This window comes from uncultured Paraglaciecola sp., assembly GCF_937123705.1.
Classification (GTDB): Bacteria; Pseudomonadota; Gammaproteobacteria; order Enterobacterales; family Alteromonadaceae; genus Paraglaciecola.
This window is the reverse complement of sequence record NZ_CAKZKO010000138.1, coordinates 173,014-277,462: the sequence shown is the minus strand read 5'-3', so window position 1 is coordinate 277,462 and position 104,449 is coordinate 173,014. Positions and strand designations below refer to the sequence as shown.

At 41.8% G+C, this 104,449-nt stretch carries 100 protein-coding genes and 1 tRNA gene (1 of these 101 cut by a window edge); 62 read left to right on the top strand and 39 right to left on the bottom strand.

The genetic code is table 11. From position 1 onward, the window contains the following. Positions 1–411: LysE family transporter (locus tag Q0688_RS18440; RefSeq protein ID WP_299080431.1), on the top strand; the 411-nt coding region annotated here is incomplete at its 5' end. Positions 412–418: 7 nt separating this feature from the next. After that, a complete protein-coding gene (locus Q0688_RS18435; protein ID WP_299080428.1) occupies positions 419–1,093 on the top strand; it encodes an RluA family pseudouridine synthase in 675 nt (224 codons plus the stop codon). Between the two features lie 21 nt (positions 1,094–1,114). On the opposite strand, the gene Q0688_RS18430 is transcribed toward Q0688_RS18435, so the two are convergent. After that, on the bottom strand, positions 1,115–1,819 hold the full coding sequence (locus Q0688_RS18430) for a DUF445 family protein (RefSeq protein ID WP_299080425.1): 705 nt from the start codon (positions 1,817–1,819) through the stop codon (positions 1,115–1,117). A 276-nt stretch (positions 1,820–2,095) separates the two neighbouring features. Here Q0688_RS18430 and Q0688_RS18425 point away from each other — a divergent pair. The 15 genes from Q0688_RS18425 (at position 2,096) to Q0688_RS18355 (ending at position 21,547) form a co-directional block, all read left to right on the top strand. Further along, positions 2,096–2,172: transfer RNA gene (locus tag Q0688_RS18425), tRNA-Trp, on the top strand. Between the two features lie 239 nt (positions 2,173–2,411). Further along, a complete protein-coding gene (secE, locus tag Q0688_RS18420; protein ID WP_299080422.1) occupies positions 2,412–2,789 on the top strand; it encodes a preprotein translocase subunit SecE in 378 nt (125 codons plus the stop codon). Between the two features lie 3 nt (positions 2,790–2,792). Beyond that, complete coding sequence (nusG, locus tag Q0688_RS18415) at positions 2,793–3,329, top strand: transcription termination/antitermination protein NusG (protein WP_133471468.1); 537 nt, start codon at positions 2,793–2,795, stop codon at positions 3,327–3,329. 214 nt (positions 3,330–3,543) lie between these two features. Next, the gene (gene rplK / locus Q0688_RS18410; protein ID WP_299080416.1) at positions 3,544–3,972 is read left to right on the top strand and encodes a 50S ribosomal protein L11; all 429 of its coding nucleotides are present in this window, start codon (positions 3,544–3,546) and stop codon (positions 3,970–3,972) included. A gap of 3 nt (positions 3,973–3,975) precedes the next feature. Continuing rightward, positions 3,976–4,665: a 50S ribosomal protein L1 gene (gene rplA / locus Q0688_RS18405; RefSeq protein ID WP_299080414.1), complete on the top strand. Its 690-nt coding sequence runs from the start codon at positions 3,976–3,978 to the stop codon at positions 4,663–4,665. A 363-nt stretch (positions 4,666–5,028) separates the two neighbouring features. Then, on the top strand, positions 5,029–5,547 hold the full coding sequence (gene rplJ, locus Q0688_RS18400) for a 50S ribosomal protein L10 (RefSeq protein WP_299080411.1): 519 nt from the start codon (positions 5,029–5,031) through the stop codon (positions 5,545–5,547). A gap of 53 nt (positions 5,548–5,600) precedes the next feature. Then, on the top strand, positions 5,601–5,975 hold the full coding sequence (rplL, locus tag Q0688_RS18395; RefSeq protein ID WP_299080408.1) for a 50S ribosomal protein L7/L12: 375 nt from the start codon (positions 5,601–5,603) through the stop codon (positions 5,973–5,975). 290 nt (positions 5,976–6,265) lie between these two features. Then, positions 6,266–10,294, top strand: coding sequence for a DNA-directed RNA polymerase subunit beta (gene rpoB, locus Q0688_RS18390; protein ID WP_299080405.1), 4,029 nt, complete (start codon positions 6,266–6,268; stop codon positions 10,292–10,294). 87 nt (positions 10,295–10,381) lie between these two features. Continuing rightward, a complete protein-coding gene (gene rpoC, locus Q0688_RS18385) occupies positions 10,382–14,566 on the top strand; it encodes a DNA-directed RNA polymerase subunit beta' (RefSeq protein WP_299080402.1) in 4,185 nt (1,394 codons plus the stop codon). Positions 14,567–14,791: 225 nt separating this feature from the next. Beyond that, the gene (gene rpsL / locus Q0688_RS18380) at positions 14,792–15,166 is read left to right on the top strand and encodes a 30S ribosomal protein S12 (protein ID WP_007623100.1); all 375 of its coding nucleotides are present in this window, start codon (positions 14,792–14,794) and stop codon (positions 15,164–15,166) included. Between the two features lie 79 nt (positions 15,167–15,245). Continuing rightward, on the top strand, positions 15,246–15,716 hold the full coding sequence (rpsG, locus tag Q0688_RS18375; RefSeq protein WP_299080399.1) for a 30S ribosomal protein S7: 471 nt from the start codon (positions 15,246–15,248) through the stop codon (positions 15,714–15,716). Between the two features lie 12 nt (positions 15,717–15,728). Next, positions 15,729–17,831, top strand: a complete 2,103-nt coding sequence (gene fusA, locus Q0688_RS18370) for an elongation factor G (RefSeq protein WP_299080396.1) — start codon at positions 15,729–15,731, stop codon at positions 17,829–17,831. Between the two features lie 66 nt (positions 17,832–17,897). Further along, complete coding sequence (gene tuf, locus Q0688_RS18365) at positions 17,898–19,079, top strand: elongation factor Tu (protein ID WP_299080393.1); 1,182 nt, start codon at positions 17,898–17,900, stop codon at positions 19,077–19,079. 496 nt (positions 19,080–19,575) lie between these two features. Continuing rightward, positions 19,576–20,628 carry an aldo/keto reductase gene (locus Q0688_RS18360; protein ID WP_299080390.1) on the top strand — a complete coding sequence of 351 codons (1,053 nt, stop codon included), beginning with the start codon at positions 19,576–19,578 and terminating at the stop codon, positions 20,626–20,628. Positions 20,629–20,761: 133 nt separating this feature from the next. Further along, positions 20,762–21,547: a peptidylprolyl isomerase gene (locus Q0688_RS18355; protein WP_299080387.1), complete on the top strand. Its 786-nt coding sequence runs from the start codon at positions 20,762–20,764 to the stop codon at positions 21,545–21,547. Positions 21,548–21,614: 67 nt separating this feature from the next. Here the strand turns inward: Q0688_RS18355 and Q0688_RS18350 are convergent, their stop codons facing one another. From Q0688_RS18350 to Q0688_RS18340, 3 genes are all read right to left on the bottom strand, one after another. Beyond that, positions 21,615–22,379 carry an FKBP-type peptidyl-prolyl cis-trans isomerase gene (locus Q0688_RS18350; RefSeq protein WP_299080385.1) on the bottom strand — a complete coding sequence of 255 codons (765 nt, stop codon included), beginning with the start codon at positions 22,377–22,379 and terminating at the stop codon, positions 21,615–21,617. A gap of 193 nt (positions 22,380–22,572) precedes the next feature. Further along, entirely contained in the window at positions 22,573–24,663 is a 2,091-nt protein-coding gene (fusA, locus tag Q0688_RS18345; RefSeq protein WP_299080382.1) for an elongation factor G, read from the bottom strand. Positions 24,664–24,851: 188 nt separating this feature from the next. After that, positions 24,852–25,868, bottom strand: coding sequence for a GGDEF domain-containing protein (locus Q0688_RS18340; RefSeq protein ID WP_299080379.1), 1,017 nt, complete (start codon positions 25,866–25,868; stop codon positions 24,852–24,854). A gap of 116 nt (positions 25,869–25,984) precedes the next feature. Between Q0688_RS18340 and Q0688_RS18335 the strand changes: the two genes are divergently transcribed. Beyond that, positions 25,985–26,455: a cytochrome c gene (locus tag Q0688_RS18335; RefSeq protein ID WP_299080376.1), complete on the top strand. Its 471-nt coding sequence runs from the start codon at positions 25,985–25,987 to the stop codon at positions 26,453–26,455. Between the two features lie 24 nt (positions 26,456–26,479). On the opposite strand, the gene Q0688_RS18330 is transcribed toward Q0688_RS18335, so the two are convergent. From Q0688_RS18330 to Q0688_RS18320, 3 genes are all read right to left on the bottom strand, one after another. After that, complete coding sequence (locus Q0688_RS18330) at positions 26,480–27,163, bottom strand: cytochrome b/b6 domain-containing protein (protein WP_299080373.1); 684 nt, start codon at positions 27,161–27,163, stop codon at positions 26,480–26,482. 80 nt (positions 27,164–27,243) lie between these two features. After that, a complete protein-coding gene (locus Q0688_RS18325; RefSeq protein WP_299080370.1) occupies positions 27,244–30,591 on the bottom strand; it encodes an amidohydrolase family protein in 3,348 nt (1,115 codons plus the stop codon). Positions 30,592–30,705: 114 nt separating this feature from the next. Next, positions 30,706–32,928: an ATPase, T2SS/T4P/T4SS family gene (locus Q0688_RS18320; protein ID WP_299080368.1), complete on the bottom strand. Its 2,223-nt coding sequence runs from the start codon at positions 32,926–32,928 to the stop codon at positions 30,706–30,708. 489 nt (positions 32,929–33,417) lie between these two features. Here Q0688_RS18320 and rpsJ point away from each other — a divergent pair, with 489 nt between their 5' ends. The 14 genes from rpsJ to Q0688_RS18250 all read left to right on the top strand — a co-directional run bounded on the left by rpsJ (position 33,418) and on the right by Q0688_RS18250 (position 40,500). After that, positions 33,418–33,729 (top strand): 30S ribosomal protein S10, encoded by a 312-nt coding sequence (rpsJ, locus tag Q0688_RS18315; RefSeq protein ID WP_006012796.1) that lies wholly within the window; start codon positions 33,418–33,420, stop codon positions 33,727–33,729. A gap of 17 nt (positions 33,730–33,746) precedes the next feature. Next, entirely contained in the window at positions 33,747–34,385 is a 639-nt protein-coding gene (rplC, locus tag Q0688_RS18310; RefSeq protein ID WP_299080361.1) for a 50S ribosomal protein L3, read from the top strand. Positions 34,386–34,403: 18 nt separating this feature from the next. Then, a complete protein-coding gene (rplD, locus tag Q0688_RS18305; protein WP_299080358.1) occupies positions 34,404–35,009 on the top strand; it encodes a 50S ribosomal protein L4 in 606 nt (201 codons plus the stop codon). Then, on the top strand, positions 35,006–35,308 hold the full coding sequence (rplW, locus tag Q0688_RS18300; protein ID WP_299080355.1) for a 50S ribosomal protein L23: 303 nt from the start codon (positions 35,006–35,008) through the stop codon (positions 35,306–35,308). Before rplD ends, rplW begins: the two co-directional genes overlap by 4 nt. A gap of 14 nt (positions 35,309–35,322) precedes the next feature. Further along, positions 35,323–36,147: a 50S ribosomal protein L2 gene (gene rplB, locus Q0688_RS18295; RefSeq protein WP_299080352.1), complete on the top strand. Its 825-nt coding sequence runs from the start codon at positions 35,323–35,325 to the stop codon at positions 36,145–36,147. 15 nt (positions 36,148–36,162) lie between these two features. Further along, entirely contained in the window at positions 36,163–36,438 is a 276-nt protein-coding gene (gene rpsS / locus Q0688_RS18290; protein ID WP_014107406.1) for a 30S ribosomal protein S19, read from the top strand. 10 nt (positions 36,439–36,448) lie between these two features. Next, entirely contained in the window at positions 36,449–36,781 is a 333-nt protein-coding gene (gene rplV / locus Q0688_RS18285) for a 50S ribosomal protein L22 (protein WP_299080336.1), read from the top strand. Between the two features lie 9 nt (positions 36,782–36,790). Next, positions 36,791–37,492, top strand: coding sequence for a 30S ribosomal protein S3 (rpsC, locus tag Q0688_RS18280; RefSeq protein WP_101197491.1), 702 nt, complete (start codon positions 36,791–36,793; stop codon positions 37,490–37,492). Between the two features lie 2 nt (positions 37,493–37,494). Continuing rightward, positions 37,495–37,905, top strand: a complete 411-nt coding sequence (gene rplP, locus Q0688_RS18275) for a 50S ribosomal protein L16 (RefSeq protein ID WP_299080332.1) — start codon at positions 37,495–37,497, stop codon at positions 37,903–37,905. Beyond that, positions 37,905–38,108 (top strand): 50S ribosomal protein L29, encoded by a 204-nt coding sequence (rpmC, locus tag Q0688_RS18270; protein ID WP_299080329.1) that lies wholly within the window; start codon positions 37,905–37,907, stop codon positions 38,106–38,108. Before rplP ends, rpmC begins: the two co-directional genes overlap by 1 nt. A 1-nt stretch (position 38,109) precedes the next feature. Beyond that, entirely contained in the window at positions 38,110–38,361 is a 252-nt protein-coding gene (gene rpsQ / locus Q0688_RS18265) for a 30S ribosomal protein S17 (protein ID WP_299080326.1), read from the top strand. A 171-nt stretch (positions 38,362–38,532) separates the two neighbouring features. Beyond that, on the top strand, positions 38,533–38,655 hold the full coding sequence (locus tag Q0688_RS18260; protein ID WP_299080323.1) for a type II toxin-antitoxin system Phd/YefM family antitoxin: 123 nt from the start codon (positions 38,533–38,535) through the stop codon (positions 38,653–38,655). A gap of 130 nt (positions 38,656–38,785) precedes the next feature. Next, on the top strand, positions 38,786–39,112 hold the full coding sequence (locus tag Q0688_RS18255) for a type II toxin-antitoxin system RelE/ParE family toxin (RefSeq protein WP_299080320.1): 327 nt from the start codon (positions 38,786–38,788) through the stop codon (positions 39,110–39,112). A gap of 71 nt (positions 39,113–39,183) precedes the next feature. Continuing rightward, the gene (locus Q0688_RS18250; RefSeq protein ID WP_299080318.1) at positions 39,184–40,500 is read left to right on the top strand and encodes a hypothetical protein; all 1,317 of its coding nucleotides are present in this window, start codon (positions 39,184–39,186) and stop codon (positions 40,498–40,500) included. A gap of 27 nt (positions 40,501–40,527) precedes the next feature. Here the strand turns inward: Q0688_RS18250 and Q0688_RS18245 are convergent, their stop codons facing one another. From Q0688_RS18245 to argR, 4 genes are read right to left on the bottom strand one after another with little or no spacing between them, the layout of a single operon-like run. Continuing rightward, positions 40,528–40,908 (bottom strand): hypothetical protein, encoded by a 381-nt coding sequence (locus Q0688_RS18245; protein WP_299080315.1) that lies wholly within the window; start codon positions 40,906–40,908, stop codon positions 40,528–40,530. Beyond that, positions 40,905–42,500, bottom strand: a complete 1,596-nt coding sequence (locus Q0688_RS18240) for a S41 family peptidase (RefSeq protein ID WP_299080313.1) — start codon at positions 42,498–42,500, stop codon at positions 40,905–40,907. Before Q0688_RS18240 ends, Q0688_RS18245 begins: the two co-directional genes overlap by 4 nt. 28 nt (positions 42,501–42,528) lie before the next feature. Beyond that, positions 42,529–43,101 carry a paraquat-inducible protein A gene (locus Q0688_RS18235; RefSeq protein WP_299080310.1) on the bottom strand — a complete coding sequence of 191 codons (573 nt, stop codon included), beginning with the start codon at positions 43,099–43,101 and terminating at the stop codon, positions 42,529–42,531. After that, positions 43,094–43,558 (bottom strand): transcriptional regulator ArgR, encoded by a 465-nt coding sequence (argR, locus tag Q0688_RS18230; protein ID WP_299080308.1) that lies wholly within the window; start codon positions 43,556–43,558, stop codon positions 43,094–43,096. The genes Q0688_RS18235 and argR overlap by 8 nt, the downstream gene beginning before the upstream one ends. Positions 43,559–43,785: 227 nt before the next feature. Between argR and mdh the strand changes: the two genes are divergently transcribed. Continuing rightward, positions 43,786–44,721: a malate dehydrogenase gene (gene mdh, locus Q0688_RS18225; protein WP_299080305.1), complete on the top strand. Its 936-nt coding sequence runs from the start codon at positions 43,786–43,788 to the stop codon at positions 44,719–44,721. Between the two features lie 98 nt (positions 44,722–44,819). Here the strand turns inward: mdh and Q0688_RS18220 are convergent, their stop codons facing one another. Then, on the bottom strand, positions 44,820–45,440 hold the full coding sequence (locus tag Q0688_RS18220) for a DUF2726 domain-containing protein (RefSeq protein WP_299080303.1): 621 nt from the start codon (positions 45,438–45,440) through the stop codon (positions 44,820–44,822). Between the two features lie 100 nt (positions 45,441–45,540). Continuing rightward, complete coding sequence (locus tag Q0688_RS18215) at positions 45,541–46,590, bottom strand: hypothetical protein (protein ID WP_299080300.1); 1,050 nt, start codon at positions 46,588–46,590, stop codon at positions 45,541–45,543. Positions 46,591–46,685: 95 nt separating this feature from the next. Here Q0688_RS18215 and Q0688_RS18210 point away from each other — a divergent pair, with 95 nt between their 5' ends. The 8 genes from Q0688_RS18210 (at position 46,686) to Q0688_RS18175 (ending at position 53,994) form a co-directional block, all read left to right on the top strand. Continuing rightward, on the top strand, positions 46,686–47,228 hold the full coding sequence (locus Q0688_RS18210; protein ID WP_299080297.1) for a DUF2937 family protein: 543 nt from the start codon (positions 46,686–46,688) through the stop codon (positions 47,226–47,228). A 51-nt stretch (positions 47,229–47,279) separates the two neighbouring features. Continuing rightward, positions 47,280–47,936, top strand: a complete 657-nt coding sequence (locus Q0688_RS18205) for a DsbA family oxidoreductase (protein WP_299080294.1) — start codon at positions 47,280–47,282, stop codon at positions 47,934–47,936. Positions 47,937–48,057: 121 nt separating this feature from the next. Further along, positions 48,058–48,588: a sigma-70 family RNA polymerase sigma factor gene (locus Q0688_RS18200; RefSeq protein WP_299080292.1), complete on the top strand. Its 531-nt coding sequence runs from the start codon at positions 48,058–48,060 to the stop codon at positions 48,586–48,588. After that, on the top strand, positions 48,585–49,283 hold the full coding sequence (locus tag Q0688_RS18195) for an anti-sigma factor (protein WP_299080289.1): 699 nt from the start codon (positions 48,585–48,587) through the stop codon (positions 49,281–49,283). Before Q0688_RS18200 ends, Q0688_RS18195 begins: the two co-directional genes overlap by 4 nt. A 277-nt stretch (positions 49,284–49,560) precedes the next feature. Beyond that, positions 49,561–51,147 (top strand): DUF4331 domain-containing protein, encoded by a 1,587-nt coding sequence (locus Q0688_RS18190; RefSeq protein WP_299080287.1) that lies wholly within the window; start codon positions 49,561–49,563, stop codon positions 51,145–51,147. A gap of 10 nt (positions 51,148–51,157) precedes the next feature. Next, positions 51,158–51,670, top strand: coding sequence for an Ig-like domain-containing protein (locus tag Q0688_RS18185; protein ID WP_299080284.1), 513 nt, complete (start codon positions 51,158–51,160; stop codon positions 51,668–51,670). A gap of 85 nt (positions 51,671–51,755) precedes the next feature. Then, a complete protein-coding gene (locus tag Q0688_RS18180; RefSeq protein ID WP_299080281.1) occupies positions 51,756–52,865 on the top strand; it encodes a hypothetical protein in 1,110 nt (369 codons plus the stop codon). A 1-nt stretch (position 52,866) separates the two neighbouring features. Next, on the top strand, positions 52,867–53,994 hold the full coding sequence (locus Q0688_RS18175; protein WP_299080278.1) for a HupE/UreJ family protein: 1,128 nt from the start codon (positions 52,867–52,869) through the stop codon (positions 53,992–53,994). A gap of 45 nt (positions 53,995–54,039) precedes the next feature. On the opposite strand, the gene Q0688_RS18170 is transcribed toward Q0688_RS18175, so the two are convergent. Then, positions 54,040–56,211 carry a M3 family metallopeptidase gene (locus tag Q0688_RS18170; protein ID WP_299080276.1) on the bottom strand — a complete coding sequence of 724 codons (2,172 nt, stop codon included), beginning with the start codon at positions 56,209–56,211 and terminating at the stop codon, positions 54,040–54,042. A 232-nt stretch (positions 56,212–56,443) separates the two neighbouring features. Between Q0688_RS18170 and Q0688_RS18165 the strand changes: the two genes are divergently transcribed. Beyond that, complete coding sequence (locus Q0688_RS18165; protein ID WP_299080273.1) at positions 56,444–57,013, top strand: hypothetical protein; 570 nt, start codon at positions 56,444–56,446, stop codon at positions 57,011–57,013. Positions 57,014–57,028: 15 nt separating this feature from the next. Here Q0688_RS18165 and Q0688_RS18160 read toward each other — a convergent pair whose 3' ends face one another. From Q0688_RS18160 to thpR, 3 genes are all read right to left on the bottom strand, one after another. Next, positions 57,029–57,631, bottom strand: coding sequence for a histidine phosphatase family protein (locus Q0688_RS18160; RefSeq protein ID WP_299080270.1), 603 nt, complete (start codon positions 57,629–57,631; stop codon positions 57,029–57,031). Then, positions 57,631–58,485 (bottom strand): formyltetrahydrofolate deformylase, encoded by an 855-nt coding sequence (gene purU, locus Q0688_RS18155; RefSeq protein WP_299080267.1) that lies wholly within the window; start codon positions 58,483–58,485, stop codon positions 57,631–57,633. Before purU ends, Q0688_RS18160 begins: the two co-directional genes overlap by 1 nt. Positions 58,486–58,595: 110 nt before the next feature. Next, entirely contained in the window at positions 58,596–59,120 is a 525-nt protein-coding gene (thpR, locus tag Q0688_RS18150; RefSeq protein ID WP_299080264.1) for an RNA 2',3'-cyclic phosphodiesterase, read from the bottom strand. Between the two features lie 76 nt (positions 59,121–59,196). Between thpR and hrpB the strand changes: the two genes are divergently transcribed. Together hrpB and mrcB are read left to right on the top strand one after the other, a co-directional pair. Beyond that, the gene (gene hrpB, locus Q0688_RS18145; protein ID WP_299080262.1) at positions 59,197–61,668 is read left to right on the top strand and encodes an ATP-dependent helicase HrpB; all 2,472 of its coding nucleotides are present in this window, start codon (positions 59,197–59,199) and stop codon (positions 61,666–61,668) included. Continuing rightward, positions 61,665–64,028 (top strand): penicillin-binding protein 1B, encoded by a 2,364-nt coding sequence (gene mrcB / locus Q0688_RS18140; protein WP_299080259.1) that lies wholly within the window; start codon positions 61,665–61,667, stop codon positions 64,026–64,028. Before hrpB ends, mrcB begins: the two co-directional genes overlap by 4 nt. An 87-nt stretch (positions 64,029–64,115) precedes the next feature. Here the strand turns inward: mrcB and Q0688_RS18135 are convergent, their stop codons facing one another. The 3 genes from Q0688_RS18135 to Q0688_RS18125 form a co-directional block, all read right to left on the bottom strand. After that, positions 64,116–64,916 (bottom strand): hypothetical protein, encoded by an 801-nt coding sequence (locus tag Q0688_RS18135; protein ID WP_299080256.1) that lies wholly within the window; start codon positions 64,914–64,916, stop codon positions 64,116–64,118. Between the two features lie 66 nt (positions 64,917–64,982). Continuing rightward, positions 64,983–65,213 carry a hypothetical protein gene (locus tag Q0688_RS18130; RefSeq protein WP_299080254.1) on the bottom strand — a complete coding sequence of 77 codons (231 nt, stop codon included), beginning with the start codon at positions 65,211–65,213 and terminating at the stop codon, positions 64,983–64,985. Between the two features lie 114 nt (positions 65,214–65,327). Next, entirely contained in the window at positions 65,328–65,534 is a 207-nt protein-coding gene (locus Q0688_RS18125; RefSeq protein WP_299080251.1) for a hypothetical protein, read from the bottom strand. A gap of 216 nt (positions 65,535–65,750) precedes the next feature. On the opposite strand from Q0688_RS18125, the gene Q0688_RS18120 reads away from it, so the two are divergent. From Q0688_RS18120 to Q0688_RS18105, 4 genes are all read left to right on the top strand, one after another. Beyond that, on the top strand, positions 65,751–66,089 hold the full coding sequence (locus Q0688_RS18120; RefSeq protein ID WP_299080248.1) for a P-II family nitrogen regulator: 339 nt from the start codon (positions 65,751–65,753) through the stop codon (positions 66,087–66,089). A gap of 17 nt (positions 66,090–66,106) precedes the next feature. Continuing rightward, entirely contained in the window at positions 66,107–67,354 is a 1,248-nt protein-coding gene (locus tag Q0688_RS18115; protein ID WP_299080245.1) for an ammonium transporter, read from the top strand. Between the two features lie 179 nt (positions 67,355–67,533). Beyond that, positions 67,534–69,189 carry a gamma-glutamyltransferase gene (ggt, locus tag Q0688_RS18110; protein ID WP_299080456.1) on the top strand — a complete coding sequence of 552 codons (1,656 nt, stop codon included), beginning with the start codon at positions 67,534–67,536 and terminating at the stop codon, positions 69,187–69,189. Positions 69,190–69,214: 25 nt separating this feature from the next. Then, positions 69,215–70,138: a Dyp-type peroxidase gene (locus Q0688_RS18105; protein ID WP_299080242.1), complete on the top strand. Its 924-nt coding sequence runs from the start codon at positions 69,215–69,217 to the stop codon at positions 70,136–70,138. A gap of 40 nt (positions 70,139–70,178) precedes the next feature. On the opposite strand, the gene Q0688_RS18100 is transcribed toward Q0688_RS18105, so the two are convergent. The 7 genes from Q0688_RS18100 to Q0688_RS18070 form a co-directional block, all read right to left on the bottom strand. Further along, a complete protein-coding gene (locus Q0688_RS18100; RefSeq protein ID WP_299080239.1) occupies positions 70,179–71,273 on the bottom strand; it encodes an adenylate/guanylate cyclase domain-containing protein in 1,095 nt (364 codons plus the stop codon). Positions 71,274–71,327: 54 nt separating this feature from the next. Continuing rightward, positions 71,328–72,623: a glutamate-1-semialdehyde 2,1-aminomutase gene (gene hemL, locus Q0688_RS18095; protein WP_299080236.1), complete on the bottom strand. Its 1,296-nt coding sequence runs from the start codon at positions 72,621–72,623 to the stop codon at positions 71,328–71,330. 46 nt (positions 72,624–72,669) lie between these two features. After that, entirely contained in the window at positions 72,670–73,674 is a 1,005-nt protein-coding gene (locus Q0688_RS18090; protein WP_299080234.1) for an aspartate carbamoyltransferase, read from the bottom strand. Between the two features lie 140 nt (positions 73,675–73,814). Next, complete coding sequence (locus Q0688_RS18085) at positions 73,815–75,197, bottom strand: DUF3300 domain-containing protein (RefSeq protein ID WP_299080231.1); 1,383 nt, start codon at positions 75,195–75,197, stop codon at positions 73,815–73,817. A 109-nt stretch (positions 75,198–75,306) separates the two neighbouring features. Continuing rightward, positions 75,307–75,924 (bottom strand): GTP cyclohydrolase II, encoded by a 618-nt coding sequence (gene ribA / locus Q0688_RS18080; RefSeq protein ID WP_299080228.1) that lies wholly within the window; start codon positions 75,922–75,924, stop codon positions 75,307–75,309. Positions 75,925–76,096: 172 nt separating this feature from the next. After that, positions 76,097–78,952, bottom strand: a complete 2,856-nt coding sequence (locus Q0688_RS18075; RefSeq protein ID WP_299080225.1) for an EAL domain-containing protein — start codon at positions 78,950–78,952, stop codon at positions 76,097–76,099. 119 nt (positions 78,953–79,071) lie between these two features. Beyond that, the gene (locus tag Q0688_RS18070; protein WP_299080222.1) at positions 79,072–80,523 is read right to left on the bottom strand and encodes a YdiU family protein; all 1,452 of its coding nucleotides are present in this window, start codon (positions 80,521–80,523) and stop codon (positions 79,072–79,074) included. Positions 80,524–80,620: 97 nt separating this feature from the next. On the opposite strand from Q0688_RS18070, the gene Q0688_RS18065 reads away from it, so the two are divergent. The 3 genes from Q0688_RS18065 to Q0688_RS18055 all read left to right on the top strand — a co-directional run bounded on the left by Q0688_RS18065 (position 80,621) and on the right by Q0688_RS18055 (position 82,321). Further along, positions 80,621–80,917 (top strand): cytochrome c, encoded by a 297-nt coding sequence (locus tag Q0688_RS18065; protein WP_299080453.1) that lies wholly within the window; start codon positions 80,621–80,623, stop codon positions 80,915–80,917. A gap of 45 nt (positions 80,918–80,962) precedes the next feature. Continuing rightward, positions 80,963–81,544, top strand: coding sequence for an HD family hydrolase (locus Q0688_RS18060; protein WP_299080219.1), 582 nt, complete (start codon positions 80,963–80,965; stop codon positions 81,542–81,544). Between the two features lie 96 nt (positions 81,545–81,640). Continuing rightward, complete coding sequence (locus Q0688_RS18055; RefSeq protein WP_299080216.1) at positions 81,641–82,321, top strand: glutathione S-transferase; 681 nt, start codon at positions 81,641–81,643, stop codon at positions 82,319–82,321. Between the two features lie 78 nt (positions 82,322–82,399). On the opposite strand, the gene metJ is transcribed toward Q0688_RS18055, so the two are convergent. Next, positions 82,400–82,720 (bottom strand): met regulon transcriptional regulator MetJ, encoded by a 321-nt coding sequence (gene metJ, locus Q0688_RS18050; protein ID WP_299080450.1) that lies wholly within the window; start codon positions 82,718–82,720, stop codon positions 82,400–82,402. Positions 82,721–82,897: 177 nt separating this feature from the next. Between metJ and metF the strand changes: the two genes are divergently transcribed. Then, complete coding sequence (gene metF / locus Q0688_RS18045) at positions 82,898–83,782, top strand: methylenetetrahydrofolate reductase (protein ID WP_299080214.1); 885 nt, start codon at positions 82,898–82,900, stop codon at positions 83,780–83,782. 37 nt (positions 83,783–83,819) lie between these two features. Then, a complete protein-coding gene (locus Q0688_RS18040) occupies positions 83,820–84,719 on the top strand; it encodes a virulence factor BrkB family protein (RefSeq protein WP_299080211.1) in 900 nt (299 codons plus the stop codon). 18 nt (positions 84,720–84,737) lie between these two features. Here Q0688_RS18040 and Q0688_RS18035 read toward each other — a convergent pair whose 3' ends face one another. Beyond that, entirely contained in the window at positions 84,738–85,376 is a 639-nt protein-coding gene (locus Q0688_RS18035) for a DUF2959 domain-containing protein (RefSeq protein ID WP_299080208.1), read from the bottom strand. Positions 85,377–85,378: 2 nt separating this feature from the next. Beyond that, entirely contained in the window at positions 85,379–85,606 is a 228-nt protein-coding gene (locus Q0688_RS18030) for a hypothetical protein (RefSeq protein ID WP_299080205.1), read from the bottom strand. Between the two features lie 93 nt (positions 85,607–85,699). On the opposite strand from Q0688_RS18030, the gene pip reads away from it, so the two are divergent. From pip to Q0688_RS18015, 3 genes are all read left to right on the top strand, one after another. Beyond that, positions 85,700–86,668: a prolyl aminopeptidase gene (pip, locus tag Q0688_RS18025; RefSeq protein ID WP_299080202.1), complete on the top strand. Its 969-nt coding sequence runs from the start codon at positions 85,700–85,702 to the stop codon at positions 86,666–86,668. Beyond that, entirely contained in the window at positions 86,665–87,102 is a 438-nt protein-coding gene (dtd, locus tag Q0688_RS18020) for a D-aminoacyl-tRNA deacylase (RefSeq protein WP_299080448.1), read from the top strand. Before pip ends, dtd begins: the two co-directional genes overlap by 4 nt. Before the next feature lie 93 nt (positions 87,103–87,195). Next, entirely contained in the window at positions 87,196–88,110 is a 915-nt protein-coding gene (locus tag Q0688_RS18015; protein WP_299080199.1) for a bifunctional GNAT family N-acetyltransferase/hotdog fold thioesterase, read from the top strand. Positions 88,111–88,182: 72 nt separating this feature from the next. Here the strand turns inward: Q0688_RS18015 and rpoH are convergent, their stop codons facing one another. Further along, positions 88,183–89,037, bottom strand: coding sequence for an RNA polymerase sigma factor RpoH (gene rpoH, locus Q0688_RS18010; protein ID WP_299080196.1), 855 nt, complete (start codon positions 89,035–89,037; stop codon positions 88,183–88,185). A gap of 382 nt (positions 89,038–89,419) precedes the next feature. Between rpoH and Q0688_RS18005 the strand changes: the two genes are divergently transcribed. From Q0688_RS18005 to Q0688_RS17995, 3 genes are read left to right on the top strand one after another with little or no spacing between them, the layout of a single operon-like run. Beyond that, complete coding sequence (locus Q0688_RS18005; protein WP_299080193.1) at positions 89,420–90,661, top strand: EAL domain-containing protein; 1,242 nt, start codon at positions 89,420–89,422, stop codon at positions 90,659–90,661. A 17-nt stretch (positions 90,662–90,678) separates the two neighbouring features. Then, positions 90,679–91,794 carry a succinylglutamate desuccinylase/aspartoacylase family protein gene (locus Q0688_RS18000; RefSeq protein ID WP_299080190.1) on the top strand — a complete coding sequence of 372 codons (1,116 nt, stop codon included), beginning with the start codon at positions 90,679–90,681 and terminating at the stop codon, positions 91,792–91,794. A gap of 58 nt (positions 91,795–91,852) precedes the next feature. Beyond that, positions 91,853–93,907 (top strand): neutral/alkaline non-lysosomal ceramidase N-terminal domain-containing protein, encoded by a 2,055-nt coding sequence (locus Q0688_RS17995; RefSeq protein WP_299080188.1) that lies wholly within the window; start codon positions 91,853–91,855, stop codon positions 93,905–93,907. A 64-nt stretch (positions 93,908–93,971) separates the two neighbouring features. On the opposite strand, the gene Q0688_RS17990 is transcribed toward Q0688_RS17995, so the two are convergent. From Q0688_RS17990 to Q0688_RS17980, 3 genes are read right to left on the bottom strand one after another with little or no spacing between them, the layout of a single operon-like run. Then, a complete protein-coding gene (locus tag Q0688_RS17990; protein WP_299080185.1) occupies positions 93,972–94,439 on the bottom strand; it encodes an Lrp/AsnC family transcriptional regulator in 468 nt (155 codons plus the stop codon). Between the two features lie 2 nt (positions 94,440–94,441). After that, entirely contained in the window at positions 94,442–95,557 is a 1,116-nt protein-coding gene (locus tag Q0688_RS17985; protein WP_299080180.1) for an anhydro-N-acetylmuramic acid kinase, read from the bottom strand. An 8-nt stretch (positions 95,558–95,565) separates the two neighbouring features. Beyond that, complete coding sequence (locus tag Q0688_RS17980; protein ID WP_299080177.1) at positions 95,566–96,861, bottom strand: peptidoglycan DD-metalloendopeptidase family protein; 1,296 nt, start codon at positions 96,859–96,861, stop codon at positions 95,566–95,568. A gap of 208 nt (positions 96,862–97,069) precedes the next feature. Between Q0688_RS17980 and tyrS the strand changes: the two genes are divergently transcribed. Next, positions 97,070–98,269 (top strand): tyrosine--tRNA ligase, encoded by a 1,200-nt coding sequence (tyrS, locus tag Q0688_RS17975; RefSeq protein ID WP_299080175.1) that lies wholly within the window; start codon positions 97,070–97,072, stop codon positions 98,267–98,269. A 39-nt stretch (positions 98,270–98,308) separates the two neighbouring features. Here tyrS and Q0688_RS17970 read toward each other — a convergent pair whose 3' ends face one another. From Q0688_RS17970 to mtnN, 3 genes are all read right to left on the bottom strand, one after another. After that, the gene (locus Q0688_RS17970) at positions 98,309–98,683 is read right to left on the bottom strand and encodes a rhodanese-like domain-containing protein (protein ID WP_299080173.1); all 375 of its coding nucleotides are present in this window, start codon (positions 98,681–98,683) and stop codon (positions 98,309–98,311) included. Positions 98,684–98,770: 87 nt separating this feature from the next. Then, the gene (locus Q0688_RS17965; RefSeq protein ID WP_299080170.1) at positions 98,771–99,733 is read right to left on the bottom strand and encodes a cobalamin biosynthesis protein; all 963 of its coding nucleotides are present in this window, start codon (positions 99,731–99,733) and stop codon (positions 98,771–98,773) included. Then, positions 99,733–100,428, bottom strand: coding sequence for a 5'-methylthioadenosine/S-adenosylhomocysteine nucleosidase (gene mtnN, locus Q0688_RS17960; RefSeq protein WP_299080166.1), 696 nt, complete (start codon positions 100,426–100,428; stop codon positions 99,733–99,735). Before mtnN ends, Q0688_RS17965 begins: the two co-directional genes overlap by 1 nt. Before the next feature lie 278 nt (positions 100,429–100,706). Between mtnN and Q0688_RS17955 the strand changes: the two genes are divergently transcribed. Both Q0688_RS17955 and Q0688_RS17950 read left to right on the top strand, forming a co-directional pair. Further along, positions 100,707–101,876 carry a tetratricopeptide repeat protein gene (locus Q0688_RS17955; RefSeq protein ID WP_299080163.1) on the top strand — a complete coding sequence of 390 codons (1,170 nt, stop codon included), beginning with the start codon at positions 100,707–100,709 and terminating at the stop codon, positions 101,874–101,876. 104 nt (positions 101,877–101,980) lie between these two features. After that, positions 101,981–102,838 carry a M28 family peptidase gene (locus Q0688_RS17950; protein WP_299080160.1) on the top strand — a complete coding sequence of 286 codons (858 nt, stop codon included), beginning with the start codon at positions 101,981–101,983 and terminating at the stop codon, positions 102,836–102,838. A gap of 51 nt (positions 102,839–102,889) precedes the next feature. On the opposite strand, the gene Q0688_RS17945 is transcribed toward Q0688_RS17950, so the two are convergent. Then, positions 102,890–103,729 carry a 2OG-Fe(II) oxygenase family protein gene (locus Q0688_RS17945; RefSeq protein WP_299080157.1) on the bottom strand — a complete coding sequence of 280 codons (840 nt, stop codon included), beginning with the start codon at positions 103,727–103,729 and terminating at the stop codon, positions 102,890–102,892. 30 nt (positions 103,730–103,759) lie between these two features. Beyond that, a protein-coding gene (locus tag Q0688_RS17940; RefSeq protein ID WP_299080153.1) for a NupC/NupG family nucleoside CNT transporter crosses the window boundary here: on the bottom strand, positions 103,760–104,449 show its 3' portion. It continues 519 nt past the right edge of the window; only the last 690 of its 1,209 coding nucleotides appear in the window; the start codon falls outside the window, past its right edge; the stop codon is at positions 103,760–103,762.

The following is a 104,449-nucleotide window of genomic DNA, read 5'->3' as shown; positions in this document are numbered from 1 at the left end:
ATTGGGGCGGTTTTCCTATATTGGTATGGTTTGAATTCTTTTTATAGAGCCTATAAAGGAGATAGTCACTTACATGTTGAGCAAGGTACAAAAAAAGAGCAATCCGTTAGTAAATTAGTGATCACTACTTTGGCCATTACACTGCTTAACCCTCATGTGTATTTAGATACACTAGTGATCATTGGTGGCATCGGTGGGACCTTAGCTAGTGACGAAAAACGCTGGTTTTTAGCGGGTTCATTATTGGCGTCTTTGGTTTGGTTTTACGGACTCGGTTACGCCTCAAAGAAACTTATTCCATTTTTCGAAAGCAGTAAAACTTGGGTGGTGTTAGATTCTCTTATTGGTGTAGTGATGTGCTGGATAGCCACAGGTTTGGCGACCTTTGTTTATCAGAATTGGACGCTTTAGCACAATTTTGAATGATGCAATTATTGACAATTTTGTTGCGCCTAGGTGCCTCGAGAAAATTGAAATTTTATATGAAGACGAATATTTATTGGCAATCAACAAACCTAGTGGTTTATTGAGTTTATCGGGCAAAAACCCTTTGAATAAAGATTCTGTTCATCATCGTTTAGCGCAGCAATTCCCTGAAATAAGGCTTACCCATAGATTAGACCTAGGTACCTCAGGGATAATGTTATTGGCGAAAGACAAAACCACAAATGCCAAACTAACTCAGCAATTTCAAGCGCGGACTGTGATAAAGCGCTATGTCAGTATTTTATCAGGAGAATTACTGTCGAATGATGGAGTGATTGATTTACCTATTGCCAAAGATGATAAGTTATTCCCACGTCTAAAAATTTGCCAGCAAACCGGTAAGCCTGCTCAAAGCCAATATAGTGTGATTGAACGATTCAAAAAACCTAATCTTACTAAAGTCATTTTCATGCCGTTAACAGGCAGAACCCATCAATTACGGCTGCATAGCCAAGCTTTAGGCCATCCCATTTTAGGGTGCGACTTGTACGGCACCCCTGAGACTCTGGCGATGTCAAAAAGACTAATGTTGCATGCGCTGGATATTAGTTTCGAGCACCCGTATACGCAACAACCTTTGACTTTAACTAGTAATTGTCCTTTCTGAGTGGTTACTTATTTATTGGTATTATAAGTTAAAACACGCCGCGCCTAACCCTATCAGTCCGCCAAATACGCCGCCCCAAACTACTAACCAACCAAGGTGTTGTTTGATCATTTTTTGGATAATGTCTTTTACCATTTTAGGGGTGAGCTCGTTAAGACGTTGTTCTACAATTTGGCTGATTTTTTGATGAAGATCGTGCTGAACATCTGGCTGAGTTAACTCTTGCTGCAAAAGCTCAGCAAATTGGGGATTCTGAGTGATATCTTGTATTGATGCGCCCATCTTGTCGACAAAAGGTTGCCTCATTGGCTCTAAAGCTTCTTCGCCACCGAACATCCCTAGCATTTGCCCAAATGAGGACGCTTTTATCACTTCCACTAAAGAATCAAAGGTGGGAGATAAATCTACTTTTTTAATGATTTGAGAGAAATCTACATCCATAGGTTTGTTGCTTTCTGTCATAAATCGTTGAATATTTTGTTCGCTAAAAAACTGCTCCATAACCAGCGTTCTTATACCCGTCTTAAATTCCTCAAAATGCACAGGAATCACGCCAGAACCATATAAACCAGGCACTTTCTCAAACAACATGTGAACCGCAATCCAATTGGTTAACGCCCCTGACAGCGCAAACAAACCAACACTTTTAACTATTGGATTGTCTATTAAAAAACCTAGCAGTAAAAGTGCTAAGGCTAGTATGTTGGTGATAGTGCCTTTATTCACAAGAAGGTCTCCGAGACTTTAAAAATAAAGTGGTTTTATATCAGCAAAATCGCCGCTGTCAATCTTACTTTGCAACAAACCAGTTGCTTTATTTGAATAACATTATGGCTTGTTGATCTTTCTTCTTGTATCCCAGTTGCCAATAAGTATAATACGCCTCCCTCCTTGATAGTGATTCAACATTTTTCCCGAAAAATCGATGATTTAACAAGGCTGGTGTAACTAAAATTTGCATGTTAGATAAATGGTAATTATCTGACAAATGCACAGTGTTTTAGGGGTGTAGTTCCAATTGGTAGAACAGCGGTCTCCAAAACCGATGGTTGGGGGTTCGAATCCCTCCACCCCTGCCAAATAAGGCAAAAGTCCAGAGTTGATAACTGGACTGAAAGTAAATAGGTATTGAAGGTAGAGGGGTGAGAACGCCCACGGTTCGACAAATCGTCTGGAACGATTTGAACCGCGCTAGCGCCGCTTGCGGTCAGTTACATGGATGTAACTGAGATCATCCCTCCACCCCTGCCACATTAGGCAAAATGCGTCCCACACTATAGTGGAGACAGTGCAATTAGTAAGTAATTTAGGGTTTAACATGAGCGAAAATACAGAAAACAATTCCAATCCATTAGATATGTTGAAGTGGTTGATTATATTTGGTTTGTTAGCTGGCGTTGTGGCAGTTAACCATTTTTATCCAGAACTGTCGGTTCTTTACATCGCACTCATTGCCGTTGCTGCTGTAGGTGTTGCTGGGTTTGTTGCCTCTACTACAGTTAAAGGCAGTACCTTTATTACTTTTGCAAAAGAATCACGCACCGAAGTAAGAAAAGTTGTGTGGCCAACTCGTCAAGAAACCACTACAACTACCATGATCGTATTAGCTGCCACTATTGTAATGGCACTTATATTGTGGGGATTAGACGGCATTATCGTAGAGATAGTTTCTTTTATAACTGGATTGGGGATTTAATTAATGTCTGATAAAAAATGGTACGTAGTGCAAGCATTCTCTGGTTATGAAGGTCGCGTTCAAAAAACCTTGTTAGAACATATTAAAATGCACGAAATGGAAGACTCTTTCGGTGAAATTTTGGTTCCAACCGAAGAAGTGGTAGAAATGCGTGCTGGACAACAAAGAAAGAGCGAGCGTAAGTTTTTCCCCGGCTATGTGTTAGTGCAAATGGATATGAATGAAGATTCATGGCATTTAGTGAAAAGCGTGCCTCGGGTACTTGGCTTTATTGGTGGCACTTCTGATCGCCCGGCGCCTATTACCACTAAAGAAGCTAACGCTATCTTAAATCGACTTGAAGAAGGCGTAGATAAACCTAAACCAAAAACTTTGTTCGAACCGGGCGAAGTGGTACGAGTTACCGATGGTCCTTTTGCCGATTTCAACGGTGTGGTCGAAGAAGTCGATTACGAAAAAAGCCGCTTAAAAGTATCAGTACTTATTTTTGGCCGCTCAACTCCTGTAGAACTAGAGTTTGGTCAAGTAGAAAAAGGCTAGAAACTTTCAGATTCGCAATGAAAAGGGTGCTTCGGCACCCTTTTTGATATTAGCTATTTAAACAAGCATAAAATCCAATTTTGTCAACATTAAGACTTGCGCCTAATCAATAGTTCCTCTATAATTTGCCACCGATTTTATTAGAACGGGAAGCCGATGAAGTAAGCATTCTCAATGTTTACAAGGCGTTATACCCAAATTAGAGAGCATTATCATGGCAAAAAAAGTCACTGGCTTAATTAAGCTTCAGGTTGCGGCAGGTGCTGCAAACCCTAGTCCTCCAGTTGGTCCTGCACTAGGTCAACATGGTGTTAATATCATGGAATTCTGTAAAGCGTTTAACGCCAAAACAGAATCTCTAGAAAAAGGCGCTCCAGTACCAGTAGAAATTACTGTATACGAAGATCGTTCTTTTACTTTCTTAACCAAAACTCCTCCTGCTTCTTTCTTACTTAAGAAAGCGGCTGGCGTAAAGAGTGGTTCTGGCCGTCCAAACACTGAAAAAGTGGGTAAAGTGACGCGCGAGCAATTAGAAGAAATTGCTAAAACTAAAGAACCTGATTTGACTGCAGCAAGCTTAGACGCAGCAGTAAACACCATTGCTGGCTCTGCCCGCAGCATGGGCTTAGTGGTAGAGGGATAAGAGATGGCTAAATTATCAAAACGCGCTCGCTTAGTGAAAGAAAAAGTAGACGCAACTAAAGAATATGAAATTAACGAAGCCGTAGCTTTATTAAAGGAATTAGCTACTGCTAAGTTCTCGGAAAGTGTTGACGTTGCTGTTAATCTTGGTATCGATGCACGTAAATCTGATCAAAACGTACGTGGCGCAACTGTATTGCCAAATGGTACAGGTAAAGACGTTCGCGTAGCAGTATTTACGCAAGGCGCTAACGCTGAAGCAGCGAAAGAAGCCGGTGCTGATGTTGTAGGTATGGACGACTTAGCCGAGCAAGTGAAAAAAGGCGAAATGAACTTCGACGTAGTGGTTGCTTCTCCAGATGCAATGCGTGTTGTAGGTCAATTAGGTCAAATCTTAGGGCCACGTGGTCTTATGCCTAACCCTAAAACCGGTACAGTAACGCCAGACGTAGCAACAGCAGTTAAAAATGCTAAAGCGGGTCAGGTTCGTTATCGTAACGACAAGAACGGTATTATCCATGCAAGCATTGGTAAAATCGCTTTTGAAGCTAACCAAATTCAAGAAAACTTAGCAGCATTGCTAGAAGCGCTTAACAAAGCTAAGCCTTCTTCAGCTAAAGGCACTTTCATTAAGAAAATTAGCCTTAGCACCACAATGGGTGCAGGTGTTTCTTTAGACCAAGCTAGCCTGTAAGGATTAGTTTGGATTGACAGGTAACCAAAGGGTTATTTGTTTCTCTGTAAAGGTTATGGGTTGGAGTCTGAGTTAAGTTTTTAAATAAACCTAACGACAGACTCCCGTCCAAGACCGCAGGCGTAAGTTGGTGAATGAAGTAAGAGAGCATTCGCCTAGATTGACTTAGTCATATCGCAAACAACTTACTTAAAAAGCGAGCCTGCGCAGACGGTGGTTTCGACTCAGACTCTCTGGGATTAACGAACACCGTAGAGCGGTGGATTTACTGTGGTTAACCCCTTAGTAATGACATCAATCTGTGAATCCTGAAGCGGATATTTCTAATAGAAATGAAGTTTCAGACTTTAAGAGGTGAACTCAGTGGCATTAGGCTTAGCAGCAAAAAAAGAGATCGTAGCAGAGATTAACGATGTTGCATCTCGAGCTCTATCTGTTGCCGTCGCTGAATACCGTGGCATGGAAGTGGCAGAGTTAACTGACCTTCGAATTAAAGCCCGTGAACAAGGTGTTTACTTACGAGTAGTTCGTAACACATTGGCAAAACGTGCTTTATCCGATAGTAAGTTTTCTGACATGGACAGTGCGTTAACTGGTCCGTTAATCTATGGTTTTTCCATAGAAGCACCTGGTGGTGCTGCACGTCTTTTTAAAGACTACGCAAAAACTAACGACAAGTTAAACGTAACTGCACTTTCTATTGGTAGTGGTTTATTGGGTCCAGAAAAGCTGGATGCAGTAGCGTCACTTCCTACCCGCGACGAAGCGTTGTCAAGATTATTGGCTACCTTCAAAGCACCTGCCGAGAAATTCGTTCAAACTATCAACGAAGTTCCAGGCAAATTTGTGCGCGTATTGGCGGCGATCAAAGACGAAAAATAATTTTCGACTTTGGCATTTTAAATTTTTAACATTAAACCCAGGAGTTTAGAGAAATGGCTCTAACTAAAGATGATATATTAAACGCTATTGCTGAAATGCCAGTAATGGAATTGGTTGAACTAATCGAAGCAGCTGAAGAGAAATTCAACGTTTCTGCTGCTGCAGCTGTAGCTGTTGCTGCACCTGCTGCTGGCGGCGGTGAAGCTGCTGCAGAACAAACTGAATTTGATGTTGTAATGACATCTTTCGGTGGTAACAAAGTTGCAGTAATCAAAGCTGTACGTACTGCTACAGGTCTTGGACTTAAAGAAGCTAAAACACTTGTTGAAGCTGCTCCAACTCCTGTTAAAGAAGGTGCATCTAAAGAAGAAGCTGAAGAACTTAAGAAGACGCTTGAAGAAGCTGGCGCTGAAGTTGAGCTTAAATAGTCTGCCTAAACACAGATTATTAGCCTGAAATGGCAAAGGCTGGTGACTTTTTAGTCACCAGCCTTTTTGCGCTGTAGGATTTATTATTTTCGTCCTTTGATGGTAATCCTAATTAAGAAGTGCAAATTGTAGATAAAACTAAATAAAACCAATAAGTTAAGTAAGCCTCTTAATGACTTTGGTAAAGGTTTTTCTGCAACTTAAAGGATAGCGGAAGTTTGTTTAACTTTATGTCTGAATAGACATCTAGCTAAGCAAGTTGGGTCAAAAATCGGCAGGCTGAGGAACCCATGGTTTACTCTTATAGCGAAAAGAAACGTATCCGTAAGGATTTTGGCAAACGTCCACAGGTATTGGAAATACCGTATCTACTTTCAATCCAATTAGATTCTTTTAAAAAGTTTATTGACCTAGACGAAGACGGTCAACATGGACTGGAAGCAGCATTTCGATCAGTTTTCCCAATAAAAAGTTACTCCGGTAACGCTGAGTTGCAATATGTAAGTTACCGTTTAGGTACGCCAGTATTTGATGTGAAAGAATGTCAAATTCGTGGTGTCACATATTCTGCACCATTACGTGTGAAATTGCGTTTAGTGTTGTTCGATAGAGAAGCAGCACCAGGCACTGTAAAAGACATTAAAGAGCAAGAAGTCTACATGGGTGAAATTCCACTTATGACTGATAACGGAACATTCGTTATCAACGGGACTGAGCGTGTCATAGTGTCACAATTACACCGTTCACCAGGCGTGTTCTTCGATCACGACAAAGGGAAAACTCACTCATCAGGTAAAGTATTATATAACGCTCGTGTTATTCCTTACCGTGGTTCGTGGTTAGACTTTGAATTTGACCCTAAAGATAATTTATTTGTACGTATAGATAGACGCCGTAAATTACCGGCCACTATTATGCTACGTGCATTAGAAATGCCTACCGAAGAAATACTTGATTTGTTCTTTGAGAAAAACCAAGTACGTATCGACGGTGAAAAATATTTGTCAGATATAGTGCCAGACCGCTTACGTGGTGAAACGGCGCAGTTTGATATTTTAGATGCTAAAGGTAAAGTGCTAGTTGAAACGGGTCGCCGTATTTCAGCTCGTCACACTCGAGCGCTAGAAAAAGCAAAAATAACAGAGCTTGAAGTACCCGCCGAATATTTGGTTGGTCGTGTGTTTGCACGTGACTTTATCAATGAAGAAACCGGCGAAATCATTGTTAGTGCGAATGATGAATTAACGCTAGAGAATCTAGCGGAGTTAACTGAAGCTGGTGTTAAGACTTTTGATACCTTGTATATCAATGAGCTTGATCACGGTGCTTATATTTCAGATACCTTACGTATTGATAGTTCAAGTAACAAGCTAGAAGCCTTGGTTGAAATCTATCGTATGATGCGCCCAGGTGAGCCACCGACTAAAGACGCGGCTGAGACCTTGTTCAATAACTTGTTCTTCTCAGATGACAGATATGATTTATCTGCCGTAGGGCGAATGAAGTTTAATCGTCGCTTAGGACGAGATGTTTCAACTGGTAGCGGTGTGTTGGATAAGTCCGATATCGTAGCTGTTATGAAACAACTTATCACTATTCGTGATGGTAAAGACGAAGTAGATGATATTGACCATTTAGGTAATAGACGTATTCGTTCTGTTGGCGAAATGGCAGAAAACCAATTCAGAGTTGGTTTGGTACGTGTTGAACGTGCCGTTAAAGAGCGTTTGAGTTTAGGTGATCTCGATGCAACTATGCCTCAGGATCTAATCAACGCTAAACCAATTTCTGCAGCTGTTAAAGAGTTCTTTGGTTCAAGCCAACTTTCTCAGTTTATGGATCAGAACAACCCATTATCAGAAGTAACGCATAAACGTCGTATTTCTGCTTTAGGTCCAGGTGGTTTGACTCGTGAACGAGCAGGTTTTGAAGTACGTGATGTACATCCCACTCACTATGGTCGGGTTTGTCCAATTGAAACGCCTGAAGGACCAAACATTGGTCTGATTAACTCACTTTCAAGTTATGCCCGCACTAACGACTATGGATTCTTAGAAACTCCGTATCGTAAAATAGTTGACGGCGTGATTACCGATCAAGTGGATTATTTATCTGCTATCGAAGAAGGTCAGTATGCCATCGCACAGGCAAATGTTGAGCTAGACAGCAAAGGTAAGTTAACTGAAGATTTAATCCCTTGTCGTTTCCGTGGTGAAACCACATTAATGTCGGTATCAGAAATTACCTACATGGATGTTTCTCCGCAACAGATCGTATCCGTTGCTGCCAGCATTATTCCTTTCCTTGAACACGATGATGCTAACCGCGCACTTATGGGTGCCAACATGCAACGTCAGGCCGTTCCTACATTAATAGCTGAAAAGCCATTAGTTGGAACCGGAATGGAGAAAATTGTAGCGGTTGATTCTGGTGTAACTATCACGGCAAAACGTGGTGGTTCTGTTGATTATGTTGACGCTAGTCGAATTGTTATCAAGGTTAATGAAAATGAAATGGTGGCGGGTGAAGCTGGCATTGACATTTATAACCTGACTAAATATACCCGTTCTAACCAAAACACTTGTATCAATCAAAAACCAACTTGTAATGTTGGCGACCCGATTGTATCAGGTGATGTATTAGCCGATGGTCCATCAACCGATATGGGTGATTTGGCACTTGGCCAAAACATGCGCATCGCGTTTATGCCTTGGAATGGTTACAACTTCGAAGATTCAATCTTAATTTCAGAGCGCGTAGCGATGGAAGATAGATTTACTTCTATCCACATTCAAGAATTAAGCTGTATCGCTCGTGATACTAAGCTTGGTCCAGAAGAAATCAGTGCTGATATCCCCAATGTTGGTGAGTCGGCCTTAGGTAAACTGGATGAGTCTGGTGTGGTGTATATCGGTGCTGAAGTAAAAGGTGGCGATATTCTGGTAGGTAAAGTGACACCTAAAGGTGAAACGCAACTTACCCCAGAAGAAAAACTTTTAAGAGCTATTTTCGGTGAAAAAGCCTCTGACGTTAAAGATACATCTTTACGCGTACCAAACAGTGTACGTGGAACCGTTATCGACGTTCAGGTCTTCACTCGTGACGGTGTTGAAAAAGACAAACGTGCTCGTGAAATTGAAGATATGCAATTGCGCGAAGTGAAAAAAGACTTATCTGACGAATTTAATATTTTGGCTGACGGCATTTTTGCTCGTGCTGCTAACTTATTGCTTAAGTCGGGTATCGATCAAGCCAAGCTTGACAGTATGCCTCGTGATAAGTGGTTTGACTTAACTCTTGACGATGAAGATGCGCAAGCAGAGCTTGATCAAATTGCCGATCAACACGTTGAAATTAAAGCAGACTTTGACACTAAGTTTGAAATCAAACGTCGCAAAATCACTCAAGGTGATGACTTGCAACCTGGTGTTCTTAAAATTGTTAAGGTTTACCTTGCAGTTAAACGTCACATTCAACCTGGTGACAAAATGGCAGGCCGTCATGGTAACAAAGGTGTTATCTCAACGATTAAACCTGTTGAAGATATGCCTTATGATGAAAACGGTACACCGGTTGATATCGTGCTGAATCCATTGGGTGTACCTTCGCGTATGAACATTGGTCAGGTTCTTGAGACTCACTTAGGTATGGCTGCTAGCGGTATCGGTGTGAAAATCGACCGCATGTTAAAAGAACACGAAGAAATGACCAAGTTGCGTGGCTTCTTACAAGAAGTCTATAGTGCAGGTGAGTCACGTCAGGCTGTAGATTTAAGCACCTTCAGCGATGATGAAGTGACGCGTTTAGCCGGCAACCTTCGTAAAGGTGTGCCTATGGCAACACCTGTTTTCGACGGTGCAACTGAAGCAGAAATCAAGCATATGTTGACCTTGGCAGATATCCCAGAAAGCGGACAAATTACTTTGTTCGACGGTCGTACTGGTCGCGCATTTGAGCGTCCTGTGACTGTGGGTTATATGTATATGTTAAAACTGAATCACTTAGTAGACGACAAAATGCATGCTCGTTCTACTGGTTCTTATAGCTTGGTTACGCAGCAACCACTTGGTGGTAAAGCACAGTTCGGTGGTCAACGTTTCGGAGAGATGGAAGTATGGGCACTTGAAGCTTATGGTGCTGCCTACACCTTGCAAGAAATGTTAACCGTTAAGTCTGATGACGTGAATGGCCGTACTAAAATGTATAAAAACATTGTGGATGGTGATCATCGTATGGAACCTGGTATGCCGGAGTCCTTCAACGTATTGTTGAAAGAAATTCGCTCACTAGGTATCAACATCGAACTAGAAGAGCAATAAGCCGCTCTTTGAGCTATAGACAGGATGGTGTAGCACGTGTCAGTGCATGTGCTACACCTTTGCAATTGACTCCGCTGGGAGAGAAATGTGAAAGATTTATTAAAGTTTCTTAAGCAACAACATAAGTCCGAAGAATTCGACAATATTCGAATTGGTCTTGCATCACCAGACATGATCCGTTCATGGTCTTTTGGTGAAGTTAAGAAACCAGAAACCATTAATTACCGTACGTTTAAACCAGAACGTGACGGATTGTTCTGCGCCCGTATTTTTGGTCCGGTAAAAGACTACGAATGTTTGTGTGGAAAATATAAGCGCCTTAAACACCGTGGTGTAATCTGTGAAAAATGTGGGGTAGAAGTTACCTTAACTAAAGTACGTCGTGAGCGTATGGGTCACATTGAGCTGGCTAGCCCAGTTGCACATATTTGGTTCTTGAAATCATTACCTTCTCGTATTGGTTTAATGTTAGACATGACCTTACGTGATATAGAGCGTGTGCTTTATTTTGAATCATATGTGGTATCAGAACCAGGTATGACGACCCTTGAGCGCAGCCAACTGCTTACAGAAGAAGAGTATTTGGATGCCCTTGAAGAACATGGCGACGAATTTGAAGCAAAAATGGGTGCCGAGGCAGTATTTGAATTGCTTAAAGCCCTTGATGTTGACGCTGACGTTGCTGCAATGCGTGAAGAGTTACCGACTATTAACTCTGAAACTAAGCGTAAGAAAATCACTAAACGCTTAAAACTACTAGAATCATTCCAATTATCAGGTAACAAGCCTGAGTGGATGATTTTAACGGTATTGCCAGTATTACCACCTGATTTACGTCCTTTGGTACCGCTAGATGGCGGTCGTTTTGCGACTTCTGATCTGAATGATTTATATAGACGTGTTATCAACCGTAACAACCGTTTAAAGCGTCTTTTAGATCTTGCTGCTCCAGACATTATCGTACGTAACGAAAAACGTATGTTGCAAGAAGCGGTCGATGCCTTACTAGATAACGGTCGTCGCGGTCGTGCCATTACTGGCTCTAACAAGCGTCCTCTTAAATCTTTGGCAGATATGATCAAAGGTAAACAAGGTCGTTTCCGTCAAAACTTACTAGGTAAGCGTGTTGATTACTCAGGCCGTTCAGTTATCGTGGTTGGCCCTACACTACGTTTACACCAGTGTGGTTTACCTAAGAAAATGGCACTTGAGTTATTCAAGCCATTTATCTACGGAAAATTAGAAGGTCGTGGTCTTGCTACTACCATCAAAGCCGCAAAGAAATTAGTTGAGCGTGAAGATCCAGAAGTGTGGGATGTGTTAGACGAAGTGATCCGTGAACACCCAGTACTGCTTAACCGTGCACCCACACTTCACAGACTAGGTATTCAAGCATTTGAACCTATCCTAATTGAAGGTAAAGCTATTCAGTTACACCCATTGGTGTGTGCTGCATACAACGCCGATTTCGATGGTGACCAAATGGCGGTTCATATTCCATTGACTATTGAAGCTCAGCTTGAAGCACGTGCTTTGATGATGTCTACCAATAATATTCTGTCACCAGCCAACGGTGAACCTATTATCGTTCCTTCACAGGACGTGGTAATGGGCTTGTACTATATGACACGAGAGCGTGTTAATGGTAAAGGCGAAGGCATGTTATTCACTAGCCCTCGTGAAGCAGAAAAAGCTTATCGTACCGATACCGCAGAACTTCATGCCCGCGTAAAAGTTCGCATGACTGAGTATTCGACCGATGCACTAGGTAATCAAGTAGAAAATGTAACCTTGACCGACACAACTGTTGGCCGAGCGATTTTCTCATTGGCTTTACCTAAAGGTATTCCTTTCGAAATCATTAACCAACCTATGGGTAAGAAGCAAATATCTAAGTTATTGAATGCTTGTTACCGTACCTTAGGTTTGAAAGATACGGTTATTGCTGCTGACCAAATCATGTATACAGGTTTCCATTACGCAATGATCGCCGGGGCATCTGTTGGTATTGATGATATGGTTATCCCTGCTTCTAAGAAAGATATTATCGAAGATGCAGAAGCTGAAGTACGTGAAATCCAAGAACAATTCCAATCAGGTCTTGTTACTGCGGGTGAGCGTTATAATAAAGTTATCGATATCTGGTCAAATGCTAACGAGAAAGTAGCCAAAGCCATGATGGACAACTTGTCTAATGAGACAGTTAAAAATCGCGATGGCGAAATGGAAGAACAGAAATCTTTCAACTCAGTATTTATGATGGCCGATTCTGGTGCTCGTGGTAGCCCAGCTCAGATACGTCAGCTAGCGGGTATGCGTGGTCTGATGGCGAAACCAGATGGTTCAATCATCGAAACTCCCATCACCGCTAACTTCCGTGAAGGTTTGAACGTACTTCAGTACTTCATATCTACTCACGGAGCACGTAAAGGTTTGGCCGATACGGCACTTAAGACTGCTAACTCGGGTTATCTAACCCGTCGTTTGGTTGATGTTGCACAAGATTTGGTTATTAACAACGATGACTGTGGCACATTCGAAGGTGTTAAAATGACACCGCTTATCGAAGGTGGCGATGTAGTTGAACCACTTCGCGAACGTGTACTAGGTCGTACCGTTGCTGAAGATGTTATCAAGCCAGGCACTAACGAAGTATTAGTAGAACGTAATGTGTTACTAGATGAAGCGCTAGTGGACATGCTTGAAGTGAACTCTGTTGACCAAATTCAAGTTCGTTCTGTAATTACCTGTGAAAACGACTTTGGTGTTTGTGCTAGATGTTACGGCCGTGATTTGGCTCGTGGACATATGGTTGGTCACGGTGAAGCTGTTGGGGTTATTGCCGCACAGTCAATCGGTGAACCAGGTACACAGCTTACCATGCGTACTTTCCACATTGGTGGTGCTGCATCAAGAGCATCAGCAGAGAACAGCGTACAGTTGAAAACAACTGGTACCATGAAGTTACATAACGCCAAGTTTGTTCGCAATACTGACGACAAAGTGGTGATTGTATCTCGTTCAACCGAAATCACTATTATTGATGATCAAGGTCGTGAAAAAGAGCGTTATAAAGTGCCATACGGTGCAATTTTGACAGTAGATGACGGCGCAAGTGTCTCTTCTGGTGAAATTGTGGCTAACTGGGACCCGCATTCACACCCAATTGTAACTGAACGTGCCGCTAAAATTAGCTTTGCAGACGTTGATGACAGTAACACTGAAATGCAGCAGGACGACCTTACTGGTTTGACACGTATCGTGGTGAATGACTTGTCTAAGGCGAATGCCAAAGAGCCTAAGTTAATTCTTGAAAGTGAAGAGTTTGGTTTACAAGAAATTCGTTTGCCAAGCTTTACCACTATCGAAGCGACTGATGGTATGGATGCTAAACCAGGTGATGTGCTAGCGCGTATTCCACAAGAAAGCTCGAAGACCCGTGATATTACCGGTGGTCTACCTCGAGTAGCTGACTTGTTCGAAGCACGTAAGCCTAAAGAGCCGGCTATCCTAGCTGAAGTATCAGGTATGATTGGTTACGGTAAAGAAACTAAAGGTAAGAAACGCTTAACTATTACACCTAAAGATGGTGACCATTACGAAGAAATGATCCCGAAATGGCGTAACCTCAACGTATTCGAAGGTGAAAACGTTGAAAAAGGTGAAGTCATTGCCGATGGCGCTGAATCACCACATGACATTTTACGTCTACGTGGTATCAGTGCTGTATCGAACTATATCGTTAACGAAGTACAAGAAGTTTACCGCTTACAAGGGGTAAAAATTAACGATAAGCATATCGAAGTGGTTATTCGTCAAATGTTGCGTAAGTGTTTGATTACGTCTGCAGGCGACAGTAAGTTCTTGGAAGGTGAGCAAGTTGAAGTGTCTAATGTGAAGATCGCTAACCGTGAATTAGAACGTCAGGGCAAAATACCTGCTCAGTTCGAACCACAGTTATTGGGTATCACTAAGGCATCCTTGTCTACTGAGTCATTTATCTCAGCAGCATCTTTCCAAGAAACAACCCGTGTTCTTACCGAAGCCGCTGTGCAAGGTAAAGAAGATGAACTTCGTGGCTTGAAAGAAAACGTTATTGTTGGACGCTTGATACCAGCTGGTACCGGCTTTACTTACCATCAAAAACGTACAGCTAGAAAACTAGCAGAACTTCAGGAACTGGAAGAACCTTCAGTTTCTGCATCTGAAGCGGAATTGGCATTGACCGAAGCATTAAACGCTGAAGTCAGTGAAACACCGGCCGACGAATAAAAAAATAAGATCACTAAATGATCTGGATACTAAGGATTACTGACTAAACCTAGATTTAATGCAGTTTAGCAGTAGTCCTACTTGACAGATAAGCTATTGATCATTAGACTTCCGCGACCCGAAATTAGGTGACTTTATAATCACTTAATTAAGGCTCGCGGATTTTTCGCGTTTTACGCCCTAATAAAAGGGTAATCAGTCGTAATTTTAACCAGGAGCTAGTTAATGGCAACAGTTAACCAGTTAGTGCGCAAGCCACGCAAACAACCAGCGACGAAGAGCAACGTCGCGGCTTTGCAAGCCTGCCCACAACGTCGTGGAGTATGTACTCGTGTATATACCACCACACCAAAAAAGCCGAACTCTGCATTACGTAAAGTATGTCGTGTTCGTTTAACCAATGGTTTTGAAGTGTCTTCATACATTGGCGGTGAAGGTCACAACTTACAAGAGCACAGTGTTGTTCTTATTCGTGGTGGTCGTGTTAAAGATTTACCAGGTGTTCGTTATCACACTGTTCGCGGTACATTAGATTGTGCAGGCGTAAGTGATCGCAGAGCCGGCCGTTCTAAATACGGCGCAAAAAGGCCTAAGTCTTAACGGTTCTCCGTTAGTAAGGCCAAACTAAAGTATTAATTGAGTTTTGGGAATATCCTGAAAATTCTACGGAGAATTTGAAATGCCAAGAAGAAGAGTTGTAGGTCAACGAAAAATCCTACCAGATCCTAAGTTCGGATCAGAATTACTTGCTAAATTTATGAATGTCGTCATGTTAGACGGCAAAAAATCGACTGCTGAAAAGATCGTTTACGGTGCACTTGATATTGTTGCTACTAAAGCTGACAAATCGCATCTAGAAGTATTTGAAGTCGCATTGGAAAACATCCGCCCTACGGTCGAAGTTAAATCTCGTCGTGTTGGTGGTTCTACTTATCAAGTTCCAGTAGAAGTTCGTCCAGTTCGTCGAAATGCCCTAGGTATGCGTTGGTTGGTTGATGCTGCTCGTAAACGTGGTGAAAAATCAATGGCTCAACGCCTTGCAGCTGAAATGCTCGACGCTGCTGAAAACAAAGGTTCTGCGGTTAAGAAACGTGAAGACGTGCACCGTATGGCCGAAGCTAACAAAGCTTTCGCTCACTACCGTTGGTAATAAGAGAAAGTTATGGCTCGTAAAACGCCCCTTGAGCGTTATCGAAATATTGGTATTGTCGCCCATGTGGACGCGGGTAAAACCACGACCACTGAGCGCGTTCTTTTCTATACTGGCTTGTCTCACAAGATCGGTGAAGTTCACGATGGCGCCGCCACCATGGACTGGATGGAACAAGAGCAAGAACGCGGCATTACCATAACGTCGGCAGCGACGACCTGTTTTTGGTCGGGCATGGACAGTCAATTCGAACAACATCGAATTAATATCATCGACACTCCCGGACACGTTGACTTCACTATTGAAGTTGAGCGTTCGTTGCGTGTGCTTGATGGTGCAGTGGTGGTGTTTTGTGGTTCCTCAGGTGTAGAGCCTCAATCTGAAACGGTATGGCGTCAAGCTGACAAATATCACGTTCCACGTATGGTATTTGTTAACAAGATGGACCGAGCTGGTGCAGATTTTGAGCGTGTTGTAGAGCAAATTAGAAATCGTTTAGGTGCCAATTGTGTACCTATTCATTTAAACATTGGTGCTGAAGAAACCTTTCAAGGTGTGGTCGACCTTATCAAGATGAAAGCCATTAACTGGAATGATTCTGATCAAGGCATGACTTTTACTTATGAAGATATTCCAGCTGATTCACTGGACAGAGCGCAAGAGTTGCGAACTGAACTGGTTGAAGCGGCGGCCGAAGCCACCGATGAATTGATGGATAAATATTTGGAAGGCATTGAGCTAACCGAAGACGAAATTAAATTTGGTTTACGCAAACGCACACTTGCGAATGAAATAGTCCTAGCAACTTGTGGTTCAGCATTCAAAAATAAAGGTGTTCAGGCTGTCCTTGATTCTGTCATTGACTTCTTACCTGCGCCTATGGATGTTCCTGCTATCACAGGTGTACTCAACGACAAAGATGAAACTGAGGCAGAGCGTCCAGCGGATGACAACGCCCCTTTTTCGGCATTGGCTTTTAAAATTGCCACTGACCCCTTTGTTGGTTCGTTAACTTTTTTCCGTTGTTATTCTGGCGTAGTTAACTCAGGCGATGCTGTTTACAATCCAGTAAAAGCAAAGCGTGAGCGTTTTGGACGTATTGTTCAAATGCATGCCAAGGATAGAGAAGAGCTTAAAGAAGTACGCGCTGGTGACATAGCCGCAGCGATAGGACTAAAAGATGTAACTACGGGTGACACTTTGTGCGACCCTAATCACGTTATTACCCTAGAGCGTATGGAATTTCCAGAACCGGTTATTTCTATTGCGGTTGAACCTCGCTCACAACCAGACCAAGAAAAAATGGGTATTGCCCTAGGTAAACTAGCGGCAGAAGATCCATCTTTTAAGGTTCATACTGACGAAGAATCGGCACAAACCATAATATCTGGTATGGGTGAGTTACACCTAGATATCATAGTTGACCGAATGAAACGTGAGTTTAATGTTGAGTGTAACGTAGGTAAACCTCAGGTTGCTTATCGCGAAACTATCCGCAAAAAAGTGGATGTTGAAGGAAAGTTTGTTCGTCAATCAGGCGGAAAAGGCCAATACGGTCACGTCTGGTTAACTATTGAACCTAACGAAGAAGGCGCTGGATACGAATTTATCAATAAAATTGTTGGGGGTACGGTTCCAAAGGAATTTATCCCAGCTGTTGATAAAGGTATTGAAGAGCAAATGCAAAATGGTGTGGTAGCTGGATACCCGGTGCTTGATGTTAAAGTTACCTTGTTTGATGGTTCCTATCATGATGTTGACTCTTCTGAAATGGCGTTTAAAATCGCAGGTTCAATGGGGTTTAGAAAAGGGGCTGAGGAAGCAAATCCTGTTTTACTCGAGCCCACAATGAAAGTTGAAGTTACCACTCCTGAAAACTGGATGGGTGATGTAGTTGGCGACCTCAATAGGCGCCGCGGTATGATTGAAGGCATGGATGATGGTGTGGCAGGTATAAAAATAATACATGCTAAAGTACCTTTGTCAGAAATGTTCGGCTACGCTACTGACTTGCGCAGTGCAACTCAGGGGCGAGCGTCATACTCAATGGAATTTTTTAATTACACAGAAGCGTCGAGTAATGTCACTAAAGCCATTACCAATGCGCGACTTTAAATTTTAATGAAGGTCTGATCCGCTACTCAAAATTGAGCTCGGATTTTTAACTTAGGAACCAGTAAAATGGCAAAAGCAAAGTTTGAACGTACTAAACCGCATGTAAACGTCGGTACTATCGGCCACGTTGACCACGGTAAAACAACATTAACAGCTGCAATCACAACTGTATTGGCAAAAACTTACGGCGGTGACGCTTCAGCATTCGATCAAATCGATAATGCACCAGAAGAGCGTGAGCGTGGTATTACTATTTCAACGTCTCACGTTGAATATGACACACCAACTCGTCACTACGCCCACGTAGATTGTCCTGGTCACGCCGATTATGTTAAAAACATGATCACTGGTGCTGCTCAAATGGACGGCGCGATTTTGGTTGTTGCTGCAACAGATGGTCCTATGCCACAAACACGTGAGCACATCTTGTTAGGCCGTCAGGTTGGCGTACCTTTCATGGTTGTATTCATGAACAAATGTGACATGGTTGACGACGAAGAATTACTAGAATTAGTAGAAATGGAAGTACGTGAATTACTTTCAGAATACGAATTCCCAGGTGACGACTTACCAGTTATCCAAGGTTCAGCACTTAAAGCCCTAGAAGGCGAAGCTGAGTGGGAAGCGAAGATTGTAGAACTAGCTGAAGCGCTAGATTCTTATATCCCAGAGCCAGAGCGTGATGTTGACAAACCTTTCCTACTTCCAATTGAAGATGTATTCTCAATTTCAGGTCGTGGTACGGTTGTAACAGGTCGTGTTGAGCGTGGTATTTTACGCACAGGTGATGAAGTAGAAATCGTAGGTATCAAAGATACCACTAAGTCTACTTGTACTGGTGTTGAAATGTTCCGTAAGCTTCTAGACGAAGGTCGTGCTGGAGAGAACGTTGGTGCCCTTTTACGTGGTACTAAGCGTGAAGAAGTAGAGCGTGGTCAAGTATTGGCAGCGCCTGGTTCAATCAAGCCACACACAAGTTTCGAAGCTGAAGTATACGTACTAAGCAAAGACGAAGGTGGCCGTCATACGCCATTCTTCAAAGGTTACCGTCCACAGTTCTACTTCCGTACAACTGACGTAACAGGTGCTGTAGAGCTTCCTGAAGGCGTAGAAATGGTTATGCCTGGCGACAACTTGAAATTCAAAGTTGAGCTAATTCACCCAATCGCGATGGACGAAGGTTTACGCTTCGCAATCCGCGAAGGTGGCCGTACAGTAGGTGCTGGCGTAGTAGCTAAAATCCTATAATTAGCCACATATAGCTAATACCCTAAAGGTCACTTCGGTGGCCTTTTTTTATGGAGCCAGCAGCTACTGTACGGTACCCTGAGCGGATATTTTCCGCGACAAAATTGTCTGGAACAATTTTGAACATCGTCGCTGTTTGACGATGGCCCCGAAGGGGTGAAGGGCACGACGCCCGGAATAACGTGGCCTAGTAGTTATTGTATAGAAGCTGATTTATAGAGGTGCTGGCGTAGTAGCCAAAATCCTATAATTAGCCATTCAAGCTAATACAAAAAAGGTCACTTCGGTGGCCTTTTTTTATGGGCCCGACTCATGGCTACTATTTTAACAATCCAGAATTAGAATCTATCGTTAGGATCTTAACTTAGATACAATCTGTTTTTGGATGTCGATTATTTCCTTTTTACTTTACTGCACCGAGTTATACGCGTTGTGTATCTTGAGGTGGCGTATTTCGAGTAATTGAATGAATCACTAATAAATTGGGAAGGTATAAATGCAATATAGCGTGTTAGGTAGTAGTGGCGAAAAAGTCTCTAGAGTGTGTTTGGGTAGTATGACTTGGGGACTGCAAAATAGCCAACCAGAAGCAAACGAACAAATTGAATATGCGCTAAGCCAAGGTGTAAATTTTATTGATACTGCCGAGCTGTATCCAGTTCCTCCTTCAGGGGATAAGTACGGCGGAACAGAAACGATAATTGGTAACTGGCTATCGGAGAATTCGACACGACGTAAAGATATTATACTTGCGAGCAAAATAGCAGGGCCAGGTTTACCTTATATCCGCGGCGCTGCAAAAATTAGCGGTGAGAGTGTTGTTGAGGCGGTTGACGCGTCATTAAAACGCTTACAAACTGACTATATCGATCTGTTTCAATTGCATTGGCCAAATCGTACTTCTCCACATTTTGCGAAACACTGGCCGGGAAAAGTGAAGTTTTCAAATGTGGACTCTACACACCAAACAAACGAGATGTTGGAGATCCTACAAGCACTCGATAGTTGCGTAAAAGCGGGAAAAATACGTTTTTGTGGCTTATCTGATGATACCCCTTGGGGGATCAATACCTATCTTAAATTAAGCGAGCAACATGCGTTACCTAGAATGGTATCAATTCAAAATGAATTTAGTTTGTTGCATACTAAAGATTGGCCTTATCTAATTGAAAATTGCGTACATGAAAATGTGGCCTATTTGCCGTGGTCACCTTTGGCTGGCGGAGTATTAAGTGGTAAATATTTGGATGGGAAAATGCCTCCAGGTAGTCGCTGGACTTTTGAACAGAGAAACGGGATTTTCCGAGATACAGCAGCTACTCATGCAGCCACTGCTAAGTATGTTGAGATAGCAAAAGCATACAAGTTAACTGCTTCACAACTTGCTTTAGCTTGGTGTGATCAAGTAGATGGTGTAACTGCAACTATAATTGGTGCTACTAGCATGACGCAGCTGCAGGAAAATCTAGCTGCCTTTAAAGAGCCATTGAGTAAAGCAATGCTTAAAGATATACGTCGAGTGTTTACAGATTTCCCCGTTCCATTTTAGGTAAAAATCGCTGTGATTTAGGCCTTGCTAACCATTGCATCAATTTGTAATTACAAATTGATGCAATGGTTAGCTGTTTTAATGGTTTAACTTGCATTATTCTGCCCGCCTAGTTTTATTTTAAGAAGATTTTATGTTTAGTTTACTCAAGAAAATGAAGTTTTTACTTTGCGCAATATGCATGTTTTATACATCGATACTCAATGCGACTGTGGTTGAGATCCGTACTTCCTTTGGTAATGTAGAAATTAATTTATATGACAATGCAACGCCTGTTACAGTTGCTAATTTTTTAAGTTATGTCAATTCAGGCGCCTTCTTTAATAACGTAGTACATCGTTCAGATGAAGGCTTCATCGTACAAGCTGGAGGATACCAATACACAGGACCGATTACCGGTAATTTTACTCTAGATAGAATAGAAACAGCACCAGCCATTGCAAATGAACCAAAATTCTCTAATGTACGTGGCACTATCGCTATGGCGAAAATAGGAGGACAAGTTAACAGTGCTACCTCTGGTTGGTTTATCAATTTGGCCAACAATAGCGCTAATTTAGATGTTCAAAATGGAGGCTTTACCGTTTTTGGGGAAGTGATGGGTAATGGGATGCAAGTTATTGATGCTATTGCTGCATTAGGCAGAATGAATGCAGGTGGTGCATTCACTGAATTACCTATTCGTAACTATCAAAATAATGTGGCGATAACAGATGAGCATTTAGTGGTAATTTCTGATGTAGTCGTTACCGATGCAACTGTTAATAGTGCGGCTACTTTGAAGCCACAAGAAAACACTTTAATTAATTCGTCAGATCCAAATTCGGGCTCGGGAAGTTCAAGCGGCGGATCTATTGGTTGGTTATTATTGTCTCTATTAGGTTTGTTTATTAATAGAAAAATACTTGAAGCAGAGTAGCCAATAACAGCGTACTACAGATTTAAAAAGCCTTGTAGGTATACTTACAAGGCTTTTTAATTGCGGTTTATTTAATTGCAACAAGCTCTACTTCAAATAACAAAGTAGCATCAGCGCCAATTAGTTGACCGCCTCCTTTTGCTCCATAGGCAAGGTCTGAAGGAATGGCTAGTTCAAATTTGTCGCCTACATTCATTAGCTGTAATGCTTCAACCCAACCTTTGATAACACCTGTTACAGGAAACTCAGCAGGTTGGCCTCTTTTGTACGAACTGTCGAATTCAGTACCATCAACTAAGGTACCTTTATAATGTACTACAACAGTTTTATCTGAAGTGGGTATTTCACCTTCCCCTGAGACAACTTCTTTGTACTGTAAGCCGCTTTCAGTGACAACCACGCCATCTTTCTTAGCATTGGCTTCTAGGTAAGCTAAGCCTTCGGCTTTATTTTTAGCACTCACTGCTTGCTGCGCTAATTGCTGTTTAGCCTGGGTTTGCTGCTGCATTGTAGTTACGGCTTCTTGAATCTGCTCCTGTGATAAACGAGACACAGTTCCCGCTTGCACGTCGTTTACTGCCAGAGTAAAAGCGTTAATGTCAAAATTAAGCTCATCTCGCTTAAACTGTCCGGCAAGGTTTGTACCTACTATATAACTAAGTTTTTGTTCCAAGCTAGCTAATGCAGGATCGGTTGCATCCGTTGCAGTAACTTCTGTTGAAGTTTGTGGTTTTTCTGCAGCCGTAGCATCAGTTTTTTCTGTTTTATCATTGCCACAGGCAGCTAAAAATAAAGAAGAGGCCGTTAATAAGGCAATAGAGTTTAATTTCATGTATTTTTCCTAAATTTTGGTGGGATTGATGAAAGTAGTAAGACTGCTTCATCAAATAAGAATCATCAAGATAAGATTGACTAACCTTATATACAATATGGTTACATTTAAGGTATTCAAGGTTATCAGTGAACATAAAAATAAAAAAGCCCCATTAATAGCAATTAATGGGGCTTTTTATTATTCAAAGTATTTACTTCTTAGCAGCTTCACGCTCTTTGGTTTCTGCAATTACTTTCTCAGACACGTTTTGTGGACAAGGGCTGTAATGTGAGAATTCCATAGAGAATTGACCACGACCAGAGGTCATAGTACGTAAGCTTCCGATATAACCAAACATTTCTGAAAGAGGGATATCAGCCTTAACACGTACACCTGTAACGCCGGCCTCTTGATCTTTGATCATGCCGCGACGACGGTTTAAGTCACCAATAACGTCACCTACATGGTCGTCTGGCGTAAATACGTCAACTTTCATGATAGGTTCAATCAACTGAGGACCCGCTTTTGGAATTGATTGACGGAATGCGCCTTTAGCAGCAATTTCAAATGCAACAGCTGATGAATCAACAGCGTGGAAGCCACCGTCGAATAATTCAACTTCAACGTCTAGTACTGGGAAGCCAGCAAGTACACCGGTATCCATCATGCCAGCAAAGCCTTTCTCGATTGCTGGGAAGAATTCTTTAGGTACGTTACCACCAACAACTGTTGAGGTGAAAGTAAAGCCAGAATTTGGCTCGCCTGGTTTGATACGATAATCGATTTTACCGAACTGACCAGAACCACCAGATTGCTTCTTATGGGTATAAGAATCTTCAACTTCTGCTGTAATGGTTTCACGGTAAGCAACTTGTGGCTCACCTACTTCTAGTTCAACACCATAAGTACGCTTAAGGATGTCTACTTTGATATCTAAGTGAAGTTCACCCATACCAGAAAGAATCGTTTCACCAGAATCTTGGTCTGTTTCAACGCGGAAAGTAGGATCTTCTGCCACCATTTTACCGATTGCAATACCCATTTTCTCAGTCGAACCTTTATCTTTAGGTGTAACAGATATAGAGATTACTGGCTCTGGGAATACCATAGCTTCTAGGATGATAGGATCTTTAGGATCACATAACGTATGACCTGTTTGTACGTTACTCTTCATACCAACAATCGCAATGATGTCACCCGCTTGGGCGCTAGTTAATTCGTTACGGTCATCGGCTTGCATTTCACACATACGGCCAATACGCTCAGTTTTACCTGTAGCCGCATTAAGAATAGTGTCGCCTTTCTTAAGAGTACCTGAGTAGATACGTACGAAAGTAAGGGCACCAAAACGGTCATCGGTAATTTTAAATGCAAGAGCTTTAAAGGTTTCGTCTGCAGAAACGATTGCATGCTTGCCAGTAGGCTCGCCTTCTTCATCAGTAAGAGGCTGAGGATCAACTTCTGTAGGTGAAGGTAAGTAATCAACTACCGCATCGAGAATCAGTTGCATACCTTTGTTTTTGAAAGCAGAACCACAGTAAGTTGGGAAGAAGTCCATAGTACGCGTACCTTTACGGATACAACGCTTAAGATCTTCAATAGAAGGCTCTTCACCATCCATGTAAGCCATCATTAGATCATCGTCTTGCTCAACAGCCGTTTCCACTAACATTTCACGGTATTCTTCTACTTTGTCAACCATGTCAGCTGGCACATCTTCGATTTTGTAGTTCTCAGGAAGACCAGTATCATCCCATACCCAAGCTTTACGAGTAAGCAAGTCAACCACACCAACAAAATTGTCTTCGATGCCGATTGGTAAAACCATGACTAGTGGGTTAGCCGCTAGTACGTCTTTGGTTTGTTTAACCACACGGTAAAAATCAGCACCCATACGGTCTAGTTTGTTTACGAAGATGATACGTGCCACTTCTGAGTCATTCGCATAACGCCAGTTAGTTTCTGATTGTGGCTCAACACCACCAGAACCACAAAATACACCTACACCGCCGTCTAGTACTTTAAGTGAACGATATACTTCAACTGTGAAATCAACGTGCCCAGGGGTGTCGATTACGTTAAAACGGTGATCATCCCAAAAACAACTTACAGCTGCTGATTGAATGGTTATTCCGCGCTCGGCTTCTTGTTCCATGAAATCGGTAGTTGATTCACCGTCATGTACTTCACCGGTCTTGTGAATTTGACCAGTAAGTTTAAGAATTCGCTCTGTAGTGGTGGTTTTACCCGCGTCAACGTGGGCAAAAATACCGATATTTCTGTATTTTGATAAATCTGTCATTATTCCAACTTCAGTATGAGTAAAAATTGCGCAGGATTATACAAGATATTTCGATACGATGCCGAATTTCTTTTGTATATAAATCAATTAATTAGAAACCTAGAGGTTTTTAGCTAGTTGAACCCTATGAAATTTGAATTATGACAGGGATTTCACACCAATTTTTTAGTATGTAAACTGCGGTAGGGTTACATCATTGGCATAACGCGATTACGACCTAAGCGTTTTGCTTCATATAGTTGTTTATCGGCTTTTTCGATAAGGGCAAGTGGATTCATGCCTTTTTTCATCTCGGCAACACCAATGGACGCGGTAATGTCTCCCAATACTTTACCTGTGCGTTTATCTTTCACTCCTATTCTTTGAATGGCATTGCGCATCGACTCGGCAATAATGCGAGCTTTTGACAAACTTGAGTTAGGAACAATGATCGCGAATTCCTCTCCACCAAAACGAAATACTTGAGCGCCATCACGACATTTTCCTTGAAGCTTTTTAGCCGTTGCTTTTAGCACTAGGTCGCCCATAACATGCCCATAGTCGTCATTAGTTTTTTTGAAGTGATCAAGGTCAACTAGCATCAAACACAATTTGGGCTTTAAGGATTGAGTCGCTAACTCTTCGTCGAAGTAGCGCCTATTGCATAAACCCGTGAGTGCATCATACAAAGCGTCCTGTTGGCTTTGTTCGAGTTGTGCTCTGAGCATTGCAATTTCGTCTTGTGCTTCCGTTAACGCAGCGTTAAAGCTCATAGTACAGCGTCTAATGTTTTGTGTATCTTTAACTAAGTTACGCACTAGAGCCATGACCTCTTCAACTGAAAAGCCTTCTTTCTCGACTTTAGCAAGATCATCAACGCAGCTGTCCATGGTGTTCTTAAAACTTGTTGTTTCTGTACGAGTGTCTTGTAAGGATTGAGATAGTTCAATAAGCATCGCTTCTACAGAACGACGCAACTCCCATGCTGAGACTTCTTCATTGTCTGCTAAGTGTTTTCGATATAGTTCTTTGCTTTTGATCTCTGATAGCGGCACATTGTTATCTAAAACCTGATCAACCGCGCTATTAAGCTCAGAGGATTCATTCGACACATAGGTATACCAAAGGGCATAGTTAGTGGGAACCGCAGTAACTTTATGTTTTAGCAATAAAGGGATCGTTTTTTTCAATATTGCGAAAGATCTTTCTAAATTATCGTCGGCCATTTCTATGTTCCCTGTTGAACTCATGTGACTAGTTTACACAAAAGATTCCCAATGGCAGAATAAAAACCGTTATCATCGTTCTAGTTAGATTAACTTTAAGCACTGGAGAAGGCTAAATGATCAAAAAGACAATGGCAGTATTAGTAGGCGCAGCAATGTTGAGTACATTTTCAGTATTCGCAGAACCTGCAAAATCGGCGAAGCAGGCTAAAGGTGCAACTGAGTATAGGCAAGCACTACTTACGCTTGTAAAAAGTAACGTGGGTGCTTTGGGCGCGATGAATAAAGGAGTTATCCCATTTAATGCCGAGACGTTACAAACTAATGCACTACGAATTGAACAATTATCTTTAATGTTAGAAGATTATTTTGCAACCGATACATCGGGTTTCAATATAGAAACCGCTGCCCTAGATAAAATTTGGTCCAGCCAGTCAGACTTTAACGATAAGATAAGTGCGTTAACTGCCGCCGCAGTCAATTTGAATAAAGTAGCGAAAGCGGGCGACGAAAGTCAATTTAAACCAGCCATTGGCCAAGTGTTTAAGAGTTGTAAGGGGTGCCACGATAAATATAAAGCTGACTAATCATAAAACACTGAGTGCTCTGTTTTAGTAGTAGTACCCGTCTTCAATAGGAGGCGGGTTTATCTCCACTAACCAATAGACAAAAATCGCCACTATACAAATTAACAATATTGCTTTCAATATCTGCGAATGGCCGATGCTATCGTTTTCTGAAACGACTTTTTTCCCGTGGATCATAGGACCTATAAGATTGTGTTTAAGTCCAACTAAATACCAAAAAATGGCCAATAAATGTAAGCCAATTATCATCAGCAAAAGATCAAATATATTATGATGTAGCCACTGCATGTACTGTTGAATTTCAGTGCTCGCACTGTCGTAATAGGGACCAGAATAGATAACATCGTCTGAAGTAAATAGACCGCTGATGGCCTGCAACCCAACCAGTAGGATGATTGCCGGTAGAATCAGCCCGCCCACAGAGTTATGACCTATGGTAAAAGTGTGTTGTTTAGATATCAGGTTGCGTACATAACCCAGCATGGTTTTAGGGCCTGCAATAAAACTGCTAAACCTTGCATATTTAGTTCCTACAAATCCCCATATCAAACGAAATATAATCAATCCTAAGGTGAAATATCCTATATAGAAATGGATATCCATGGCGTCTTCTAACACTTCAGCTGTGAACCATTGTCCAAATATACAGAGTACTAATAACCAGTGAAATAGCCTTACGGGTACATCCCAAACTAATTTTTTCTTCATATAATGAGGGACCTTAATGTCGTATCGATTAGGCGACCAACCTTAACAAAACATCTGTAAAGGTTGGTTTAAACAAAAAACTAATGCACCCAATGGTGCTTTTGTGCTTTGGCGTCAATAGCTTGTTGTGTAGCTTTGGGCATAAACAATTGATTGTTTTGCTCGAAGAAAAACCCTTGACGCTTTTGCTTACTACCTACTTCATTCATAGTTGATGTTTCATATACTCGACCATTTAAAACTGTGTAGGTAACAAATTCACTACGGCGTATATCACTTAGAACATCTCCATCTATTACCATTAAGTCGGCTAGTTTACCTACTTCAATACTGCCGATTTGTTTGTCCATGCCTAAGTGAGTGGCACCGTCAATTGTTCCGCCTCTTAGGGCTTCCCAAGGAGTAAATCCACCTTGATTCATTATTTGCATTTCCCAGTGGGAAGCTAAACCTTCACGTTGACCGTGAGCCCCTATGTGCACACTGACACCTTGATCTCGCAAAGTTTTGGCATATTCGGCAACATTAACATGATTGTATTGGTTGTCAGGAGCAGTTGGGCGTCTTATAGAGCGCCTATCCACTAAAAAGCTAGGTGTATAACGCATTAATCGTGGATTTTTCCATACTTCTGTTCTGTCATAAAAGTATTCTTCGCCCATCATGCCGCCGTAAGAAACAACAAAAGTAGGGGTGTAACCAAACTTAGTCGCAGACCAAAGTGTGGTTAAATCATCATATCCTTTAGCAATAGGCAGCGAATGTTCAAGCCCAGTATGACCATCTACTAACATTGAGATATTCTGTTGGAATTTACCGCCGCCTTCAGGCACCACCATCATGCCTAGTTCTTTAGCAGCAGCCAAAATCTGTTGGCGGGTGTCCCGTCTAGGTTGGTTATAACTTTTAACAGAAATAGCACCTGTATCTTTTAGTCTTTGCATATGGAATAGCGCATCGTCGTAACTATTGATAATAGCTTTGTAACCCAACCCTTCGGCACCATATAAAATAGTGCCGGTAGAATATATGCGCGGGGCAAGTATTTTCCCTGACTTTTGCATTTCGGCAGCCGAAAATATCTCAGTGGTATCATTCGATGGATCGTGGATAGTGGTTACGCCAAAGGCCAAGTTTGAATACATGCTCCAGTTTTGCTGAGGGATAATTTCGTAGCTACCTTGCGCACCATGTGCATGGGCATCGATAAGTCCAGGTAAAACGGTTTTACCTTTTGTATCGATTAGCAAGGTTTCTGCAGGAATAGAGACATCGGCTACTTTACCCACTTCAACAATTTTATTGTCTTTGATAAGTACCACACCGTTTTCTATCACTTCCCTTTGTCTATTCGCATCACGCATAGTGACGACTGTACCGCCCACTAAGGCTTTATAACCAGAGGGTTTATCTGCTTTCTGACTAAAAGATAAATCAATTCCTGCACTTACAGGCTCAGGTAACTCTTTGGGAGAATTCGCAAAAAACGTAAAGGCATCTTTAAGTTGTCGTTCAAAGAAAGTGGCGCCATGATACCAACTAACCGATTGACTATCGGCGCTCCAAGTGAGGTATTCACCCGCACGGCTGGAGATTTGTTTTACTGGTAAAGATGACATAGTGGGACCAATACTAACCCGCTTGCCAGTATCGACAAAAGGGGCCACATACGCATTGTACTGATGCACAAAGGCTACCCACTTTTTATCATGTGACAAGCGATACTCAGTGACTTTATCGGCACCATATAAATGTTCGCGCTTATCTTCACCATTGAGGTCAACACTGATTAACTGAGTTTCTGAATAGTCACTGCCTGATACAGAAGTGGTCATGTAAATACGTTTATTGTCGCCAGCAAAGTGTGGGCCCGAGCCCGACTTAGCAATGCGTTTAGCTTCACCAGTTTTTACATTTGCAACGTAAATACCCGGCTCAACCGAATATTCAGGGCTAAGTAAATAGCCACCTGTTACTTTGTCGTAAACCACCCGTTTTCCATCAGTTGAAAAACTGGGTTCGATATAGTGGCCTGGCATTTTTGTGATCCTTTTGCCCTTGCCACCACGAGATTTGACTATTCTAACTGAGCCTAAGTCTTGATCGTGCCATGTAGTGTAAACAATGCTCTTGCCATCATTTGAATAACGCGGATAAAATTCATCGTGATTATTTTGTTTGGTTAAACGGGTTGTTTTACCGCTTTTTATGTTTTTAACATATAGCTTGCCTAACGCTTGAAATAATATTGATTTTCCATCGGGAGATTTTTGCGCCCAGCGGGTCATTTTAATAGGGAAGCTATCAGGGGCAACATCGACATCAAAACGTAGTGCATCGGCGTATTGTACTTTTGCTTTAACTTTTACGGGGATATTGGTTATAGACTGATCTTTCATAGACAATTTATGAAATTTTCCTGCACTCCAAAATACTATGTGTTTGGAGTCGGGCGTCCAATCAAAGTAAGCAAAATATCCTTCGGAGCCAAAGCCTTCTTGCATATCTCTCTCAAGGTTTAGGTAAAGTGGCTTTTCCATACCTGTGATTAAGTCTTTGACAAAAAGTGCCGTTTTATCTTTAACTCGGCGAATAAAGGCAAGGTGTTGGCCATTGGGTGAAGGCGTAGGTACCACAGCGCCGCCAGTACCACTTACAAAACGTTCTTCTTCTCCATTGGTCAACTCAAGGCGTGTGATGGCAAAAATACCTTTTAAGGGATCGCGGTTATAACTAAAGGTACTGCCACCCGTTACATCTTGAGTAAAATATAGGTATTTTCCATCAGGTGAAAAGGCTGGGTCGGCAATATTTTTTTGGTCTTTTTTACCGTTAACCCGTTTTTTAATGGCGAGTCCATCACCACCAGAATGATGGTACAGCCAGACTTCTCCGGCTGGAATACTACGACTCGACATAATGCCTTTGCTCACGGCTATATATTGCCCATCAGGACTCCATTTCGGCGAATGTATCAGATTGTTTTTCTCGGTGCTGAGCTGGGTTAGATTAGACCCGTCTAGGTTCATCACCCACAAGTTAGACAAACCTCCTCTATCAGAAATAAAAGCAATTTTTTTACCGTTAGGGCTCACTGTAGGGTGAATGTTCCAAGCAAAATCCTGAGTTAGCGCCTCAGCATTGCCACCATTTATATCGGTAATGTATATGTCACCAAGCATATCAAACACTATGCTTTTTCCATTTGGCGTGATATCTAAACTAGACCAAGTAGTGGTATCTGTATCAATTGAAACTGTGGCTAAGTCAAAGGGAGGATTAAGTACATCCCATTCTTTTATGTCCTGAGAGCTATCGGCATTTTTTGGATCGACATCTTGCTCAGCTTGAGCAAATACAGTACTGGATAAACTTAGCAAAGCGGCTAAACTCGCAGCCTGTAGCAGCGTATTTTTTGGATGTAGCATATTGGTGTCCTAGAACTTTATTTTACAGTTAGAAATATGTGAGATTGAATCTTTAGCCGTATACCTAATACCTACATGGCACACAGCTTAAACCTTAGGTGGCTTGGGTAGCGATTAACTGGTGCCACTAATTATCTGTATTTGCGGAATGTCTGTATCACCCTTTAACACTTTTAAAATGCCGTCTTGGGTTAGAGTACGCATGCCGTCTTTCATCGCTTGAGCTTTCATGTCGTGAACGGGCGCTTCCTTATATACTAGTGCGCGTAATTCCCCTGTCATAGCAAGCAATTCATGTACACCTGTTCTGCCTCTGTAGCCGGTGTCACCGCATTCATCACAACCTTTACCTCGATATAACATAAGTGGCTCAGATAAGTTCAGTTCTTCTACGTATTCTTCACCATATTGCCTGTTAATAAAGGCAACATCAGTCTCAGTTGCTTGATATTTTTCTTTACAATTTGGGCAAATGGTTCTGATTAAACGCTGGGCTAAAATACCTACACAAGCATCAGAAAAGTTCACAGGATCTAGGCCTAAGTCTAATAAACGAGAAATGGTTTCTGGTGCTGAGTTGGTGTGCAAGGTTGAGAACACTAAGTGCCCTGTTAGTGATGCTTCAATACCGGCATGGGCTGTTTCTTTATCACGCATCTCACCAATTAGAATAATATCGGGATCGGCACGTAAAAATGCTCTAAGGGCATTAGCAAAAGTAAAACCAATTTTGGCACTCACCTGCACTTGTTGTAAGCCAGCTTGGGTGATCTCTACAGGATCTTCTGCTGTCCAAATTTTCTTTTCAGGCGTATTGATGTGCCCAAGAACAGCGTGCAAAGTAGTGGTTTTACCCGAACCTGTTGGGCCCACTACCAGCATAATACCGTGTGGTTTTTGGACCAGTTCAAGAATTTTTTCATGGTTGCGCGGAGATAGGTTCAGCTTGTTCATTGGCAGTGCACCACCGGCAGCCAATATCCGCATAACTACGCCTTCACCAGCAATAGTCGGCACTGTGGCTACCCGTACTTCAATAAGCTGTCCCGACATCCTAAAAGACAACTTGCCATCTTGAGGCACGCGTTTTTCAGCAATGTTCAAATTTGACATAATTTTGATACGGGCAATCACAGCACTGTGGTGAGAGGCGGGCACTTGGGTGACGTCCCGACACACGCCATCTATGCGCATTCTTACTCGCGTTGGCGCATTTTTTTCTGGATCAACATGGATATCAGACGCATTTAAGCGTTTGGCATCGTGTAATACGCGACTTACAAGCCTAACCACTGCAGGTGCGTCGTCGGACATTTCATCCGCTTGTTCATCTAGCTCATCAGCACTGGTGCCAATTTCATCGAGAATTTCATCCATGGCACCTGGGCCGGCACCACCGCCTGCCGCTTCACCTAAATATTGCAAAATGATATTAGGTAAGCTGACCGATATCTCGTAACTATCTATACCTAACGCACTTTCAATTTCCATCAATAATGTGGCGTTATTGGGTTCGGTCATCAACACGATAGGATTGTCGTTAACATCAGCCAGCACGGCAACAAAATTGCGCTTTAAGTAAGACAGGTTTAATTTGCTGTCGCTTTGGAAAAGGTGATACTTATCGGGTAAATAAGGTAAATAAGGTACTTGGAAGTGCACCGATAGTGCATTACCTAAGTCATCTTCTGGTACGCGATGTTCTGATGTCAGACGTTGAACTAACTGCCTATTGTCGTGGCTCGATTCTTGGAGCTTTTTCAATTCTTTGTCGGTTACAAGATTTCTATGAACCAAATAATCGTAAGGTTGACTAGTACCTCCCAATTCATACCGAAACTTCTTACCCATAATGTCGGCGATAGCATTGGCCAGCGCTAAGTCACCTACATTAAAATCGCCATCCTTTTTGTTGATGATTTGCATTACACCCATCAACACACCCGAGTCGAGAATGGGTATACAAATAATGTTACGGGTCTTAAAGGTAGAATCTTTATCGAACTTGTCTGCAAATTTAAGACGTTTATGAATACCTGCTAATTCTTCTACATTATAGGGATCGTTAATAATAAGCGGTAATTGACTAAGTGCGACATACCCCGCAATTGACATGGGGCTAATAGGTACTTTTATCTCGCGAGTTTCTTTTCCCGTCTTAAAGCGCGCAACTAGATCTTGGTGCTGCCTGCGACGCTGAAAAATACTCATACGTTCAGCTTCAAAGAGGTTCAAAACAAAAGGCTCTAATTTATGGTAGGCATCCATAAGAGACGGATACGTTTTAAGCAACTGATTAATACGGTCGAGATGATTTTGATTTAGTTCGGAAGTCATATAGTTGCTTAATACGCTTTTAGGCTATTGTTTTTCTAATATTGTAAAGCCTACTATAACTGACACGCTACAGACAGCAAATAGCTTTTACTGGGGTAAAGTGAGTTTAAAGCGCATTTTGGACAAATAATTGACTGATAAAGCGATGAACAGTCGGGCTACCTAAGGTGTTTTACATGGTGCCTAGTCAACGAAGTTTCTCCTTTGGGCCTTGGCTAGGTCGTCAATCACTGTAACAATCGGTATTCTAAGTACATTATCTGTAAAAAGCACTTGCGCTTGGTTCATTTACCAGTATAATTCGCGCCCACTCGTTCTTCGGAGCAAGTGATTGTGGTTAGGGTTGAGGTGCTTTTACTGATATCCAATATACAACCATAGAAAAAAACAGGACCCCAATTGTGGGTCAGCAGTTTACATGCATCCTCCTATCAATATTAATTGATGGTGTGGGTGATTTTTTTTGTTCTTTCGATTGGAGCTTAATCGATGCCAAATCAAAGAATTCGTATTCGTTTGAAAGCGTTTGATCACAAGTTGATCGATCAGTCTACGGCTGAAATCGTTGAAACTGCGAAACGTACAGGTGCTCAGGTTAGCGGTCCTATTCCACTACCTACACGTAAAGAGCGTTATACAGTACTTACTTCACCTCACGTAAACAAAGATGCGCGTGATCAATATGAAATTCGTACACATAAGCGTTTAGTAGATATCATTGAACCTACTGATAAAACAGTAGACGCGTTGATGAGATTGGACTTGGCTGCCGGTGTTGATGTTCAAATCAGCCTGGGCTAACAAGAGAGGGTTTTAACATGGCGATTGGACTTATCGGTCGTAAAGTAGGAATGACACGCATCTTCACTGAAGATGGTGTATCAATTCCTGTGACTGTTATAGAAGCCACCCCGAATCGTGTGACTCAGTTACGTACTGAAGATACTGACGGGTATAAAGCGCTTCAAGTCACCGCTGGCGAGAAAAAAGCGAACCGCGTTAATAAAGCAGCAGCAGGTCATTTTGCTAAAGCTGGCGTGGAAGCAGGCCGCGGTTTATGGGAGTTCCGCTTAGACAACAATGAAGGCGAAGGCATAGAAGTTGGCAGTGAAATCACTGTTGAAATTTTTGCTGAAACTAAAATGGTTGACGTTGTCGGTACTTCTAAAGGTAAAGGTTTCCAAGGTGCGATTAAGCGCTGGAACTTTAGCCACCAACGTAACACACATGGTAACTCATTGTCGCATCGTGCACCTGGTTCGATTGGTCAAAACCAATCACCTGGTAAAGTTTTCAAAGGTAAGAAAATGGCCGGTCAGATGGGTAACAAACGTGTCACTATGCAGTCTTTGGACGTAGTCAGAGTTGATGCTGAGAACAACCTTTTATTAGTAAAAGGTACAGTTCCTGGTGCAGCTGGTGGCGATGTCATCATCAAAGCTGCTGTCAAAGCGTAACGTCTGGGGAGTTAAGTGATGGAATTAGTATTGAAAGACGCCAAAGGCGGTCTTGAAGTATCCGAAGCAACCTTTGGACGTGATTTTAACGAAGCACTAGTACACCAAGTAGTAGTGGCATTCGGTGCAGGAGCTCGTCAGGGTTCTCGCGCACAAAAAACACGCTCTGAAGTACGCGGTGGTGGTGCTAAACCTTGGCGTCAAAAAGGAACAGGTCGTGCCCGTGCTGGTACAATCCGTAGTCCTATCTGGCGTTCTGGTGGCGTAACGTTCGCAGCTAAGCCACAGGATCACAGCCAAAAGGTTAACAAAAAGATGTACCGTGGTGCGATACAAAGCATCCTTTCTGAATTGGTACGTCAAGAACGTTTAATCGTGGTTGAAAAATTTGCAGTTGATACGCCTAAAACTAAGGAATTAATTTCTAAGTTAGCCGAGTATGAACTTAAAGATGTACTTATCGTAACATCAGAAGTTGATGAGAACTTGTTCTTGTCTGCACGTAACTTATATAAAGTTGATGTGCGTGATGTTCAGGGTATTGACCCAGTAAGTCTTATTGCATTCGAAAAAGTATTGATGACTGCTGATGCAGTTAAACAATTAGAGGAGTCGCTAGCATGATAAGTGAAGAGCGTCTACTTAAGGTGCTATTAGCACCACATGTTTCTGAAAAAGCAACGCTTTCTGCTGAGATGAACAACACTGTTGTTTTGAAAGTAGTGAAAGATGCGAACAAAGAAGAAATCAAGGCGGCAGTTGAAAAATTGTTCGAAGTTGAAGTTGATTCTGTTCGTACCCTAAACGTGAAGGGTAAAACCAAGCGTCACGGTCAATCTTTTGGTAAGCGTAAAGACTGGAAAAAAGCCTACGTTGTTCTTAAAGAAGGTCAAGACATCGACTTTGCTGGCAGCGAAGGCTAAGAAGGGGATTAGATATGCCATTATTGAAAGCTAAGCCGACTTCAGCTGGTCGTCGTCACGTAGTTCAGGTTGTTAATCCTGATCTACACAAAGGCGCACCTTATGCACCTTTGCTTGAAAAGAACAGCAAATCTGGTGGTCGTAACAACAATGGTCGCATTACCGTGCGTCATATTGGTGGCGGTCACAAGCATCATTATCGTGTAATCGATTTTAAACGTAACAAAGACGGCATCCCAGCCAAAATTGAACGTTTAGAATACGATCCAAACCGTTCTGCAAACATCTGTTTGGTGTTGTACGCAGATGGTGAGCGTCGTTATATTTTAGCGCCTAAAGGTGCTAAAGCAGGCGATGCAATCCAATCGGGTTCTGATGCGCCAATTAAAGCAGGTAATACTTTGCCAATGCGTAACATTCCAGTAGGTACTACGGTACACGCTATTGAAATGAAGCCTGGTAAAGGTGCCCAAATTGCTCGTTCTGCAGGTACTTACGCGCAGATCCTGGCACGTGCCGAAGGTTATGTAACTCTTCGTTTACGTTCTGGTGAAGTTCGCCGAGTATTAGCAGATTGCCGTGCCACCATTGGTGAAATCGGTAATGCAGAACACATGCTACGTTCACTTGGTAAAGCCGGTGCGAACAGATGGCGCGGTATCCGCCCAACTGTACGTGGTGTAGCCATGAACCCTGTTGATCACCCACATGGTGGTGGTGAAGGTCGTACCTCTGGTGGCCGTCATCCTGTTTCACCTTGGGGCGTTCCAACTAAGGGTAAGAAAACACGTAGTAACAAGCGTACTGATAAATTAATCGTACGTCGTCGTAATAAGTAACAGCGAGGATTCACCATGCCACGTTCTCTCAAGAAGGGTCCATTTATAGACCTACACTTGCTGAAGAAGGTCGAGGCTGCAGTGGAGAAAGGCGAGAAAAAACCAATTAAGACTTGGTCTCGTCGCTCTATGATCATCCCAGATATGATTGGGTTGACCATTGCAGTCCATAACGGTCGCCAACACGTTCCTGTATTTGTCAGTGACGAGATGGTCGGCCATAAATTGGGCGAATTTGCTCCAACGCGTACTTACCGTGGCCATGTCGCGGATAAGAAAGCCAAGAGATAGGAAATAGATTATGGAAGCTTTTGCTAAACATCGTCATGCTCGTACCTCTGCTCAAAAGGCTCGCTTGGTAGCAGATCAAATTCGTGGTTTACACGTTGAAAAGGCCCTTGAAGTTTTGGCTTATAGCCAAAAGAAAGGCGCCGATCTAGTCAAGAAAGTACTAGAGTCAGCGATTGCGAACGCCGAACATAACGAAGGTGCAGATATCGACGAATTGTCAGTATCTAAAATCTTTGTTGACGAAGGTCCAACTATGAAGCGTATCAAGCCAAGAGCCAAAGGCCGTGCTGATCGTATATTTAAGCGTAGCAGTCACATCACTGTTGTTGTGTCTGATAACTAGGAGAAAGTAATGGGACAGAAGGTACATCCTACAGGTATACGCCTGGGTATCAGCAAACCATGGACATCTACCTGGTACGCTAATACTGCAGATTATGCAGATAACCTGTTTAATGATCATCAGGTACGTCAGTATCTGACTAAGGCACTTAAAAGTGCTTCACTTTCGAAAATCGTTATCGAACGTCCAGCGAAAAGCATACGTGTGACTATTCACACAGCTCGTCCTGGTGTTGTTATCGGTAAAAAAGGTGAAGACGTTGAGAAGCTACGTAAGCATGTATCTAAGCTAGCCGGTGTGCCAGCTCAGATCAACATCGCTGAAGTACGCAAGCCTGAATTAGACGGACAACTTGTTGCAGACAGTATCGCAAGTCAATTAGAGCGTCGGGTTATGTTCCGTCGTGCTATGAAACGTGCTGTACAAAATGCAATGCGAATTGGTGCTAAAGGTATCAAAGTTCAAGTAAGCGGCCGTTTAGGCGGTGCTGAAATTGCGCGAGCCGAGTGGTATCGTGAAGGTCGTGTACCATTACACACTTTCCGTGCTGATATCGACTATGCAACGTCAGAAGCAGCTACTCAGTACGGTATCATTGGCGTAAAAGTATGGATCTTCAAAGGTGAAGTATTAGGTGGCATGCCACTTACTCACGAGCAGCCAGCTGCCGCACCTAAGAAGAAGGGCCGTGCTCCTAAGCGTGAGGGCTAATTATGTTACAACCTAAACGTATGAAGTTTCGTAAAATGCACAAAGGTCGCAACCGTGGTTTTGCTACGGGTGACAGTGTAAGTTTCGGAACTTACGGACTTAAATCCGTAGGACGTGGTCGTATGACTGCGCGCCAAATCGAAGCAGCTCGTCGTGCTATGACACGTGCCGTTAAGCGTCAAGGTAAAATTTGGATACGAGTTTTCCCTGACAAGCCAATTACTGAGAAGCCTCTAGAAGTGCGTCAAGGTAAAGGTAAAGGTAACGTTGAATACTGGGTTTGCCAAATTCAGCCGGGTCGTGTGTTATACGAAATGGAAGGTGTTCCAGAAGAAGTAGCACGTGAAGCGTTTGCATTGGCCGCGTCTAAGTTGCCCTTTAAAACAACTTTCGTAACTCGGACGGTGATGTAATGAAAGCAGCAGAACTGAAAGATAAAAGCGTAGAAGAATTGAACGTTGAGCTTTTAAGCTTACTTCGTGAACAATTCAACTTGCGTATGCAAGCGAGCACAGGTCAGCTTGAAAAAACTGACGGTCTTCGCAAGGTGCGCCGGTCTATTGCGCGTGTTAAAACCATTATGACTGAAAAGTCTTCAGCCCCAACAGGAGCATAAGATGACTGAACAAACATTTCGTACAGTACAAGGTCGTGTGGTTAGCAACAAAATGGAGAAATCCATCACAGTTGCAGTAGAACGCAAAGTGAAGCACCCAATTTATGGGAAATTCATCAAACGTACTACTAAGCTACACGCACATGACGAAACTAACCAATGTAACGAAGGAGATGTAGTCACAATTCGTGAATGCCGTCCTTTGTCTAAATCCAAAAACTGGATGTTAGTAGACGTTGTAACTAAAGCTTAATTTAAGTCTTAGTTAAAAATTTGAAAGGCGCTTTCCGCAAGGTTAGCGCTTTTTTGTTTGGGGGTAAATAGTCTGACTCCATGCACTTCTAGCACAAATTTCATGTCATCGACAAAAAGAGCTATTAAAGCTATTCAATCTATAATGGCCATTTAAAGGAATAGGTGAAAAATGGAAATTGTAAGTTCAGTCGATGCAAAAAATGCGTTTGGTGATGTGGTAATGAAAGCGCAGAAAGAGCCTGTATGTATTAGCAAAAATGGTAAACCTGCAGCAGTCATGATATCAATGTAAGAATACCAAGAGATCCAAGCACTTCGAGAGAAGCTATTTCATCAGCGGTTAGATGATGGCTTAAAGGCTGTTCAAGAAGGTCGCGTTTCGGGTGGCGATGAGGTGTTTTAACGATTAATGGATATCGCATATGCCTAGCGTTGTTTTTGCAGAAAACGTTGAAAGCGACCTTGAAAGCATTGTTTCCTACACAAAAGAACTTTGGGGAAGCGCGCAAGCCGCTAGTTACGTTTCAAGACCGCAAAAACAAACTATTATTTTGGCTAAAATGCCTACACTTGGCAAGTTTTACATACCATACAAAGAGCAAGGTGTGCGTGTGTTTCTTTTCGAAAAACACTTAATTTATTACATGGAAAACCAAAGCGGTATCACGATCATTCACACAATCCATAAAGCCATGGAACAATCGCTTCATATAAACCCAAAAGTTGACGTTAGTGATAATCATTCTTGAATTGAGTGCCCTTGACTTTAATGATGAATAAAGTATTTTTGGTTTATACATATACCTTAATAAATTATTATATGAAGACTCTTAAATTTACCCTATTGTATTTTGGCTTGTTATTTTTATCTATATCTCAGGCTTTCGCTGACTCATCATCTAGTAGCAATAAAGGTCAGGTTTATTACGATAAGGTAATGGGAGCAGAGCCTTATCTGCCTGCTAACATATCTGATTCTTTTATTAGTTGCCCTTTATCTACTTCATCCTCAAGAGTAATAGATAAAGACTATCGCACTTCACAGCAAGTGAATTATCAGGATGCCAATTGGGAGCAAAGAATTGCTTCTGATTGGGATTCTTTTGATGTGGCCGCAGATCAAGGGCGGGTCTTAGTCATCGATTTTCACCAGAGTCGCCAAGGTTTGGCTTATCGTTATTTGGCTAATGCACAAACCCAAGATCAGTTATACGAACCTTGGAGTTCATCTAAAATTATGGCTTTTACAGCTGCTGTGGCAAAAGCGAGGCAAAAGGGTGTGGGTGCAACCAGCCTCGCGGGAGACACGCCACTTGCAGATTTGATCACCAGTATTCATAGTTATCAGCCTTTTGGTGCAGCCGATGGCAATTCAAATGCGATTGCTACTTATTTTTTAAATACGGTAGGCCGTGATAAGGCTACCGCACTGTTTCATAACGGCTGGTTGCAATTGGCTAATCCTTTAGTGCGGTTTAGAGGATCCTATGCCGTAAAGGTGTTTAAGCCAAGGTCTGCCATTTGGCAATCAACTATTTCTGCAAATAAAGTGACTATGCCAGAACTAGAAAAGGGCAGTGATGATCCCGGTTATCAGAGCTATCGATGCGAAGATTGTGGCTTAACAGGTAATAAGCCAATGACTACTCTAGCGCAGGCCGAATGGCTAAAAAGACTGGCCAGCCATGAACGAGACGAATTAACTCGGCAACCGCATATTCAAGCGTCCGATATTGAAGTGTTATTTTACGGCACTGGGCATAGCGATCCGCAGCATCAAGTTGGCGGTATGCTCCAAGGTATTGGTTTAATGTTAAGCCGCGCAGTGGCCAAGGCGATTTCTGGGCTACCGATGAACGCTCCCAAAGCGGTGTTAGATAAAATGACTCAAGGAAAATGGCGGATTTGGCAAAAATCGGGTTCTGGCCCAAGTGAAACACGGGGCACAGGTGAAAGCGTGGTATTGGCTCATGTGTGTTTGCCTGACTATCAAGGAGGTAGAGAATTTACCCTAGCCGCCCAAACTTCAGTAGTGGGCGAAGGTGAAAGCAGTGTGGGGCAAGCAGGCATGAAGATGCAAGCCTTACTTAATCAAGCTATGGGCCAGTTACTGAGTCAAAACAATCAACAACACTAAATGAAACTGGCCATATCCAATGTGGTATTAGTCATGTAAAGCTTGGCAACCAATACCCTTGACTTGTTCTATTCGCTTGCTTTGCACATGTTGCAAATAGCACTTACCACTTTTTGTTAGTAAAGACACAGAATCAGCAAAATCTACACCTCTACCCATGGAAATGTCGCCATTTATAGTTTGCTGACGTTCAATCATAATAGTGTGTTGCTTTGTAAAAACGCTGTTAGCAAGTTTAATTGGCTGACTATTTAGCAGTTGGCCAATGGCTGTCTCTAATATAATTCGAGTGTTAGCGTTAGGCTGCACCAGCAGGGCGGGTAAGTAGTCTGGCGTTTGTGACGCCATGCAGCCTTGTAAACTAATGGCAGTGAAAAGGCCAACGCTGTTTAGCAAATATTTTTTCATAAAGCTGAAGGCTCACTAATAGGTGTTAATATCTTGTTGGATTCAAGAAATTGATTTGGCGTGTTGATCGCAATACCCTTTTGGTTTTTGATCAGCGCTCTATTATTTGCAGAATTATTTTGGATCGGACAAGTGCCCGTTTCTGCATAACGCATAGCCGCTGCAAATAAGGCTTCATTTTCATCGCCAAGTGGCTGAGAAAAATCGTCGATGATTGTACAGCCAGATAATTGATCGTCGAATATTGGACTTGAAACGGGTTTAAAGCCGTCTGAGTATTCCCCAAATCCTTTGGCATTAACGCCCTGAAATTGAATGGTAAAATAAGTGGTACTGCAATTATCTTGTGCGTAAAAACCAAAAGGTTTGCCGCAAGTTGTGTCACCTATTAATACGACTTCAACATCAATGCCCCGCAAGCCATTAATCACGGCTTCGCTTGCTGAGCAGGTATTGTCAGTTGCCAGAATAAACACTCGAGTTAGATCTAAAGACGGTAAAGTGTTGTTTATAAATTGGTTTGAAGTCCAATTAATTTCTCTGGTGTGGAAAGGGGTTGGCTCTATGGATTGGCCAGTGATTGGATCAAATCTAGGGTGTTTGTCATTAAATCGTAGTGTTTCAAAGGTTTGATTGTTGGTTTGGCTAGGGCCTGCAATCATATAGGCGAGTTGTGAGGCCATGGCCAATAGTCCTCCACCGTTATAACGTAGATCAATAACCAGTTCAGTAACGTTGTTATCAATAAACTGCTGAAACCCATCAATCAATCCTTGTTGCCCAATGCGAATAAAAGAATTGAATTGCATATAGCCCATTCTGCCTACAGCCGTTTCTATTACTTTGACATTTTGCACTGGCTGCAATTCAATATTGGCAGATGTTAGTTGCGCGTCTAATACTTGATTATCTGCTTCATCGGAAAATACAAAATTAAAACTCTGCCCTGTCTCTGACGGATACAAGGCGGCATTTATTATATCAACCTCGGCTTCGACAGTTGAATTGATGAAATCAATACCGTCAATAGTTAATATTTCATGTCCTCTTTTAACACCAGCAATAGCGGCGGGTGAATTAGGTTCGGTGTAGCGCACTATGATGCGCCGAGGTGACTTAGAACTTATGCTTTCCCAACTGATCCCATACCCTGAAGTGACGCCACTTTGAGTGCGTTTATTGTAATCCTCTGTAGATTGGGAAAAATGAAAATTGTCCTTAAGGGACGCTGACGAAGTGCTTTCATTGGTTTTTAGTTGTTTAAAATAGTCGACCACAGAATAAAGTGAAGGGTCATTATCTTCTACCTCGCTATACCAAAGATAAGTATCGTTGGTCCAAGAACGTAGCCACATTTTTTCGTGCATAGAGGTGCCTTGAGCATCTAAGAAGGTATCTCCGTTACTATCGGGCGTCGTTCTAGGGGTCGAGCATAGATCTTTATAGGTTGATGCATTAGAGAACTGCCCAGCTACCCAATCGGGTTCGATAATGCTTGGAGTTGGAGATACATTGGATGTCTTCGAGCCGCCACATGCGCAGAGTAACAGGCTAGTCGCTATCACTATGGTAAAGGTGAGGAGTCTAATCATAGGCGATTATGATATTTATGGGCCCCGCTTAAGTGGCTATGCCGCGATTAATGGCTGAGCTAGTCAATTGTGTACCTATCAAAGACAATACACAGTATGCCGTGAAGTAATAAAAGCCTTCTCCAGCTGCCGATAAGGTTTGAGTGCTAAGGTCTAAAGCAATGTTGAAACCAAAGATGCTTAACTGTTCCAAATTGTTAGTTTCAGCGTGGTTTGTTGACATAATCGCTAAGAAAATAGCTATAACAAACACGTCAGCCATCGACCATTTTCCTATGGCCCCAACAAAATCAACGATCCTTTTTTCGATTTGAAATGAAGAGGTGACGTAAGCAAAGCATAGCAATATGGTTTTGAGTAATGGAATACATACAGAGAAAGCAAAAATCATTGCGGCCACCAACAGTCTTTGGTCTTCCCATAGTTCTCTTACCGTGGCCACTATGGATAGTTCTTTATTAATTAATGAAGACGTTAGAGTTGAACTACTAATTTGGGCGGCCATTTCCATATTAAATGAAAACATGGTGAGCAATATCCCAGGGAAAAATAACCCCAGCGCGATTAGGTTTAGAGCAAAGCCAAGATGTTTTTTATACATTTTCGAACAAGGCTTCCACTCGCTGACGGGTTTGTTCGATAGTGCTAATATCCGCAGGTGCAATAAATATAGTGTCATCTCCCGCGATAGTGCCTAACACGCCATCCTTTTTACCTAAAGAGTCTAATAAACGCGCAATCAATTGCGCGGCACCTGGGCTAGTGCGAATTATCACCATCACGTTGTTGTGAACAATGTCTAACACTAACTGTTTCAATGGGCTTTTTGCCGTTGGCATCCCCATTTCAGGTGGTAAACAGTACACCATATCACCACGGGCGTTACGAGTGCGAACCGCGCCAAACTTGCTCAACATTCGTGAAACTTTTGATTGGCTAATATTCTCAAATTGTTGGATTTTTAGCGCTTCTACAATATCGCCTTGAGATCCAAAACTTTCTGTTTTAAGAATATCTTTAAATGCTTTAATTAATGTGTCTTGCTTTGTTGTGGCCATAAGGAACTATTTTTTGGAGTTCATAACTGTATTTTGCCGTATTGCTAAGGTTTAAGCAATTTGCTGTCGTAGTGTGCTAACGAATATATGATAAAACACAGCCGCCTATTAAATCTAACAAGACCCGCGTATAATCCTGCGGTCTAAATTTTTAACCAAGACTTTTATTTTAAAAACCATGTTAGCTTTGAGTATTGCAAAGCTGAAGCTTTTCACAGGAGAGAATCATGAAAATAGCCGTATTAGGTGCAGCCGGTGGTATCGGCCAAGCGTTATCTTTATTGTTAAAAACTCAACTGCCAGCTGGCACTGAGTTGTCTTTGTATGACGTTGCTCCAGTGGTTCCAGGCGTAGCGGTAGATTTAAGCCACATCCCAACTGATGTAAAAGTACAAGGCTATGGAAAAGATGATTTAGCTGATGCCTTACAGGGGTGTGACATTGTATTGATACCAGCTGGCGTACCTCGTAAGCCAGGTATGGATCGCTCTGATTTATTCAATATCAATGCCGGTATTGTTAGAAACTTAGTAGATGCTATTGCAGATAACTGTCCAGAAGCCTGCACTTGTGTAATCACCAATCCAGTCAACACTACTGTGGCTATTGCTGCAGAAGCGTTAAAAGCCAAAGGTGTGTATAACAAAAATAAATTATTTGGTGTAACCACTCTAGATGTTATTAGAAGCGAAACCTTTGTAGGTAACCTTAAAGGGTTAAATCCAGCCAATGTACATGTTCCGGTAATTGGCGGACATTCTGGTACCACTATTTTGCCTTTATTATCACAAGTTAAAGGTGTTGAGTTCACAGACGAAGAAGTAGCCAGTCTAACTAAACGTATCCAAAATGCTGGTACTGAAGTAGTTGAAGCTAAAGCCGGTGGCGGTTCTGCTACCTTGTCTATGGGTCAAGCCGCAGCTCGCTTTTGCTTATCTTTAGTGGATGCAATGCGTGGTGAAAACGTAGTGGAGTACACTTACGTTGAAACTAACAGCGACGACGCAGCGTTTTTTGCTCATCCAGTGCGTTTAGGTAAAAACGGTGTAGAAGAAATTTTATCTTACGGCGAGCTAAGTGAGTTTGAAGAAAATGCTAAAAACGCAATGTTAGACGGCCTACGTGGAGACATCGCCATTGGTGTTGAGTTTGTAAAAGGTTAGTTTTTACTGAAGTATAAGTTTTTTAACTATTTAAAAAGCCTCTTGGAGTTTTCTCAAAGAGGCTTTTTTGTGTTTGCATATGTTGTGTGGGATTAGAACTAAGCCGCTGCAACGGGTCGACTGGGTACCGTTTTATTGGTTTGAATGGGTCGAGTGGGCTTATTTTGTCTAGCGAGATCGGCCACTAGTCTAGCGCCACTTTTAGGTAAAGGAGCTTCTAACTTTTTTAACCTAGACTTAGGTAATTTAGCTTGAATACACTCTCTAATATCTTGTGCTTTGTAGCCAGAACGTACTTTGATCCTAACGTGGGGAATATGTGCGGCATCAAGAGCACCACTCACAAAGAAATCACGTTGACTCTTATAACCATCTTTGCCGCTGCTGTGTACTAAATCGATGGCAACAATAGGCGCCATGTCTTCTTTAGAGCAAAGCACAAAGTCAAGATGTCTACTACCCGCACGGGTGGCCGCACTTTTACTGGTTTTTTTATCTGCATTTTGGCGAATGGCCAATATATCGCTCATTTTTACACGGCATAAGATGCGAAATTCTTTTCCAACCGCCTCTTCTATCAGCTCTAAAAACGTGCGTTCAACTGGCGTAAATAAGTTGCCTTTCTTTTTAAAAGGAAACGCTAAACTTGGTTCATACAGTTTCATTGCGCCTACAGCGACAATGATCAGTAACATCATTAATACAATTGCTAGTTCCATGGTGTCTCCAAAAGCCAATGTCAGAAAATTGACTAGGTATTAGTCTTTCCTGTGTACAAGCAAAAAAAGTGCCAATGGAGGAGGGTGTGAGGTTTAAATTTTAGCCTGCAGATTTTATTAAGACGTCAACTTGGCTACCTTGACCATCTTTGGATATCACAATAATTTTTTGCCCACTAGAATATTGCAATACAATACGGCCTTTAAGAACATTTTCGTGGTCAGCTTGTCCAAGTTGATTGATATAAAAATCTTTAGCGTCTTGGGGCGCGCTAATGGAAAAATACGACATGCTTGCGGGTAATTGTTCCGCAAATAATTGGCAGTATTTGGCATTAGGGTAAATGGGTAATGCATAAAAATTTTCTTGACAAGTAGCACCTCTGACTCCTAAGCTTTTAGAGGGCTTGGAGGCGAATTCAGATCTATCTTCGACAGCTGTTTCGGTTATTTCCACAGGGGTTTCAGACTCCTGAACGAGCGTGTCATCAGTAGCTTCGGCAATCTCCACAGCGGTTTCAGACTCTTGTTCGAGCGTGTCATCAGTAGCTTCGGCAATCTCCACAGCGGTTTCAGACTCTTGTTCGAGCGTGTCATCGCTAGCTTCGGTAATTTCCACAGCGGTTTCAGACTCTTGTTCGAGCGTGTCATCGCTAGCTTCGGCAATTTCCACAGCGGTTTCAGGCTCTTGTTCGAGCGTGTCATCGCTAGCTTCGGCAATTTCCACAGCGGTTTCAGGCTCTTGTTCGAGCGTGTCATCGTTAGCTTCGGCAATTTCCACAGTGGTTTCAGGCTCTTGAGCAAGCGTGTCAGCAGTAGTTTCTACACTCTCTATAGGCGTTTCAGACTCTTGTTCGGGGCTACTATCATCGATAGTTTCGCTAGTCTCCAAAACTATTTCTGGTGCTACTTCTGGTGTCTCAGTGCTGCTTGTTTCGGTAGTTTCTAAGGCGGTTTCTGCTGTGTCTATTGCCGGTTTTATGGCTTGTGGAGCTAGATTTGAGTTGCTTGACTTAGCGGTTTGTTTTTCTGCCACCTTTGAAGGCATTTGCTCCAAGGAAACATCTTCGACTTCATAGTCTTGGGCATGTAATGAGGCGCTTGCTATCGCAACCACTAAGATTGAACTTTTCAACTTAAAATTTAACAAACACATATCCTCAGCACATAACTTTTGTTTACTATAGAAGTTCATCAACTTGGCAGCAAGCCTATTCAAGGTTTAAAAGGTATGGGTGGCTGCTTATGAGTATAAAAATGATAAAGCTTTGTAACGATTACTTAAGGATCATTTTGTTTTGTGGCGGTTTACTAATAGGTATTCAGATCCCTGCTGTGGTAGATCAATATGCAAAACGCATTGACGCACATCTCACAGAGGCGCTAGAAGTTTATATCGGTTTTCAACAAACTGCCGAGCGTTATTTTGGAGGTAACATTGAAGAGCTCATCGATCATTATGAGAACAGCGATGATCTTGTGTTTCAAAACGATGCGGCTAATATTTTGTTTATTTCAAATCGCGTGGCCCACCTAAAATCTGAGGCGGCAGCCCTTAATGGGTCGTCTGCACTGAGAAGAACAGTGCATACCTTGTTTTTTCATGACAACAAGGTGTTTCAACAAACACTTGAACAATACAGTTACATGATACTTATCGATCCTCAGGCTTTGATATGGGGGTTGAGCAGCGGTTTATTCATCGCCAGTTTTTTTGATTTATTTTTTTATTTTATTGCCTATTTGTTTAGGCTAAGAAAACATCATAAAGCGCAGCTGACAAGCTGATTCAGTAACTCATTTAAAGCCCTTATTGGGCCTAATCAATCACGGAAAATCATGACTACTCATTTAAATATCGACATCGTATCCGACGTATCTTGTCCTTGGTGCATTATCGGCTATCAGGCACTAAACCAAGCGCTATCTAATTTAGCAGCAGAAATCCACGGAGATATTCGTTGGCAGCCTTTTGAGCTTAATCCTCAAATGCCTAAAGAAGGTCAGGAGATTACCGAGCATCTCACCCAAAAATATGGCATCACTGAGCAGCAAGCCGAGCAGAATCGTGCGGCCATAAAAGAGCGTGGCTTATCTGTAGGTTATGAGTTTGGCAATCGAGGTGGTGGCCGAATTTATAATACATTTGATGCACACCGCTTATTACATTGGGCATATGAGTCTGGTAAACAAACCGAGTTGAAATTAGCCTTGTTTGATTTGTATTTTCAGCAAAGTGGTAATCCAAGTGATCATCAGCAACTAATGGCAGTTGTTGAACGTGTTGGGTTAGACAGATTACAAGCCAAAGAAATTCTAGACTCAGATAAATTTGCCGCAGAAGTTCGCGTGAAGCAACAGCATTATCAAGCGGCGGGTGTTACTGCTGTACCAGCGGTAATAATTAACAATAAACATTTGATAAGCGGTGGACAACCCACGGAAGTTTTTGAACAGGCTTTAACGCAAATTGCAGCTGAAGAGCAAAACCTTTAGGTCAGCTAGGTCAATTAATTATCAAAGAAATTGATTTAGAATGCTTGACTGCATCCAAAATTGAAACTGAATCGTTTTAATTGCTAAGATGGCAATATCAAACTCGATTTAGGCAGATTTAATGGACAACAATGAAAACTTAAAATTGCTTGGAAAAGTGGCCGCAGGAGACAGACGTGCATTTGAGCAGTTGTATGCGGCAACTAGCGGTCAACTATTTGCGGTTAGTTTAAAAATATTAGGAAGAAAAGATCGAGCTGAAGATGTGTTACAGGATGCGTTTATACGTATTTGGCACAACGCCGGGGAGTTTACTCCTGGCAGAGGAACAGTATTAACTTGGATGATCAGCATAGTTCGCTACCGAGCCTTTGATCTGATCCGTTATCACAAAGTGCGCGGCGAAGATGGCACCGAAAGTACAGAGTTTTCCGCAGAGGACGATCTTCAAGAGTTACCGCAGCAACAAAAAAATAAATTAGAATTTTGCCTTAAAGAGCTAGAGTCTCAACAACAACAAGCCATTCATTTGGCTTTTTTTCGTGGCTTGACCCACAAAGAAGTCACGCGGCATACAAACAACCCATTAGGTACCACAAAAAGCCTAATTAGACGCGCAATGCAATCACTTAAGAGGTGTCTTGGACTATGAATTACCTCAAACCAGAACTGCAACATGCTTTAGCTGCTGAGTACGTGTTAGGCACGTTAAGAGGGCAAGCAAGAGTTCGCTTTCAAAAATTACAGTTGCTTTATCCTGAATTAAAACAGGTGACGCACCTATGGGAAAATCACATCAATAGTTTAGGAGAGCAATTGAAACCTGTTTCTCCAGACCCATTAGTGTGGGAAAAGGTCGTGGCGAGACTAGATGGTGTGTCTGATCTATCGAAAGCCTCCAATGTGATCAGTCTAAAACAAAAAGCCAATTGGTGGCGTAATGTCACTGTATTTGCTGCCGCCGCCTCAATATTGTTGGCAGTGCTATTGTTAAACCCTCAGAGCCCTCCCGTCTATTCGCCTTCGAGTTTAACAGTGGTACAAAATACCCAAAATAAACCGCTTTGGTTGATTGAAGTGTTTAGTCAAACACTTGATATCAAAACAACTGAATTGGTAGAGGTAAAAGCAAAAAATGATTATGAATTGTGGATGGTACCGAGTAATGGACAAGCACCAATTTCTTTAGGTTTATTGCCACAACAAGGGCGTGCAACCTTAGCAAAAATTGCCCAATTTGACTCTATGGATATTGACGCCTTAGCAGTGAGTATAGAACCATTAGGCGGTTCACCCACAGGCGCTCCTTCAGAGGTGCTTTATGTTTCGGAATTGGTATTGTTATAAATCATAGCAACTAAAACAGCTCCCAAGTAACAAGCCTTTTACTTAACCGGTAAAAGGCTTTTTTGTGTTTCAGCCAAGGTCAGCAGCCCAAGTCATTAGTAGGGAAATATACTGATAGTTCAGGCGCAAAACTTAGCCGTCATCTCAAAAATATTAATTATTTTCAAAATAATTAATATTTCTTGCATCCAAATCTCTTTGTGACTCGTTAGTACTAATGACAGTTAGATAAATCCTAACGCGAGTTAGATAAATCAAATAAAGAGAAGGTTATATTATGCAACATTCTAAACTTACAAAACTAGCTACAACTATTTGTGGAGTGCTTGTTGCTGGAGCAGTCAATGCATCCAGTCACAGAGAAGCGCCCAACATCACCAGACTACCTACATTAGATTCAACCGATTTTTATGCTTTTAACAGTTACGAGGCAGGTCGAGAGGATTATGTGACGCTAATAGCAAATTATATCCCTTTGCAAGATGCTTATGGTGGTCCAAATTATTTTGCTATGGATCCTGCAGCGGTATACAGCATTCATATTGATAATGATGGTGATGCTATAGAAGATCTTACTTTTCAATTTGAATTTGAGTCTATGCTGCCAAACAGTAATGAAGGCGTAGCATTGATGATAGGTCCAGAAGGAGATCAACGTAGTGTAAAAGTACCATTAAAGAATATTGGTGGTATTACTGCAGCGAATCAAAGCGCAGCCAATTTTAGCGAAAGTTATACACTCACTTTAGTTTCTGGCGCTCAGGGTACAGGTACCAGCACCCCATTGAGCAATAGTATGTCAGACACTTTTGGAAAACCCCTCGATTATATCGGCAATAAAACGTTTACAAATGGCAATACGTACGAGGAATATGCCAATAGTTTCATTTACAACTTTGCTATCCCCGGATGTGAAGGTATGGGAAAAGTGTTTGTTGGTCAGCGTAAAGACCCTTTTGTGGTCAACTTAGGCAAAACCTTTGACTTGGTTAATTATGTTCCCGTTGAAGGCGATAGTGTGCCAGGCAATGGAGACGGAAATGGTTTTCCTGGTGGGATCACGCAACACAGTATGAACGATGACTTAGGTGATAAAAACGTAACAGCTATAGCGGTTGAAGTGCCAAAAGCTTGTGTTATAGGTGATGGTAACGGCTCGATTGGAGCCTGGACCACAGCAAGTTTACCCCAGGCTAGGATCTTGAACCCCAATGCTAGTTTCGCCAATACCGAAGTTAATGGTGGTGCGCTGACGCAAGTATCGCGTTTAGGTAGTCCGTTAGTGAACGAATTAGTGATTGGCTTATCAGATAAAGATAAATTTTCTAGCGCTCACCCTAAAGATGACGGCCAGTTTGCGAATTATGTAACACACCCATCATTACCAGAGCTACTGAACATTCTGTTTAAAGATGCGGTTAATACCACTTTAGGCACTGAAATCCCGACTCTAGCGCCGACTAACTTCCCAAGAGTGGATTTAGTAACGGCTTTCTTAACTGGGTTTGAAGGTGTAAATCAACTCGCTACTGTCACCCCATCAGAAATGTTGCGTTTAAATACTGGGATCCCTGCAACGGCTGCTGCCGAACAATCTGCTTTTGGTGTCGCTGGTGATGATTTAGCTGGGTTTCCAAATGGACGTCGCCCTGGTGATGACGTGGTAGATATCGCACTTCGTGTGGTAATGGGGCGTTTGTGTTATCCCATTCCAGTAGCTGGAACTAACACTGACTTGGGCTTATGTGCACCAGAAGATGCCAGTGTAGGGAACGTTCCTTTTACTGACGGTGCGCCATCAGATGCGACTATGATGATGAGTCGTTTCCCTTATCTTGCCATGCCTATTGCAGGTTCTGAATAAGGAGCATTTTATGCAATTTACTAAAATCAATCTCTATTTAGCAGTAACAACAAGTCTGTTGTTTACCGGCTGCAACTCTGGTGACGACCATGCTGATGAAATGATGCCCATGAACTCAGCACCTGTTGCACTGTCGGTCGACTTAATTACGCAAGCCGATATAGCAATTGTTGATATGCTTTCGGCAACAGATGCAGACGGTGATCCCTTAAGTTACTCAGTCGCGACACAGCCTACTATGGGTATGTTGACTATTGATAGTAATGGGCAATTTACCTATCAACCCAACGGGACTGTGACCGGTTCTGATAGTTTTAGTTTTACAGTATCCGATAATGCCTTTGGTACAGATACCGCTGTTGTAAATATCACTATCGAAAAACAAGTATTAGGCTATGAAAGCTATAGTCGTAAGGTGTTTGATCAAAATAAGACTGACACACCTTTACCGATTAATGGTCGAGAGTTTATTCAAGATGTGAATAATCCCAATGCCTATGATGACTTGTTGAATAATCAGTAGTCCACTTAGACTCAGGAAGAGACCAAAAATCTAGTATTTAGATTTTTCTTTGGCCACGGATGGCTTTTTTAATGGGTAATAATATATGTTGCAAAACCTTAGAAACTTCCAATTTTTGACATTCTTCAAACGTGCCATATTCGGTTTAGGTGTGATGTTTTCAAGCCACCAATTATGCATGGCTGAGGTGTATCAGCCTTCAAATAATCAAGTCGTTGCAAATTGGGATATTAACCAGTCATTAAAAAATGCCCAAGTCAGTTTAGAAAATGTCGAATGGCATTTACGACAATCCCAGTATGTTGGTTTATCTAATCTACATCTGCGCCAAGCCAGTAATATGCTCTCTAAGTTATCTGAAGCTGACAAAAACAAGCCTGAATATTGGTACTACAGCGCAAGAATTCTTGAACACCAACATCAATTTTCTGACGCTTTGATTGCCTTAGAAAAAGCAATTGAGCAAGATCAAAAATTTATTTCTGCATGGTTAATGAAATCAAATGTTCATTTACTCATGGGCCAAAACAGCTATGCCAAATCATCCTGTTTACAATTAGTTGGTGTTGCAAATGTTGATATCGCTTTAGCGTGTTTGTTGCAAACAGCATTGGGTTTAGAAAAAACATTAGAAGCATACGAGAAATTTAAACCCGTGGTTGAAAGGCTTCAACATGATTTCGAAAATATTGATGCGAGTAATTTGTGGTTAGTCCAATTAGCGGCTGATATGGCTACGCAGTTATCGTTAGTTCAAGAATCTGCAAAATGGATGAATACCTATCCATTAGAAAAAACCCCGATAAGTTATATGAGTCAGTGGGCTGATACTCAAATTGCATTGGGTAAATATGAAGTTGTTTTAAGGTACTTAGGGCAGATAGTTCAACAATCTGGCTATCAAGATGATGCATTATTAATGCGATTGGCTATGGCTGAAGTTGCACTAGAAAACAAAGGTTTAAACTTAGAAACAAAATCTGAAAAATGGCAAATAGCAGCAAAAAGTCGAGTGACTTTGAGATTGCAACGCAACGATAGCTATCACGCCGCCGATTTATCACGATACTTTTTATATATTGAGCCGAATTACAAACAAGCTTTATATTGGGCTCAGCAGAATATTACCCAAAGTCAATCTCATGAAGACCACGCTTTATTGACTGCGGCTAAAGCAATGGCAAAGGAAGGGTAATATGTTAGCGCGTATTTTTTGGTTACTTTTATTCGCAAGTTTCAGCTTCTCACTTCACGCCCATCAAATGAGTACCGGTTACTTAAATTTGGATCTTTCCGCTTCCCAAGAGCAGGGAGTGCAAGGTCAATTGCAATTACGTTGGTTTGACATAAACAGCCAAGTTCAACTCGATAAGAACTTAGATGGCAATTTACAATGGCAAGAGGTTAAGAGTCGAGAGACACAACTTATGCAATTTATTAGCAACCATCTAAAAATCGAAGTAAATCAACAACTATGTACTTTGATAACGTCAGATGAATTAAGATCTGATTATCACTTTGATGAAGGGTATATGTCGTATTCTTTTGTGACTAGCTGCAAAATCAAAGTGATAGATGAACTAGTGGTGCGTTATTCAGCTTTGTTTGCGCAAGATCCAGAACACAAGCTCATTATTAATTTGAATGGAACAGGCGACGACATGTTAGGGATAGGCAATACTGTGGTATCTGCTGATCAACAAGTTGTTGCTATAGATATTAAAAATAGTGGCTGGCTCAGCGTAATGGGTAATTATATCTATCAAGGTATTGTGCATATTTTTATTGGTACAGATCATATTTTGTTTCTTATTGTACTCGTTCTGACAAGTGTCCTGATATACAAAAATGGTAAATGGATAGCTAAGTTAAACAATAGCTTGGTAATTAGAGACACCATTTGGATTATCACTGCTTTTACTCTGGCGCATTCGTTAACCCTCACTGCTACAGCGCTTGGTTGGTTAGCGCCTTCAAGCCGTTGGGTCGAGTTTGGCATAGCGATTTCTATCGTCTTAACATCCATAAATAATGTGTGGCCAGTGATAACGCGATTAAGTTGGGTTACATTTGGTTTTGGGCTATTACACGGAATGGGTTTCGCTAGTGTGCTTGGTGAATTAGGATTGAGCCAAGAATATACCTTACTGTCTATTTTGGCATTCAATTTAGGTGTTGAAGTAGGGCAAATATTGATTTTGTTAGCGGTACTACCGATTCTATTTTTATGTAGAAGTCAAAAGTGGTATCCAAATTATGGGTTAAAAATATGCTCAATTCTAATCGGCTTGGTTGCCATTAATTGGTCATTACAACGTTTCTAAATAAATGAAGCGCCAAATCGGCGCTTCATTGAAAACGTTTAAAATTTATTTAATCGGAAAACCTCTGTCTCGCATTAGTGCTTCGACTTTAGCATCACGTCCGCGGAATAAACGATAAGCATCGGCTGGATCCATGGCATTTCTAATGGAAAACAAATGGTCAACCAGCTTTTTACTCACGTCTTTGTCATAAAAACCACCAGGGGCTTCAGAAAAAGCTTCTGCTGCATCAGAGGTTAATACTTCTGCCCACATATAACCATAATAACCAGTGGCATATCCCTCACTTGAAAACACATGACCAAATTGGGTGCTGCGATGACGCATCACCACTTCTTCTGGCATGCCTAACGCAGTCAGTTGTTCTTTTTCAAAGGCTTGGGGTTCAATTTTAGCAGGAACAGTGGTGTGGTATAACAAATCCATTATGGCTGATGCCATATATTCAGTGGTTTTAAAACCTTCATTGAACGTCGCCGCTTTTTTGATTTTAGCCACTAACTCAGCAGGAATTGGTTCACCGGTTTTGTAATGTACTAAGTAATTATTGATCACTTCGTCAGTGGTTAACCAGCGCTCTAATAATTGAGATTGGAATTCAGTGTAATCCCGTACCCCAGAATGAGATGTTGGATATGCCACTGTAGCCGACAAAAAGTGCAAGGCATGGCCAAACTCGTGGAAGTAGGTTTCTGCATCGTCCCAAGATATTAAAGTTGGTTGGCCTTCCGAGCCTTTAACAAAGTTAGAGTTATTCGAAGACAACACAGTCTTTTTGCCATCAAAAGTGGTGTGACTGCGATAGGTGGTTGCCCATGCACCGGAACGTTTACCTTTACGGCCAAAGGGGTCTAAATACCAAAGTCCAATATGCTCACCCGAGGTTTTGTCGGTCACTTCCCATACCTTCACATCTTCATGAAAAACAGGCACTGAACCTTCTGGCACTGCTGCAAAATCAAAGTTAAATAAACGTCCGGCCACGTAAAACATGGCTTCACGTAATTTATCTAGTTGTAGGTATTGTTTGACTTCATCAGAATCTAGGGCGTATTTAGCTTTACGCACTTTTTCGGCGTAATAACGATAATCCCAAGGCGCAATTTTAATGTCAGCGCCTTCTGCATCAGCTATAGCTTGCATATCAGCCACTTCTTCGTCTACGCGAGCAATAGCTGCTGGCCACACTTTTTTCATAAGTGCCATGGCGTTTTCTGGGTTTTTGGCCATACGGTCTTCTAAGCGCCATTGGGAGTAATTGTCGTAACCAAGCAAGGCTACACGCTCATCTCGCAAGGTTAGGATCTTTTTAATGAGTTCATTATTGTCGAACTCGTCTCCGTTATTAGCGCGACTGTAATAGGTTTTCCATACTTTTTCTCGTAACGCTCGTTCGTCAGAGTAAGTTAAAAATGGATCCATTGAAGAGCGTGAATTGGTAATGGCAAATTGCCCTTCTTTTCCCAGACCTTTTGCTGCGTTTGCAGCATTAGAAATCAAAGATTCAGAAAGACCTGAAAGTTGTTCTTTATTAAGATACAAAACGTAGTTTTCTTCATCTGCCAATACGTTATTGGCAAATTGTGTTTGTAACCCTGCTACTTCTTGATTAATCGCGGCATAACGGGCTTTTGCTTCACCTTCAAGAGTAGCGCCGTTACGAGCAAAGCCATTATAGGTCAAAGCAGTAACACGTTGTTCCTCGCTGCTTAGATTAGCTAGCTCGTCACTTTCATAAACCGCTTTAACTCTTGCGAATAGTTGCTCATTACCAGTAATACTCGAATTGAATGCAGAAATTTTTGGCACCATTTCTTTTTGGATCTCACGAAATTCGGCACTGTTTTTATTGGAGCTCCAAATGCCCCAATATCTGAATACCCTGCTTAAATCACTACCAGATTTTTCTAAAGCGACTATGGTATTTTGAAAGTTGGCTGGCTGAGGGTTGTTCACAATGGCATCAATTTCCGCCAATTTTATAGCCATAGCCTTTTCTAACGCAGGCTTTAGATCGGCTAAATTCATTTTATCAAATGCAGGTACACCACCGTATGGGCCTGTAAATTCTGCTAATAAAGGATTTTGTTGGGTTGTTTTGGTTGCTGTATCTGACTTGGCTTGGGTTGCTTGACTCTGAGTAGATGGCGCTTCACTACAGGCACTTAATGCAACTATCACCGCACTACTTAATAGCGTTGCTAGTTTGGTATTCATGTTTTTCCTACTAATATCTTTTAGTTTTAATTGATTTCGTTAGAACGAGTCTAACGATACCGCGAGTTTAATAACCTCACGTCAAAGTACAAGTGACTTCTGCTGTATATTTTTAGGCGTTGTAAGATTATTTGGGTATTGCTTGGTATACATCGTTAATATTCACGATACGGTATTTCACTGTGAGTTGGTTAAAGTGTATTCATCTTGAATTCTAAGTTGAGTGTCTGCAATGAGGTCAATTTTACTAGCCACATGTTTAATGGTTTCTAGCCATTGTGCTGCTAGAACTGATGCATTAGCGGCCACCTTGGATTGGTTGCAGTCTTGGTCACCTCAGAATATCGAATTTAAAATGGTCAAGTCGGCCATTAAATTTAGTGGTTGCAAGCAAAAAGAATACTTAGCTGCAATGAACCAACCATTATCTGAAAATCTAGTGCTTGAAATGGGGTTGGGTTATGCCAAAGGTGCACATTCATGGGGTGTTTTCAATCAACGCATCTCAGTAAAAGAATTGTCTATTATTCCAAGATATCAACTAAGTCATAACTTAAGTGTTGGTTTTGGCGTTATTTCGCAATCACAAACTGAATTTAAAACCAGTCAAGGATTTGAATTCAACTTGCCTAGCAATACACAATGGTTAATAAAAAGTCGCACCGATGGATTTGCTAAGAATCACTATTGGGAACTGACAGCTTCGAGTCAAAAATGGAGTGTTTCTGATAACTTAGGTGGAATATTTGAAAACGGTGTCAGAGATAGCAAAATTGCACTTAACTACTCAGGGTATTTCTAAGTCTTTGATTCTGATCTAAACAGCCGCACCTTGGACATTAGCTTGTACGAGATGATTGGCATCACATAACCTTAAAACCGTCTTTTTGTCTTTACCACAGACTTCGGTAATACAAGTATTTTGAAAATCCGAAAGCGATTTAATGCTGTTAGCAACGATAAGATGTTGTCTTATTAATTCACGTAAAACTAAGCCATGGGTCATGACAACTAGGTTTCCTGGAGTTTGTTGGTAGGTATCTAAAATACATTCCCAAGCCAAGTTAACGCGTGTTAAAAATTGCTGAGGGCTTTCGCCATTGGGTGGGGAGTATCCGTCCTCAAAAATATCTGCGCCAATCTCATTGTATGCTTTACCACGTAAGTCGCCGAAATCTCTTTCTCTTAGCAAAGGCTGCAAACTAAAGGTTGGTTGGCCAACTGATTTAAGCGGAGCCGCTGTTTGTTGAGTGCGTAAGTAGTCGCTACATATGATTGCATCAATGGCGATATACTTAAAACTTGCCGCCAGTTGTATCGCTTGTTGTTGCCCTATATCCGAAAGTGGTGTTTCTGGCACTTGTACAATGCGATCTCTATTGCCGTTTGTTTGACCATGGCGAATAAGAAAAATCGACACTAGGCAAATACCACGGTTTTGTTCTTGTGAATAATCACTCGGTCTTCTAAATGGTACCGAACGCCATTAGCGAGCGCGGTTTTTTCACAGTTTTTACCTTTGCGCACCATATCAGCAGAGGTATCACTGTGGCTTATGCGCATTACTTCTTGCTCAATAATCGGCCCTTCATCCAAGTCGCTGGTAACATAGTGGCAGGTGGCACCAATCAGCTTAACTCCACGATTGTATGCTTGTAGATAGGGTTTAGCACCGGCAAATGACGGCAAAAAACTATGGTGAATATTAATCGCTTTACCTGCCAATTTTTTACAAAGATGGTCAGGGATTATTTGCATAAACCTAGCCAGTACGGTTAAGTCAGCTTGATAGGCTTCGATAAGTTTTTCTACTTCTGCAAACGCTTGCTCTTTAGGTTGCTCTTTAAAATCTACCCAATGAAACGGGATATTGTGCCAATCGGCAAATTGTTTCATTTGCGGGTGGTTGGCAATAATACAAGGAATATCACAGTGCAATTCGCCACTGTGCCAGCGATGTAAAATATCCATCAAACAATGGGATTCATGGCTGGCCAGCAACACCACTTTTTGTTTTTGGTGTGAATCAGCAATTTTCCAATTCATCTTAAACTTTGTCGCTATTGGTTCAAAAGCCTGCTTGACGCTGTTAATACTCATTGCGATGGACTCGGCTTTGATTTCGTGGCGCATAAAAAAACGCCCCGTTTGCTGATCGGTATGATGGTTCGCTTCAACAATAGTGGCATTCTGCTCAGCTAAAAATTGACTCACGGCTGCGACTAATCCCACTTGGTCTGGACAGTCTATAACTAATCTAAATGTCTGCTGCATGATCTATAAAACCTTCATTTCCTTTATTACACATTGTTACCCGCTAAGCCATTCAGGGTAAAGAACAAAAATAGCTATATCAGAATTAACTCAGGCGAGCCATCACCAACTCAACCAGATTGGCATATTGACCAAGAGTGGCGGATTGGGTAAGTCACCCCTTGCTTGCCAGATACAGACTCGTACAGGTGAAACTCGGTATTATGCCAAGAAAATTGAGGTTCGATTAAGGCCGCTGGTGGATTGACTGTGCATTTTCTGGCAAGGGTAAGGTGGGCAATGTATTCTCTTTGGGTAAGCTGTAAGCCCGCCATTTTGCAACTGTGAGTGATGTGGGTCACTAACTGTTGATGAGCAGGGTGAGTGTGATGACTGCCTAGCCACAGCGCTTTGGGTTTTGCCCAATAACCCACATGGTTCAAAGACACATCGAATGCCTGCACCTCTGGCATTGCATCAACATTTTCGCACAATGCATCGAGTTGCGTAGGTGATACTTGCCCCAAAAATGCTAAGGTTACATGAAAGTTGGCCCCCGGTACTGGGGCGGCAAAATCGGGAAACGCCTTGCTGCGCCATGCTTCAATTTCAAGTGTGGTCTTAATGTCGGGAGATAAACCAAAAAATGCCCGCATGCTGCTACCTCTTATGTTTGTTATCATCTCAATTTGAACCACCCTTTATTGCTAATCAAACCCTAAGAGATGTCATTTGTTGCCCGTTGAACATATTCTACCGCCATTACATCAGCAGCTCATTAGCGGCGACGCCATAGTTGTTGCCCCTCCGGGTGCGGGAAAGTCCACTTGTTTGCCTTTATCTTTGCTAAAACTCGATGTGTTCAAAGATAAAAAGATCATGCTACTACAGCCACGACGGATCGCAGTGCGCAGTATAGCCCGTTACTTAGCCAGTCAACTAGGTGAACCGGTTGGGCAAACCATAGGCTATCGCATAAGAAGTGAGGTAAAAGTAAGTACTCACACAAGGCTTGAGATAGTCACCGAAGGCATTCTAACTCGCATGTTGCAAAACCAACCGGAACTGCCAGATGTGGGTTTAATCATTTTTGATGAATTTCATGAGCGCAGTGTGCATGCCGATTTTTCACTGGCATTGTGCTTGGAAGTACAGCAAGCCCTGCGGGAAGATTTACGTTTATTAGTGATGTCGGCCACCCTTGATGTCACTGGATTAAGTGCATTATTGCCTCAGGCCAAGTTACTGGAGTCTCAAGGTAAAAGTTACCCTGTGGACATTGTTTATCAAAACGATAACGCATCTTTACCTTTGTTTGAAAAAATTAGCCGGCTAGTGATACAGGTGTTTCCACGGCATAAGCACGACTGCTTAGTGTTTTTACCCGGTGCCGCCGACATTAACAAAGCGGCGCAGCGTTTGAGTCAACATTTTTTAGCTGAAGTTGAGGTGTTGCAGTTGTTTTCTGAGTTATCGAAAACTGAGCAACAACGGGCTTTGATGCCACATCCACAGGGCAAGCGCAAAATTGTACTAGCCACCAATATCGCCGAAACCAGTTTAACTATAGAAGGGATTGAAGTGGTGATTGATAGCGGTATTGAGAAAAAAGCGATTTATCAACTAAATCGTGGTATCACCCATCTGCAAAGCCAAAAAATATCTCAGGCGTCGGCTACCCAGCGAGCGGGTCGAGCGGGGCGTTTAACCGCAGGTACTTGCTATCGCCTTTGGAGTCAAGAGCAGCACAGTCGTTTAGCAAAACAAAGTGCTAGTGAAATCATGCACAGTGATATGAGCAGTTTTATTTTGGAAAGTGCAGTGTGGGGCAGCAACGTGAGTGAACTGGCCTTGTTGGATTACCCTACTGCAGCGCAGTTGTCTCAGGGCTATGGGCTGTTAATGCAACTTGGTCTAATGGATGATAATAAAAAACTCACCGCTTTAGGGCACAAGGCGCACGGTTTAGGCTGTCACCCTAGTCTTGCGGTGATGTTACTAAAAAGTGCGCAATTGAGCCCCGAGCATTTAAGTTTGGCATGCGCCATTGCTGCTCTTGTAGAAAATAAGGATCCCTTGAGTGCAAGCAGTAGAAACACACATGGCGCGAGTCTATCTGCTAGATTACATTTTTTGCTACAACAGAAAAATCACTTTATTTGGCAAACTATCCGCCAGTGGCACGGTAAGTTGCAATGTCGCCTATTACCTTGGCCTATCGAAGATACTGCTATTTTAGTTGGTTTTGCCTATCCACAATGGCTGGCCAAGCAGCGAAAAGATGAACGCTATCAGTTGGCTAATGGCAGTGGCGCGGTATTGTTCCAAGATGATGAGTTAACAACTCAACCTTGGTTGGCGATTGCCACAATGCAAACCAGCGACAAGCAGCAAGATAATGCCCAAATTCGTTATGCCGACTCTTTAACGGCGGCGCAGCTTGAACAATATTTCCATGATTTATTGCAGAAAAAAGAACGGGTCAGTTGGGATGAGTCCCATCAGAGAATTGTCTCAGAGATACAAACAACCTTAGGCAGTATTGTACTGCATAAACAGGCCAGTAAGCGTCCTTCTCAGCAACATATTTTGGGTATATGGCAAGACATTATTCACGACAAAGGGATCCAAAGTATTCCATTTAACGATGAGACCCAGCAATATATTTATCGCGTAACAATGGCGGCGCGTTTTTCAAACACTGCAACTATGCCTGATTTCACTGAATCTGGGTTGCTGAAATCAATTGATCGCTGGTTACTGCCTTACCTTGTAGATGTTGTAACATGGCAGCAGTTTTCTCAGTGTGATTTTTTACAACAACTTTCGAGTGAGCTGGACTATGCACAACAGCAAAGCTTAAATCAGCTATTACCTAAACGTTTAGCTTTACCTAGTGGTAGAAGTGCACAACTGCAATACACCGCGGACAATAAGGTGGTGTTGTCGGTGCGTATGCAGGAGCTATACAGTTTGCAGTCCCATCCTAGTGTTGCACATCAAATTCCTATTACGGTTGAGCTATTATCACCCGCAGGGCGGCCTATACAAACTACGCAAGATTTACCTAGATTTTGGCAAGGTAGTTATAAAGAAGTACAAAAAGAAATGAAAGGCCGTTATCCTCGTCATTATTGGCCAGATGATCCCGCTAATGCCCAAGCAACAACGCGCACTAAAAAACGAATGAGCAGTAAATCATGAGTAAAACCCCCGCAGGTAAACGAAAAACCATCAAAGCTAAAACCAAAAGCCCTGCTGTAAAGCCGTCAATTTGGAAGCGCCTCAATCCATTTCGTTGGCTTTGGCGCAACTGGGGGAAGTTACTGGTAATTTTTATCTTAGTGTTTGGGTCTTATGCCGTTTATCTTGATGCGCAAATTAGCAAAAAGTTTGCCGGCAATAAGTGGCAGGTGCCAGCACAAATATTCGCGCGTCCCTTGTATTTGCATTTAAAGCAAGAAATAACTATCAAGGAAATTGAAGAAGAGTTGCAACTGCTAGGTTATCGCAGGGTGACTCACGCTGATAGTTCTGGTGAATACCAAGTGTTGAGCAAACGTATTCGCATCCAACGCCGCAAATTTGAGTTTGCTCATGGCACCGAAGATTTAAGGCATATTGAAATAACCCTAAAAAATCAACGCATTAGTCAAATTAGAGACCTAACATCTGATTATGATATCGACAATATTTACCTCGAACCTTGGCTGGTGACGCGGTTAGTCAGTAGTGTCCGTGAAGATCGTATGCTGCTGCGAATTGAGGACGTTCCTGCCATTTTGACCCAAGCATTGGTGGCCGTTGAAGACCAAGACTTTTATCAGCATTTTGGCGTGGCACCGCTTTCTATTTTGCGGGCCTTAATAGCGAATATCTCTGCGGGGCGAACTGTGCAGGGCGGCAGTACCTTAACGCAGCAACTGGTTAAAAACCTCTTTTTAACCAGAGAAAAATCACTAGTGCGTAAGGCAAAAGAAGCGGCCATGGCGCTGATAATCGAATTTAGGTATAGCAAGGATGTGATCTTAGAAGCTTACTTGAACGAAGTGTTTTTAGGCCAAAATGGCGACACAGGGGTGTATGGCTTTGGTTTGGCGAGTTATTTCTATTTCGACCGCCCCTTGAACGAACTCAATATCGACGAAATTGCCACTTTAGTTGGCATTATCAAAGGCCCTTCCTATTACAATCCCAGACGCCATCCTAAACGAGTAACAGCAAGGCGAAATATAGTATTGCGCTTGATGTTTGAAAGCAATCTGTTGACCCCTAACGAATACCAAGACTTAGTGGCCTTGCCAATTAAACTCGCCACAGGTGCCAGCCTTAGAAAAGACAAGCATCCAGCCTTTATGGATCAAGTGCGGCGGGAACTTCGTTTGGTGTTAGATAATCCTGATATTCGTGAATCTGGGTTAAGAGTGTTTACCACCTTAGACTCAAACGCACAGGTAAAGGCCGAGCGGGCTGTGGTGCAAGGGTTGGCTAAGCAAGAAAAGCGTTTAGGTAAAGATGGCTTTGAAGCCGCTTTGTTAGTGACTGATATCGATTCAGGGGAAATTCGTTCAATTGTAGGTGGCCGAAATGTCGATTACGCTGGTTTTAATAGAGCCCTTGATGCGAAACGCTCGATTGGATCTTTGATCAAACCTGCTATCTATTTGACTGCACTTGAACAGGCCGCTGAGTATAACTTAGCAACTCACCTCACTGATAAGCCCATAAAACTGAAAAGTACTTACGGCAAAATGTGGGAGCCGCAAAATTCCGATAAAAAATTTCGTGGTCAGGTACCACTAGTGACCGCTTTGAGTCGATCTCTGAACGTGCCTACTGTCACCTTAGGCATGAATTTAGGTTTAGCAAATATTGCCGATACAATCTGGCGTTTAGGAGTAGAAGAAGAACTTGAACTGTACCCAGCTCTTACCTTAGGTGCCGTAAACTTTTCACCACTGCAAGTGAACCAGATGTATCAAACTATTGCAAACAACGGTCGCTTTATACCTCTGCATTCAATTACGGCCATCATGTCGCCTGACAATGACTTACTATGGCACTTCGATGTAGTAGCCGAACAGCGCGTAAATGAGCAAGCCACCTATTTGCTGAATTACGCTCTACACAAAGTTACCCTAGAAGGCACGGCTAAGGCCGTAAAAGCAAAGTTCCCCAATATCAACATGGCAGGTAAAACCGGTACAACTGATGACTATCGCGATAGCTGGTTTTCGGGCTTTGACAAAAACATGCTAGTCACCAGCTGGATAGGTAAAGACAACAACCAACCTGTTAACCTAAGCGGCGCAAGCGGTGCAATGCAATTATTTATTGGCTATCAACAACAACAGCAGCCGAAATCACTGGTAAGACGTTTCCCCAGTGGTTTAGGGATCGCTCATTTTGACAAGGCTACCGGTAGATTAAGTAAAGCGGGATGTATCGATACTTATAGTGTTCCTGCCATAACCGCTGCTTTACCTCCTACACCTAAAAAGTGTTTTGGTGATTCTAGAGTGCCAGAAAAGCCGAAAAGCTGGTGGCAAAAAATTTTCGGATAGACAAAGAATACAAAAATTGAAATCCCTAAACTTTCAGTCAATCAGGTGATTTTTTGTCCATTCCACACTTACGTGAGGCGAATGTTTCTATGGGGCTTCTTTAATCACAACCGATTGCGGTCTTGCTTTACTCTCTAGAGGGGCTTGGCCTATAAGGGTAGATTTTTTATGTATTCTGTCTTGAATAAAACCGCTAATTGGCGGGGGTTTTGAACAGTCGATTTGAGCGCCTAAAAAACCTAAAACAACAGCTGCTGTTTTATTGGTGGCACTGTTGCAATTAGCGCGTAACTTTAGGTTGTCTAGTATCTTTTCATCTTCGCTCATAAAAGGGTTTTTGATACGTGCATCTATGATAGGTGAGTTTTTACCTAGCTGATAACGCCGAGATGCTCGTTGAGCCACGTTATTTTGCTGATGTTGTTGATAGTTTTTTAAGTGACTTCTAGCCATATTTGTGACAAAGGAGCGGATATTTGAATCTGATAATGATGTGACGGGCTGAAGTATTGTCGATTTATCTTTGGGTTGAACATAGTGTTCTGGTTTGATTGGTCTGTGTTCTTTCGACTTAGAAATCGGTTGCTGCAGTGAAGGTAGAGGAGTTTCTAATTTGGACGCTATCTCAGGTAGGTTGTTTTTCGGTTGTTCAGCTTCGACAGGCTCTTCCAGGGTGAGTGTGGGTAAAGATAACTCTTGCTTTGGATGGTCAGCTAACGCATCTGACCTAGATTCAGGTAAATCATATACAATTGTTGCCTGTATGATGTGAGGTTTTTTTGATGGCGTCTCCAGTATCTCAGGAAACATAACCGACTGGGTTATCACATATATAACGACTAAGTGAAGAAGAAAGGATAATAAAAGAAAGCCATTTTTTTTAATCACTGCCAATAGGGCCTATCGCATATCTCAGGTGAACGCCTGGAGTTTAATAGAGTGCTCTACATTTAATTAGTTCAAAATAGGTTGCAGCAGCATTAGGGCGCCTTTTCTTGAATCACTTACTAGTACATCGGTTTGACTGTCTGAAAATATACTTCTGGTTACTTTTTCCATTAGTGCTCGTTCGTTTTCATTAACAGCCATAACAATGGTCATTTTCCCAAGATTTTCCAAATCCATTTTTCCAAGCATTGTGATAGCGACTGCATCTTTTGGGGTTAAGGTTACGCCTGATACCAATTCATCCTAACAATTAGTCACTGGTGTTCTCCCTTTGGGCGAGGTTTAAAAGCACCTACTCTGCGTTGCCCGAACTTACAATAGAATAACTATTGCTTCATTCGAGCGCCTTGATTAGGTGCTTTTAAATCTCGCTGAGTGATCAATTGTTAGGATGGATTGGTATGAGATGTCGGTGTAATCGATCACTATTTTTTGGTATTGCTTAATGACATCTTTATATTCTTTACTTTGAAACATAAACATTAAGTCAAGGGCATTTAAATTACCTTCGAGTGTGATACAGGCAATGCTCTCTATATAGGTTATTTCGTATTGCATTTCTATTGTTCCAAACTGTTGATATCCCAAGTCTGAATATATGCACCAACTTGATCCTATTTTTATTTGTTGCACCAAAAAAAACCATATGAACCTAGCTAAAGGCAGGCGAACTTAGTTAATTAGTTGATTTTATAACTAAAAAAATATGGCATGGGTCTTGTAATGCTTAATTTAGTTAGTCGCTATTGGTTAAATCTACTTAGGAAACATCACATGAAATTAGTTACAGCGATCATTAAGCCCTTCAAGCTCGATGATGTAAGAGAGGCCATCTCTGAAATAGGCATAGAAGGTTTGACAGTTACAGAAGTGAAAGGTTTTGGACGTCAAAAAGGCCACACCGAATTATACCGTGGCGCAGAATACCAAGTGGACTTTTTACCAAAGGTGAAACTCGAGATTGCTGTGCAAGACTATCATGTTGAACGACTTGTAGAGTCCATAGTTGCTGCTGCTCAGACCGGAAAGATTGGTGACGGTAAAGTTTTTGTCTATGACTTAGAGCATGCAGTTCGTATTCGTACCGGTGAAACCGATGGCGAAGCTATTTAGATTGAAGGAGAGTTACTGTGGAAATTACTTTTGAATTGGGATACGCCCTAGATACTTTTTATTTTTTAATCTGTGGCGCGCTAGTTATGTGGATGGCGGCTGGTTTTACTATGCTCGAGGCAGGGCTAGTACGAGCTAAAAATACCACCGAGATCCTAACTAAAAACGTCAGTTTGTATGCGATTTCCTGCATTATGTATATGGTGTGTGGATATTCCATCATGTATGGAGGCGGTGATTTTACGCTATTTTTATCAGGTATAACCGCTGATGGAGCAACAGGAGTAGCAGAGCCTGCAAGTTACGCTCCTTCAGCCGACTTCTTCTTTCAAGTGGTATTTGTAGCTACGGCCATGTCTATTGTGTCTGGCGCGGTGGCCGAACGTATGAAACTTTGGTCATTCTTAGCATTTACTGTTGTTCTAACCGGCTTTATTTATCCTATGGAAGGGGCATGGACTTGGGGGGGGGAGCCAGTATTTGGCTTATATACCTTAAGTGATTTTGGTTTCTCAGATTTTGCTGGCTCGGGCATAGTTCATTTGGCTGGGGCTGCAGCAGCTCTAGCTGGGGTGTTATTACTTGGCGCGCGAAAGGGTAAATATAGCAGCGACGGCAGAGCCATTGCTATTCCCGGTGCTAACTTACCTCTGGCGACTTTAGGCACATTCATTTTATGGATGGGATGGTTTGGCTTTAACGGTGGTTCTGTTTTGGCGACGGCCAGTGTTGAAAGTGCCAATAGTGTTGCCGTGGTATTTATGAATACTAACGCTGCTGCTGCAGGCGGTTTAGTAGCTGCGTTGCTGTTAGCTCGATTGCTATTTAAGAAGGCAGATTTGACCATGGCATTAAATGGTGCTTTGGCGGGCCTAGTGGCGATCACTGCAGAACCTTCAACCCCAACACCTTTACAAGCGACTTTGTTTGGTGCTATTGGTGGTGTCTTGGTGGTGTTTAGCATTATTACTCTTGATAAATTAAAGATAGATGATCCTGTTGGGGCTATTTCAGTCCATGGTGTGGTGGGGTTGTTGGGTTTATTGCTTGTACCTGTCACTAATCCCGACTCTGCAACATTTTTTGGGCAGTTACTGGGTGCCATCACTATATTTGCTTGGGTGTTTACTAGCAGCTTTATTGTTTGGTCAATTATCAAGGCAATGGTAGGGGTCCGAGTTTCTGAGGAAGAAGAGTTTGATGGGGTAGATATGAGTGAGTGTGGCTTAGAAGCTTACCCTGACTTTACGCGCTCACACTCCTAGAAAATCTGCTTACTGACCCATACGGGCATAACAGGCGCAGACCAGTTGGTTTGCGCCAAATACCACCCATAGGTATAAGTCAGTGCCTTAAAGCGCAAAATCAGAGTATGCTAAAGGTATTGTTCATCTTGATACTTTAACCCATGAAAATATCAAATTGTTTACCTTTGTTTACCCTCATGTTAACCAACCTGCATTGCTTCGCTTTTGACCGGATAACAGGTGAAACCTTCGCTTCCCGTTCTGAGGTGATTGCTCAACATGCCATGGTGGCAACTAGCCAACCTTTAGCCACTCAAGTTGCTCTAGAAATTTTAAGGCAAGGTGGTAATGCAATCGATGCGGCTATTGCAGCCAATGCCTTGTTAGGGTTAGTGGAGCCAACGGGTAGTGGCATAGGTGGCGATTTATTTGCCATAGTTTGGGATGCAAAAACCCAACAATTATATGGACTTAATGCCTCGGGTCGTTCACCAAAGTCGTTGAGCTTAGAATATTTAAAAGAGCAGGGCCTTAAAAGTATCCCTGCTGACGGGCCGCTTCCGGTTTCTGTTCCTGGTGCAGTTGATGGCTGGTTCGCCTTACATGGGAAGTTCGGCAATTTACCCATGACCAGTATCCTTGCCCCTAGCATTGAGTACGCTAAGTCAGGTTTCCCAGTCAGTGAATTGATTGCTTATTATTTACAGCGAAGTGCTTTTTACTTTAAGGACTATGAAGGCTTTAAAGAAACCTATATGCCTAATGGTAAAACACCGGCGAAAGGCGAAATATTTAAAAATAAGCGATTAGCGGTAACCTATGAAAAAATCGCCACCGGTGGTCGCGATGCGTTTTACAAGGGAGATATTGCCCGTTCAATTGCCGCCTTTATGAAGGAACAAGACGGATTTTTAAGTTATGACGACTTAGCTAGCCATACCTCAGAATGGGTAGAGCCAATATCCAGCAATTACAAAGGCTATGATGTGTGGGAATTACCACCTAATGGTCAAGGTATTGCGGCTTTGCAAATTTTAAATCTTTTGGAACAGTATGATGTGGAAGGTATGGGATTTGGTTCAGAGCAATATATTCATACCTTTGTTGAGGCAAAAAAGTTAGCCTTTGCAGATAGAGCCAAGTATTACGCCGATCCAGAATTTAATAAAATACCCGTCGATTGGTTGATATCAAAAGAGTACGCGAAAACCCGTCGAACATTAATCGACAATAACAAAGCGGCAAAACGAGTTGATGCTGGGATAGATAATGGAGACACAATCTACCTTACCACTGCCGACAAGGATGGCAATATGGTATCGCTAATTCAAAGTAATTTTCGCGGCATGGGGTCGGGAATGATCCCTACTGGTTTGGGTTTTATGTTGCAAGATAGAGGTGAATTGTTCAGTTTGCAGGACGGGCATTTTAATGTCTACGCACCCAATAAGCGTCCGTTTCATACTATTATTCCGGCATTTATTACCCGTAATGGTCAACCTTGGGTGAGCTTTGGGGTGATGGGCGGGAGCGCGCAACCACAAATGCATGCGCAAATTGTAGTCAACCTAATTGATTTTGGGATGAATTTACAAGAAGCGGGGGATGCGCCGCGGATCTTGCACACAGGCTCTAGCCAACCCACAGATAAACTCATGACAGACGGCGGCTATGTTAGACTGGAGTCTGGATTTGCCCCTAAGGTCAAACGAGAGCTTATGAAAAAAGGCCACAAATTAAGAGATATAGTCGGCGCATTTGGCGGTTATCAGGCAATCATGCGTGATCCAAAATCTGGTGTCTATTATGGCGCATCTGAAAGTCGAAAAGATGGCCAGGCAGCGGGTTATTAACAGTGTTGGAAAGTAGAAAAAACTTATGACTCAAGCTCAAAAAGGCATTTGTGCAGAGCCGAATTTACATGCACTGTTTCTTACCCTGACAGTAGTGGACGATGACGTGCAAGCCATACGGGCAAAATTAGCACGCATACTGGATTTGTTTAGTCATTTTGATGAAGAATATTACGAGGCCATGGTGTCGGGTGTTATCGCCATAGGCACCGATTATTGGTACGAGTTGTATCCAGACATTATTCCTAAAGAACTCGCACCATTTCCGGCGATGGATTGTGATGATCGTAATGCTCCTCACTCACCGGGTGATCTATTTATTCAAATTAAAGCCGATAGAATGGATATTTGTCATGCTATTGGCACTGAAATTATTGAGCTGTTAAAACCTCATGTCGATTTGTTTGAAGAAATAAAAGGATTTCGATACTTAGACGGCAGAGATTTAACGGGTTTTGTGGAAGGTACCGAAAACCCTCGCGGCATGCACAAATTTGAGGTGGCTATAGTAGGCGACCAAGACCCTGATTTTGCTGGTGGTAGTTATATTCATGTGCAGCGTTATCGCCACAATATGACAAAATGGCAACTGTTGCCGGTATCCAATCAAGAAGATGTAATAGGTAGAACCAAGACTGATAATGTTGAGTATGCCAGTGATAAAAAAGCCGCATTTTCCCATACCAAACGTACCGCTTTAAAAGATGAAAAGGGCAATAGCATCGAAATGCTCAGGCAAAGTATGCCCTATGGTGATATGTCGGTGCAGGGTTTGTACTTTGTTTCTTGTGCCAACAGTCCTGAACCTTTTACTAAAATGCTCAAAAGCATGATTTTTGGTGATGAAGAAGGCAATTACGACAAGTTACTGGATTTCACCTCTGCTGAAACAGGTGGGGCATATTTTGCACCTTCGACGAGTTTTATTAAACAACAAGCGACTGATTAGTTCGGGTCATGTAAGTATCTTTATAGCATGCTTATCGCACCTACAGCGAGATCGATCCGTCCCAATCTTCTGTTAATTTTGAATGCTCTAATTTTAGGCATTGCTCAAGGTGGTGAACCGCTAGCCTATCTTCTGGATTAATCTCCAGTGCTTGTTGAAATAAATTGATAGCCTGCTGCCATTTTTGCTGTTTTCGACAGGCCAGACCTTGTTCAATCAATGGCGCATTGGCTAACTTTAGTTGTTTTAGATCTGCATCTAGGTGATCGATAACCTCATACACTTCTATGGGTGCTTGTCTGCCTTTTACTCTTACCCAGTCTAATAAACGATATTCAAATAGCTCTTTAACTTTGGCTTGCTTTAAGGTTTGCGCGCTGATGACGATATCGGCATTGTATTTAGGCGCAAGGGCTTCAAGGCGGTAGGCGATATTTACGCTATCACCAATTACAGTGGTGTCCATTCGATCATCAGACCCTACCGTGCCTATGATCACAGGACCAAAGTGGATCCCAATACCAATGTTCACAGGCGGATAGTTACAGTTAGCGCGATGTTGGTTATATAAATTAATGGCATAACGTAAATCGAGTGCAGCGCGGATGGCGTCTTGGGCTTTGTCTGTATTATTACCCGTTGGTCTATCAAACAATGCCATCACGGCATCGCCGATGAATTTGTCAATAAAGCCATTGTTGTTATGGATCGGCTCGTTCATCCGTAAAAAATATGAATTCAGAAAATTCATCAACTCCTGTGGACTCATTTCCTCCGACAAGCTAGTAAAACCGCGGATGTCTGAGAATAATATGGCCAATTCATCTTCGTCGGCACGGCCAAGCTCTAGTGTATCTGAGCCATGTTTAGCAAGGTGATCAACAAACTGTTTAGGGACAAATTTACGAAACGTCTGATTTATACGCATGGCCTCGTCGGCCTTGTTTTTATACAGTTGCAATGTGTCGTATTGGTTAAGCGGTTGATGGCTGCTTTTTAAGGATGTTTGTGTATCTTTTGCCGCCAGCTTAGATAGCCGTGCGGTTTTTTTTAAAAGCACCACTACCACTATTGTATAAAGCGCAATAATGATGCACAACAACAGCGGTAATGGTTGTAATACTTGCTCAAGCATTAGGTGTATTTTATCTCTCTATAACTAACGAGTTTGACTCAACTTTATCACGGTTTAGCTGCAATGGGCTGCAACATCCGCTAATACTATATCGGCAATGTCTAATGTTTGTTGCACAATTTCATCACTATGCTCTGCAGATACAAAGCCGGCTTCGTATGAAGCAGGGGCTAAGTACACGCCTTTTTCTAACATGCCATGATAAAAATGGTTAAATTGTTTGGTGTTGCAGTTTATTGCTTGTTGGTAATTTGTTACCCGCTCAACATCGGTGAAAAACAACCCAAACATACTGCCAGCGTAATTAACCGACATGGGGATCCCATGCTTATTCGCAAGCCTTTTAAAACCTTCGGCTAAGGTTTGAGTCGCCTCGGATAGTTGTGCGTATAAGCCTTCTTTTTCGATTTCGGCTAATGAGGCCAAACCTGCCGCCATAGCAACTGGGTTGCCAGACAATGTGCCTGCTTGATAGACAGGGCCATCGGGTGAAATATGGCGCATTATTTCAGCTTTTCCGCCGAAAGCACCCACAGGCATACCTCCGCCTATTACCTTGCCTAAACAAGTCAGGTCTGGTTGGATATTGTATTTTTCTTGGGCGCCGCCTCGTGCCACCCGAAAACCTGTCATCACTTCATCAAAAATTAGCAAAGCACCGTATTGATCACAAATATCTCTAAGACCTTCTAAAAAGCCATCAACTGGCGGGATACAGTTCATGTTGCCTGCGACAGGTTCAACTATGATACAAGCGATATCTTCAGGATGCTGCTGAAAGGCATGCGCAACAGATTCGAGATTATTGTATTCCATAGTTAGGGTGTGTTTGGCAAAATCAGCGGGAATACCCGGCGAACTAGGTACACCAAAAGTTAAAGCGCCTGAGCCCGCTTTGACTAATAAGGCATCGGCATGGCCATGGTAACAACCTTCAAATTTAAGAATTTTATCGCGTTGGGTAAAACCGCGAGCTAAACGAATGGCGCTCATTGTGGCTTCGGTACCAGAATTGACCATACGTAGCACTTGCATAGAAGGCACTAATTCGCTGACTTTTTCAGCCATGATCACTTCGGACTCGGTAGGAGCACCAAAACTTAAACCATTGGCTGCGGCATCAATCACCGCTTGGCGGATCTTAGGGTGATTATGGCCTAGTACCATAGGTCCCCATGATTGCACATAGTCAATATAACGTTTGCCGTCGGCATCAAAAATATACGGGCCATCGGCTTTACTGATAAAAGGAGGCGTACCACCTACCGCTTTAAAGGCTCTCACGGGAGAATTAACGCCACCGGGAATATGTTGTTTGGCGCGCTCGAACAAGCTGTGTGATTTTTGCATAATGACTTCTTTTTCTCAATAAATGTGTTGATGGAAAGTTAGTTGATCAGATATTTACGTGCCAATGTATGTCTCGATCATATTGAGCAACAATATCCTCGACTCCTAAGGTTAAGGCAAATAAAGCCATACGCACTAACACGCCATTGTCTGTTTGGCGGAAAATCGCAAGATTAGGGTTAAGGTTTAAGTCGTTGTCTAACTCGTTGGCCTCAGCGCGAGAATCCCTTGGAAGCGGATGCATGATAACTGTCTTAGATTGAAAATGTTTAGTATAAATTTGCTGATTTAAGCGAAATTTACCTCGATATTGGTTAGCTTCATGTTGTGAAGGAAAGCGTTCTTCTTGAATACGGGTTTGATAGCAAATATCGGCGTCGACACTGCCTTCAAATTGATCGGTGATTGTGTATTGATGTCCGGCGTTTTCTATTGCAGCAATTATCGAAGCGGGCATGTTGAGCTCTTTGGGTGAAATCAAAGTAAAACGCACGTTTTTAAATAAACACAATAACTTAGACAATGAATGTACGGTTCGGCCATATTTTAAATCGCCAATCATGGCAATGTGCATTCCATCAATACTACTGCCGTGATCCTGCAGTTCCTTTTGAATAGTGTATAAATCTAATAATGCTTGGGTAGGGTGTTCATTGGCGCCATCGCCCCCATTAATGACTGGAACCCGACTACCTTCGGCAAATTCGGCAACTGAGCCTGAATCGGGGTGTCGCATGGCAATAATATCTGAGTATCCACTGAGTACTCGCGCGGTATCATACAAGGACTCACCTTTAGCTAAGGCTGAATTGCTTAATCCAGTGGTTTCGCGCACTTCACCACCCAGTAAATTAAATGCAGTGCCAAAACTGACTCTAGTGCGGGTACTTGGTTCAAAGAATAAGTTACCTAAAATTGCTCCTTCTAATACTGTGGTGCGTTTTCTTCGTTTGGCGTAAGGCAACATTTGATGGGCTACGTTAAATACTCGTTCAATGGCCTCGCGATCAAACTGATTAACCGAAAGAATATGATTACCTTTAAAATTCATCTGTTAAGTAACTTATACAAGTATTAGATGCTGGGTATTTTAACAAAGTTGTTCACCAGTATCTGGTGAACTTTCGAAAATTTATCATTTGAGCGGCATTTATTTTTAGCAAAAGACGAGTTATTCATTGTCTAGGTTGCTCACCTTTGCTTGTTTTTACTCTTATTGTGACGGGCTACTTTTGTTGGCCTCGATTTATTGTGTCGCTTGAGGCTCTTGTTGTGGCTAGTCCGTTTTTGATGGCTTTGGTTTTTTACTTGGTAATGACTGTTTTTACGCGGCTTAATTGAAGCAGTGTTTAGTTTGCGATTTTTCACTTCTTGATACGCCTGTTTTGGCCTTCTTACATCACTTTTGTGGCTAGTAGCAATCCTACTCGATTTTTGAGACGGATTGTTATGACCATGTTTTGGCTTTTGATGGTTGTTACTTTTATAGGCAATGCGTTGTTTGTGAAGTGCTTGCTTGTTCGCCTTATGCACCTTAGTGTGTCGAATCGTTTTAGACTGCTTAGCTAAAGCATGCTTGACTTGTTTTGCATGTGGTTTGCTATGTTTCTTCGCGTAATGATCCGCGTTTAACAACCGTTGTTTATTGTTTTTGTGATAAGACTTGTGCGTGTTGCCGCTACGGATATTGCGTACAATCGGCTGGCCATTGACTCGATGTTGCACCCCCCGTCTGTGGTGCTTGTTGTGACGCCATCGTGGATATTCTTTAACCCGTACCACTTGACGAGAGCTATGGCCCTTAGGCCAGTGTCTTTTGGCATGGTTACGGTAATGATAATTCGCAACAAGGTGGCGTTTGCGCCAATGAAAACCGCCAAAATAGAAGCTAGGGCGAATGTTAAAGCCCACACTCCAATATAAACCAGCACTCAGAATGCTATGAACCGGTCTGTGCCAATAATAGGGCTGATGATTGTGCCACCACCAGTTTCCATACACCACGCGGGTATCGTAATAAGGCACATAGACCACTTCTTTGCGCACAGTTTCTATAACAATTTCGTTCGCTTCTTGCTGAATATTAACGTATTCGTTATCCGTCAAATTGCCTTGTTCGTAGGCTTTTTGGCGTAAGTTTTGAACACTTGCAAGTAGTTGCTGCTCATTGGCTAAAAACGCGCTACCTAAAGATTGTAACCAGTTCAAGTCTTCACTGAGTTTTTGCAATAGCTCGTTAAAGGGAACTAGTGCCTGAACGCTGGGATCCCAGTCTTTGTTTTCGACTGCATTGAGCGCCTGTTGTTCATCTAAATCGGAATTAGCCGCGCGCCAGCGAGCCGCTTGAATCACTTCTAATGGATAAGTGGATGCCACTAGAATATGCGACAGTAAAGTGTCGGGATATAGAGCAATGGGCGCTAGCATTTGATCTAGCTGAGCTTGGTCAAGCTCAATAACATCAGCCTGAGTATTGCTGGCGGCGCCTTGGGCTTGCGCTAGTTGTAATACACTGCCAAGCAAGAGGCATAAAACTAATAGGTAAATGAACAGGTATTTGGATTGATTTCGCATAACCTTTTCCTTATGTAATCGAAAACGTCAGCGTTGCCGAGCAATATTGGCAACGCTTTAGATTGTTGATTAGGTTATACGATGCTAAGCCTTAACCATGGCTGAATGTCTATTTAAGGAGATGCTTATCGAACTGATGGCCTAACTTTTCGGTTTTAGTGCGAATGTAGTGTCTATTATCGTCGGTGATGCCATGATCTATAGGTGTGCGTTTTACTACTTTAATGCCCATTTCAGTAAGCGCCGTACTTTTTTTAGGGTTATTGGTCATCAGGTTTACATGCTTGATATTTAACTTATCTAACATCAATTTACAGATCCCATAGTCTCTAATGTCAGCGTCAAACCCTAAATGTTCGTTTGCCTCAACGGTATCCATGCCTTCATCTTGTAGGTGATAGGCGCGAATTTTATTGAGTAGCCCTATGCCTCTACCTTCTTGGCGCAAGTACAAGACGGCTCCTTTGCCTTGCTGAACTATGTTTTGTAATGCTTTTTCAAGTTGTGCGCCACAATCACAGCGTGTGCTAAATAGGGCATCGCCAGTTAAGCATTCAGAGTGGATACGAATAGCTACCACATCATCTTTATCCCATTTTCCATATGTAAGAGCGACATGTTCTTGGGCGAGCTCATTGTCAATAAATCCATGAATGTGAAATTGGCCCCATCGTGTGGGTAGTTTGGCAGAGCTAACATATTGATACGGGTCTAATTTAGGAGTCATATTTTGAAAAACGTAGTTAATTAAATGAAAATTACGGGATACTACCCATATACTCGAATATCTTAGTTTAAGTACATTCTAGTTTGTATATGTGGGCATGATTCGGCTTTTTACAATAGCCGGCTTTATCTATGTTTAGTATTACCAATCAACATACACTCTGGTTGAGTCGTTACTTATTTATGTGGATAGGTATAAATTCACTCAATGGCAGTGGCTTAGCCACACCAAATCCTTGGGCGAAATCTACCCCCATTTTACCTAATTCGACCATGATTTCAGTGGATTCAACAAATTCAGCGACTGTTTCCATACCCATGGCTTTAGCCACGTCTTTAATGGAGTTCACCATTGCCATATCGACTGGATCAACCAGAATGTCTCTTACAAAACTGCCATCAATCTTGACCTGATCAACGGGTAAGTTTTTTAAATAATTATAGGAAGAAAATCCACTTCCAAAATCATCTAAGGCGAATAAGCAGCCTAGCTTATGGAAAGTATCAATAAACTCTATCGTTTCATCAATCTTTAAAATGGCCATGCTTTCAGTGATTTCGAAGCACACCTTGTTGTAGGGTATTTTATATTTTTCAAAGGCATTTAGTGCAAATAGTTTAAGATCTTTATCGGCTAGTGAGTGCCCACTTAAATTGATACTAACCCGAGTCAACTCAGATTGATGTAGGGGGTTGTTGGCCAGCCAATTAAAGTAATTTTCTATGACCCAGCGGTCAATTTGTGCAGTAAGACTGTATCGTTCAGCCGCGGGCAAAAAGCTTCCAGGTAGGATCGTATTACCTTCTTTGTCATGCATTCTCAGCAATACTTCGTAATGATGTCCCGCCGCGTTTTTACTTAGTGCTTGGTAATGCTGAAAATATAATTCGAAACTATCATTTTGTAGCGCATGGTGGATGTGCGATACCCAGGCTATTTCAGATTCATAGCGTTGCATATGTTCATCATCGCTTGAATAGGTATGAACTTGATTGCGCCCTCGTTCTTTTGCTAAATAACAGGCTGAATCGGCCATGCTTAGTAGTTGTTCAGGTGACTGAATATTAGATTGCCAATGCACTTGGCCAATGCTAATGCCTAAAGTGAAGATCCTGTTTTCCCAAACAAAACGAAAGTGTTGCACTGTAGTAAGCAGTTTGTTGGCTAATAAATAGCCCATTTGAGCATTGTCGCCTTCTAATAGTACTCCGAATTCATCGCCGCCGAGTCTTGCTAATATGCCTTTTTCCATTACTACTGTATCGAGTTTTTGGGCCAGTTGTTTTATCAACAAGTCGCCGGCCTTATGTCCGCAGGTATCGTTTACTACTTTGAATTGGTCTAAATCCATATACAGTAGGGTTAGATCGGTGTTTTCTTCCTGAGCATTTTGCAGACTAAGTTTTAGGCGGCGCTCGAACTCTCGTCTGTTGTATATGCCTGTGTGTGAATCGTGAGTGGCAAGATACTCTAAACTTATGCTTGATTGTTTGCGTTCGGTGACATCTGAAATAGATCCAAATAAGTATCGTTTGTCATGCTCTTGCCTAATTTGGCAAGAGAGCGAAAACCAAAAAATACTGCCATCTTTGCGTTTACCTTTTATTTCTTTGCCAATGACTTTAGCATTTTTATGAATTTCTCCAAGCATAGCTGCGCGGTCTTGAGGCTCGGCGTAAAACATCGATACATTGTCTACTTGATCTAACATTTCGACTTCATCGGTATACCCAAACAGCAAACACATTGCAGGGTTAACACTGATCAACTGACCATCTAAGCTTGAGGTATACAGCCCTTCAGTAGAATTTGTGAATAATTCGTAAAAGTGTTGCAAATTATTAATAGTGAGCTGTTGTTGTATGTTGTGACGATATGTCAGAACTCGTTCGTGGGCTTCGATTGCCAAGGCAATTAATGTAATGCCTAACATTATAAATACAGCAAAAATCAATGAGGTTTTTTGTGTTAAAGCGGTTCCTGACAAATATAATATCACGTGGGTAAAACCACTTAATGCGATAATTATGAGTCCAGATAAGCAAATAAAATTTGCGGTTTGTTTATCGGGTTTATGATAGAAAAAAGCTAAGGCTCCAATGAGTACTACATAAAGCCCTGCCGCAAGTGTAGCAAGTGTAAGTTGATAACCGCTGTCTGGTGAAAATGCCATCCCTAAACTAATGCCGCCTAGGCTATATAGCGCATAACGCCATACTGTAGGAACGCGTTCTAATATCGCAAAAGTAACCTTTGCTGAGGTTAACAGCAACACTCCAAGTAAAGCGCAACTAAGGTTGGATATGTAGGCTGTAATCCCCGTTATTTGGCTTAATATTCCCTTAGTGTTTAAAAACAGCAATAAGAATCCAGCACTGGATACAGCAAACCAAAATCTTATGGGGCTACGCATATAAATGTAGGTTATCAAGAAGTAACCAGCGAGTAAGGCTATGCCACCACTTATAAAGCCAATAATTGCTAACAGTAATTGTTCTGTTTCGACCACCGATGATTGTTTGTCTATTTCCACAGAAAAGGCGAGCGGACCATCGTCTCTAATCTTTAAGTAAACCGTTACTGCAGATTGCGCCGAATTAATTGCGGTGATAAATAATCTATGTCTATAGGGACGTTTTGCGTAATCTCGGTTCCCACCCATTAGATAGGCGCCTAGAATGCGGTCTTTCTCGTCTAATATGAATACATCTACATAATCCAGATTGGGATTACTTACTGTTAAAAAGTATTGGTCTTCGTCTGGATCCACAAACTCAATATTGAGCTTGCCCCATAAGGTTTTGTTTTTGTTGAGTTGGTTGGGCTTAGGAATGGACTGCCAATCCTGTAAATTTTGAATGTCTGACAACTGCACGCTTTTATCTGCAACTAACCAGTCTATGTTAGGTTGCAGATTTGCATAATGGTGGTCTTTTGATATCACTACCTGATTTGACGCCATGCTGTTTGTGTGCAAAAAAGCACTTAAAAAACATAGTATTAAACCAATTGAGTAGAGTGATTTCATGCTCTTCCTGAAAATATGCAGAGTGTTATACGTTGGCGCATATTGCATAATATTACCACTATTTTTTTCAACTCTAGATCGTTCCACGGTTGGTGATATCTATCCAGAGTGCTAGAAGTCTAACTGCTACAGGATATTTCTAAGTGTTTACCCCATTCGGGTGGAGGCGCGGCAAATTGTTTATACTTTGCAATGGTTTCGTATGGATTTTTTAAGGCCTCGAGAAACGTATGAAACATCTCGAAATCTCCTTCTTCAGCACGGTCAATAACTTGTTGCAGAATATAATTACGTAATACAATCTGTGGATTGTGCTGGCGCATTCTACTTTGCCTTTGTGTTTGCTCAATACCTTGCTTGGTTAGCATCAAAATATAATGCTTTGCCCATTCATCAAATCGCCCACGGTCAATAAACTGATCCCGTAATTGAGGATTATCGTTAAAGATATCAAACTCACAAAGCTGTCTAAATGCGAGCGAATAATCTTTCTTCTCAGCTGCTAACATGTCTAACCAGGTATTGATAATGTATGAGTTGGTTTCAGCAACGGCTGGGTTGGGTAATAGTCCTAGCTTGTTGTGCATAAGCGTAGAATATTCTTGTAGCAGTGTGGGTTCGTATAGGCTGAGAGCTTGTTTGATTTGTGCTATTTCGATGTGAGGGGTAAAAGACTGAGCCAAGGCGTTAAGGTTCCATAATCCTATACCCGGTTGACTATCGAAGGAATACCGACCTTGAGGATCTGAGTGATTGCAAATAAATTTGGGATCAAAGTCATCTAAAAACGCATACGGGCCATAATCAAAGGTAATACCATGGATTGACATGTTGTCGGTATTCATAACGCCATGGTTAAACCCAAATGCTTGCCATTTTGCAATTAACTTGGCGGTGTCCATCACGATCTTTTCAAGCATGGCGACATAGGGATTTTCTGCCTTTGCACAGTCTACGAAATGATACTTAAAACAATAGTCAAATAGGTTTTGTAGTTTTTGAGGTTGTTGGCTGTGATAAAAGTATTCGAAATGTCCAAAGCGCAGGTGGCTTTGGCAAACTCTGATCATCTTGGCGCCACGTTCTTGTTTTTCGCGATATACCGCTTCTTCACTTGTGATTAAACACAATGCCCGTGAAGTAGGGACTCCTAAGTAGTGTAGGGCCTCGCTGGCTAAATATTCCCGTATGGTAGAACGTAATACTGCCCGCCCATCGGCAAACCTAGAGTAAGGCGTTGGGCCTGCTCCTTTTAGGTGGAGATCCCAGCGTTGCTTTAGTGAATCGATGGCTTCAGCCAATAACAACCCACGGCCATCGCCTAATTCAGGGTTCCAATGGCCAAATTGGTGTCCGCCATATTTTTGTGCCACAGAATAGCGATTTAACTCTCCGTCTGGTGTATATAAAGCATCAAACAAGTGGATTTGCTGCTGCCACTCTGCGGGTAGGTCTAATTGTGCAGCAAGATCACGATTAAACACCGCTAAGCGTGCATTTAGTAATTTAATTGGCTTGACTTCACTACTCAGTGAAGTAAGTTCTTTAGCAAAAGAATGTTCTAACTTCATATCAAACACTTATTTATTAACACAGTATATTTGTTGTTACTTTCGGGTGTAATACTAAGGATAAATCATGAAAAATCTTCATATCAAATTACTCAGTATGGTTTTTGTTGCAGGAGGCTTCGCCTCGCAACCTATTCTAGCGGCAGATATTGCAGCGGGTAAATCAAAATCTACCACATGTGGTGCCTGTCATGGTGGTAATGGAATTTCCATTATCCCAATGTATCCAAACCTAGCAGGACAGAAAGAGCAGTATTTGGTGTTACAAATGAAAGCATTTCGAGATGGCGAGCGCAAGAATATATCTATGTCACCTATGGCAGCAGGATTGAGTGATACCGACATTGCAAATATATCGGCCTATTACGCAAGTTTAGATCCCTCAGGTAAATAATATGCCAGTTATCCTAGGTTTTACTTTTCATACAACGAGTATTATATGACTGAAAATTTTCAAGCTATCACTCAGTTTATAGTTGAAATTGAAAAGCTAAAAAAAGTTGAACGTAAGATCAAACCTGTAGGTTTGTCCCGTTACGAAAATAGCGCAGAACATAGCTGGCAAATTGCTTTGTTGGCATTAACGTTGTTGCCTTATGCCGAACAAACGCCCGATCCGCTCAAAGTGGTGACTATGTTGCTATTACATGACATTGTTGAAATCGATACAGGTGATAAGTTTGCATACGATGCCAGTCACGATGACTATGAAAATGAGCTGGCGGCGGCCCAAAGAATTTTTGCTATTTTGCCCGACAAGCAAGCACAGAGCTATTTACAGTTGTGGATTGAGTTTGAACATGCTCAAACCTCAGAGGCACAGTTTGCTAAAGCAATCGACAGGCTTATGCCAGTGATTCAAAACCTGCACAATGGCTGCCAAAGTTGGCTTGAGCATGATGTTGCAGTGAGTCAGATTTTGTCTAAAAATTCCGCGATTGAAAAAGCCAATCCGCAATTGTGGCAATATATAATGCAACAAGTTATTGCTATAGGTGAAAAAGTGGGTTTAAGACCCTAGGCCCTTGTTAAAAGCTAGGGAAACTCAGAAATTCAAAACTAATGGCTTGGGACAAGATCCATAAGCCGATGCACGTAACTAATTAAGGAAGGTTTGATGATTGTACTTCACCATTTAAATAACTCACGTTCACAACGTATCTTATGGTTACTCGAAGAACTTAATCTAGAGTACCAAGTGAAGCCTTATCAAAGAGATAGCGTAACCAATCTAGCGCCTAATACTTTGACGCTGATTCACCCACTAGGCAAATCTCCCATCATTACCGATGGGGAGGTGACAGTGGCAGAATCAGGCGCCATCATTGAGTATTTAATAGGCACTTACTTAAACGATAAAAAAGACAATCAGCTTAGGGACCCTGAGCGCGGAACGGAAGAGCACCGGCAATATACGTATTGGTTGCACTTTGCCGAAGGGACACTGATGCCGCCATTTGTGGCTAAACTGGTATTGGATAAAGTCAGAGTCAGCGCCAAACCGTTTTTTGTTAAAATGATCGCTAACAAGATTGTTGATCAATTGATGGCGTCCTATTATGGGCCGATTATCGCCAAGAATATGGATTATATAGAAAGCCATTTAAGCCATAATAAGTGGTTTGCTGGCGATGAGTTGTCAGGTGCTGATATACAAATGAGCTTTCCACTTGAAGCGGCTGTGGCGCGAGGAACAACTCAAGAATTTCCAAATATCACTAAATTTGTAGAAACTATCCACGCCAGACCAGCCTACCAAGCGGCTTTAGAAAAAGGCGGGAAATACGATTATGTTTAGGGCCAGCCTAATTTTGTAGAGCGCTTGGTTCCCCCAAAAAAAATGGCTTAAACTTTATTTAAGCCATTTTACTTATTGTTATTCCTCTTCTTCCGTTTCTAACACTATTCCCATTTCTTGCATCAATTTTTGCGCTTCTTTAGGGATAAGCTGGGTGTTGTCTTTTTCTAAATCTTCATCGTCGGGTAAAGGTTGCCCAGTGAAGGCATGAAGAAAGGCTTCACACAGTAACTCTGAGTTAGTTGCGTGACGTAAATTATTTACTTGGCGACGGGTGCGTTCGTCAGTGAGTACCTTTAAAACTTTGAGAGGGATAGACACAGTGACTTTTTTCACCATCTCACTTTTTTTACCATGTTCTGCGTACGGGTGAATGTATTCACCATTCCATTTTGTCAAATTTGCCATTCTTATAATCTTTTATCTTACTTATGCACTGAAATTCTAAACATTACCTGCAAAAGGTCAATGATAGACTGCTAATACTGCTCTAGAGTGGAATAAACACCTTGACGTCTTAACCTACAAATTATAGTTTAGACGTCTAAACGGCTAAACTATAATTTGGAGTAACCTATGGCGTCGTACGCACAAGGTGTAGATGCATTAAATCAATCATTGTCTGAGGTTCAAGGGATTGATGTGTCTTTTGAATTTTTTCCGCCGAAAACCGAATCTATGGAACAAACCCTGTGGAAATCTGTGGAGCGCTTAGCACCGCTTAAGCCGTCTTATATGTCGGTCACTTATGGTGCTAACAGTGGCGAGAGAGATAGAACTCATGATGTGGTGAAACGCATCCAGACTGAAACAGGAATTCAAGCTGTACCGCATTTGACTTGTGTCGATGCTACTCGAGAAGAGCTTATTGAGATTGCTAAAGATTATTGGCAAAGCGGGATCAGGAAAATAGTCGCATTGCGTGGTGACCTACCAGCAGGAGTAGAAAAACCACAGTCTTACGCCTCGGATTTAGTCACTTTGCTAAAAGATGTTGCGGACTTTGACATTGCGGTAGCTGCTTATCCTGAAAAGCATCCCGAGGCACCAAATAGTCAATTTGATTTGCTTAATTTGAAACGTAAGGCAGATGCCGGAGCGAGCGAAGCAATTAGCCAATTTTTCTTTGATGCAGAAGTGTTTTTGCGTTTTCGTGATCGCGCTGCGGCTACTGGTATTGATTTAGATATTGTGCCAGGCATATTACCGGTCACGAACTACCAAACTTTACAGCGTTTTGCGGGATTCACTAACGTACATGTCCCCCAGTGGTTGCACAAGATGTACGGTGGTTTAGATAAAGACGATCAGACTACACGTAATCTAATGGGAGCAAACATCGCCATGGATATGGTAAAAGTGTTGGCTAAGGAAGGGATCCGAAAATTTCATTTCTATACGTTAAATCGTAGTGAATTAAGTTATGCCATTTGCCATATGCTAGGTGTTAGAGCAGACTAAAGATAATTAAGTTGAAAAACTAAGCGATGAGATATTAATGCAGTCCCCTTCTTTCCAAGTCACTAGCGTACAGCAAGCTTTAAAAGTAGTGAAAGTTTTTTTCTTATTGCTTTTGAGGCATTGTAAGCAAGATAAAATAACTGTATCAGCAGGACACCTAGCCTATGTGTCTTTGTTATCACTGGTACCATTTATTATGGTGGTATTTACCTTTTTGTCGGCATTTCCTGCTTTTGCTCAAATAAGGGCTGATTTAGAAGCACTGGTTTTTACTAGCTTTGTGCCTGCAGCCGGTGACCAATTACAGACCTATATGACAGAGTTTGTTGGCAATGCCTCTGGGATGGGAGTAATTGGTATATTATCTTTGGTGGTGGTCGCTTTACTGTTGATATCGAACATTGATAAGACCCTAAATAGCATTTGGCAATCTAAAAATGAGCGTCCTCTTATTTTTACATTTGCTATATATTGGATGGTGTTAACCTTAGGGCCACTTTTGATGGGCTCAAGTGTGGCTATTAGTTCATATGTGATTGGTTTGGCGAATTACGCTAAAGAATATACTCCAGGTTTGAGCACAGTGTTACTTAAAGCATTACCTTATATCACGTCAATTATTGCCTTTTTTCTTATTTACATGTTGGTTCCGAATAAAAAAATCGATCCCAAACATGCAGCCTTTGGTGCTTTAGTGGCAGCAATTTTATTTGAAGCTAGTAAAAAGGCCTTTGCTTTATATGTGACCAGTTTTCCATCTTACCAGCTTATTTATGGTGCCTTAGCGGTAATCCCTATTCTGTTTGTATGGATTTATTTATCTTGGGTGGTGGTATTAGTAGGGGCAGAGGTGACTCATGTACTAGAGGTGTTTTTACATGATGAGCCAGAAGAAACCTTTACTGAAGATGATGACGAACTGAGTCCGTCATCATAATTTTGATATTAAGGGTAACTATTGGCTTTGCATACTTGTGATAAAGCTATTTGATTCAGCAATGGCTTTATTCATTTCTGAAACAAGCTGATTAATTTCTCTTTTTATACCGTTAAATTCTCCCTGCAAAGCCCCTATGGCACTGGCATTTAGGTTGTGTTTTAGATATAGCACATTATCTTCTAAAGCAGACAAAACAGGAGGCATTTTGCTCTCTGCTTTACGCATGGCACTCACTAATGACTTATATCGTCTTTGGGTGTCTTTTAGTTTGCGAAGGCTATCTCGCTTCAGTGTCGCATTGCTGTATTTTTCTAATTCTTGTTGCCATTCGTCAAACAATGCTTCGGCCACACTTTCTACTTTATCAATGCGCGTAGTGACCATGTCAGCTGAATCGACACTTGCCTCAAATTGATCTTTGAGCTGCTCATACACCTCTTGTAATTCACCGCCATCAAAGTTTATTAAGGTGCTAAACTCTTCTAAAGCCGAACTAAATTGTTGCTGTGCTTCTTCTTGAGAGTCTTTTGCGTCCTCTACTCGGTCGACTAAAATGTCTCGTTTTTCAACCCCCACTTTTTCCCATGCGGCATAATAAGCACTTTGGCATGCAGTAAAAAAAATAATGGTTGTTAGCAAGATCAACTTTTTCATGTTTAACCTTTATATCGAGCGGCATCAATGATTGCCCAAATTTGAAAGATAAAGCCAAATACGGCCATAAAAAATAAAATCCCCGTAGCAGCCAGCGCATAGTTAACGCTCACCAACACAAAAAATATAAGGGCAGCTAAAATTCGACCTTGAACTAGTTGACCTAAACCAGGAATAAAAAAACTGCATATGGCAGCTAATACATTGCCACCTGAACCTTGTTCTGACATATTTTGTCTCCGTTTAATAAATTAATTTTTAGGTATGTTAGTAATAAATTAAAGCATTACTGAGAAATAAACAAATAGGATATGTAAATTCATATGACTCAACTCTTCCCTGAGATCCACTCCTTCAAGTCAGAGATGTTGGAGGTAACGGATGGACATTCAATATATTTAGAGCAAACAGGAAACCCTAAAGGTATTCCTGTTCTTTATTTACATGGTGGGCCTGGGGCGGGAATAGGCAAGGATTATCGTCGCTTTTTCGACCCAGATAAATATTGGATAATTGGCTTCGATCAAAGAGGGTGCGGTAAATCCATACCTTTTGGTGAACTTGAAGACAATAACAGTGATGCCCTTGTTGAAGATGTACTGCGAATTCATAAATACCTTAATATCGACAAGTGGGTGTTATTCGGTGGTTCTTGGGGTTCAACTTTGGCTTTGCTGGTGGCAATTCGACAACCAGAGAGTGTGATTGGCCTTATTCTAAGGGGGATCTTTCTTGCAAGAGAGCAAGATTATAGGTGGTTTTTGGAAGCATCGGGTGGGGCTGCGCAGTTGTTTCCTGAATATTATCAAGACTTCTTACAGCCAATTGAAGGTTCCATAGACGATATTTCAGTTGTTGATGCATATTATCGAATATTCAAAAGCGACAATGAATTACAAAAAATGGCGGCAGTTAAAGCTTGGTGTTTGTGGGAGGCGAGGATAAGCCGTTTACATTGCCAGTTTGATGAAGCTGAGTTGGTTTCAGATGTTCATCGCGCTATTAGTTTGGCCATATTGGAGTGTCATTACATCAAACATCTTTGCTTTATTCCCGAAAACTACATTTTGCAAAATATTCATAAAATTCAACATTTACCAGTGAGTATTATCCATGGCCGTTACGATTGTGTATGTAAGATTGAAGCCGCGTACTCACTAAGCCAAAACTGGCAAAATAGTCAACTCAGCATAGTGCCAGAATCAGGTCATAGCGCTAGCGAGAAACGTATTACCCAAGCCCTATGTTCAGCTAGCCAAGCTATGGCCAAATTTTGGCTAGAACAGCCATGATTGCCCTTATCCAAAGAGTCAAACAGGCAAAAGTAGAGGTTGACGGCAAAATTGTTGGGGAGATCAATCATGGGATATTGATTTTACTTGGAGTTGAAAAAAATGATGATCAGGCAAAAGCGAAGAAACTGGCTCAAAAGGTAATGAATTATCGAATATTCGCCGACCAACAAAGTAAAATGAATCTCAATGTCCAACAAGTACAAGGTGAACTGCTGGTAGTGTCACAATTTACCTTAGTGGCAAATACACAAAGTGGTAACCGCCCCAGTTTTTCTGCTGGCGCATCGCCAAAATTAGGCGAGCAGCTCTACCAATATTTCATGGAGTGTTGCCATCAAAATGGTATGCGGTGTGAGAGCGGAGAGTTTGGGGCTGATATGCAGGTTTCTTTGATAAATGACGGACCTGTCACTTTTCAACTTCAAGTATAGTTTGCTGACTTTGGCATTATACGTTTTAATGGTTAACTGCGTTTAGATTGCTTTATATTCGGTGTGTTGGGAAGTATAGGAACCCTTTATTAAATGTATAAAATTGATATCCCTACTAGTGAACAAGATTTTGAGGACTATTTTACGTTTCGTTGGAAAATGTTACGTGAACCGTGGAAGTATCCTTTAGGATCTGAAAAAGATGAATACGAGCAAGTCAGTCAACATAGGATGATCCGTGATACTGCTGGTAATGTTGTTGCTGTAGGTCGTATGCATATGAATTCATCTGAAGAAGCGCAAGTGCGACATGTAGCCGTAGATAAGTCTGTGCAAAACAAAGGACTAGCGCGGATGTTAGTGTCAGCTCTGGAATCCGTCGCTCGCTCAGAAGGCGCCGAGCGTATAGTAACCAATAGCACACAGTTAGCGATTGGCTTTTTTCAAAGTATGGGATTTGATCTGCAAAGTGAAGTCACAAATGAGATGGGCGAGCAACAAAGAAGTCCCATGGTAAAACGCTTGGTTGACCCCAATAGTATTATGATTCACCCCAAGTGGTGCAAGTTATTGCAAGACACATGGCACGATACGATCCCCATTAGTGAACAGATGGGGATCAAATTGCACCAATATACCGGTCGTACATTTGAAACCCGAGCCTCACTAAATAAAAACATTAATCTTCATGGCACTATGTTTGCGGGCAGCATCTTTTCGCTGGCTACACTAACTGGTTGGGGGATGATATTTTTACAACTTAAAGAGAAAGGATTAAATGGCGAAATTGTATTAGGTGATGGCAATATCCATTACCATAAACCTATCACCATGCAGCCTCGAGCATTATGTAATATCGAATCACTGACGGGCAAACTTGAGCCTTTGAGTAACAATAAAAAATGCAAAATTAATCTAAATGTTGCTATTTTGGATGGCGACAATGCAGTTGCGGAATTTTCAGGGGTGTTTTGGGTATTGCCGCCGCACGATGAGCTTGAATCTTGAATTAATTTTAGGCAATAAAAAAGCGCGAGATACGCGCTTTTTTGAGATTAATGGCGAGTAACTAATATGGCGTTAAGCCGCCATAGCACCCTGAAGTTTTTTCATGGCATTCTTTTCGATTTGACGAACACGCTCTGCAGACACTTGATATTTATCGGCTAAATCTTGCAAAGTCGTTTTATCATCAGACAACCATCGAGTTTGGATGATGTGCTGACTACGGTCGTCAAGTGTTTTAATTGCCGCGTATAATCTACCAGAAGCATTAGAATCCCAGTCCGCGTTAATCACTTCAGATTCTACATCAGTGGTTTTATCTTCGAGAAATTGTACTGGTGCAAAGCTACCGCTTTCGTCATCATCAGCAGACAAATCGAAAGCTTGATCGTGACTGCTCATACGCGCTTCCATTTGCAGTACTTCTTTAGTGCTTACGCCCAAGTCTTCTGCTACTTTTTGAACCTCAGCATGAGTAAACCAGCCAAGACGCTTTTTATTTTTACGAAGATTGAAAAATAATTTACGCTGAGCTTTAGTGGTTGCTACCTTAACTATCCGCCAGTTCTTTAATACAAACTCGTGTATTTCGGCTTTTATCCAGTGAACAGCAAAAGAAACCAAACGCACCCCAACTGTAGGATCGAAGCGTTTAACTGCTTTCATTAAGCCAATGTTGCCTTCTTGAATCAAATCAGCTTGAGGTAAACCATAACCAGAATAGGATTTTGCAATATGCACCACAAAGCGCAGATGAGACATAATAAGCTTTCTTGCAGCTTGTAAATCACCATCTTCTTGTAGGCGTTCAGCTAACCCACGCTCGTCCTCGGCGGTCAGCATATCAATACTACTTACTGCTTGAACGTAAGTTTCGATGCTGCCTGTCTGTGGGACGGTTAATGTCAATGCGCGTAAATCTGTACTCATAGTTACCTCGTATAACACTGTGGCTCGCGATTCTAGCAAAAATAAAACTGCTCTGCGACCTTAATTCAATCAAAAAAGTTGGGAGTATCTGCCCTTATTTAGTAGACAGTTAACTTTTACAAAAATTCCAACCTAACAGACATTGGGATAAATAAAATTATTTCAAGCTATAAGGAGTGAAATAGATCATTTTAATTTAAATAGTGAATGACTAGGTGGCTCATTGCTTTGCAGTCATTTACAACTTAGGTTATTGAGCAAAAACTCTATATGTAATGAGCGATGTACTCATGTGTTTTTTTTTTATACTATGTGATTCAACTAAGGTGGTTTGGCACTAGATTAGCGGATCACCAACAATGAAAACTTAGACAGGATGTATATGTTTGCTTTTATTGCTCGCCAACCAATATTAGATATCAATAAAGAAGTTTTTGCCTATGAACTATCTTTTAGAGATGGAAAAAATAACTGCTTCCCAAGCGTAGCAAGGGATGAGGCAACGACCAAACTTATTGCCAAGAATTATCAAACGCTAGGTTTGGATGACATCTCTTGCAATAAAAAATCATTTATTAGTTTTCAGCCCGAAACCCTCATGAACGGCTTACCTTCTTCTCTTGATCCTGAAAGTGTTGTTGTGGAGTTGGCAGTAAATCAAAGTGGCAACAGTGACCTAATAGATATGTGTAAGCATGTAAAAAAGATGGGTTACAAAATTGCTTTAGAAGACAACACGCTAAAGCCAAGCTTAACTGAATTTTTGCCTTATGTTGATATGCTTAAAGTAAACTCAAATCATGAAAACCTAGATTTTTTAACAAAAAATGTGCGTTGGTTGATGGACGCTAATGTGCAATTGATTGCAGATAAAGTTGACTCTCAAGAAAATTTCAGTGTTTTTAAGGATATGGGGTTTGACTATTTTCAAGGCTATTTCTTCGCTAAGCCAGAAGCTGTAGAAAACGAAAACCTACCCACTTCTAAGTTAGCTTTAGTTGAATTAATGGGGGCAAGTTCTAGCGAATCTTTTGACTTAGAGAGTATTAATAACGTAATAGAACACGATGTAGGCTTGTCTTACATGCTACTGCGGTTTATCAACAATCCCACTATTAACAAACGTTACAAGATAACGTCTCTGCGTCATGCCCTCAATTATATGGGCGAAGTAGAAATCAAGAAATTCATAGCGTTGCTGGCCTTAGCTAACCTATCTGATAATAAACCTTTAGAACTATTACACTTATCCTTAGTTAGAGGAAAGTTTTGTGATCTTGTGGGGACCGAAAAAAATATTGGCAGTAATCCACCTACCGCATTTTTGGTGGGATTGTTTTCGATGTTAGATGCTTTACTTGATCAAAAGATGGAAACCTTGGTAGAAAAAATGCCATTAGTTGATGAGGTAAAAGAGGCGTTGTGCGGTGGTCAAAACGAGTTATCTATGTATTTAATGTTGGTTAAAGCTTTCGAAAGTGGTAATTGGTTGAAAGTCATTAGAATGGCCAAGGTATTAGAAATAGATCAAAAATTGCTACACAGCCTGTTCAACGAAGCTATTCTCTGGGGGAATGGCGTTCGCAGGTCTATTTCTCCACATTTTCCAGAATCAAAAGCCTAACCTTCCAAGACGATTTCATGAATAAGCTACTCAAAGAGCACTTAGTGGTGGCGCAGAATGCTTCAGGTCGCAACATGAATGTGCCTTTGTATCGGTTTGTGGGTGAAAAACCTGGGCCTAAAGTTTATATTCAGAGTTCAATTCACGGCGCAGAAGTACAAGGCAATGTGGTTATTTATCAGCTTATTCAATGGCTTAAAACGCATCCAATCTGTGGTGAAGTGTTGTTGGTACCTAACTGCAACCCTGTGGGAACAAATATAAAAGCCGGCGAATATACCTTAGGGCGTTTTGACCCTGTTAACGGTACTAATTGGAATCGTGGGTATTTCTATGACGAGGCTTTTATTCATGAATTTGCGCATAGTGTGAATGATAATGAAACAACTCAGTCTATCAAATCCCGATTTCGCCAAGAAATGCAGCAGCAGTTACAAGCTCGGTTAGATGCAGTTTGGGGAATGGGTCTAGCCCAACACCTTAATTTAAAGTTGCAGCAATTAGCCTTTGATGCCGATTATGTGTTGGACTTACATAACGGCCCCGTGTCAACGCGGCATATATATGTGCCTGAATATGTTAAGGATTCTGCGCGTTTATTTAATATCCCCCATGTGATTTTTATGCCAAATGTGTTTTCGGGTGCTTTGGATGAAGCCATGTTTTGTCCATGGTGGTTATTAACAGATTTAGTTACCAGTAAGCGCCAACAGCCAATCGATTTTGGGGTTGAAGCCTTTACATTAGAAATGGGCAGCCAAGAAGTGATCAGTTTTCAAGACGGCCAATATGATGCTAATAGCATTTTGACGTTTTTGACTGCCAAAGGGTGCTTACCCCATAGTGCCATGATGCCAGAAAACATGTCACGCAAAGCCGTCTCCTTGAGTCACTATAAAACGCTGTATATCCAGCAAGGTGGCATAGTGGAATACATCGCCAAACCTGGTGATAGCCTCAAAAAGGGCGAAGTATTAGCTAGGGTGCTTAATGTTGACAATTTGGATTCAGATAAAGCTACAAGCGATATATTGGCACCTTGTGACTTGGTCGCTATATTACACTTTCCCTCCGCTTCTGTATTAAGCGGTACCCAGTTGTATAAGTGTTTTACAGATTATTGTGAGCTGTAGTAAGGGCTTATTGGGTCGAAAATCAACTTCGCCAATCAATATAATAATGAGACACACTATGTTTTCTAAACACCTCAGTTACGTGATTTTTTTATTTTTATCCATGATTGAAAGCTCTAACCTCTTGGCGAATACCAGCAGTGGTGTAGTAGACAATGAAAAATGGAATCAATATATAATAGGCGCAGGCATTGCAGATGTAACCGGCCCCGCCTTGGGAAATCCCATGTGGGGTTATGGTAAACCTGGGCAAAACACTGAAGGTATTCACACCCGCTTAAAATCTCGGGCTTTTATATTTGTAGATCCTGCAAGCAAAAATCGCTTATTGTTTGCAAGTGTAGATATCGGCAATATCGAACACCATGTTTTTCTTGAAGTGCTTGACAGATTGCAGGTTCATTATGGGGACATTTACAATTTAGGTAACACTATTTTGTCTGCGACCCATACTCACTCTGGGCCAGATGGCTATACCCATACACGCATTTCTGGGAGTATAGCTGGGATGCTCGACCCTATGCATTTTGAGCGCATCGTTAGCGGTATAGTTAGCTCCATAGTTGCGGCTCATAACAATCTGCAACCCGGTAATATCTTAATCAATAGAGGCGATGTAATAGGTGCAGGTGCAAACCGTTCGATGAAGGCCTATAACGCCAATCCTGCGAGTGAACGAACTCAATATACTCATGCCATGGACTTAAATATGACCTTGTTACGCCTGCAACGAGAGTCGGGTGCATTTGCGTCTATCAATTGGTTTGCGGTGCATCCAACGTCAATGACATTTGATAACAAGTTGATTTCGAGCGATCACAAAGGTTATGCCTCACTCACATGGGAGCAGACTGCAAAAAATGATGACAACGACAACTTGAGCGATGACTTTATTGCCGCTTTTGCTCAATCTACGCCTGGTGATGTCACCCCAAATCTCAACTTGAATAATACTGGGCCTGGCGATAACGACATGGCCTCCACGCAAATAATTGGCCAGCGACAATTGGATGTGGCTCAAAGGTTATTTAACAGCGCAACCAAGAGGGTGACAGGACCCATAGATAGTCGCCAGTTATACATCAATATGGCTAATTTCAAGGTCAGTGATACCTTTACAGGTGCTGGCGAGCAAACAACCTGTCCTTCGGCTTATGGCTATGCCTTTGCAGGTGGATCCACCGAAGATGGCGGTGGACACTTTCTGTTTAGTGAGGGCATGAAACAACAAAAGTGGTGGCTAGACCTAATAATAAGAGTAGTAGTAGGCACTGAGCCTTGGACACAATCGGTGAAAGATTGCCAGTCGCCAAAGCCTATTTTATTCGAAACAGGTAGTGGCGCCGAACCGCTGCAGTCACAAATCCGCTCTTTGACCGTTGCTAGGCTAGGCTCGTTAGCCATAGTCGCAATGCCGACAGAAATAACCACTATGTCGTCGCGGCGTATTCAGCAAGCGGTAAAAGCGGCATTGGGGCCTTGGGTCGAACATATTGTGATCGCCGGTTATTCCAATGGTTATGGCGGATATATCACCACTCCTGAAGAATATGAAACCCAGCAATATGAAGGTGGGCACACTGTACATGGAAAATGGACGCTGCCGGCTTACATTCAGGCGCTCAGCGGCTTAGCTAAATCGCTAGATGATGCAAACATAACCTTAGATAATCTAGAATATGACGACTGGCGCAACAAGGCGCAAACCGTTAATTTATTTGCAGACAAGGTCGATACTGTCCCAAATGGTCAGTCTTTTGGCGAAGTGATGACGATAAACAAGGTATCACTCAGAAGTGGCGAAACCGTAACTGTGGATTTTTGGTCTGGGCATCCTTCTACTGGTTATCGTAAGGATGATACTTTTGTAATCATTGAGCAAAAACAAGGCAGTATATGGGTGCCAGTATTAAGTGATATGGCGTGGTCAACTGTGATTCGTTGGAAAGAGCAGGGCAGTGGACTGCTAGCTGCAGTAAGTTGGACTGTGCCTAAGAGCATTGCGAATGGGACATACCGCATTAAGCATTTAGGTAATTATCGGCTCACTCAACATGAATTCAAGCTGTTTGAAGGGGTTTCACCTAATATCACTGTGGTAAGCTCTCAGTAGCGCGCCTCGATATAATGCGATAATTTATTCGAGAGTCGAACTTTAAAAGAGCAAATCTTGGTCATTATACTTTTGGCAGTTCAGTACCCTTTACATGGTCGTAAATAAGCGCCGTTTCCACATGATTAACTTCTTTTCTTGCGGTAATCGCATTAAACACAAAGTTTCGTAAGTGTTCGGTATCACTTAAGCTAGCATGGAGTAAAAAGTCATTTTCTCCGCCCATATGATACAGGCTGATGACTTCTGGCAATAAGGTTAACTGTGTTTGAAAAGTATCTATTGTGGGTTGGCTATGATCCGACAATCGAATCGAAATCATCACTTGAATATTGCCGCCTAAAGCTTGGAAGTCGACATTTAGCTGTGCCCCTTTTATTACCTGATCACTTTGTAGCTTTTTTATTCGTTCAAGACATGAAGAAGGGGCCAGCCCTGCAAGCTTCGCAATGTCCTTATTATTCATTCTAGCGTCTTTGTATAAGGCCGCCAAAATGCTGAGGTCTGTTTTATCTAAGTGGCGTTGCATCATGGTTATATTTTACCTGGGCAGTAAGTGCCCAGCACCGCACCTTTTGTTGCGCCGGTTACACTTGCGATACTGCCTTGAATATTATTGAAATGAGCATAGGCAAGCCATGCAAATGCCATAGCTTCAACAGCATCGGCTTCGACCCCGAGGTCATCTGTGGTGAAAAAATCACATTCATGAAGCTCAGATTCAAGTTCTTCTACAAGGAATTCATTTCGCGCACCACCACCACAAATATACACTTGTTCAACATCTCTAAATTGTAAAACTTGCGTGGCGATAGTGGATGCAGTCAACATAACTAAAGTCGCCTGCACCACTTGTGGATCTAACTGACGGGGTAATTTATCGATATTTTGTTGTAACCAAGTCAAGTTAAATTCTTCACGTCCGGTACTCTTAGGTGCCAGTTGCGAAAAGTAAGGATGTTTGCTTAGTAATTGCAATAGTTCAGGATCTCCAGACCGTTGTGCAGCCCATTGACCTTTTTCATCATAGTCTTGCCCAGTATGCAGCTTACACCAAGCATCTAATAAGGTATTCCCAGGGCCAGTGTCGTATCCAATAATGTCATCAGATGTACCTTTTGGTAAATAGGTAAGATTTGCAATGCCACCTATATTCACCACAATACGGGATAGTGTTGGGCTGGAAAATACCGCTTTATGAAAAGCAGGGACTAAGGGAGCGCCTTGGCCGCCTAAGGCAATATCTTTACGTCTAAAATCGGCAACCACGTCAATACCCGTCAACGCTGCCAGGGTATTAGGATCGCCTATTTGCAAACTAAAACTGTGCTGGCCGCTGGGGATATGGCGAATAGTTTGACCGTGCGAGCCTATGGCTTTTATCTGATCAGGGCGCACATAATTGTTTTTTAACAATTGCAGTGATGCCTCTGCGAAGACTTTTGCAACCTCTCGATCGGCGCGCCCCATCTGTTCTATCTCATTTCCTGAAGGGGCACACAATTGGTGTAATTGACTAGTTAAAGAAGGTGGAAAAGCAAAGGTTTGAGAATCTAATAATCTAGGATGAGGTCCCGAAAAATCTACCAATGCCGCATCGACACCATCAATACTGGTGCCCGACATTAAACCAAGATATAGCTGTGGCATAACTGCCCTTAATTCATTGCCAACATAATACGTTTGCTATTGTTTAATTGTTGTAGCCTAGTGGTGGCGATATCAATAAACTTAGCTTTTTCTTTTTTGGCTATAGGTTGTGCTTTGGGTAAATTTACCGTGCGTGGGTTGCGATGTACACCGTTGACTAAAAATTCATAGTGTAAGTGCGGGCCTGAAGCCAAGCCTGTTGAGCCTACCGTACCAATTAATTGCCCTTGCTTAACTGTTTGACCTCTTTTCACTTTGCGTTTGGTAAAGTGCAGGTATTTAGTGACATATTTTTCACCGTGCTGAATAAAAACATGGTGGCCATTGTACTTGTTATAAGCAGCCCTGATGACTTTTCCGTCACCGGCAGCGATAACAGGGGTACCGCGATCAGCCGCGTAGTCTACACCTCTGTGAGCTTTCCAGCGTTTTTGCACCGGATGAAAGCGCTTTTTCTTGAAGCTTGAACTGATATATCTAAAGTTAACCGGCGCTCGTAAAAAACTCTTACGCATGCTGCGGCCTTCTGGGGTGTAAAAGTTGCCATCGTCGTAACGTATGGCTGTGTATGTCTCACCCTGATTCACAAACTGAGCAGCAATTATATTCCCGTTTTCGACAAACTCACCATTAATATAATGCTCTTCAAACATCACATAAAAGCTATCGCCGGCCCTAAGGCCAAGGGCAAAATCTATATCCCAGCCAAAAATGCCGGCTACTTGCATAATTTGATTGTTGCTTAAATTGGCTTTTAGACCAGCATTCCAAAAGCTGTTGGTAACATCGCCTTGGGTGTAATTTAATCGAGTGTCTAGGTCGAGTGTCTTAACTTGACTACTAAAGCTATTGTCTTGATTTTGAGTAATGACTAAAGTGTCAGTATTGGAGTAAGGGTAGTGTAATGATGTCAACTGGCCTTGCTGATCAATGTGCAATTCTAATACTTCACCGGGCAATATTTTTAGTAATTTTTTAGCGAGTTTACCTGCTTTGCTGACACGATAGGTTTGCTGTGGCGACAAGCCGTTACGTTTGAAAATGATAGCTAAGTTATCACCTTGCTTAACCACAACAGACTTAACTTTTGTGGTTTCTTCTAAACCCGTAAAATTTTCAACAGAAAAGTTATCAAAGTTAACGTCTAAATCATAACGTTTACCAATCTCTAAAGCTGGCTTGGGGTTTTTATATGCATTGACCGGTTCAGAGGGTAATAAAAACAACACAAACAAAAATCCAGCGATTCCAGAAATAACCCATTTGTGGGGTTTAGGCATATTTTTTAACGACTTTTTAATCACAAATACAACACAGAATATAGAACTTAGCTGCAGAATATACGTATTGTGAGTAATTTTCTAGTTGCTGGTGGTTTTTTGAACGATTTTTTGGGTGTGGTTTTGGGGCTTAAGTTATCTTAAAAAATACCATAGGCCTTTCATTACTTGGGCTTGGCACGTAAAATGTCGACCATGAGATTAACAGTATATTTTTAACAAGGTTACAAAAATGACAGATTGGCAAGGTGCCATGGCTGAAATTCAGCGCGGGGCGGAAGAAATATTATTACCAGATGAACTTATTGCCAAACTAAAAGAAGGGAAACCCTTGAAAATTAAGGCGGGTTTTGATCCCACGGCACCAGATTTACATTTGGGTCATACGGTTTTAATCAATAAGCTACGTACTTTTCAGCAGTTAGGCCACGAAGTCATATTTCTTATTGGTGATTTTACCGGCATGATTGGTGATCCGACCGGCAAGAATGTGACCAGAAAGCCACTCACCAAAGAAGACGTTTTAGCCAACGCAGAAACCTATAAAGAACAAGTGTTTAAAATTTTAGACCCGGCTAAGACTAGCATTCGTTTTAACTCACAGTGGATGGAAGCATTAGGAGCGGCAGGCATGATCAAGCTCGCTGCAAATCAAACTGTTGCACGTATGTTAGAACGAGACGACTTTAAAAAGCGCTATAGCAACGGACAACCTATTGCGATCCACGAGTTTTTGTATCCTTTGGTACAAGGCTGGGATTCGGTTGCCTTACAAGCAGATGTTGAATTGGGTGGCACCGATCAACGCTTCAATTTGCTAATGGGTAGAGAGTTGCAAAAGTCTGAAGGCCAAAGACAACAAACAGTATTAATGATGCCCTTGCTTGAAGGACTAGATGGCGTCCAAAAAATGTCTAAGTCCTTAAACAATTATATCGGCATTACCGATGCGCCTAATGACATGTTTGGTAAAGTCATGTCTATATCTGATGATTTAATGTGGCGTTATTATGATTTATTGAGCTTTAAACCTAAAGCTGAAATCGATGCTATTAAAGATAAAGTAACGGCAGGGGCTAACCCGAGAGACAGTAAAATTGACTTGGCAAAAGAACTGATAGCGCGTTTTCATAATGATGCTGCCGCCGAAGCTGCCCATCAGGCCTTTGTTCAACGTTTTCAGAAAAATGTTATACCTGACGACATGCCAGAATTCGAATATGAATTACCGAGCGAAGGCTTGATGATTGCCAATGTGTTAAAAAATGCTGGGTTAGTGGGTTCTACATCTGAAGCCATGCGTATGATCAAACAAGGCGCGGTTAAAATAGATGGTGAAAAAGTGAGTGATACTAAACACCTGTTTAATCAACCGCTACAGACTGTATTGCAAATAGGTAAACGCAAATTTGCGCGGATTGCTTTTAAGTAGTTAACCTAAGTGGCCTATTTCTTTTGAAATGGGTCACTGTTATCGTTCTACAGTTAACCCTGCTTCGATCCACGCCAACATATCCCCTTCAAGATGCCTAATATTTTGGTATCCGTCCTTTTGTAGTAGATTGGCGGCTTTACCAGCACGCTTACCTGAACGGCAATACAGTACAATTGGCTTACCTTTAGATGACTTCAATATAGCAGTGTCTTGCATTATATCGCTTAACGGAACATTAATGGCATTAGGTACATGCCCTTGCTGAAATTCCTCAGCTGTCCGAACGTCTACTATGATGAGGTCTTTACCATCAGTTTCAAGTAGCTCCTGTTGGCTGATGTTATTGATATTACCCGAGATAACAGCAAAACTAAGTAAGCAGAGTATCCAAAAAGTCAGGTGTTTTAACATGATGTTGTTCCTTATTGTTGCATGGATTGTTGAATAAAAATCTAGTCTTCAGTTTGTAATATTGACCAAGTCACTAGGGTTAATGGGCTATTTGCTGATAAAAAATCCTAAGGCGCAGCTTAAAAAGTACAGCACTAACCACACCCAAGTAGCATGATTGATGGCTGTCATAGTTCGGGCGTTATCAGCAAGCTTGATTTGTCTCGCACCTCCACATTTTATTCCCCTTATCTTTTGTTGGTCATAGTAGGCTGGCCCGCCTAGTTCAATACCTAAACTTGCGCCACACAAATTTAAGACAAATACATGAGTAGACTGGTAACTTATTCGAGAAAATAGTGCTTTTGCACCTTGGCTAAGGTTTACCGCTAATACCACACTTAAGCAAGCCAATTTACTAGGTAACCATTGCAATATATTAACAACCTTGCGTATTGGCCACCCAAAATATTTAAAGGTATTCAGTTTATGATTCCAACACAGACACAATTCGTATGCCAAGCGATAGATAAGTGCGCCGACTCCACCTGTGAGTATGTACCAAAAAACCACTGAGCAATATTGATAACAATAGCGCAACAACTGGGATTCGATATTGGCCTTTACCATACCCATTGGTGACATTTTATCGGTTTCTCGTAACACGATTTGTGATAGAGCTTGTCGGGCTAACATTTTATGTTGTTTGGCTAAGGCAGCCGTTACGCGACGGGTTTGCTTTGGAATATCTTGAAAGCGCAATGCCACAAGTAACATTAAGGCTTCAAAAAATATTGGAAACTCTGACAAATACTTAAGCACCAGCAAAATTGTTGCAACAGGTAGCAATAATACCAAGCTTGCTAACGCCCCAGAAATTTTTTGCTGTCTTGCAGTATGGCGTTCTGGGGCAAGTACTTTGGCTTGCAAGCCCATCGCTAATAACTTTATAAAACTAATAGGGTGGTATTTGTCAGGCCAAAGTAGATATCGTTCTGTGAGAATAACTAATAGCAATACCCAAAATGGCAGCAAATGTGCGCTCAACAAGGTATTAACTAAATTGTTCATTAAGCTAATTTTGCAATAGTTTGCATCACTAAACTTGCTGAGTTTTTGGCTGCTTGTTCTAGATATGTTTCAAAAGACATAGTCGAGGTTTTACCGGCAATATCGGATAGCGAGCGGATAACCAAAAATGAAGTACCTAGCAAATGGCAGCTTTGAGCGATAGCAACGCCTTCCATTTCTACGGCGCAAGTATCGGGGAAGTTTTGTCTAATAACTGCTGCCGCCTCGTCACTTCCAACAAATGAATCACCAGTGCAAATAAGCCCTTGTTGTACTTGTACGTCCTTGAGGTTAGTCGCAGCCTCATATGCGAGGCTTACTAATTTTTGGTCGCATTTAAACTGTGGTGGCATACCCGCATTTTGTCCGAGTTCGTAGCCAAAGTGAGTTAAGTCTGCATCGTGATGGCGTAACTCAGTAGCAATGACAATATCGCCAATATTAAGGTTTTTAGAAAAGCCGCCAGCCGATCCAGTATTGATAACATAGTCTGGGGCAAAGTGCTGGATCACAACGCTAGTTGCGACAGCGGCGGCGACTTTGCCGATCCCGCACTTAACCAGCGCAATTTCAACTGTGCCTAATTGGCCGATATATACCGTAAGATGATTGAATTGTTGTTCTTGGCAATTTTCAAGGGATGCACGGATAAGGGTTATTTCTTCATCCATGGCACCTAAAATAGCTATTTTCATAGGATTATCTTTATTTGTATAAGTTAAGGGTAGTCAGACTTAAGTTTATTATTGTTGCAAAGCGATTCAAAGGATTGAGCTTGGTTTTATTGAAAAATACTTGTTATAGGGGAAATTCAATCTTATTAGCTATCCCGAGATCGAGTTAGTTACGCAAATTGAAGGATAAAACACCATTCATCCGGACAGAGTGGGTGTTTTTTAAGTTGAATGAAGTAGCAGTTAGAACCTATAACAGCTATGGTAAAAGTATGTAAATGCTGTTTGGAGTACATAACATGCGACAACCTTTTACGTTTAGGAATGCCTTTATATTGTTATTGGTGTTATCCCTATTCTCTGCATGTCAGTCTAGGGTAATGCACATTCCTGCGGCCGAACCGGTTTTCTATGACCAAGGTTTTTCAGGTTTTAGCGACATCGAAATAGAGTCTGAAGAACAGTTATTTTATTTAGGTCCTGAAGCAAAGGCTTTTGTAGCTTCTACTGTCGCTCCTTTGAAGAAAAAAACCGATCAAATGGAGGCCTTGGTAAAAGCAATATTTGACCGCTCCAAGCTAAACCTGCTGTATCAAGGTGATGCTAACACCAATGCAAACGATACTTTTCACTTTCAAGCAGCGAACTGTTTGTCTATGTCAATAATGACTTATGCTTTGGCGACTGAAGCAGGGTTTGACGTCGATTTTCAGGAAGTCATTATTCCCGAATATTGGACAAGACGTTCGGGCTTTAGCCTGCTTAATGGGCATATTAATCTAAAAATTCTTGCGCCCCCCGAACCCAATGTTTTTGTTTTTAAAAATCGTGGATATCAGGTAGATTTTGATCCTCAATCATCTAGACGTGGCTTGCCAAAGAAGGTCGTAGGTAAACAAGCTATTCTATCAATGTTCTACAATAATAAAGGGGCTGATGCGATTTTGCGACATGATTATGTATCAGCTTACGCCTATTTTCGAGAGGCGGTGTTGCTGCAACCTAAATTCCACTCTGCCTGGATAAACCTTGGCATTCTTTACCGTTTAAGCGGGCATTTCCCTCAAGCAGAGAGGGTCTATCGATATGCCTTAGTTCTCAAGCCTGAAAGTCTTACTGCAATGGAAAATCTGGCGTATTTATATACGTTTATGGGGCGAGAAACAGAAGCTGAGCAAATGTTAGAAATTGTAGAAAATCGCAGAAACAGCAATCCTTATTATCATGTTAATTTAGGTGAGCAAGAGCTAGAACGAAAACATTGGGATCAAGCTTTAACCCATTTTCGAACTGCATTATCTTTAGACAGAAATAAGCACGAGGTATATTTTGGTTTGGCCCGCGTCTATTTTGAGATAGGCGAGTTACGACAAAGTGAACGATATTTGAAATTAGCTAAGAACAAGACCCGCAATAGGCATGATGAGGAAAAATATCAAAGAAAACTCGCATTTCTTAGTAGCTTATAGTTTTGAAGCTGTTTATAGCTTCAATCTTAAGTCTTTGTTTATATTCACAAGTTTATGCAAAATGTGGGCAGCTTCAGTCTTTTGGGTTACTAAATGAAGTCCTATTGATTAAAGACTTAAGTATTTTGTCTTCTGTTGATATGGCAGGTCGAAAAACGGGGTCTGTTGGCAATTTTAAGGCAAAGACGTTTATCCAAAGCCGGTTTCAGGAAGTGGGGTTGACGCATTTTACTGAATATCCAGAATATATCCAAAAGTTTGCTTATCCTAAACCTTCTTCAGGCAGTCAAGGTATCAATATTGTTGGTTGGGTAAAAGGTGGTAACTTTGCCCATCAATTTATTGTAGTGACAGCACATTATGATCATTTAGGAGCAACAGCTCGCCATGTTTATTATGGTGCCGATGATAATGCGTCGGGTGTGGCCGCTTTACTTGCCATTGCTGAAAAGGTCACGGAAGTTGACTTATCTCACTCAGTGATTTTTTTGGCTACTGATGCCGAAGAGAAAGGTTTACACGGAGCCAAAGCTTTTGTGAGTCATCTACCTATAGATAAACACGCTATTACACTGAACATTAACTTGGATATGTTAGGTGAAGGTGGACGTAGAAACAGGCTTTATGCAACTTTTTCTAGGGGAAAGAAGCAATTATTTCACCTAGTTAATAATGTCGCTGAGATTTCTGGGTTATGTTTGCTTGTGGATCATAGAAAAAGTCAAAGATTCAACCGTTTTGGAAAGCATGTGAATTGGCGTAAGGCCAGTGATCACGCGGCTTTTTCTAAAGTGGGTATTCCCTATTTATTTCTAGGTGGTGGTATACATAAGCGCTACCATACACCCAAAGACAGTTTTGAGAATATTAATCAGAGATTTTTTCTATCCGCCGCAGAAACGGCTTGGCTGATCCTGCAGGCGGCTGATAAAGGAATAATACCAATTCATCCTAACAATTAGTCACTTTTAAATCCCACTGAGTGATCAATTGTTAGGATGGATTGGTATAAATTAGGCGACGCCTAACTCTTCGAGACGCTCTTGCAAGTAACTTTTTGCTGTGTAGCGATCAGACAACACTACCTCTGGATTGGGATGTAAGAATAACGGCAGAGATACTCTAGCTTTAGTTTGATCGCTTCCATCTGGATTCACTACTCGGTGAGTAGTAGAAGGAAAATACCCGCCCGATGCTTCTTGTAACATATCGCCAATATTTACAATTAAGTTACCAAAATCACAAGGCACGTCTATCCATGAGTCTCCCGTACCTTTTACCTGTAGCCCTGGTTCATTAGCCGAGGGTAATATTGTCAGCAAATTAATGTCTTCATGGGCGGCTGCGCGGATGGCATCAGGCTCTTCTGAACCATCCAGAGGTGGGTAGTGCAAAATACGCAATAGAGTTTGTTCGCTATCTGTGACCATACTGGATAATGACTGGGTGTATTTAGCTGATACTTCTTCTGGTGAATATTTCTCAACCCAAGCCAGCAATTCAGATGCTAATGCCGTGGTATCCCGATAATAATCTACGACTTCTTGTTTCAATGCTTCAGGGCAACGGCCCCAAGGGTAGAAGTGAAAATACTCTTTAATATCTTTCTTTTTAAAACCCTTAGCCGTTTCAGATATCTCAGTGGAAAAAAATCCATCGTGGGTGTCTTTATTATAGGTAAATTGATGCTTTTCTTCACTGTTAAAAAACGCCTGCCAGCGCTGATAAATATTGCTGACTCGGTCTTGGCTAATAGGGTGATTTTTTAATACGCCAAACCCCGTCTTATGCAATGACTCTACAAAAAGTTGGTCAGCATTGGGGGCTGTGTAATCTACGGCGACTAATTTCATTGTTATGTTCTCTCTACTATTTTGGTCTATTTAAAGGCTAAGGTAAAACCCAGCCAAAGCGGCGCTCATTAAGTTAGCCAGAGTCGCTGCTAGTACTGTTTTCAAACCCAATTGGGCAATTTCTTTACGTCTGGTTGGTGCCATTGCACCTATACCACCCATTAATATGGCAATAGATGAAAAATTAGCAAAACCACATAGCGCAAAAATAACGATAGCTTGAGTAATGGGAGAAAGGGAGGCCTGATGTTGCAGAAAATCTAGGTAAGCAACAAACTCATTCACCACCATTTTTTGACCAATAAAACTACCAGCAATATTGGCTTCTTCCCATGGTACCCCTAGTGTCCAAGCAATAGGTTGAAAAACATAACCCAAGATCACCTGAAAACTTAAATCCTCTGCACCAAATAGCGCGCCGCTCCAACCAATAAGGCCGTTTAATAAGGCAATTAATCCGATAAACGCGAGTAACATCGCTCCTACGTTTAAGGCTAAATGTAAACCACTGGCTGCGCCACTGGCCGCGGCATCAAAAATATTGGCGTATTGGTTGTCTTGCTCTGCTTGATCAGAAAGCTCATTCTTAGCTTCTTGAGTTTCAGGTATAATAATTTTCGCCATCAATAAACCACCTGGAGCAGCCATAAAACTGGCAGCCAATAGGTATTCTATCTCAACGCCCATGCTGGCGTAACCCGCCATAACGGAGCCGGCAAT

Bases quoted from the DNA above. Each gene is read 5' to 3' on its own strand.
- rpsJ (WP_006012796.1), top strand. From the start codon at position 33,418: ATGCCAAATCAAAGAATTCGTATTCGTTTGAAAGCGTTTGATCACAAG.
- rplB (WP_299080352.1), top strand. From the start codon at position 35,323: ATGCCATTATTGAAAGCTAAGCCGACTTCAGCTGGTCGTCGTCACGTA.
- ggt (WP_299080456.1), top strand. From the start codon at position 67,534: ATGTTAACCAACCTGCATTGCTTCGCTTTTGACCGGATAACAGGTGAA.
- rplP (WP_299080332.1), top strand. From the start codon at position 37,495: ATGTTACAACCTAAACGTATGAAGTTTCGTAAAATGCACAAAGGTCGC.
- Q0688_RS18070 (WP_299080222.1), bottom strand. From the start codon at position 80,523: ATGAAGTTAGAACATTCTTTTGCTAAAGAACTTACTTCACTGAGTAGT.
- Q0688_RS18260 (WP_299080323.1), top strand. From the start codon at position 38,533: ATGGAAATTGTAAGTTCAGTCGATGCAAAAAATGCGTTTGGTGATGTG.
- rpsC (WP_101197491.1), top strand. From the start codon at position 36,791: ATGGGACAGAAGGTACATCCTACAGGTATACGCCTGGGTATCAGCAAA.
- Q0688_RS18180 (WP_299080281.1), top strand. From the start codon at position 51,756: ATGTTGCAAAACCTTAGAAACTTCCAATTTTTGACATTCTTCAAACGT.
- Q0688_RS18325 (WP_299080370.1), bottom strand. From the start codon at position 30,591: ATGCTACATCCAAAAAATACGCTGCTACAGGCTGCGAGTTTAGCCGCT.
- Q0688_RS18100 (WP_299080239.1), bottom strand. From the start codon at position 71,273: ATGCTTGAGCAAGTATTACAACCATTACCGCTGTTGTTGTGCATCATT.
- argR (WP_299080308.1), bottom strand. From the start codon at position 43,558: ATGGCCACAACAAAGCAAGACACATTAATTAAAGCATTTAAAGATATT.
- Q0688_RS18015 (WP_299080199.1), top strand. From the start codon at position 87,196: ATGTATAAAATTGATATCCCTACTAGTGAACAAGATTTTGAGGACTAT.
- rpsL (WP_007623100.1), top strand. From the start codon at position 14,792: ATGGCAACAGTTAACCAGTTAGTGCGCAAGCCACGCAAACAACCAGCG.
- rplC (WP_299080361.1), top strand. From the start codon at position 33,747: ATGGCGATTGGACTTATCGGTCGTAAAGTAGGAATGACACGCATCTTC.
- ribA (WP_299080228.1), bottom strand. From the start codon at position 75,924: ATGACTCCTAAATTAGACCCGTATCAATATGTTAGCTCTGCCAAACTA.
- Q0688_RS18355 (WP_299080387.1), top strand. From the start codon at position 20,762: ATGTTTAGTTTACTCAAGAAAATGAAGTTTTTACTTTGCGCAATATGC.
- Q0688_RS18030 (WP_299080205.1), bottom strand. From the start codon at position 85,606: ATGTCAGAACAAGGTTCAGGTGGCAATGTATTAGCTGCCATATGCAGT.
- Q0688_RS18055 (WP_299080216.1), top strand. From the start codon at position 81,641: ATGATTGTACTTCACCATTTAAATAACTCACGTTCACAACGTATCTTA.
- Q0688_RS18090 (WP_299080234.1), bottom strand. From the start codon at position 73,674: ATGAATTTTAAAGGTAATCATATTCTTTCGGTTAATCAGTTTGATCGC.
- rpsG (WP_299080399.1), top strand. From the start codon at position 15,246: ATGCCAAGAAGAAGAGTTGTAGGTCAACGAAAAATCCTACCAGATCCT.
- Q0688_RS17955 (WP_299080163.1), top strand. From the start codon at position 100,707: ATGCGACAACCTTTTACGTTTAGGAATGCCTTTATATTGTTATTGGTG.
- hemL (WP_299080236.1), bottom strand. From the start codon at position 72,623: ATGCAAAAATCACACAGCTTGTTCGAGCGCGCCAAACAACATATTCCC.
- Q0688_RS17970 (WP_299080173.1), bottom strand. From the start codon at position 98,683: ATGTTAAAACACCTGACTTTTTGGATACTCTGCTTACTTAGTTTTGCT.
- Q0688_RS18240 (WP_299080313.1), bottom strand. From the start codon at position 42,500: ATGATTAGACTCCTCACCTTTACCATAGTGATAGCGACTAGCCTGTTA.
- Q0688_RS18060 (WP_299080219.1), top strand. From the start codon at position 80,963: ATGACTGAAAATTTTCAAGCTATCACTCAGTTTATAGTTGAAATTGAA.
- Q0688_RS18165 (WP_299080273.1), top strand. From the start codon at position 56,444: ATGAGGTCAATTTTACTAGCCACATGTTTAATGGTTTCTAGCCATTGT.
- rplL (WP_299080408.1), top strand. From the start codon at position 5,601: ATGGCTCTAACTAAAGATGATATATTAAACGCTATTGCTGAAATGCCA.
- Q0688_RS18105 (WP_299080242.1), top strand. From the start codon at position 69,215: ATGACTCAAGCTCAAAAAGGCATTTGTGCAGAGCCGAATTTACATGCA.
- Q0688_RS18190 (WP_299080287.1), top strand. From the start codon at position 49,561: ATGCAACATTCTAAACTTACAAAACTAGCTACAACTATTTGTGGAGTG.
- Q0688_RS18330 (WP_299080373.1), bottom strand. From the start codon at position 27,163: ATGAAGAAAAAATTAGTTTGGGATGTACCCGTAAGGCTATTTCACTGG.
- metF (WP_299080214.1), top strand. From the start codon at position 82,898: ATGGCGTCGTACGCACAAGGTGTAGATGCATTAAATCAATCATTGTCT.
- dtd (WP_299080448.1), top strand. From the start codon at position 86,665: ATGATTGCCCTTATCCAAAGAGTCAAACAGGCAAAAGTAGAGGTTGAC.
- Q0688_RS18205 (WP_299080294.1), top strand. From the start codon at position 47,280: ATGACTACTCATTTAAATATCGACATCGTATCCGACGTATCTTGTCCT.
- rpsQ (WP_299080326.1), top strand. From the start codon at position 38,110: ATGACTGAACAAACATTTCGTACAGTACAAGGTCGTGTGGTTAGCAAC.
- purU (WP_299080267.1), bottom strand. From the start codon at position 58,485: ATGCAGCAGACATTTAGATTAGTTATAGACTGTCCAGACCAAGTGGGA.
- pip (WP_299080202.1), top strand. From the start codon at position 85,700: ATGACTCAACTCTTCCCTGAGATCCACTCCTTCAAGTCAGAGATGTTG.
- Q0688_RS18250 (WP_299080318.1), top strand. From the start codon at position 39,184: ATGAAGACTCTTAAATTTACCCTATTGTATTTTGGCTTGTTATTTTTA.
- Q0688_RS18035 (WP_299080208.1), bottom strand. From the start codon at position 85,376: ATGAAAAAGTTGATCTTGCTAACAACCATTATTTTTTTTACTGCATGC.
- Q0688_RS18075 (WP_299080225.1), bottom strand. From the start codon at position 78,952: ATGAAATCACTCTACTCAATTGGTTTAATACTATGTTTTTTAAGTGCT.
- Q0688_RS17995 (WP_299080188.1), top strand. From the start codon at position 91,853: ATGTTTTCTAAACACCTCAGTTACGTGATTTTTTTATTTTTATCCATG.
- mdh (WP_299080305.1), top strand. From the start codon at position 43,786: ATGAAAATAGCCGTATTAGGTGCAGCCGGTGGTATCGGCCAAGCGTTA.
- Q0688_RS18065 (WP_299080453.1), top strand. From the start codon at position 80,621: ATGGTTTTTGTTGCAGGAGGCTTCGCCTCGCAACCTATTCTAGCGGCA.
- Q0688_RS18085 (WP_299080231.1), bottom strand. From the start codon at position 75,197: ATGCGAAATCAATCCAAATACCTGTTCATTTACCTATTAGTTTTATGC.
- Q0688_RS17985 (WP_299080180.1), bottom strand. From the start codon at position 95,557: ATGCCACAGCTATATCTTGGTTTAATGTCGGGCACCAGTATTGATGGT.
- Q0688_RS18235 (WP_299080310.1), bottom strand. From the start codon at position 43,101: ATGTATAAAAAACATCTTGGCTTTGCTCTAAACCTAATCGCGCTGGGG.
- Q0688_RS18360 (WP_299080390.1), top strand. From the start codon at position 19,576: ATGCAATATAGCGTGTTAGGTAGTAGTGGCGAAAAAGTCTCTAGAGTG.
- Q0688_RS17965 (WP_299080170.1), bottom strand. From the start codon at position 99,733: ATGAACAATTTAGTTAATACCTTGTTGAGCGCACATTTGCTGCCATTT.
- Q0688_RS18340 (WP_299080379.1), bottom strand. From the start codon at position 25,868: ATGGCCGACGATAATTTAGAAAGATCTTTCGCAATATTGAAAAAAACG.
- fusA (WP_299080396.1), top strand. From the start codon at position 15,729: ATGGCTCGTAAAACGCCCCTTGAGCGTTATCGAAATATTGGTATTGTC.
- Q0688_RS18125 (WP_299080251.1), bottom strand. From the start codon at position 65,534: ATGCAATACGAAATAACCTATATAGAGAGCATTGCCTGTATCACACTC.
- rplK (WP_299080416.1), top strand. From the start codon at position 3,544: ATGGCAAAAAAAGTCACTGGCTTAATTAAGCTTCAGGTTGCGGCAGGT.
- rpoH (WP_299080196.1), bottom strand. From the start codon at position 89,037: ATGAGTACAGATTTACGCGCATTGACATTAACCGTCCCACAGACAGGC.
- Q0688_RS18120 (WP_299080248.1), top strand. From the start codon at position 65,751: ATGAAATTAGTTACAGCGATCATTAAGCCCTTCAAGCTCGATGATGTA.
- Q0688_RS17990 (WP_299080185.1), bottom strand. From the start codon at position 94,439: ATGATGCAACGCCACTTAGATAAAACAGACCTCAGCATTTTGGCGGCC.
- Q0688_RS18040 (WP_299080211.1), top strand. From the start codon at position 83,820: ATGCAGTCCCCTTCTTTCCAAGTCACTAGCGTACAGCAAGCTTTAAAA.
- Q0688_RS17945 (WP_299080157.1), bottom strand. From the start codon at position 103,729: ATGAAATTAGTCGCCGTAGATTACACAGCCCCCAATGCTGACCAACTT.
- Q0688_RS18200 (WP_299080292.1), top strand. From the start codon at position 48,058: ATGGACAACAATGAAAACTTAAAATTGCTTGGAAAAGTGGCCGCAGGA.
- tuf (WP_299080393.1), top strand. From the start codon at position 17,898: ATGGCAAAAGCAAAGTTTGAACGTACTAAACCGCATGTAAACGTCGGT.
- thpR (WP_299080264.1), bottom strand. From the start codon at position 59,120: ATGCGGGCATTTTTTGGTTTATCTCCCGACATTAAGACCACACTTGAA.
- fusA (WP_299080382.1), bottom strand. From the start codon at position 24,663: ATGACAGATTTATCAAAATACAGAAATATCGGTATTTTTGCCCACGTT.
- Q0688_RS18220 (WP_299080303.1), bottom strand. From the start codon at position 45,440: ATGGAACTAGCAATTGTATTAATGATGTTACTGATCATTGTCGCTGTA.
- Q0688_RS18245 (WP_299080315.1), bottom strand. From the start codon at position 40,908: ATGAAAAAATATTTGCTAAACAGCGTTGGCCTTTTCACTGCCATTAGT.
- Q0688_RS18195 (WP_299080289.1), top strand. From the start codon at position 48,585: ATGAATTACCTCAAACCAGAACTGCAACATGCTTTAGCTGCTGAGTAC.
- rplA (WP_299080414.1), top strand. From the start codon at position 3,976: ATGGCTAAATTATCAAAACGCGCTCGCTTAGTGAAAGAAAAAGTAGAC.
- rplW (WP_299080355.1), top strand. From the start codon at position 35,006: ATGATAAGTGAAGAGCGTCTACTTAAGGTGCTATTAGCACCACATGTT.
- rpsS (WP_014107406.1), top strand. From the start codon at position 36,163: ATGCCACGTTCTCTCAAGAAGGGTCCATTTATAGACCTACACTTGCTG.
- nusG (WP_133471468.1), top strand. From the start codon at position 2,793: ATGTCTGATAAAAAATGGTACGTAGTGCAAGCATTCTCTGGTTATGAA.
- rplV (WP_299080336.1), top strand. From the start codon at position 36,449: ATGGAAGCTTTTGCTAAACATCGTCATGCTCGTACCTCTGCTCAAAAG.
- Q0688_RS18170 (WP_299080276.1), bottom strand. From the start codon at position 56,211: ATGAATACCAAACTAGCAACGCTATTAAGTAGTGCGGTGATAGTTGCA.
- Q0688_RS18005 (WP_299080193.1), top strand. From the start codon at position 89,420: ATGTTTGCTTTTATTGCTCGCCAACCAATATTAGATATCAATAAAGAA.
- tyrS (WP_299080175.1), top strand. From the start codon at position 97,070: ATGACAGATTGGCAAGGTGCCATGGCTGAAATTCAGCGCGGGGCGGAA.
- Q0688_RS18320 (WP_299080368.1), bottom strand. From the start codon at position 32,928: ATGACTTCCGAACTAAATCAAAATCATCTCGACCGTATTAATCAGTTG.
- Q0688_RS18350 (WP_299080385.1), bottom strand. From the start codon at position 22,379: ATGAAATTAAACTCTATTGCCTTATTAACGGCCTCTTCTTTATTTTTA.
- rpmC (WP_299080329.1), top strand. From the start codon at position 37,905: ATGAAAGCAGCAGAACTGAAAGATAAAAGCGTAGAAGAATTGAACGTT.
- Q0688_RS18175 (WP_299080278.1), top strand. From the start codon at position 52,867: ATGTTAGCGCGTATTTTTTGGTTACTTTTATTCGCAAGTTTCAGCTTC.
- mrcB (WP_299080259.1), top strand. From the start codon at position 61,665: ATGAGTAAAACCCCCGCAGGTAAACGAAAAACCATCAAAGCTAAAACC.
- Q0688_RS18185 (WP_299080284.1), top strand. From the start codon at position 51,158: ATGCAATTTACTAAAATCAATCTCTATTTAGCAGTAACAACAAGTCTG.
- mtnN (WP_299080166.1), bottom strand. From the start codon at position 100,428: ATGAAAATAGCTATTTTAGGTGCCATGGATGAAGAAATAACCCTTATC.
- secE (WP_299080422.1), top strand. From the start codon at position 2,412: ATGAGCGAAAATACAGAAAACAATTCCAATCCATTAGATATGTTGAAG.
- Q0688_RS18210 (WP_299080297.1), top strand. From the start codon at position 46,686: ATGAGTATAAAAATGATAAAGCTTTGTAACGATTACTTAAGGATCATT.
- Q0688_RS18000 (WP_299080190.1), top strand. From the start codon at position 90,679: ATGAATAAGCTACTCAAAGAGCACTTAGTGGTGGCGCAGAATGCTTCA.
- Q0688_RS18335 (WP_299080376.1), top strand. From the start codon at position 25,985: ATGATCAAAAAGACAATGGCAGTATTAGTAGGCGCAGCAATGTTGAGT.
- rplD (WP_299080358.1), top strand. From the start codon at position 34,404: ATGGAATTAGTATTGAAAGACGCCAAAGGCGGTCTTGAAGTATCCGAA.
- Q0688_RS18255 (WP_299080320.1), top strand. From the start codon at position 38,786: ATGCCTAGCGTTGTTTTTGCAGAAAACGTTGAAAGCGACCTTGAAAGC.
- rpoB (WP_299080405.1), top strand. From the start codon at position 6,266: ATGGTTTACTCTTATAGCGAAAAGAAACGTATCCGTAAGGATTTTGGC.